The sequence below is a fragment of the Bradyrhizobium sp. 147 genome (assembly GCF_023073935.1).
GTDB lineage: Bacteria > Pseudomonadota > Alphaproteobacteria > Rhizobiales > Xanthobacteraceae > Bradyrhizobium.
This window is the reverse complement of the sequence record NZ_JADPKL010000067.1, coordinates 57,672-153,470: the sequence shown is the minus strand read 5'-3', so window position 1 is coordinate 153,470 and position 95,799 is coordinate 57,672. Positions and strand designations below refer to the sequence as shown.

Annotated in this window: 84 protein-coding genes and 12 pseudogenes; 76 read left to right on the top strand and 20 right to left on the bottom strand. The window is 60.4% G+C overall.

Going from position 1 to position 95,799, the window contains the following annotated elements; all coding sequences use genetic code 11:
- Positions 1-928: 928 nt before the first annotated feature.
- From nifD to IVA87_RS15285, 19 genes and pseudogenes are all read left to right on the top strand, one after another.
- Positions 929-2,431 carry a nitrogenase molybdenum-iron protein alpha chain gene (gene nifD / locus IVA87_RS15375; protein ID WP_247297508.1) on the top strand — a complete coding sequence of 501 codons (1,503 nt, stop codon included), beginning with the start codon at positions 929-931 and terminating at the stop codon, positions 2,429-2,431.
- Between the two features lie 80 nt (positions 2,432-2,511).
- Entirely contained in the window at positions 2,512-4,071 is a 1,560-nt protein-coding gene (gene nifK, locus IVA87_RS15370; RefSeq protein ID WP_247279069.1) for a nitrogenase molybdenum-iron protein subunit beta, read from the top strand.
- A 119-nt stretch (positions 4,072-4,190) separates the two neighbouring features.
- Positions 4,191-5,834, top strand: a complete 1,644-nt coding sequence (nifE, locus tag IVA87_RS15365; protein WP_247334090.1) for a nitrogenase iron-molybdenum cofactor biosynthesis protein NifE — start codon at positions 4,191-4,193, stop codon at positions 5,832-5,834.
- A gap of 9 nt (positions 5,835-5,843) precedes the next feature.
- The gene (nifN, locus tag IVA87_RS15360) at positions 5,844-7,226 is read left to right on the top strand and encodes a nitrogenase iron-molybdenum cofactor biosynthesis protein NifN (protein WP_247334080.1); all 1,383 of its coding nucleotides are present in this window, start codon (positions 5,844-5,846) and stop codon (positions 7,224-7,226) included.
- A 22-nt stretch (positions 7,227-7,248) separates the two neighbouring features.
- Positions 7,249-7,644 (top strand): nitrogen fixation protein NifX, encoded by a 396-nt coding sequence (nifX, locus tag IVA87_RS15355; RefSeq protein WP_247334079.1) that lies wholly within the window; start codon positions 7,249-7,251, stop codon positions 7,642-7,644.
- Positions 7,645-7,654: 10 nt separating this feature from the next.
- Entirely contained in the window at positions 7,655-8,125 is a 471-nt protein-coding gene (locus tag IVA87_RS15350; protein ID WP_247279039.1) for a NifX-associated nitrogen fixation protein, read from the top strand.
- 7 nt (positions 8,126-8,132) lie between these two features.
- Positions 8,133-8,333: a CCE_0567 family metalloprotein gene (locus tag IVA87_RS15345; RefSeq protein ID WP_247297512.1), complete on the top strand. Its 201-nt coding sequence runs from the start codon at positions 8,133-8,135 to the stop codon at positions 8,331-8,333.
- A gap of 13 nt (positions 8,334-8,346) precedes the next feature.
- Positions 8,347-8,631: a ferredoxin III, nif-specific gene (gene fdxB / locus IVA87_RS15340; protein WP_247279041.1), complete on the top strand. Its 285-nt coding sequence runs from the start codon at positions 8,347-8,349 to the stop codon at positions 8,629-8,631.
- A 1,065-nt stretch (positions 8,632-9,696) separates the two neighbouring features.
- A pseudogene (locus IVA87_RS15330) lies at positions 9,697-9,864 on the top strand (cytochrome); the annotation flags it as partial.
- 94 nt (positions 9,865-9,958) lie between these two features.
- Positions 9,959-11,248: a cytochrome P450 gene (locus IVA87_RS15325; RefSeq protein ID WP_247334078.1), complete on the top strand. Its 1,290-nt coding sequence runs from the start codon at positions 9,959-9,961 to the stop codon at positions 11,246-11,248.
- A 1-nt stretch (position 11,249) separates the two neighbouring features.
- Positions 11,250-11,558, top strand: a complete 309-nt coding sequence (locus IVA87_RS15320; RefSeq protein ID WP_247279043.1) for a ferredoxin — start codon at positions 11,250-11,252, stop codon at positions 11,556-11,558.
- Positions 11,545-11,814, top strand: a complete 270-nt coding sequence (locus IVA87_RS35395) for an SDR family NAD(P)-dependent oxidoreductase (RefSeq protein ID WP_346658364.1) — start codon at positions 11,545-11,547, stop codon at positions 11,812-11,814. The genes IVA87_RS15320 and IVA87_RS35395 overlap by 14 nt, the downstream gene beginning before the upstream one ends.
- Positions 11,815-11,943: 129 nt before the next feature.
- Positions 11,944-12,360 (top strand): SDR family NAD(P)-dependent oxidoreductase, encoded by a 417-nt coding sequence (locus tag IVA87_RS35390; protein WP_346658363.1) that lies wholly within the window; start codon positions 11,944-11,946, stop codon positions 12,358-12,360.
- Positions 12,360-13,703, top strand: a complete 1,344-nt coding sequence (locus IVA87_RS15310; RefSeq protein ID WP_247334077.1) for a cytochrome P450 — start codon at positions 12,360-12,362, stop codon at positions 13,701-13,703. The genes IVA87_RS35390 and IVA87_RS15310 overlap by 1 nt, the downstream gene beginning before the upstream one ends.
- Before the next feature lie 148 nt (positions 13,704-13,851).
- Entirely contained in the window at positions 13,852-14,850 is a 999-nt protein-coding gene (locus IVA87_RS15305; protein WP_247334089.1) for a polyprenyl synthetase family protein, read from the top strand.
- A gap of 282 nt (positions 14,851-15,132) precedes the next feature.
- Positions 15,133-16,683: a hypothetical protein gene (locus IVA87_RS15300; RefSeq protein ID WP_247334076.1), complete on the top strand. Its 1,551-nt coding sequence runs from the start codon at positions 15,133-15,135 to the stop codon at positions 16,681-16,683.
- Positions 16,680-17,581: pseudogene (locus tag IVA87_RS15295) on the top strand (hypothetical protein). The gene IVA87_RS15300 and the pseudogene IVA87_RS15295 overlap by 4 nt, the downstream one beginning before the upstream one ends.
- Before the next feature lie 85 nt (positions 17,582-17,666).
- The gene (gene fni / locus IVA87_RS15290) at positions 17,667-18,716 is read left to right on the top strand and encodes a type 2 isopentenyl-diphosphate Delta-isomerase (RefSeq protein ID WP_247334075.1); all 1,050 of its coding nucleotides are present in this window, start codon (positions 17,667-17,669) and stop codon (positions 18,714-18,716) included.
- Positions 18,717-19,133: 417 nt separating this feature from the next.
- Entirely contained in the window at positions 19,134-19,418 is a 285-nt protein-coding gene (locus IVA87_RS15285; protein ID WP_247334074.1) for a hypothetical protein, read from the top strand.
- A 165-nt stretch (positions 19,419-19,583) separates the two neighbouring features.
- Here the strand turns inward: IVA87_RS15285 and IVA87_RS15280 are convergent.
- From IVA87_RS15280 to IVA87_RS15270, 3 genes and pseudogenes are all read right to left on the bottom strand, one after another.
- A pseudogene (locus IVA87_RS15280) lies at positions 19,584-20,348 on the bottom strand (IS5 family transposase).
- Positions 20,349-20,605: 257 nt separating this feature from the next.
- Positions 20,606-20,887: a hypothetical protein gene (locus IVA87_RS15275; RefSeq protein WP_247334072.1), complete on the bottom strand. Its 282-nt coding sequence runs from the start codon at positions 20,885-20,887 to the stop codon at positions 20,606-20,608.
- A 158-nt stretch (positions 20,888-21,045) separates the two neighbouring features.
- Positions 21,046-21,636 (bottom strand): hypothetical protein, encoded by a 591-nt coding sequence (locus IVA87_RS15270; RefSeq protein ID WP_247334070.1) that lies wholly within the window; start codon positions 21,634-21,636, stop codon positions 21,046-21,048.
- Between the two features lie 327 nt (positions 21,637-21,963).
- On the opposite strand from IVA87_RS15270, the gene IVA87_RS15265 reads away from it, so the two are divergent.
- The 13 genes from IVA87_RS15265 to IVA87_RS15205 all read left to right on the top strand — a co-directional run bounded on the left by IVA87_RS15265 (position 21,964) and on the right by IVA87_RS15205 (position 32,945).
- Complete coding sequence (locus tag IVA87_RS15265) at positions 21,964-22,284, top strand: iron-sulfur cluster assembly accessory protein (RefSeq protein WP_247279072.1); 321 nt, start codon at positions 21,964-21,966, stop codon at positions 22,282-22,284.
- A 39-nt stretch (positions 22,285-22,323) separates the two neighbouring features.
- Positions 22,324-22,617 (top strand): NifU family protein, encoded by a 294-nt coding sequence (locus tag IVA87_RS15260; RefSeq protein ID WP_247279048.1) that lies wholly within the window; start codon positions 22,324-22,326, stop codon positions 22,615-22,617.
- Between the two features lie 18 nt (positions 22,618-22,635).
- Positions 22,636-23,829, top strand: coding sequence for a cysteine desulfurase NifS (nifS, locus tag IVA87_RS15255; RefSeq protein ID WP_247334069.1), 1,194 nt, complete (start codon positions 22,636-22,638; stop codon positions 23,827-23,829).
- Complete coding sequence (nifT, locus tag IVA87_RS15250; RefSeq protein WP_247279050.1) at positions 23,826-24,047, top strand: putative nitrogen fixation protein NifT; 222 nt, start codon at positions 23,826-23,828, stop codon at positions 24,045-24,047. The genes nifS and nifT overlap by 4 nt, the downstream gene beginning before the upstream one ends.
- 480 nt (positions 24,048-24,527) lie before the next feature.
- Positions 24,528-26,639: a prolyl oligopeptidase family serine peptidase gene (locus IVA87_RS15245; protein WP_247334068.1), complete on the top strand. Its 2,112-nt coding sequence runs from the start codon at positions 24,528-24,530 to the stop codon at positions 26,637-26,639.
- Between the two features lie 643 nt (positions 26,640-27,282).
- A complete protein-coding gene (gene nifB / locus IVA87_RS15240; RefSeq protein ID WP_247334067.1) occupies positions 27,283-28,839 on the top strand; it encodes a nitrogenase cofactor biosynthesis protein NifB in 1,557 nt (518 codons plus the stop codon).
- A 17-nt stretch (positions 28,840-28,856) separates the two neighbouring features.
- A complete protein-coding gene (locus IVA87_RS15235) occupies positions 28,857-29,081 on the top strand; it encodes a 4Fe-4S binding protein (protein ID WP_247297545.1) in 225 nt (74 codons plus the stop codon).
- 1,116 nt (positions 29,082-30,197) lie between these two features.
- Positions 30,198-30,518, top strand: a complete 321-nt coding sequence (locus IVA87_RS15230; protein ID WP_247297548.1) for a nitrogen fixation protein NifZ — start codon at positions 30,198-30,200, stop codon at positions 30,516-30,518.
- Positions 30,515-30,754, top strand: coding sequence for a nitrogen fixation protein NifZ (locus tag IVA87_RS15225; RefSeq protein ID WP_247279054.1), 240 nt, complete (start codon positions 30,515-30,517; stop codon positions 30,752-30,754). The genes IVA87_RS15230 and IVA87_RS15225 overlap by 4 nt, the downstream gene beginning before the upstream one ends.
- 11 nt (positions 30,755-30,765) lie before the next feature.
- Positions 30,766-31,125: a hypothetical protein gene (locus IVA87_RS15220; RefSeq protein WP_247279055.1), complete on the top strand. Its 360-nt coding sequence runs from the start codon at positions 30,766-30,768 to the stop codon at positions 31,123-31,125.
- A gap of 135 nt (positions 31,126-31,260) precedes the next feature.
- Positions 31,261-31,398, top strand: coding sequence for a hypothetical protein (locus IVA87_RS35385; protein ID WP_247448739.1), 138 nt, complete (start codon positions 31,261-31,263; stop codon positions 31,396-31,398).
- Between the two features lie 713 nt (positions 31,399-32,111).
- Positions 32,112-32,375, top strand: coding sequence for a hypothetical protein (locus IVA87_RS15210; RefSeq protein WP_247279056.1), 264 nt, complete (start codon positions 32,112-32,114; stop codon positions 32,373-32,375).
- Between the two features lie 117 nt (positions 32,376-32,492).
- Entirely contained in the window at positions 32,493-32,945 is a 453-nt protein-coding gene (locus IVA87_RS15205; RefSeq protein ID WP_247334066.1) for a hypothetical protein, read from the top strand.
- A 257-nt stretch (positions 32,946-33,202) separates the two neighbouring features.
- Here IVA87_RS15205 and IVA87_RS15200 read toward each other — a convergent pair whose 3' ends face one another.
- Positions 33,203-33,757: a peroxiredoxin gene (locus tag IVA87_RS15200; RefSeq protein ID WP_247334065.1), complete on the bottom strand. Its 555-nt coding sequence runs from the start codon at positions 33,755-33,757 to the stop codon at positions 33,203-33,205.
- A gap of 522 nt (positions 33,758-34,279) precedes the next feature.
- Here IVA87_RS15200 and nifH point away from each other — a divergent pair.
- From nifH to IVA87_RS15155, 9 genes and pseudogenes are all read left to right on the top strand, one after another.
- On the top strand, positions 34,280-35,170 hold the full coding sequence (gene nifH / locus IVA87_RS15195) for a nitrogenase iron protein (RefSeq protein WP_026233535.1): 891 nt from the start codon (positions 34,280-34,282) through the stop codon (positions 35,168-35,170).
- A gap of 66 nt (positions 35,171-35,236) precedes the next feature.
- On the top strand, positions 35,237-35,965 hold the full coding sequence (locus IVA87_RS15190) for a nitrogen fixation protein NifQ (RefSeq protein ID WP_247334064.1): 729 nt from the start codon (positions 35,237-35,239) through the stop codon (positions 35,963-35,965).
- A 579-nt stretch (positions 35,966-36,544) separates the two neighbouring features.
- Positions 36,545-37,692 (top strand): annotated as a pseudogene (locus IVA87_RS15185) (homocitrate synthase); the annotation flags it as partial.
- A gap of 118 nt (positions 37,693-37,810) precedes the next feature.
- A complete protein-coding gene (nifW, locus tag IVA87_RS15180) occupies positions 37,811-38,143 on the top strand; it encodes a nitrogenase stabilizing/protective protein NifW (protein ID WP_247279060.1) in 333 nt (110 codons plus the stop codon).
- Positions 38,144-39,290: 1,147 nt separating this feature from the next.
- Positions 39,291-40,403, top strand: a complete 1,113-nt coding sequence (locus IVA87_RS15175; RefSeq protein ID WP_247334088.1) for an electron transfer flavoprotein subunit alpha/FixB family protein — start codon at positions 39,291-39,293, stop codon at positions 40,401-40,403.
- A gap of 10 nt (positions 40,404-40,413) precedes the next feature.
- Positions 40,414-41,721, top strand: coding sequence for an FAD-dependent monooxygenase (locus tag IVA87_RS15170; RefSeq protein WP_247334063.1), 1,308 nt, complete (start codon positions 40,414-40,416; stop codon positions 41,719-41,721).
- 41 nt (positions 41,722-41,762) lie between these two features.
- Positions 41,763-42,059 carry a ferredoxin family protein gene (locus IVA87_RS15165; RefSeq protein WP_247279062.1) on the top strand — a complete coding sequence of 99 codons (297 nt, stop codon included), beginning with the start codon at positions 41,763-41,765 and terminating at the stop codon, positions 42,057-42,059.
- A 206-nt stretch (positions 42,060-42,265) separates the two neighbouring features.
- A complete protein-coding gene (locus tag IVA87_RS15160; protein WP_247334062.1) occupies positions 42,266-42,454 on the top strand; it encodes a hypothetical protein in 189 nt (62 codons plus the stop codon).
- A gap of 250 nt (positions 42,455-42,704) precedes the next feature.
- Positions 42,705-43,139, top strand: a complete 435-nt coding sequence (locus IVA87_RS15155) for a hypothetical protein (protein ID WP_247334061.1) — start codon at positions 42,705-42,707, stop codon at positions 43,137-43,139.
- Positions 43,140-44,147: 1,008 nt separating this feature from the next.
- On the opposite strand, the gene IVA87_RS15150 is transcribed toward IVA87_RS15155, so the two are convergent.
- Together IVA87_RS15150 and IVA87_RS15145 are read right to left on the bottom strand one after the other, a co-directional pair.
- A complete protein-coding gene (locus tag IVA87_RS15150) occupies positions 44,148-44,213 on the bottom strand; it encodes an RMD1 family protein (protein ID WP_247334087.1) in 66 nt (21 codons plus the stop codon).
- Between the two features lie 206 nt (positions 44,214-44,419).
- Entirely contained in the window at positions 44,420-44,965 is a 546-nt protein-coding gene (locus IVA87_RS15145) for a hypothetical protein (protein ID WP_247334060.1), read from the bottom strand.
- A gap of 542 nt (positions 44,966-45,507) precedes the next feature.
- Between IVA87_RS15145 and IVA87_RS15140 the strand changes: the two genes are divergently transcribed.
- From IVA87_RS15140 to IVA87_RS15130, 3 genes are all read left to right on the top strand, one after another.
- Complete coding sequence (locus IVA87_RS15140; protein WP_247334059.1) at positions 45,508-46,254, top strand: energy-coupling factor ABC transporter permease; 747 nt, start codon at positions 45,508-45,510, stop codon at positions 46,252-46,254.
- A 454-nt stretch (positions 46,255-46,708) separates the two neighbouring features.
- On the top strand, positions 46,709-47,230 hold the full coding sequence (locus tag IVA87_RS15135; RefSeq protein ID WP_247297568.1) for a thermonuclease family protein: 522 nt from the start codon (positions 46,709-46,711) through the stop codon (positions 47,228-47,230).
- A 1,340-nt stretch (positions 47,231-48,570) separates the two neighbouring features.
- A complete protein-coding gene (locus tag IVA87_RS15130) occupies positions 48,571-48,690 on the top strand; it encodes an inorganic phosphate transporter (protein WP_247334058.1) in 120 nt (39 codons plus the stop codon).
- Between the two features lie 222 nt (positions 48,691-48,912).
- On the opposite strand, the gene sugE is transcribed toward IVA87_RS15130, so the two are convergent.
- The 4 genes and pseudogenes from sugE to IVA87_RS15110 all read right to left on the bottom strand — a co-directional run bounded on the left by sugE (position 48,913) and on the right by IVA87_RS15110 (position 53,969).
- Positions 48,913-49,227 (bottom strand): quaternary ammonium compound efflux SMR transporter SugE, encoded by a 315-nt coding sequence (sugE, locus tag IVA87_RS15125; RefSeq protein WP_247279066.1) that lies wholly within the window; start codon positions 49,225-49,227, stop codon positions 48,913-48,915.
- 112 nt (positions 49,228-49,339) lie between these two features.
- A complete protein-coding gene (locus tag IVA87_RS15120) occupies positions 49,340-50,047 on the bottom strand; it encodes an SPASM domain-containing protein (RefSeq protein WP_247334057.1) in 708 nt (235 codons plus the stop codon).
- Between the two features lie 2,013 nt (positions 50,048-52,060).
- Complete coding sequence (locus IVA87_RS15115; RefSeq protein ID WP_247334056.1) at positions 52,061-52,243, bottom strand: hypothetical protein; 183 nt, start codon at positions 52,241-52,243, stop codon at positions 52,061-52,063.
- Between the two features lie 375 nt (positions 52,244-52,618).
- Positions 52,619-53,969: pseudogene (locus IVA87_RS15110) on the bottom strand (IS701 family transposase).
- An 836-nt stretch (positions 53,970-54,805) separates the two neighbouring features.
- On the opposite strand from IVA87_RS15110, the gene IVA87_RS15105 reads away from it, so the two are divergent.
- The 3 genes from IVA87_RS15105 to IVA87_RS15095 all read left to right on the top strand — a co-directional run bounded on the left by IVA87_RS15105 (position 54,806) and on the right by IVA87_RS15095 (position 57,079).
- Positions 54,806-55,414: a hypothetical protein gene (locus tag IVA87_RS15105; protein WP_247334055.1), complete on the top strand. Its 609-nt coding sequence runs from the start codon at positions 54,806-54,808 to the stop codon at positions 55,412-55,414.
- A 391-nt stretch (positions 55,415-55,805) separates the two neighbouring features.
- The gene (locus IVA87_RS15100; RefSeq protein ID WP_247334052.1) at positions 55,806-56,537 is read left to right on the top strand and encodes a hypothetical protein; all 732 of its coding nucleotides are present in this window, start codon (positions 55,806-55,808) and stop codon (positions 56,535-56,537) included.
- Between the two features lie 2 nt (positions 56,538-56,539).
- Positions 56,540-57,079: a GNAT family N-acetyltransferase gene (locus IVA87_RS15095; protein WP_247334051.1), complete on the top strand. Its 540-nt coding sequence runs from the start codon at positions 56,540-56,542 to the stop codon at positions 57,077-57,079.
- Here IVA87_RS15095 and IVA87_RS15090 read toward each other — a convergent pair.
- The 4 genes from IVA87_RS15090 to ligD form a co-directional block, all read right to left on the bottom strand.
- Positions 57,032-57,610: an AAA family ATPase gene (locus tag IVA87_RS15090; RefSeq protein WP_247334050.1), complete on the bottom strand. Its 579-nt coding sequence runs from the start codon at positions 57,608-57,610 to the stop codon at positions 57,032-57,034. The genes IVA87_RS15095 and IVA87_RS15090 overlap by 48 nt on opposite strands.
- Positions 57,607-58,002: a hypothetical protein gene (locus tag IVA87_RS15085; protein ID WP_247334049.1), complete on the bottom strand. Its 396-nt coding sequence runs from the start codon at positions 58,000-58,002 to the stop codon at positions 57,607-57,609. Before IVA87_RS15085 ends, IVA87_RS15090 begins: the two co-directional genes overlap by 4 nt.
- On the bottom strand, positions 57,980-59,035 hold the full coding sequence (locus IVA87_RS15080) for an N-acetyltransferase (RefSeq protein ID WP_247334048.1): 1,056 nt from the start codon (positions 59,033-59,035) through the stop codon (positions 57,980-57,982). Before IVA87_RS15080 ends, IVA87_RS15085 begins: the two co-directional genes overlap by 23 nt.
- A 281-nt stretch (positions 59,036-59,316) precedes the next feature.
- The gene (gene ligD / locus IVA87_RS15075) at positions 59,317-60,258 is read right to left on the bottom strand and encodes a non-homologous end-joining DNA ligase (protein WP_247334047.1); all 942 of its coding nucleotides are present in this window, start codon (positions 60,256-60,258) and stop codon (positions 59,317-59,319) included.
- 135 nt (positions 60,259-60,393) lie between these two features.
- On the opposite strand from ligD, the pseudogene IVA87_RS15070 reads away from it, so the two are divergent.
- Together IVA87_RS15070 and IVA87_RS15065 are read left to right on the top strand one after the other, a co-directional pair.
- A pseudogene (locus IVA87_RS15070) lies at positions 60,394-60,594 on the top strand (cell envelope biogenesis protein TolA); the annotation flags it as partial.
- A gap of 86 nt (positions 60,595-60,680) precedes the next feature.
- Complete coding sequence (locus tag IVA87_RS15065) at positions 60,681-60,881, top strand: hypothetical protein (RefSeq protein WP_247334046.1); 201 nt, start codon at positions 60,681-60,683, stop codon at positions 60,879-60,881.
- A 484-nt stretch (positions 60,882-61,365) separates the two neighbouring features.
- Here the strand turns inward: IVA87_RS15065 and IVA87_RS15060 are convergent.
- Positions 61,366-62,165, bottom strand: a pseudogene (locus tag IVA87_RS15060) (DNA ligase); the annotation flags it as partial.
- A 461-nt stretch (positions 62,166-62,626) separates the two neighbouring features.
- On the opposite strand from IVA87_RS15060, the gene IVA87_RS15055 reads away from it, so the two are divergent.
- From IVA87_RS15055 to IVA87_RS15020, 8 genes and pseudogenes are all read left to right on the top strand, one after another.
- A complete protein-coding gene (locus tag IVA87_RS15055; protein ID WP_247334045.1) occupies positions 62,627-63,148 on the top strand; it encodes a thermonuclease family protein in 522 nt (173 codons plus the stop codon).
- Positions 63,149-63,282: 134 nt separating this feature from the next.
- Complete coding sequence (locus IVA87_RS15050; protein ID WP_247279078.1) at positions 63,283-63,465, top strand: hypothetical protein; 183 nt, start codon at positions 63,283-63,285, stop codon at positions 63,463-63,465.
- 503 nt (positions 63,466-63,968) lie between these two features.
- The gene (locus IVA87_RS15045; RefSeq protein ID WP_247334044.1) at positions 63,969-64,925 is read left to right on the top strand and encodes a zincin-like metallopeptidase domain-containing protein; all 957 of its coding nucleotides are present in this window, start codon (positions 63,969-63,971) and stop codon (positions 64,923-64,925) included.
- A 105-nt stretch (positions 64,926-65,030) separates the two neighbouring features.
- Positions 65,031-66,152: pseudogene (locus IVA87_RS15040) on the top strand (ParB/Srx family N-terminal domain-containing protein).
- A 179-nt stretch (positions 66,153-66,331) separates the two neighbouring features.
- Positions 66,332-70,681, top strand: a complete 4,350-nt coding sequence (locus IVA87_RS15035) for a bifunctional class I SAM-dependent methyltransferase/DEAD/DEAH box helicase (RefSeq protein WP_247334043.1) — start codon at positions 66,332-66,334, stop codon at positions 70,679-70,681.
- Positions 70,681-71,742 carry a toprim domain-containing protein gene (locus tag IVA87_RS15030; protein ID WP_247334042.1) on the top strand — a complete coding sequence of 354 codons (1,062 nt, stop codon included), beginning with the start codon at positions 70,681-70,683 and terminating at the stop codon, positions 71,740-71,742. Before IVA87_RS15035 ends, IVA87_RS15030 begins: the two co-directional genes overlap by 1 nt.
- A 332-nt stretch (positions 71,743-72,074) precedes the next feature.
- Positions 72,075-72,998: a DUF2493 domain-containing protein gene (locus IVA87_RS15025; protein ID WP_247334041.1), complete on the top strand. Its 924-nt coding sequence runs from the start codon at positions 72,075-72,077 to the stop codon at positions 72,996-72,998.
- A 251-nt stretch (positions 72,999-73,249) separates the two neighbouring features.
- The gene (locus IVA87_RS15020; protein WP_346658362.1) at positions 73,250-73,618 is read left to right on the top strand and encodes a hypothetical protein; all 369 of its coding nucleotides are present in this window, start codon (positions 73,250-73,252) and stop codon (positions 73,616-73,618) included.
- Here IVA87_RS15020 and IVA87_RS15015 read toward each other — a convergent pair.
- Positions 73,593-73,753 (bottom strand): annotated as a pseudogene (locus tag IVA87_RS15015) (DUF736 family protein); the annotation flags it as partial. The gene IVA87_RS15020 and the pseudogene IVA87_RS15015 sit on opposite strands and share 26 nt — an antisense overlap.
- A gap of 409 nt (positions 73,754-74,162) precedes the next feature.
- Between IVA87_RS15015 and IVA87_RS15010 the strand changes: the two are divergent.
- The 3 genes from IVA87_RS15010 (at position 74,163) to IVA87_RS35145 (ending at position 75,593) form a co-directional block, all read left to right on the top strand.
- Positions 74,163-74,483: a DUF736 domain-containing protein gene (locus IVA87_RS15010; RefSeq protein WP_247278035.1), complete on the top strand. Its 321-nt coding sequence runs from the start codon at positions 74,163-74,165 to the stop codon at positions 74,481-74,483.
- Positions 74,484-75,145: 662 nt separating this feature from the next.
- Complete coding sequence (locus tag IVA87_RS15005) at positions 75,146-75,391, top strand: hypothetical protein (RefSeq protein WP_247334040.1); 246 nt, start codon at positions 75,146-75,148, stop codon at positions 75,389-75,391.
- A 79-nt stretch (positions 75,392-75,470) separates the two neighbouring features.
- Positions 75,471-75,593, top strand: a complete 123-nt coding sequence (locus IVA87_RS35145) for a hypothetical protein (protein ID WP_256464831.1) — start codon at positions 75,471-75,473, stop codon at positions 75,591-75,593.
- A 405-nt stretch (positions 75,594-75,998) separates the two neighbouring features.
- On the opposite strand, the pseudogene IVA87_RS15000 reads toward IVA87_RS35145, so the two are convergent.
- Positions 75,999-77,291 (bottom strand): annotated as a pseudogene (locus tag IVA87_RS15000) (IS5 family transposase); the annotation flags it as partial.
- 242 nt (positions 77,292-77,533) lie between these two features.
- The gene (locus IVA87_RS14995) at positions 77,534-77,824 is read right to left on the bottom strand and encodes a hypothetical protein (RefSeq protein WP_247305747.1); all 291 of its coding nucleotides are present in this window, start codon (positions 77,822-77,824) and stop codon (positions 77,534-77,536) included.
- Between the two features lie 655 nt (positions 77,825-78,479).
- Between IVA87_RS14995 and IVA87_RS14990 the strand changes: the two are divergent.
- The 3 genes and pseudogenes from IVA87_RS14990 to IVA87_RS14980 all read left to right on the top strand — a co-directional run bounded on the left by IVA87_RS14990 (position 78,480) and on the right by IVA87_RS14980 (position 79,760).
- Positions 78,480-79,284, top strand: a pseudogene (locus IVA87_RS14990) (ferredoxin--NADP reductase).
- Between the two features lie 3 nt (positions 79,285-79,287).
- On the top strand, positions 79,288-79,482 hold the full coding sequence (locus IVA87_RS14985) for a hypothetical protein (protein WP_247305750.1): 195 nt from the start codon (positions 79,288-79,290) through the stop codon (positions 79,480-79,482).
- A 95-nt stretch (positions 79,483-79,577) separates the two neighbouring features.
- Positions 79,578-79,760, top strand: a complete 183-nt coding sequence (locus tag IVA87_RS14980; RefSeq protein WP_247305753.1) for a hypothetical protein — start codon at positions 79,578-79,580, stop codon at positions 79,758-79,760.
- 386 nt (positions 79,761-80,146) lie between these two features.
- On the opposite strand, the pseudogene IVA87_RS14975 reads toward IVA87_RS14980, so the two are convergent.
- Positions 80,147-80,323, bottom strand: a pseudogene (locus IVA87_RS14975) (helix-turn-helix transcriptional regulator); the annotation flags it as partial.
- 7 nt (positions 80,324-80,330) lie between these two features.
- On the opposite strand from IVA87_RS14975, the gene IVA87_RS14970 reads away from it, so the two are divergent.
- From IVA87_RS14970 to IVA87_RS14960, 3 genes are all read left to right on the top strand, one after another.
- Positions 80,331-80,627 (top strand): DUF2285 domain-containing protein, encoded by a 297-nt coding sequence (locus IVA87_RS14970; protein WP_247278032.1) that lies wholly within the window; start codon positions 80,331-80,333, stop codon positions 80,625-80,627.
- A gap of 123 nt (positions 80,628-80,750) precedes the next feature.
- The gene (locus IVA87_RS14965; protein ID WP_148742779.1) at positions 80,751-81,029 is read left to right on the top strand and encodes a helix-turn-helix domain-containing protein; all 279 of its coding nucleotides are present in this window, start codon (positions 80,751-80,753) and stop codon (positions 81,027-81,029) included.
- A 3-nt stretch (positions 81,030-81,032) separates the two neighbouring features.
- Positions 81,033-81,821 (top strand): replication initiator protein A, encoded by a 789-nt coding sequence (locus tag IVA87_RS14960; RefSeq protein WP_247305759.1) that lies wholly within the window; start codon positions 81,033-81,035, stop codon positions 81,819-81,821.
- A 652-nt stretch (positions 81,822-82,473) separates the two neighbouring features.
- On the opposite strand, the gene IVA87_RS14955 is transcribed toward IVA87_RS14960, so the two are convergent.
- Positions 82,474-83,526, bottom strand: coding sequence for an IS110 family transposase (locus tag IVA87_RS14955; protein WP_247305761.1), 1,053 nt, complete (start codon positions 83,524-83,526; stop codon positions 82,474-82,476).
- A gap of 171 nt (positions 83,527-83,697) precedes the next feature.
- Here IVA87_RS14955 and IVA87_RS14950 point away from each other — a divergent pair, with 171 nt between their 5' ends.
- From IVA87_RS14950 to IVA87_RS14905, 10 genes are all read left to right on the top strand, one after another.
- Positions 83,698-84,162, top strand: coding sequence for a DUF2840 domain-containing protein (locus IVA87_RS14950; protein ID WP_247305763.1), 465 nt, complete (start codon positions 83,698-83,700; stop codon positions 84,160-84,162).
- A gap of 41 nt (positions 84,163-84,203) precedes the next feature.
- Complete coding sequence (locus IVA87_RS14945; protein WP_247305765.1) at positions 84,204-84,668, top strand: S26 family signal peptidase; 465 nt, start codon at positions 84,204-84,206, stop codon at positions 84,666-84,668.
- A gap of 305 nt (positions 84,669-84,973) precedes the next feature.
- The gene (locus IVA87_RS14940) at positions 84,974-85,567 is read left to right on the top strand and encodes a lytic transglycosylase domain-containing protein (RefSeq protein ID WP_346658361.1); all 594 of its coding nucleotides are present in this window, start codon (positions 84,974-84,976) and stop codon (positions 85,565-85,567) included.
- Positions 85,568-85,807: 240 nt separating this feature from the next.
- Positions 85,808-87,535 carry a VirD2 family relaxase/mobilization nuclease gene (locus IVA87_RS14935; protein WP_247305769.1) on the top strand — a complete coding sequence of 576 codons (1,728 nt, stop codon included), beginning with the start codon at positions 85,808-85,810 and terminating at the stop codon, positions 87,533-87,535.
- Positions 87,536-88,821: 1,286 nt separating this feature from the next.
- Positions 88,822-90,801 (top strand): conjugal transfer protein TraG, encoded by a 1,980-nt coding sequence (locus tag IVA87_RS14930; RefSeq protein WP_247334039.1) that lies wholly within the window; start codon positions 88,822-88,824, stop codon positions 90,799-90,801.
- Positions 90,802-90,813: 12 nt separating this feature from the next.
- Positions 90,814-91,233, top strand: a complete 420-nt coding sequence (locus tag IVA87_RS14925; RefSeq protein WP_247278024.1) for a CopG family transcriptional regulator — start codon at positions 90,814-90,816, stop codon at positions 91,231-91,233.
- 593 nt (positions 91,234-91,826) lie between these two features.
- Positions 91,827-92,165, top strand: a complete 339-nt coding sequence (locus IVA87_RS14920) for a hypothetical protein (RefSeq protein ID WP_247305772.1) — start codon at positions 91,827-91,829, stop codon at positions 92,163-92,165.
- Positions 92,162-92,872: an SDR family oxidoreductase gene (locus tag IVA87_RS14915; protein ID WP_247305775.1), complete on the top strand. Its 711-nt coding sequence runs from the start codon at positions 92,162-92,164 to the stop codon at positions 92,870-92,872. The genes IVA87_RS14920 and IVA87_RS14915 overlap by 4 nt, the downstream gene beginning before the upstream one ends.
- Positions 92,873-92,882: 10 nt before the next feature.
- Entirely contained in the window at positions 92,883-93,884 is a 1,002-nt protein-coding gene (locus IVA87_RS14910) for a nitrilase-related carbon-nitrogen hydrolase (protein ID WP_247334038.1), read from the top strand.
- 790 nt (positions 93,885-94,674) lie between these two features.
- On the top strand, positions 94,675-94,824 hold the full coding sequence (locus tag IVA87_RS14905; protein WP_247278021.1) for a hypothetical protein: 150 nt from the start codon (positions 94,675-94,677) through the stop codon (positions 94,822-94,824).
- The last annotated feature ends 975 nt before the right edge of the window (positions 94,825-95,799 follow it).

The following is a 95,799-nucleotide window of genomic DNA, read 5'->3' as shown; positions in this document are numbered from 1 at the left end:
ATGGTCAGCCCTCCAAGAGCCGACCACCCATGAATCATTGAAAAATCGATTCGGGAATCCTAAAAATTCAGAGGAATCCGACAATCTGCCAAAGTAGTGTTAGAGCGCGTCTCCACGAGATCAACTGGAATGACGAGCGAAGCGAAAGATCGCGCGTAAGTGAAAGAAAGCGTTCTGCTGACAACTGAGTTCTCTTAGTCTTCCGGAAGAGATGGTGCAGCTCAATCACCACTTTCTTAGGATCGATCGCAAACACCATGCGCGCATCTACGTGCGCTGAAGTCCATCTCGAACCGATGGTGTTTGCGATCGCTCGATGGGTGCGCCAAGCAAAGCTGCCGCACCGGAGTGACGTCGGCGCGCGGGGAAGAATTTAGCCATCTCGCTGGCGGAGAGCGCAAGTGATTGTTTTGTTTCAGACAGGGCTTTAGCGGGTAAGCCTGTCGGTGCCACGCAGGGTCAGTTTTATAACAATCCGCATCCTAGCAGCTATCTAGCTCTACAGACGTGGGTTTTTGTATTCAACCACCGCTGGCACACTCGTTGCAGACCCTCGCGCAACAGGCGGCTGTTAGCCCTTTGCATCGACATGCAGAGGGGCAGGCCGCCCCCCTGATGGCACGCGAGCGAGTAAAGAAGACGATATGACCAATCGCTGGAGGGCAGGCATGACATCACCGAGACGCGTCTTGGTCAGCGATTCCGTCGACAAATCAACAGCGTCACGCATGGTGCTCGCAAGCGCTTAGCCGAGATGAGCTGCAACATTATGATCGGCCGCTGGATCCGGAAGCCCGCGAAGTTGCGTTCGGTAGGACCGGCCATGGAGATTTGCACGCTTTACACCTCAACGCCGGATCGGAAATCCGTCGATCTACCGGAAAAGCGTCGCTTCTTCATTTGAGACGACAATGGAAAGGAAATTTGTATGAGCCGAGCAACTACCGAAAGCGTCGCAGAGATCAAGGCGCGCAACAAGCAGCTAATTGATGAGGTGTTGAAGGTCTACCCAGAGAAGACCGCCAAAAGGCGCGCCAAGCATCTGAGTGTTCACGAGGCGGGAAAGTCGGATTGTGGCGTCAAATCCAATATCAAGTCCATTCCGGGCGTAATGACCATCCGCGGCTGCGCCTACGCGGGCTCCAAGGGCGTGGTCTGGGGGCCGATCAAGGACATGATCCACATTAGCCACGGTCCGGTCGGCTGTGGTCAGTACTCATGGGGCTCGCGGCGCAACTACTACGTCGGCACGACCGGCATCGACACGTTCGTGACACTGCAGTTCACTTCCGATTTCCAGGAAAAGGATATCGTGTTCGGCGGAGATAAAAAGGTCACCAAACTCATCGACGAGCTGCAGGAGCTGTTTCCTCTCAACAGGGGCATTACCATTCAGTCCGAATGTCCAATTGGTTTGATCGGTGACGATATCGAGGCAGTCTCCAGAGAAAAGTCAAAGCAATATGGCGGCAAAACCATCGTGCCTGTGCGGTGCGAGGGTTTTCGTGGAGTGTCACAATCGCTCGGCCATCACATCGCGAACGACGCCGTTCGAGATTGGATCTTCGACAAGAGCGCCCCAGAAGCCAGCTCTAAATTTGAGCCGACCCCATATGACGTCGCCATCATCGGTGACTACAACATCGGCGGCGACGCCTGGTCGTCACGGATCCTGCTCGAAGAAATGGGCCTGCGCGTCATCGCCCAGTGGTCCGGGGATGGATCTCTCGCTGAATTGGAGGCGACGCCGAAAGCGAAGCTCAACATATTGCATTGCTATCGCTCGATGAACTACATCTCACGGCACATGGAGGAAAAATTTGGGATTCCCTGGTGCGAGTACAACTTCTTCGGGCCTTCCAAAATCGCGGAGTCGCTGCGCAAAATTGCAAGCTTCTTCGATGATAAGATCAAGGAGGGCGCCGAGCGCGTCATCGCGAAATATCAGCCGCTGGTCGATGCGGTGACCGCGAAATACCGGCCGCGGCTCGATGGCAAGACCGTAATGCTGTTCGTAGGCGGCCTACGTCCTCGCCACGTCATCGGCGCGTATGAGGACCTCGGCATGGATGTTGTCGGCACAGGCTATGAGTTCGGTCACAACGACGACTATCAGCGCACCGCCCAGCACTACGTCAAGGACGGCACGCTGATCTACGACGATGTCACCGGCTACGAATTCGAGCGCTTCGTAGAAAAGATCCGGCCCGACCTCGTCGGCTCCGGTATCAAGGAAAAATACGTCTTCCAAAAAATGGGCGTGCCGTTCCGCCAAATGCATTCCTGGGACTACTCGGGTCCTTACCACGGTTATGACGGCTTCGCGATCTTCGCCCGAGACATGGACATGGCAATCAACTCCCCGATCTGGGGGAAGACCAGCGCACCATGGAAGGACGCTCCGCGGCCGAGCCTCATGGCGGCGGAATAGGAAAGCCGACGCTCGGGCCCTTTCTTCCGCAGAGGAGGGAAGGGCAGGAGAACGAACACAAGAACCTGAAGAGTGCCATGATGACACAGAACGCCGAACACATCCTCGACCACTCTGAGCTTTTCCGGGGAGACGAATACCAGCAGATGCTGGCCAATAAGAAGGCGCTATTTGAGAATCCGCACGATCCCGCCGAAGTCGACCGTATCAGAGAATGGTCCAAGACGCCCGAATACCGCGAGAAGAACTTCGCCCGCGAGGCGCTAACTGTTAATCCGGCGAAGGCTTGCCAGCCGCTAGGTGCGGTGTTCGCCGCGCTCGGGTTCGAGCGCACACTGCCGTTCGTCCACGGCTCCCAGGGTTGCGTCGCGTATTATCGGAGCCATTTGTCGCGGCACTTCAAGGAGCCGACCTCGTGCGTCTCCTCGTCCATGACGGAAGACGCGGCTGTGTTCGGGGGGCTCAACAACCTGACCGACGGGCTTGCCAACAGCTACAACATGTACAAGCCGAAGATGATCGCGGTCGCCACGACCTGCATGGCGGAAGTCATTGGCGACGACCTCAACGCCTTCATCAAAACATCGAAGGAAAAAGGTTCAGTCCCCGCGGACTACGACGTACCATTCGCTCACACTCCTGCATTCGTCGGTAGCCACATTACGGGCTACGACAACACGCTCAAGGGCATCCTCGAGCATTTCTGGGATGGCAAAGCCGGCACGGCGCCTAAACTCCAGCGCAAAGCGAACAACTGGATCAACTTCATCGGTGGCTTCGATGGCTACACTGTCGGAAACATCCGTGAGATCAAGCGCATCTTCGAGCTGATGGGGATCGGCTACACGATCCTCGCGGATAACAGCGATGTGTTCGATACCCCCACCGACGGCGAGTTCCGCATGTATGATGGCGGCACCACACTAAAGGATGCCGCGAACGCAGTCCATGCGAAGGCAACCATTTCCATGCAGCAATATTGTACGGAGAAGACGTTGCCCTTCATCAAGGGGCACGACCAGGAGGTCGTCGCCTTCAATCACCCGCTGGGTGTCAGCGCCACGGACGATTTCCTGATGACGCTGTCGCGTATCACCAACAAGGCAATTCCCAATGCGCTGGAGCGGGAGCGCGGGCGTCTGGTAGACGCAATGGCTGATTCTAGCGCGCATGTTCACGGCAAGAAGTTCGCGATCTACGGCGATCCCGACCTCTGCTATGGCCTGGCCGCATTCTTGCTGGAGCTTGGCGCTGAGCCGACGCACGTGCTCTCGACCAACGGAAGTAAGGCCTGGGAGCAGAAGATGCAGGCGCTGTTCGCGAGCTCGCCGTTCGGTAAAAACTGCCGCGCCTTCCCGGGCAAGGATCTCTGGCACATGCGTTCGCTCCTGTTCACAGAACCAGTCGATTTCCTGATCGGTAACACCTATGGCAAGTATCTCGAGCGTGACACTGGAACGCCGCTAATCCGCATCGGGTTTCCCATCTTCGATCGCCATCATCACCATCGTTATCCAGTGTGGGGCTATCAGGGTAGCATGAATGTGCTGGTCAAGATTCTCGACAAGATCTTTGATGAGATCGATCGAAAAACCAGCTCAGTTGGCAAGACAGACTACAGCTTCGACATCATACGTTGAGGCGAGCGCCCCGCCTCATTGTCCGCAGGAACAGCGGCGCTGTGGTGGGGATCCCGGGTTATCCGCCGGACCATCCTCTTGGTCTGTGCGAATGTCTTGACATCCCCGAAAGAGACGCCATGACTTCGCTTCCCACGACCATACAGGACGTCTTTAACGAACCGGGCTGCGCCAGGAACGCGAGCAAGTCGAACGTCGAGCGCAAGAATGGATGCACCAAGCAGCTGAAGCCGGGCGGCGTCGCCGGTGGGTGTGCCTTCGATGGCGCCAAAGTCGCACTGCAGCCCTTCACCGATGTTGCCCATCTTGTGCATGGTCCAATCGCCTGTGAGGGCAATTCCTGGGACAATCGCGGTTCCGCCTCCTCCGGCTCCGATCTGTGGCGCAGAAGCTTCACCACAGATATGAGCGAGACCGACATCGTGTTCGGCGGCGAGAAGCGGTTGTACAGGGCAGTCAAGGAGATCACAGAGAAATACGACCCGCAGGCCATCTTCGTCTACCAGACATGCGTGCCCGCAATGATCGGTGACGACATCGATATGGTCTGCAAGGCGGCCTCCGCCAAATTTGGCAAACCGGTCATTCCCATCAATGCACCGGGATTTGTGGGGTCGAAGAACCTTGGCAACAAGCTCGCGGGCGAAGCACTGCTGGAGCACGTCATCGGTACCGGAGAGCCCGATTACACCACTGCGTATGACATCAACATCATCGGCGAATACAACCTGTCCGGCGAACTCTGGCAGATCAAGCCGCTGCTCGATGAGCTCGGAATCCGGGTCCTGTCGTGCATCTCGGGGGACGGCAAGTATCGCGAGGTCGCTTATTCGCACCGAGCCAAAGCCGCGATGATGGTCTGCTCAAAGGCAATGATAAACGTCGCACGCAAGATGAGGCAGCGCTACGGCATCCCGTTTTTTGAAGGCTCGTTCTACGGTATTGAGGATTCCAGCGATTCACTGCGCCAGATCGCGCGCATGCTGATCGAACGCGGCGCGCCGGCTGAGCTGATGGAGCGCACGCAAGCCCTGATCGCACGCGAAGAGACCAAAGCCTGGGCTGCGATTGAACGTTTCAAACCACGCTTTGCCGCCAAGAGGGTTGTTCTCATCACCGGTGGCGTGAAATCCTGGTCGATGGTGGCCGCTTTGCAAGAGGCCGGACTCGAGATCGTCGGCACGTCCGTGAAGAAATCGACCAAGAAGGACAAGGAACGTATCAAGGAATTAATGGGCCAGGACGCCCACATGATCGAGGACATGTCGCCTCGCGAGATCTACAAGATGCTGAAGGACGCAAAAGCCGACATCATGCTCTCCGGCGGCAAGTCGCAATTCGTCGCACTAAAGGCGGCGATGCCGTGGCTCGATATCAACCAGGAGCGCTGCCACGCCTACATGGGGTATATCGGGATTGTCAATCTCATGGAGGAGATCGAGAAAGCGCTCTACAATCCGATATGGGATCAGCTCCGCCAACCCGCGCCATGGGATGAGTTCGACCGGAAGCGTCAGGCAAGGACGGTTGCGCAGATGTATGCGCAAGCCGCTGATCCAGTTCGGGACGCGAGCAAGAACGGCGTCAATACGATAAGTTCCTCCAATGAAAGTGAGGCCAGCGGTGGTGAGAGCGCGATTGAGGCGCATGGCCCGAATCTCGCCAAGCCCGCCAGGCCGTGCACCAATTCCACCGCACGGTGCGTTGCTTGTAAGGACATTCGTTCCGATCTGCAGCCCCCGGCACTGCAGGCGGCGGAGTAGGGGGACGACATGGCGATCGTCACTACCTCGAAGAAAGCCTGTTCGGTCAATCCGCTCAAAATGAGCCAGCCGATCGGCGGCTCATTTGCCTTCCTGGGCCTGCGCGGCGCGATGCCGCTTTTGCACGGCCCGCAAGGTTGCACCTCCTTCGGGCTGACGCTGTTCGTGCGCCATTTCAATGAAGCCGTGCCGATGCAGACGACCGCCATGAGCGAGGTTGCCACCGTGCTCGGTGGCCACGAGAATCTCGAACAGGCGATCCTCAACATCTACAATCGCGTCAAGCCCGAGATCATTGGCATCAATTCGACTGGCGTCACTGAGACCAACGGCGATGACGTCGAAGCCTTCATCCGGTTGATCCGACAGAAGCATCCGAAGCTCGAAAAGCTCCCCCTTGTCTACGTCTCGACCCCGGATTTCAAGGATGCCTTTCAGGATGGCTGGGGCAAGACAGTGGCGCGGATGATCGAGGTGCTTGTGGCTCCGGTCGACACAGCGAGACCGCGCGATATCTCCCGCGTCAACGTACTACCTGGTTGTCACCTCACGCCCGGCGATCTCGACGAGCTTCGCACGATTTTTGAGGATTTTGGGCTCAAGCCCTCGTTCCTGCCGGACGTTGCCGGTTCGCTGGACGGTCACATCCCCGACGAATTCACGCCCACCACGATCGGGGGCATTGGAGTGGACGAGATTGCGACCATGGGGCAGGTGGCCTGGACGATCGCGATCGGCGCACAAATGCGCCGTGCGGCCGAGGCCATGCAGGTGCGGACAGGCACGCCGTTCCGCCTGTTCGAGCGGCTCTGTGGCCTTGTCCCAAATGACGAATTCATCGCCTTCCTGAGCCAGATCAGCGGCCGGTCGGTGCCCTGGAAATATCGCCGGCAGCGTGGACAGCTGGCAGACGCCATGCTGGATGCACATTTCCATATCGGCGGCCGCAAGCTCGCGATCGGCGCCGAGCCGGACTTGTTATTCGATCTCTCCAGCTTGCTCCACGAAATGGGCGCACAGGTAAGTGCTGCGGTGACGACGACGAACTCACCGGTGCTCCAGCGGGTCAGGACCGAGGACGTCCTGATCGGCGATCTGGAGGATCTTGAAGAGCTTGCCAGGTCGCGTGACTGCGACCTCTTGATGTCGCATTCACATGGCCGCCAGGCCGCTTCGCGACTCAATGTCCCGTTCTTCCGGGTCGGCTTTCCGATGTTCGATCGCGTTGGCGCTGCGCACCTCACGATCGCTGGCTATCGCGGCACGCGCGATCTGATCTTTGACATCGCCAATCTGATCATCACCGACCGCGAAGCCAACCATGGGCCGACGCCCGACACCTGGCGATCAACCTGCGGCGGGCCGCAGGCCAATCCGCCCCAGTTGCATTGAGCAGGTAGAGAAAACAACCCGGATGAAAGTTGCATTCGCCACTCAGGACTTGAAGCACGTCGATGCCCACTTCGGCTGGGCCAAGAACATCGCGATCTACGAGGTCGACCCGGACGGGCATCGGTTTATTGAGGCGATCCAGTTCGAGGGTGACCTCACCGAAGACGGCAATGAGGATAAGCTCGCGCCGAAGATCGAGGCGATCAGGGAGTGCGCAATCCTCTATGTTGCGGCGATTGGCGGCTCGGGTGCTGCGCGAGTCGTCGCCAGGAACATCCATCCCATGAAGGTGCTGCAGCCAGAGCCCATCCACGATCTTTGCGTCAAACTCGAAACCGTGCTGAAGGGGTCGCCGCCGCCCTGGCTGCGGAAGCTGCTCACCAAAAGCCGTGAACGTACGCTGGATTTCGAAGCCTGAAGGAACAAAGATGGCCGATCCCTCTGAAGTCACTCCAGCCGCCGCCGCGGCGGAGGGGCCATTTCTGAAAGAGCTCATCAAGATCTGGCGCGCCCAGGACACCCACTGCGCCTGGGAGGGCAAAACGGATCTCGAGCTGCTCGAACCCTACGTTCTCGACAAGCGCAAGCGCCGTGCGCTGCCGATCGTCGGCAATCCCGACCCGGACACGACATGGCGGCTGGAGCTGTTCTTCGACGCCGTTGCGCTCTCGATCGAGAAGGCGACCGGTGTGATGATCTCGCCAATGCTGAAGATGCATCACGAAGGGTTCGGTCGGATCGTGCTGATCGGCGGCCGGCTCGTTGTCGTGAGCAAGCACCTGCGCGACGTGCATCGCTTTGGTTTCGACCATCTCTCTGATCTCGCCAATCAAGGCGACAAATTCGTCAACAGTGGCGTTCAGATGATCCGTAAGTTCCCGGAAGTGGCGAGTTGTTGAGGCAAGTGTGAGCGACATCGAAATTCTGAAAGCGGAAATAAAGAAGCTGTCGGCCAAGGCGGCTCAGGCCAAGATGGACCTCCACGACCTCTCCGAGGAGCTGCCGGTCAACTGGTCGTCGATCCTGAGCGTGGCCCAGAAGGCCCACGCTGCCTTCAGCGAGCTCGAAAGCAAACGCCAATATCTCCAGGCGCTGGACAAAACATAACGGACGGTTAGCCATGTCATTCAGGACCCGCGACGGTCGCAATTGGAGGCCGGACTACCTGGTTGCTATCGATCCCAAGAAGTGCATCGGCTGCGGCCGCTGCTACAAGATCTGCGGCCGTGAGGTCATGACGCTGAAGGGGCTAAGTGAGGGTGGCGAGATCATCGATCTCGACGAGGACGACGATGAGCTCGAAAAGAAGGTCATGGTGCTGAAGGACGAAGGCGCTTGCATCGGCTGCAGCGCCTGCGCCCGGGTGTGCCCAACAAACTGTCAGACCCACACACCACCTGGTTGACTTAGCTTTCTCCGACGAGATCGACGAGCCAGTTGTCAGATAGTAGCTGGTAGGGAACGCCCAGATCCTACCTGTTCTGGCGTGAAGCCGGCAGTTTCCGAATCGGCCGCGACCTCGCATGGGCCCCGGCGGCGAAGGCCGGCAGGATCGTGAAAACGACAACGCCGACACCGTCGTTGAAGAGTGACTCGCCCTGCATCTCGACCTTTCAGGTGCCTTTACATTTTGAGCGTACCCATGACCGCCACCGCATCGGTCAGGCTGATGAGCGCGCCAAACACCAGCTCCCAGGACAGCGGCAGCGACTGACCAAGGAGACCAGCGGCCTGCCAGAATAGAAAGCCACTACGGCGCGGCTTACCAATGTTGCGAGATCGACGTGGAGCGCTCCCGCGAAGAGCTAGAATTCTAGCATCCCGTTCATGACGACCGACGTGAAGTCGATCTGGAGCACTGTCTTTGTTAGCGCTTCGAACAGATGCTGTTCTGGCAACGAACGCAGAGATCCCGCGTTTACCTGACGCTTCTAGCTCGATCGCAAGGCTCGCGAATAGTGATGACGAAACAGTGGATCAGCATACCGTAAACCCTGTGCAAAAAAGCGGGCTTCGTGCCCCAACCATTTATTGGGAACGGCGTGCGTGGATCTCATCATGGCTTGGCTGCAACAGCGGCGAGAGGCCGGATATACTAAGCAACTGGAATCGTCATTCAGGAGAACTGATAAAGAAGGTGTCGCCGGTCTGACGTCTGATGACTATCCGACACTGTTCTGTCGCCTTTGTTGGTCCGCGACACCGGCCTATTTCGCCGAGCTCTTGTCTGGCCGCAGGCTAATCCGCTGAAAAGCAATCACAATCTTTTCTTCTGCTGGGTCGGCCAAATTGGCACGAGTTTTGAAACCCTTCGTTGCGAGCTGGGAGCCGCCGACCGACCTTCATTTCGTGGATGACATCGCGATCGATGGAGCGAAGAAAGAAAAGCAAAATGGCAAATCCGCATCAGATAGCATTCTATGGGAAGGGGGCCTCGGCGAAATCGCCCCCTAACAAACAGGCTCGCCGCCCGCACTACTGCATCGTCGTGGCGCTGGCCAGGCTTGAACTCAAGGTGGTGTTCGGTTCGATCTTCCAGCGCTTTCCCGCGCTGCGCCTGGCCGTGGCGCCCGAAGGAGCGAAGTTGCGCAAGGAGATCATCACTGGCGGGTTCGAGGGGTTTCCGGTGCTCTGGTGATGCTCGGACGCCGCCGGGAATCGCGATGTTCTCCGCAATTTGCCGGCGCGCCTGGCGCGCGCCGATCAGATCAGCCAGCCAACAGGTAACCAAGATGGACGTGCAAGAAACCACGGCAGCATGCCGGGACGCCTTCGCCGAACTGGCGTCGCCAGCGCGCATCCACGACCCGTATCCGTTTATGCACTGGTTGCGCGAGCACGATCCCGTGCATCGCGCGGCGTCGGGCCTCTTTCTGTTGAGCCGCCACGCCGACATCTACTGGGCGCTCACGGCCACGGGCGATGCGTTTCGGGCACCGGCGCCGGGCGAACTGGCGCGCCACTTCCCGCGTGCGGCGAGCAGCCTATCACTCAATCTGCTGGCGTCTACACTAGCGATGAAGGACCAGCCGACGCATACGCGTCTGCGCCGGCTGATCTCGCCCGATTTCACCATGCGCCAGATCGACAACCTGCGGCCGAGCATCGCGCGCATCGTCGCAGCGCGCCTGGATGGCATGGCGCCCGCGCTGGAGCGCGGGGAGGCGGTGGACCTGCATCGGGAATTCGCGCTGGCCTTGCCCATGCTGGTCTTGGCGGAACTGTTCGGCATGCCCCAGGACGACATGTTCGGGCTCGCCGCCGTCATCGACCCCATTCTGAAAGGCCTGGGCCCGCACGCCAGCGACGCCCAGCTCGCCACGGCGGACGCGGCCAGCGCCAGGGTGCAGGCCTACTTCGGCGACCTCATACAGCGCAAGCGCACCGATCCCCGCCACGACATCGTGTCGATGCTGGTCGGCGCACACGACGACGATGCCGACACGCTGTCGGATGCGGAGTTGATCAGCATGCTTTGGGGCATGCTGCTGGGCGGCTTCGCAACCACTGCTGCGACCATCGACCATGCGGTCCTGGCGATGCTGGCGTATCCCGAACAGCGGCACTGGCTTCAGGGAGACGCCGTGGGGGTGAAGGCATTCGTCGAAGAAGTCCTGCGCCGCGACTCGCCCGTCATGTTCAGCGCCACTCTGCGTATCGCCCAGCGCGACATCGAGTTGGGCGGCGTGGTGATCCCGAAGAACGCGGACGTGCGCGTGCTGATCGCGGCCGGCAATCGCGACCCGGACGCCTTCGCCGATCCCGACCGCTTTGATCCCGCGCGGTTCTACGGCACCAGTCCTGGCATGTCGACCGACGGGAAGATCATGCTGAGCTTCGGCCACGGCATCCGCTTTTGCCTCGGTGCGCAACTGGCCAGGGTGCAGTTGGCCGAGAGCCTGCCGCGGATCCAGGCGCGCTTCCCCACGCTGGCATTGGCCGAGCCGCCGACGCGGGAGACCTCCGAGTTCCTTAGGACGTTCCGCGCGCTGCCGGTGCGGCTGCATGCGCAGGGGGGCTGAGATGCGCATCTTGGTCGACCAGGATATGTGCGCAACCAGCGGGCAGTGCGTGCTGACGCTGCCGGGCACCTTTCGCCAACGCGAACCCGACGGTGTGGCCGAAGTGTGCGTGGCGACGGTCCCGCAGGCGCTGCACGCCGCCATGCGACTCGCGGCCAGCCAGTGCCCGGTCGCCGCCATTCGGGTCATCGAAAGCGACGCTGGTGATGACGAGCGCGCCAGCGTCGGCCCTGCGCCTTCTCCTGCGGGGGCCGAGCGGCATGCCGCGAAAGACCAACGCAATCCAGGAGGACACGATGGCACGGTTTGAAGGCAAGGTGGCCGTGGTGACCGGCGCCGGCGCCGTTGGCAAGGCATGCGCCCTCGCCATCGCACGCGAGGGCGGCAGAGTGGTAGTGGCCGACATTGATGGCTCGGCGGCCATCGCCTGCACCGCGCAGGTCGCGGCCGAAGCGGGCCACGCGCTGGCCCTGGCCATGGACATCGCCGATGCGCGCAGCGCTGCTCGAGACTGCGGAGCGGCACTTCGCTGGTGTCGACCTGCTGGTGGAGCGACATGCATCTGACCCCGCGCCACCGTGCGATCCTCGACCTGGACCTGGCGGTCTGGGATCAGAACATGGCGACCAATCTGCGCGGCATGCTGCTCTGCTGCCGGCAGGCCATATGCCCGCGGCGGTGGCGCGATCGTCAACATGTCGTCGTGCCAGGGGCTCAGCGGTGACACCGCGCAGACGTCCTACGCCGCGTCGAAGGCGCCGATGAAAATGCTGTCGGCCTCGCTCGCCACCCAGTACGGTCATGCGCAGATCCGCTGCAACGCGATTGCGCCGGGTCTCGTCATGACGGAGCGTCTCCTCGCCAAGCTGCACGAGTGCATGCAACGGCATCTGCGCCGGCACCAGCTCCTGCCGCGCGTCGGCTGGCCCGAGGGACGTGGCCGCGCTGATGGCATTCCTGCTCTACGACGATGCTGCGTTCATCACCGGCCAGGTCGTGTGCATCGACGGCGGCATGCTGGCGCATGTGCCGACGTACGCCGACGGTGGCAACAGCCGCGCCGCGCGGCCTGCCGGCACACCGCCGAAGCGGCCGCGGCGCCGCGCTGCTGATGGACATGCTGCTCAACCCGCTGGACCGTCGGCACCGGCTGCGGCACGACATCCCGGTCGTGCCCGGCGCTTTCCCCCTGGTCGGGCATCTTCCCGCCATTGTCTGCGACCTGCCGCGCCTACTGCGGCGCGCGGAACGGACGCTGGGCAGCCACTTCTGGCTGGATTTCGGCCCTGCCGGACACCTGATGACCTGCGTGGATCCGGATGCGTTCGCACTGCTCCGGCACAAGGACGTGTCCTCGGCGCTGATCGAAGAGATCGCGCCCGAATTGCTTGGCGGAACGTTGGTTACCCAGGACGGCGGCGCGCACCGGCAGGCGCGCGATGCGATCAAGGCGGCGTTCCTGCCCAAGGGGCTGACCCAGGCCGGCATCGGCGACCTGTTCGTGCCCGTCATCCGGGCACGGGTGCAGGCGTGGCGCGACCGCGGCGACGTAACCATCCTGCGCGAAACCGGCGACCTGATGCTCAAGCTCATCTTCAGCCTCATGGGAATCCCCGCGCAGGACCTGCCGGGATGGCATCGCAAGTACCGGCAAGTGGTGCAGTTGATCGTCGCGCCCCCGGTCGACCTGCCCGGACTGCCCTTGCGGCGCGGCCGCGCCGCCCGCGACTGGATCGACGCGCAGTTGCGCCAGTTCGTCCGCGACGTGCGCGCGCATGCCGCGCGCACGGGGTTGATCAACGAGATGGTGAGCGCTTTCGATCGCAGCGAAGATGCGCTCTCCGATGACGTCCTGGTCGCCAATATCCGCTTGCTGCTGCTTGCGGGTCACGACACCACTGCCTCGACGATGGCCTGGATGGTGATCGAGCTGGCGCGGCAGCCTGTGCTGTGGGACGCCCTGGTCGAGGAGGCGCAACGCGTGGGCGCGGTGCCGACCCGGCACGCGGACCTGGCGCAGTGTCCGGTCGCCGAGGCGCTGTTCCGCGAGACGCTGCGCGTGCATCCGACGGCCACGCTCCTGCCGCGTCGCGCGCTGCAGGAATTGCAACTCGGCCAACGGCGCATTCCCGCGGGCACCCATCTGTGCATCCCGCTGCTCCATTTCTCGACCTCTGCGCTGCTGCACGAGGCGCCTGATCAGTTCCGCCTGGCGCGGTGGCTGCAACGCACGGAGCCGATCCAGCCGGTGGACATGCTGCAGTTCGGTACCGGCCCACACGTCTGCATCGGCTACCACTTGGTATGGCTGGAACTGGTGCAGTTCTGCATCGCCTTGGCGCTGACCATGCACAAGGCCGGGGTGCGGCCGCGGTTGCTGAGCGGCGTCGAAAAAGGCCGGCGCTATTACCCGACCGCACATCCGTCCATGACAATCCGCATCGAATTCTCATGAGCTGGCATCGCATCCCCGTGTGGCGAGGCAGCGGCGCCGGCGACGCGCGGCATTGCTGCACTCGGCGCGTGCGCTCGGTGCGACGCCGGCAACACCGCGGCGGCTCGGCGCTCGCCGTGGCCGTGTCAGGTACAAGGACATGAACAACATGCAGACCGGTTCTACGCTACAGGACGACCGAACTGGCGTTTCCGCGCTCGGCGGATTGGGCGCGCAGGTGCGCGGCGCGTCCGGCAGGCTGCTGCCGGAGATCTGGATGCAGGACGGCGCAAAGCGGGTCGAACAGACGCTGGCGCGTCTTCTCTGCGCCGAAGACAATGGTGAGACCGAGCTGATGGCGGCGATGCGCTACGCCACCTTGAATGGCGGCAAGCGCACCCGCGCCTTGCTCTGTCTGGCTGCCGGCGCACTGGCTGACACGCCGGCGCACATGCTCGAGAACGTCGGCGCCGCCCTCGAGATGATGCATGCCTGTACCCTGGTCCACGACGACCTGCCCGCGATGGACGACGACGTGCTTCGCCGCGGCCTCCCGACCGTGCACGTCAAGTTCGGCGAAGCCACTGCGATCCTGGTCGGCGATGCGCTGCAGGCGCACGCCTTCCTGACCCTGGCGAGCCTGGATGCGCCGGGCGACAACCGTATCGCGCTCGTGCGCGAACTGGCGCAGGCGGTGTCCGCCGAGGGTGCCGCAGGCGGGCAGGCGATGGATCTGTCGCTGGTCGGAAAGCACGTCGAGCTGGACAGGATCGTGGCGATGCACCGGATGAAGAGCGGAGCGCTAGTGCGCGCGTCCGTTCGCATGGGCGCGCTATGCGCCATCGCGGAGGATGCCGCGCACGCTGCGCTGTACTGTGCGCTCGATCGCTACACCGCCTGTTTCGGCCTGGCGTTGCAGGTGGTCGACGACATTCTCGACGCGACAGCTGATACCGCGACGCTGGGCAAGACCCCCGGCAAGGACGCGGCGGCGCAGAAGCCGACCTGCGCGTCGATCATGGGGCTGCAGGCAGCGCGCCAGTTCGCGCTGGATTTGTTGCGCGACGCCGGGGAGGCCATCGCTCCACTGGGCCCTCGTGCGGAACGGTTGGCGCAGATGCTGCAGCGGGCCAACGCGTATCTGTTCAACCACGCGCCATGCGCATGAGCGCGCCCGTCCGCATGGAGTCGCCCCTGTGCCGCTGCGATCGCCCGGCGGCAGCGGTGCATGCTGCACTGTGTCCGAGTCCGCGGCGCGCGATCGCAGCGGTTGCCCAGCACGGCCGCGGCGCGCTGCGCGCAAGCCTATGCGGCGGACCGGCGCCAGCATCGGCGCGTCGCCGCGCCGGAGCAGGGCGACCGTCCGGCGCCGCCCATGCGCCGGGCCGCGACGGGCCTGCGGCGACGTGCGCGGCGTCTGCCCGAACCGTCTGCAGAAGGAACATCCCGAGTGAACGCGCTGTCTGAACAGATCCTTTCCGAATTGCGCCACCTGCTGAGCGAGATGAGCGACGGCGGCAGCGTCGGCCCGTCCGTCTATGACACGGCGCGAGCTCTACAGTTCCGCGGCAACGTCACCGGTCGGCAGGACGCATACGCGTGGCTCATCGCGCAGCAACAGGCCGATGGAGGATGGGGAAGCGCGGAGTTCCCGCTGTTCCGCCATGCGCCCACTTGGGCGGCGTTGCTGGCATTGCAGCGTGCCGATCGTCTTCCCGGCGCTGCCGACGCAGTCCAGGCTGCAACCCGGTTCCTCGAGCGCGAGCCCGATCCCTACGCGCAGACGGTGCCGGAAGACGCGCCGATCGGCGCGGAGCTGATCCTGCCGCAGTTGTGCGGCGAGGCCGCATCCTTGCTGGGCGGCGTGGCGTTTCCGCGCCACCCGGCGCTGTTGCCGTTGCGGCAAGCGTGCCTGGTCAAGCTGGGGGCGGTGGCGACGTTGCCGAGCGGCCATCCGTTGCTGCACTCCTGGGAAGCCTGGGGCACGTCGCTGACCACCGCATGCCCGGATGACGACGGCAGCATCGGCATCAGTCCGGCGGCCACCGCCGCGTGTCGTGCGCACGCCGTGACACAGGGGAGCACGCCGCAGGTCGCGCGCGCCGACGCGTATCTGCAGGCGGCATCGCGGGCGACGCGCAGCGGCATCGAAGGTGTCGTTCCCAACGTCTGGCCGATCAATGTGTTCGAGCCATGCTGGTCGCTGTACACCCTGCATCTGGCCGGGCTGTTCGCGCATCCCGCGCTCGGCGAGGCGGTGCGCGTGATCATCGCGCAGCTCGACGCCCGTCTGGGCATGCGCGGTCTGGGACCGGCCTTGCACTTCGCGGCCGATGCGGACGACACCGCCGTTGCGTTGTGCGTCCTGCGCCTTGCAGGCCGCGACCCGGCGGTCGATCCGTTGCGCCATTTCGAAATTGGCGAGCTGTTCGTCACCTTCCCCGGCGAGCGCAATGCCTCGGTGTCGACCAACATCCATGCCCTGCATGCGTTGCGACTGTTGGGAAAGCCCGCCGCCGGCACCAGCGCCTACGTCGAGGCCAATCGCAACACGCACGGTCTATGGGACAACGAAAAATGGCACGTTTCGTGGCTGTATCCCACCGCGCATGCGATCGCTGCGCTGGCGCAAGGCAAGCCCCAGTGGCGCGACGAGCGCGCGCTGGCGGCGCTGCTGCAGGCGCAGCGGGACGACGGCGGCTGGGGCGCCGGTCGCGCGTCCACATTCGAGGAAACCGCCTATGCGCTGTTCGCGTTGTACGTGATGGACGGGAGCGAAGAGCCGACAGGGCGCCGGCGCATCGCGCAGGCGGTGGCGCGTGCGCTGGAGTGGATGCTCGCCCGCCATGCGGCGCATGCATTGCCGCAGACGCAGCTGTGGATCGGCAAGGAACTGTATTGCCCCACCCGGGTCGTGCGCGTGGCCGAACTCGCCGGGTTGTGGCTGGCGCTTCGTTGGGGGCGGCGCGTCCCGGCCGAGGGAGCAGGAGCGGCGCCATGATTCAGACCGAACGCGCGCTGCAGCAGGTGCTGGAGTGGGGGCGTTCCCTGACCGGGTTCGCCGACGAGCATGCCGCGGAAGCGGTCAGGGGCGGCCAGTACATCCTGCAGCGCATCCACCCGAGCCTGCGCGACACCAGCGCCCGCACCGGCCGCGATCCGCAGGACGAAACGCTGATCGTGGCGTTCTATCGCGAACTGGCGCTGCTGTTCTGGCTCGACGATTGCAACGACCTTGGCCTGATCGCGCCGGAGCAGCTCGCTGCGGTGGAGCAGGCGCTGGGGCAGGGCGTGCCGTGCGCGCTCCCCGGATTCGAGGGCTGCGCTGTGCTGCGTGCTTCGCTGGCCGCGCTCGCCTACGATCGTCGCGACTATGCTCAGCTTCTTGCCGATACCCGGTGCTATTGCGCGGCGCTGCGCGCCGGACACGCGCAGGCGGCAGGGGCGGAATGCTGGTCCTACGCCGAATACCTGCACAACGGCATCGATTCGATCGCCTACACGAACGTGTTCTGTTGCCTGTCGTTGCTGTGGGGGCTGGACATGGCGACCTTGCGCGCGCGTCCGGCGTTTCGCCAGGTCCTGCGGCTCATCTCCGCGATAGGGCGCCTGCAGAACGATCTGCATGGACGCGACAAGGACAGGTCGGCCGGCGAGGCCGATAACGCGGCGATCCTGCTGCTGCAGCGCTATCCGGCTATGCCTGTGGTGGAGTTCCTCAACGACGAGCTGGCCGGCCATACGCGCATGCTGCACCGGGTGATGGCTTCAGAACGCTTTCCCGCGCCGTGGGGACCGTTGATCGAGGCCATGGCGGCCATCCGCGGGCAGTACTACCAGACCTCGACCAGCCGCTACCGCAGCGACGCTGCGGGGGAGGCCAGCGTGCGCCGGCCTGAACGCGCGGGAGGCGGCGGCGTGCGCGCGCTGCCGTCGGTCCGATCCGACGCAACGCTGTCGCCCGATGCGACGGATGGAGCGAGCATGAGCGACACCGCCCTGAGCCGGCGCAAGGACGACCATCTGGACATCGTGCTGGATCGGCGAACGGCGCCGGCCACGATCGCCGCCGGCTGGGAGTACATCCGTTTCGAACACTGCGCATTGCCCGAGTTGGACCTGACGCAGATCGACCTGCGCGCCTCGCTGCTGGGCAAGACCATGCGCGCGCCGCTGCTGATCAGCTCCATGACCGGCGGCACGTCACGCGCCGAGGCCATCAACCGGCATCTGAGCGAGGCAGCGCAAGTCTTGGGGATCGCCATGTGCGTCGGTTCGCAGCGCGTGAGCCTGCAATCCCGCAACTCCCAGGGGCTGACGCGCGCGCTGCGCCGCCTGGCCCCAGACATTCCCTTGCTGGCCAATATCGGCGCTGCGCAACTGCGCGAGACCGACGGCCTGGACCTGGCGCGCCGGGCGGTGGATGCGCTGGAGGCCGATGGACTCATCGTCCATCTCAATCCGCTGCAGGAAGCGGTACAGCCGGAGGGCGACCGCGACTGGCGCGGCGTCCTGGCGCAGATCGCTCGCGCCGCGCGCAGCGTGGGCGTGCCGATCGTGGCTAAGGAAGTGGGCTCGGGCCTGTCCGCCTCGGTGGCCTGTGCGCTCGTCGAGGCGGGCGTGGCGGTGATCGATGTTGCCGGCGCCGGCGGCACCAGTTGGGCCGCGGTGGAGGGCGAGCGCGCCCGCGATGCCGCCGACCGTGCAGTGGCGATGGCGTTCGCCGATTGGGGGATTCCGACCCCGGCCGGCGTGCAGGCGGTACGTCGGGCGCTGCCAACGGTGAAGCTGATCGCGTCGGGCGGAATCCGCGACGGCGTCGACGTAGCCAAGGCCATTCGCCTGGGCGCGGACATCGCCGGGCAGGCGGCCGGCGTGCTGCGCGCGGCTACGGTATCCACCGAGGCGGTTGTCGCGCATTTCGAGATCGTCATCCGCCAGTTGGCCGTCGCCTGCTTCTGCACCGGCTCGGCTGATCTGGCGGCGTTGCGTCAGGCGCGCTTGTTGCCCTCGGCGCATCTGCCCGCCGGTTGATGCCGGCGTCGCCCGCACGTGGCGGCGGGCGCCTAGTCTTACTGAGTCAGAAAGTCGCGGATGCGGGTGGATTCGCGCTGGCGCGGATTTGTTAGGGTGTTGCTTCGTGATCAGGGAAGCGCCCGGCGATGCCCGACTGGACAGCTCAGAGTGAAGCCGCATTTGACGCTTATGTCGATGCTTTGATCGGGGTGATCGGCCAAGCCGAACGAGCTGAGCCCCTGAAGGGGTCGGAACAAGGTGGGCCGGGAGACCGGCAAGGAGTAGATGGTGCAAGTCCATTGCAATGAAGGAGTAGCGATCCACATTGACGCCCAGTCATGCGCGGTCGGTCGTGAGGAGACCGGTAACTTCTCTGGGGTCAAACACGGGTTGTTAGGCTCGAGCAGTCCATCAGCATCGTTTTGAGACAAAGCGATGGCGGTGGAATGGACGCTTACGATCGAGGGCCGGAACGAATTTGGTGAAACATGCCGGAAGGAGGTCCGCATAGACAAGAGCTGGGAGAGCCTATTCGACGGCGACATCGGCTTGTCGATCGGCGATAGCAAGAAGATCATGGCAGCGCTGCAGAACGCGGTCGTGAATCATGAGGCGGAGACGTATGCCCTTCTTCGCCGGGTTTGCCCGGAGTGCCATACGTTCCGACCGCGTCAAGGACTACACGACACGCCCGATCCGAACCGTCTGCGGCACCGTTGAGGTTCGCAATCCCCGGATGCTGTGCCGGGAATGCCGTCTAGGGATGGTCGGTGCTTTCCGCCGCCGAAGGAACTTTGTCCCGATCGAGCGACACCGGAGCTGATGGAACTGACGGCGCGGCTAGGAAGCATGCTGCCCTACCGGCAGGCGCCGAAGGTGCCAGACTCAATTGAGCCAATATGCGACGAGAGCGGCGAGATGAACAGTGGCCAAGAAATTCCCGGCCAGCTTGTCGTATCGGGTGGCGATGCGGCGGAAGTCTTGAGCCTGCAAAAACAGCGCTCGATGACTTTCGGCCTTTGTAGGCGCGTTTGTTGAAGCGATGGATGACAACGCGGTTGGATTTGTTAGGGATGACGGGCTTGGCGCCGCGACGAACAATTTCGCCGCGAAGGTCGACGCCGTCATACCCTTTGTCAGCGAGGAGCGCGCTCATGGGCCGCCCGAGCGCCAGAACATCGGGCGCCGCCGCGATATCGGCATTCTGGCCTCGGGTCAGATGCAGCACGACCGGCCGGCAGAGCGGATCGCTCAGCGCATGGATTTTTGTCGTGCGGCCTCCGCGCGGGCGGCCGATTGCTTGATTGTGCTCCCCCCTTTTCCGCCGGAGGCACACCGGTGAGCTTTAATCGAGGTCGCGTCGAGCGACAGCACGACGCCGTCTTCGCCGGGCTTGGCCAGCGCTTCGAAGATTGCGCACCATCGCCCGCGCTTGGCCCCGCGGTTGAAGCGATTGTAGACGGTCGTGTAAGGGCCGTATTCACGCGGGCAGTCGCCCCATCGCGCACCCGACTGCAGCGTGTGAATGATCCCGGGTCGTCGTCCCGATCCGGCCCCGTCAGTCCCGTCGGCAGATGAGGCTCGATACGTCCCCATTGCCGATCATTCAGCCAAAACAAACCCGCGCGCATTCTCTCGCCCCCGAATCAAAAACTCGCAGGAGAGGGAATCACCTGGCGCTATTTAGGTACAGGTCCTGGGACAGCTTCGGTTGCGGCATTCTGCATAGCTTCGCTTCGTTCTCACAACATTGAGGACGTGCGGCCAAGTCTGCTCAGCTATCGCTTGGCTTGGCTCGATCGACCGGCACCCCGCCGTCGCATTTTGAGGCTCTGCGGAACTGCATGTACGAGGCAAACCGCTCGACGCTGGCTCGCTGGGTTCTCTCGAGCGATGCAACCTGCGCGTTACCCAATCCCCGGGTCGGTTTCCATCGTCCATGGGCGCAGCTCGTCGACAACTGTCGGCTGGCGAGCATCGACGCGCGACATCTCTGCGCCACGCAGGCTGGCAAAGGCCTGGCGCACAGGCGCGAAAGCCGATCCATACATCGTCGATCCGCCCTCTGAAATGTGACCGCGATCATGAACCGATGAGCACTGGAATGTCCGGATCCCCATGGATGCAGTCAGCCGGACCGTCGCGGCCAGCCGCTCCTCGGTGCAATTGACGACAGTGCTCTTGACCAACACACGCTTAGCAGAGTGGCGGTGTGTTCTCTCCCGAAAGGTAGGCCGATAAGTCCATCACCAGGGTTTGTCAGAGCCAGTCCCGGCGAAGCGGGTGCAGTGACTCTCTCTGCGGCATACTCGTCGAGCTGGTGAGAGAGAGGGTCTGAGGCGATGCCTCAGACGGGGCGGTTTTCGCTTCTGTTCTTCACCGGCTCCATTTTGGCCAGGCCGTCCTCGTATGAAATTTCCGTGTATGATCCACCGATGTCCTTGGCCGCGTCGAGCAAGTAGTCGAGCCTACCGGCCGTACCCAGCTTCTTGATGTCATTCTTGTCGACGCCGGCGAGGTCCATCATCTCCTTCCATACAGTTGATTCGTCGCAAGGCAGAATGCGGAAGGTGATGTCGCCTATCTTAGTGCGGTACTTCGCGAGCAGATCAATGTTGTTGCAGAACATGAAATAGCTGCCTTTGGGGCTCAGCCTGCCATCCAGAACCTTTGCGGCCTGAGGTAGATAGGCGAAGGAATGCAGATATCCGGCAAGGACTGGGATGGTCGGTTCGCCTTCCTGCGCGATTGCAAGAACTTGTTCGATGGAATAGTCCGGCGGTCGTTTTTCGTCGGCGAGCTGGGCTTGGAACTTCAGCGCGATGTCGCCCCGAAATCCAAATCGCCCCGACTTCGTTGTCTCGCTCTTAAGCACCGCATTCAGCAACCGCCCCTCCTTGTCCAACTGGCCAAGAGCGGTGTTGTCGATCGACGTCATGGAAGGCTCCTCATCAATCTGTCGTGTACATTCATCGCCGAACGCGGCGTGTCCGCTAACCCTATGCAAGTTGTTTGCCGTGCGCCTATGTCTGCAGCGACGCACAGCGTAAGCGGCGGCTTGGCGCAATGTGCATGAATACGTGCCGGCACCATCACGAGGTCTCGGCCGGATGAGGTCGGGACGCCGGAAAACCGCCTGTCGCAAAGCCGACAGGTCGCAAATCGTATGGTCGCCGCCTGCAAAACCAATTGATTTCAGCTGCATCTCGACTGGCATGGGATTTGCGAATTGTGCCTCGCGACAGAAACTGAGAGCGAGCCAGAAATGATCAACCTAACGGATAGCGCCATCAACGCACTGAAGGCCGCAATCTCCTCGACAGCCCAGCCGGCAAGCGGTTTGCGGGTCATGGTCGAAGGCGGCGGTTGCCAAGGGTTCACATACAAAATGGGTCTTGCTCATGAGCCGGTCTCCGATGAGCCCGTGTTCGAGCAAGACGGGATCAAAGTCTTCGTCGACAAGGCGAGCCGGGCGCATCTCAACGGCACCACGATCGACTTCGTGGTGTCGCTCGAAGGATCAGGGTTCCGCTTCGATAACCCAAATGCCAAATCGAGCTGCTCCTGCGGCAAATCGTTCAGCTGAGCCGCCTTCGGACCATTCGCAATGGAAGGAGCATCGAACATGGGCCTGAAGGCTGAACGAACGAAGCAATCTTCGACTGCAGAGCCTTCCGATCGCCAGCGGATTGTCCGCGCCGTGCTCGATGAGAGTCGGCCAAGGCTCAGGCGTGATCGTGGGGATTGTGAGCTCGTCGAAATCGAAGGCAACAAGATCATGGTCAGGCTCACCGGCGCCTGCATGTTATGCAAGCTTGCGGGAACGACGCTCGCGGCCATTCAAGCGCGCCTGATCGTGCGGCTCGGCGAGTTCGTCCGCCTGATCCCGCTCCCCGGAGCTGCCAAAGTGGGGCCTTAAGTGCAGAGCGGACAGTCCGTGCGGCCGATCTACCTGGATAACAACGCGACGACCCGTGCCCATCCTTTGGTGGTCGCGGCAATGCTGCCGTTCTTCTCTGGGCAATTCGGCAATGCGTCGTCCGCGCATGTATTCGGCATTGAGGTTGCGCCCGCATTGAAGCAAGCGCGCCAGAAGCTGCAGGCCCTCGTTGGCGCGGCATTCGATCACGAGATCGTCTTCACGTCGGGCGGGACTGAATCCGACAACACAGCGATCCTGTCCGCGCTCGCCGTGCAGGAGGGGCGCGACGAGATCGTCACAACGGTCGTTGAGCATCCAGCCGTGCTGTCCCTTGCCGAGGAGCTGGGCCGACGAGGAATCAAGACCCATGTCATTCCGGTCGATGCAAGCGGCCGATTGAACATCGAGGCTTATCGCAACGCATTGTCGAGGCGCACGTCAATCGCCTCGGTCATGTGGGCCAATAATGAGACCGGTACGATCTTTCCGGTGAAATCCCTCGCCAGGATGGCGCGCTCAGTCGGCGCGCTCTTTCACACCGACGCGGTCCAGGCGGTCGGGCGGATTCCGATTGACCTGAAGACTACGGACATCGACATGCTGTCGCTCTCCGGCCATAAGCTCCATGGTCCGAAGGGGATCGGCGCGCTGTATGTGCGCAAGGACATCAAGTTCCGACCGCTGATCTTCGGCGGCGCACAGGAGCGGCATCGCCGAGCTGGCACCCAAAACGTTCCGGGCATTATTGGGCTCGGCAAGGCGGCGGAACTCGCTGCGGCACACCTCGTACAAGAGCAGATGCAGATAGGCGTCCTTCGCGACCGGCTGGAGCAAGGCATTCTCGCTCTCGGCTGTTGCATCGTGCTTGGTCATATCAAGAACCGCTTGCCAAATACGTCTAACATTGCATTCGAGCATCTCGAAGCAGAGGCCATCGTCGACCACCTGAACCGCAACGGAATTGCCGTCTCACTCGGTTCAGCCTGCGCGTCCGGCTCGATGGAGCCGTCCCATGTCCTGCGCGCGATGAGAGTACCACCGGCCTTTTTGCGCGGTGCGGTTCGCTTCTCGCTGTCGCGCGAGACGGCGGCGGATGAGATCGATCGTGTCCTGCAAGTCCTGGCGGACATCAATGCCAAACAGAGAGCCTTGTGGCGTGCGTGTCAGGAGCGCGCGGGCGAGAGATCACAACCTGCGGAGCTCCTATGAAGGTCATGATTCGCCGTTCGCCCGAGACGGGGCTTTCGATTTATGTGCCCAAGAAGGATCTTGAGGAGTCGATTGTCGAATGTGAGCACGAGACGCTGTGGGGTGGTTGGATTCGAATCGCGAATGGCTGGGTGCTCGACCTACCCGCGATGGCGAGTGACACCATCCTTCCAATCACTATCAACGCCAAGAAGCGCGGCGGCGAGGCAACCGAATGATGAATGCTAAGACTCCACAGAACCTCGCCAAACCGGCGGATGCGGAAGCTATTCTTGGCGAAGCGGTTTGGCCCCTGCGAGGAAGTCCACATCATTCTCTGGCTTTGGCTTGGCGTGACCGAAGGTTCCAGCCGAGCGTGCCGATGACTCCGGAAGCGCTCGAAGCATTCTTGGGAACCAAGAAGGCGCCGACGCGCGGTGCCACACGCAATATCTCGGCCTAGGCCAGCACTGAGGCGTTGGGCCAACGAGATGGCGTTGGTGGGAAGGCCCTCGCGAGGGCCCATTGTGCTGACATCGCCAGCCCGGTCGTTGCATTCCGCACATCTTAACAGCGTCAGGCCAATTGCTGCAACTCCGCAAGATTCATTTTCGAGAGGATTGAATCTCGGGCCAGCTCGTAGCTTGCAAATCTTGATGCAACGTTCGCGATGCAAATCCTTGAATCAGTCGAACTACGCGTCAAGACTAAGGTTGTAAATGAAGCATGGTCAGACAAGGAGCGTCGATGGCGCGCGAACTGGAAGGCCAACGCCCTCCGCTCCTGACGATGATCCCTATCTATGGTTGGAACAGATCGAAGGCGCGCGGGCGCTGAACTTCGTCGAGCGGCAGAATAGCAGAACCCTGGAGGTGTTTGGCGGACCCGCAGCCGAACGAGACGGAGATGCGCTGACAGCGATTTACGACCGACCTGACAATATCCCCTATGTCAGCCGGCGCGGCGGGTATCTCTACAATCTGTGGAGGGACGCCACTAATCCACGCGGCCTCTGGCGGCGAACCACTCTGAAAGAGTATCGCACGCTGAAGCCGTCATGGGACATTCTGCTCGACCTCGATCAACTTGCCGTCAGCGAAGGCAAAGACTGGCTTCTGAATGCCACGGCCGCACCGCCTGGAAATCACTCGCGATGGATCTTGAGTCTATCGCGCGGCGGAAGCGATGCCGTCACTTTGCGTGAATTCGATTCAGACACGAAGCTCTTCATCCGCGATGGCTTTATCTTGCCGGAAGCCAAAGGCAGCGGCGTATGGCTCGATTCCGATACGCTGGTGTTGTTAAGCTCCCATGGCGATGGCATGGCCGCGACCACCGGCTATGCGCGCACGGTGAGGCTGTGGCGGCGTGGTATGCATGTTGACAAAGCGGCAGTGATCTTTGAGGCCAAGGCCGCTCATGTGTCCGTCGGTTGCAGTGTTGACGACACTGTCGTGCCGCCCAGGATCTGGTTCCTCGATGCGACAGACGTCTCCAATTGCGTGGTCTGGCTGGGCGATGAAACGGGCGCCAAGACGAGGCTCGACTTGCCAAGTAACATCTGGATGCGGTCGCATCGCAACTGGCTTGCCCTGAAGCCGCGCGAATCCTGGTCTGTGGCAGGGCAGACCTATGCCGCGGATACGGTGCTCGTCATCCCGCTGCCGGCATTCCTGGCGGGCAGCCGCCAGTTCGAGATTCTCTTCGAGCCGGGGCCGCGCCGTGCGCTGCAGAGCTTCTTTTGGAGTGCGGGCAAAGTTGTGCTTTGTATTCTCGACGAACTCCGGCCAGTCTTCGAGATCTGCACGCCATCCGATCATGGCTGGATCCGCGAGCAATTGGGCGGGCTTCCTGATCTTGGCGTGGTCGACATCTGGTCTCTCGATCGCAATCCGTCCGAGAGCAATGGCGACTTGCTGGCTCACGTCGAGGATCCGCTCACCCCGCCGTCCCTCATCCTGATGGAGCGGGGCGTTGGCAGTCCCGCCGTGCTGAAGCAGGCGCCGAAGACGTTTGCCGCGGAGCACTGCGTGGTCACGCGGCACGAGGCCATCTCGATCGACGGTGAGCGAATTCCCTACCTACAGACCGGCCCGGTCAGACAGACCGGCAACGCGCCGGTCCATCTGAGCGGATATGGCGGGTTTGGGATCTCCGTGAAACCGTATTACAATTCCGCGCTCGGTAAGCTTTGGCTTCACTGCGGCGGCACCACGGTTCAGGCAAATTTGCGCGGCGGCGGTGAGTTCGGCACGCGCTGGCACGACGCCGGCCGGCTGGCCGGCAAGAGATTGTCGCATGACGATTTCGCAGCCGTCGCCGCCGATCTCGTTAAGCGCGGCGTGACACAGGCCAAGCGGATCGGGGCCGAGAGTGGATCGAACGGCGGCATCCTCATTACCAACATGCTCACGCGATATCCCGGGCTCTTTGGCGCACTGTTCTGCACCGTCCCGCTGATCGACATGCGCCGCTACACCAAACTGCTCGCCGGGGCGAACTGGCTCGCCGAATATGGCGATCCCGACAACGCTGAGGAGTGGGAGTGGCTGAAGACCTATTCTGCCTATCATGCCGCAAGACCCGGGCAGTCCTATCCACCGATCCTGATGGCCACCAGGCGGCGGGACGATCGCGTCCATCCCGGACATGCGCGCAAAATGGCAGCGAAGCTGCAGGCGATGGGCTATGAGGCTTATTTCTACGAGCATGCCGCCGGCGGCCACGGCTATGGCAAGGACAACAGGGAGCACGCCAGCTTGTTGGTGCTGGGCCTGCGTTTCCTGAAGAGCAGGATCGGCTGGCTGGATACCGAGACGTCAGCGACGTAGTGTAGTTGTTGGACGGCAGTTCGTGCGATGTCGACCGAGGCGGCTGCAGCCTTACGAATCTGATCGGCGTCCAAACCCGCACGACCTTTTCGAGATGCCAACCAACGTTTGGACGCACGGTCCAATTCATGGCCGTCGGCACCCTGGCCACTCGGCGTTTTCTCTTCACCCCGACAATGCCTTCCGGAGTGTCAGGGCAGGGGCCCGCGTGATCTTCACGACATAGGTCGGCAACAGGGGGGCTGCTTCTTGTCTGCATCTACGTAGGATCGCCGGTTCAAGTTGTCCTTCAAAGCGTCCGGAAACGTCTTTTGCGGATTGTGCTTTGCATACGCGTCACATTTCGGCGACAAGATCAACTTTCAACGACACCAGCCGCCATGCTCTTGGCCCAAGGGCATAGATGAAGCAGCGTACCCGCCGTCATCATAGCGCGGCCAGCGCTCTTGTGATCGCAATCTCTGTCAGCTTTCCAACATGAGTTGATAAAACGGACATTCGAGCAGGCGTTATCTAACTGCTTGAAGCGAACCAAAAAATTCGTTTGTTGGCAGGTATGGCACGCCAGTTGCTCTTGGCTTTTCAGAAACGATTCTGGGGATGCTTGCCTGGAAGGATTCGACTTGCGAAGAGAATTGGAAAAATGAGTACTTCAGCGCAACACCAGGTATCCTGCGGCGGCGGCGAGATCAGCGAGACCATGCAAGTCATGGCTAAGCACAAGAGCTGCGGTACGGTCGGTGGAAGCGGCAAGGCGAGCTGCGGATCTCAGGCCGGCATCGGCAATGTGCCAAATGAGGTCTGGGAAAAGGTGAAGAACCATCCCTGCTACAGCGAGGAGGCGCACCACCATTATGCCCGCATGCATGTCGCGGTCGCGCCCGCCTGCAATATTCAGTGCAATTACTGCAATCGTAAATACGATTGCGCCAACGAATCGCGCCCCGGCATTGTCAGCGAGAAGTTGACGCCGGAGCAGGCCGCCAAGAAGGTGCTGGCGGTCGCTTCCGCGATCCCTCAGATGAGCGTGGTCGGCGTTGCTGGCCCTGGCGACCCCCTGGCGAATCCGGACAAGACATTCAAGACGTTCGAGCTCGTCAATAAACTCGCGCCAGATCTCAAGCTGTGCCTCTCGACGAACGGCCTGGCGCTAGCTGATCATGTCGACACGATCGCAAGACTCAAGGTGGATCACGTGACGATCACGATCAACATGATCGATCCCGATATTGGCGCAAAGATCTATCCCTGGATCTTTTACCGCCACAAGCGCTACACAGGCATTGAAGCTGCAAGCATCCTCAGCAATCGGCAGCTCCAGGGCCTGGAGATGCTCACCGCGCGCGGCATCCTTTGCAAAGTCAACTCGGTGATGATTCCCGGGATTAACGATCAGCATCTGGTTGAGGTTAACAAGGCCGTGAAGTCGCGCGGCGCCTTCCTGCATAACGTGATGCCGCTGATATCGTCGCCCGAGCACGGCACCGTGTTCGGTCTCAGCGGGCAACGCGGCCCGACCGCACAGGAAGTGACAGCATTGCAGGATAGCTGCGAAAGAGAGATGAACATGATGCGTCACTGTCGCCAGTGCCGCGCCGACGCCGTCGGACTACTCGGGGAGGACCGCGGCGCGGAGTTCACCATGGAAAAGATCATGGCCATGGACATCAAATATGATGAGCAGGCCCGAAAGGAGGATCAGGCCAAAGTCGAGAAGGCGCGCATTGCAAAGCTTGCGGCCAAGCAGGAGCAGGTTGCGGGGCTCGCCAGCGCGTCCAGCGAAATCAAGGTGCTGGTGGCGGTTGCAACCAAGGGCTCGGGATTGATCAACCAGCACTTCGGTCATGCCAAGGAGTTCCAGATCTACGAGCTCTCGACTTCAGGCGCAAAATTCGTTGGTCATCGTCCTATTCATCCCTATTGCCAGGGCGGCGATGGCGAGGACAGCAAGCTCGAAATCGCCATCGGCGCCATCAACGATTGTCATGCCGTGTTCGTGTCAAAGATCGGCGGCTGCCCGAAGGCCGAATTGATCAAGGCCGGAATCGAACCGGTCGATCAGTATGCCTACGAGTTCATTGATGGCTCGGCGATCGCCTGGTTCAAACTCTATCTCGATAAAGTCAATGAGGGGAAGATCAAGCACATTGAGCGGGTCGATCCGGCGGCCCGCCGCAATGCGCTGATTTCCGCCGCCTGAGAGGATGGGTTCAGACAATGCCGTTCAAGATCATCGCCTCGCAATGCACGGGCTGTTCAGCGTGCGAAACGCAGTGCCCGAACTTCGCTATTTCCGAGCGAGCCGGCGTTTTCCTGATCGATCCTGAGAAATGCACCGAGTGCGCCGCCTACTTTGATGAGCCGCAATGCGTGGCGGTTTGCCCGGTTGACAATACATGCGTGCTCGACACGGCACTGCCGCGTCACCAGGAGCCTGCTTGAGGGCTACGATGGATGTCACTACGACACTAAAGGTTCAGAAACTCGGGCGGATGATGCTCCGCCTTGACGAGGCGCCGGTCGCGGCTTTCGCCTTCTCTGACCAGGTGGACGGCTGGCCCTGGTCGCAAACGTTTTCGCAAGTTGCCAAGTCATATTCTAGCGACGAGCACGTCGGCGGGAGCGCGTCGAGCTATTCCTGTCGGCCCCAAGGCCTCCGTCTTGAGCGTGGAGGATCGATTTCGCCGATGGGCCCACGAAGAGCGGACGCGTCTTCCGCGACATCAATCCAGGCACCTGCAGCCATTGTTGATCAGGCGACATTCATGCCCGAGGCCTTCTTCAGTTGGTCATCCGAAAGAGGGCGTCCTCGCCGAGTCCTGTCTTGGTCGCACGGTGTCGACTCAGCCGAGCATCATCCCAGGGCGACAGGGCTATCCTATCACCTCGATGAAAGTGCAGAAAGTACACCTGCGCCACGCCAAGGCGTTCGCACCGGATCACGTGATGCGGAAACGAATTTCTTGCCACTGGTGCGGTGGGCGCCACCAAGCCGGAATTCGGCTGCTATGAGAGTACCTCGTGTGGGTCTTCCTGTTCTCGCTCGACGCATATTGCCGACTTGCAGATGCGTCTCGGGCAACTGGGGAAGGACGGCAGCTGTCGGGAGACTGCTGGGGCTTTGCCCCGCGGACAGGGCTGGCGCCAAGGTGTTGTTGGGCACGCTCGAGCGTATGGGCGGGACCGTGAGTGATGACGTCCACAATGCCATCGGTTGCCGGGGTAATCAGGTCGACTCTGTCGGCTGTGCGCATCCCGCGCTGAAGCACGCGCCTCGCCGCCGGCTCAAGCACGCCTCCCTCGATGGCAGACGCGCGTGCCGCGTCGATGGCTTCTTCAACATCAACCATGGGCCCACGACAGTCTCGAGCATCTGGAGTTTAGGTTGCGGGCGTTGATGTTGCTGCACCGGGACCCCGACAGGCTCATGCAATCCGTGATCGCAAGCGCCGCCGTGCGGGAATGGAGGGGGTTGATCGAGCATCATGATAGGGTGGTCCGTAAGGCCGGGCGCCTGCAAGGCGCGGTACAATTGAACTATGGAACAGGGACGGCAGCATGAGCAACATCGCCCGTGACAGTGACATCGTCGAGCTGACGGACGCCCCCTTCTTTGATTATGGTGACAACGTGCGGGCCAACCGCACCATCCGTAACGACGGCACCTATGTGGGCAAGGACATCGGTGAGGTTCTGGTCAAGAAAGGCGAGCTTGGCTATGTCATCTCGATCGGCACGTTCCTGCAACAATTTTATATCTATGGAGTCGAATTCCTCGGCTCCGGCAACCGCGTCGGCATGAAATGCAAGGAGCTCGATCTAGTCACGCCAAGCCACGAAGGCGAGGAGCCGTTCTTGCCAGGAGCGGCACCCCGATGATCGAACCAAGATCGCCAAAATACCGGTCAGGCCAACGTGTCAAGGCGGCAATCGATCTGCTCAACGACGGTTCCTTTCCCGGCGCGTCGGCGGAAGAGTGTCTGGTCAGCGTCGGGTACATTGGTGAGATCGTCCAGGTCGGTCGCCATACGGAAGCGAACCTACCCATTTATATGGTCGACTTCGGCAAGCACTTGGTGGTTGGCTGCCTCGAGGCAGAAATCTCTGCAGTCTAGGATATCGCGCAATGAACGCCGCAATCATCAGACGACATCATTCCGGATTGCCTGCGCATCCCAACGAGCTCGACCGGTGGCGGATCGTGCGCGCGCTGACGAAGCGCGAGCACTACCGATATGTCTCGCCAAAGGTGACAGCGGTTGCTGGCGGCTATCTGGTCGAGAGCCCGTGCTGCTCAGGCAATATCAATGCGGAGGGCGACCTCGTCGACGTCGCGCTGCTGCACCACGATAGGACTGGGGCGGCATGGCAGCTGCTCCGCAAAGATCACCGCAAGGGCGTCTGGGAGTGGCATTCGACCCATCAACGGCTTGGCTTGGCGACAGCGGTTCTGAACGCCGACCCTGAACGTTTGTTCTGGCAATAAGGATTGTGGAGATGGTGCTCGAAGGCGACTTGACAGAGATCGAGCAGACGCTCGCCGCTATTGATACAGCCTCTGAGCCCTGCCTGACGCTCCGGCAGAAAGTTCCACATCTTGCCTTCTTGCGAGGCGTCCGACATGACGCAGAGTCCGTTCCGCCGGCTTGGAAAGTTCGACCTGCATCTGCTCGACAGTGGAGATCACTGTGTACAGATCACGAATGATCCACACCGCGCCGCCGGCATTGTGCTGGCCAAGCGCTCTGGCAAGTCATGATCAAGCAATCGCCTTCCGGTGCCAAGCTCACACAGGACGGCTAGGCCCGCGGGTTGCTTGCCATGCCGTAGTGCCCGGCCCGGGAAATATCACGATCAGGTCGCTCGCTCGTTCATCGGGTCCATGTGACGGGGGCAGGCGATGGTCTCGCAGAAGTGTTCGCTGAGGGCGGAATTGCCTGGGTATCTCAACGTGGCTTATTACACCGAGGATACTGCGGTAGATCAAATGGGGATGAGCGAACCGTGCTCGATCAGCTGACGAGGAGTAACGGTCAGGCATTGCAAGATTTGGCTTTGTGAGTACTCGCCCTTAAGTCCGCAGGACTTGAGAAAATAGGAGAAGACGTTTGCTCTTCGCGCGGTAACGCCGTGCACTCGCCGTGAAGGCCCGTTGATGCGCGCGCAAAGTGAGGCAGTGCGACTGTCCCGGCCGATCCGCGCTACTCCATCAATAGTATTGGCGCCTGGAAATATCATACTACGAAATTGGTGAGTGAAGTCGGCGCATTCAAGCAAGAAGCGCTTTTCGAGTTGTTTTTCGAAGACGCATCGAGCGTCCCTTCTCTATGGCTTGCTTCCATGTTGAAGGGGCTGACGTGCACGTCGAAAATCGGGTTTGTCACGCGGATAAAGATCCAGAGGACAGAGGACAAATTCGCGTGTAGTTCCAGTTCTTATCTCGAAGAGAAAAATCCGCTTGAATAGTTGTCGATGACCATTGATATGGTAATGGGAAGCAGTTGCGTCTTCGCCAAAAGCAAGACGCTGCAGGCAAATGTGCAAAGCGAAATCGGAGAACACGTGGCAAAAAGCACCAAGCGCAAAGAGTATAGTAAGGATGACGTCAAGCTGCTCAAAGCGCACTCAAAGGCCCGCACCCCTGTAGCTAGGGTTTCAAAGCTTATGAAGCGATCCGAGGGCTCTCTAAGACAGAAAGCACGTACCTTGGGGATTGGCTTGGGTCACCAGCGCTGAGATACGCGTGAATGTTCGGAAATTGACCGGCGTGATGATCGAGACGGCCAGGCGGCTTACGACCGCCGGGCCACCTGATCTTTTTCAGGTCCCTGCGCCCGAGGAGCAGCTCGCGCGATGAACGAGCTGACCGGTTTGCTGAGCGGCTTACATCGTGAATATAGATTTACTGAGCTGGGAAAACACGGTCCGCGAGCGTGCCGGCGGATCATCATCTCGGCCGGTAGACGTCATTCGGCGCTGAGCCATCTCCCTCTGCCTCCATACTTCTCGAGGCGCGGCGACTGGAACCTAGTTGCCCCCAAGAGGGAGCTTGGCACCATTTTTCCGAGTCCGGGGCCGACATCGTCGGCCTACAGCATTAGCGGCCGGCGGCTGACGCAGATCGCTCTGATGATGCTGCCGGCCGGCAAGCCGCAGAAAGAAGGGAATAGCCGCGATCCGGCCTACGGCGACAACATAGGTAGTCCGGCAGGAGATGTGCAGACAGCAGGCGCAGAAGCGTACAAGCATTTTGTATGTTCATGCGGAGCCGCGCCGGCATCCTCTTGTATGCGGGATTTGTTGTGAGGTGAGCAAAGCAGTGGTGAACATTGTTCATCGTTATCATCGAGACCGTCGATTTCGCCGCCGCGAGTGCCGCGCGCGGACAGCGCGGCGGCCGCGGCAGACTCCATGTCGGCAATGAGAATTGAATTGCGGGCCGCACTCGCTAGCAGCTGGCCGCATTTGCGGTAAGATCGTCTCATCTGGTATCCGACCAACGATTGAATCTGACGTCCTTCGAATGCGGGAGCTGCTCCTTGCTGCACTTTCGATATGTTGCCTCAGGCAATTTTAAGCGTGTCGCCGCCGATTTCGCGGTTGCAAGGGCAGAGCTCATCAGTCTGTGTCGCATCCAGAACGCGTAACGTGTCAGTCGGGCTGCGGCCGACATTGAGGCTTGTCGCATAGACATGCTGGATCGTGTTCTCAGGATCGACGATGAAGGTGTAGCGATGCGCGATGCCATCACGCGATCGCACTCCAAGGCCATCGACCAGTGCGCCCTTGGTGTCGGCAAACTGCCAGATCGATAGACGGTGCAGATCCTTGTGCTCACGCCGCCAGGCGAGCTTGCAGAACTCGTTATCGGTCGAGCCACCAAGCACGACTGCATCGCGATCGGCGAAATGCTTGGACAGGCGAGCAAACTCAGCGATTTCGGTTGGGCAGACGAATGTGAAATCCTTCGGGTAAAAAAAGATGACTTTCCATTTTCCGGGGAAACTCCTCTCAGTCAGCGTCTCGAAGGCGCTCTGCCCGTTCTCCTCTTGCAGGTGAAAGCCGGGCTTCACGCCTGTGATGTCGAACGGCGGCAACTTACTTCCAATTCCAGGCATATTGTCCTCACAACATCGCGTTACACGGAAACAGCGTTCCGCGACTGGCAAAGCAAGCGATATGCCACCCATCTGCCGGCAAGTACCCATCATGCCGGTCGTGGAACATTCGCCTTTGATGCTGGCGTGTCCTCGAACCCCATCTGCACCGGATGGTCCTCAATTGACTTGGCCCGGCATTCCCCGTTCCGCGCTCTTTCGCCCGGCACTCGTAGTGGAATCCACGCGCCGGCTTTGTCGGGTTTGTCTCAGAGCTCTTGCCGCTGTCGGGTCCGCCACAGCATCCAGTCTCGGACGCTGCGCTATTAGTCGAGCCTAGTCAGATGCTTAACGCGCGTGCGAACGAATGGCACGCCAGTTGCTAACTGGATGCAGCAACAACGAGTGAGGGCTGAGGGCACGCCGACGCCGATGGCGAGCGATGGCCTCCTTCCCGAAACCCGTGTGCCCACGTTTCTGAGAGAGAGAAACAGCCTCGCGCGTTCCGCGCGAAAAATTGGCAATCGGTTGATGGAGAGCAACATGTCTTCGCTGAGACAAATCGCGTTTTATGGCAAGGGTGGCATCGGTAAATCGACAACGTCGCAAAATACGCTGGCGGCTCTTGCTGAGCTGGGTCAAAGGATTCTCATCGTTGGCTGTGATCCCAAAGCGGACTCGACTCGCCTCATCCTGCACGCCAAAGCGCAGGACACCATTCTGAGTCTGGCGGCGAATGCCGGCAGCGTTGAGGACCTCGAAATCGAGGACGTCATCAAGCTCGGCTACAAGGACATTCGATGCGTCGAGTCCGGCGGTCCAGAGCCGGGGGTGGGGTGCGCCGGAAGAGGCGTGATCACTTCGATCAACTTTCTGGAGGAGAATGGCGCCTATGAGGACATCGACTATGTCTCTTACGACGTGCTCGGCGACGTTGTCTGCGGTGGCTTCGCGATGCCTATCCGCGAGAACAAGGCACAGGAAATCTACATCGTGATGTCCGGCGAGATGATGGCGATGTATGCCGCCAACAACATCTCCAAGGGTATTCTGAAGTATGCGAATTCCGGCGGCGTGCGCCTCGGCGGCCTGATCTGCAACGAGCGGCAGACGGACAAGGAGCTGGAGCTGGCAGATGCTCTTGCCAAGAAGCTCGGCAGCCGGCTGATCTACTTCGTGCCACGAGACAATGTCGTGCAGCACGCGGAGCTGCGCCGCATGACTGTGCTGGAATACGCGCCAGAGTCCAAGCAGGCGGATCACTATCGCAATCTCGCGACCAAGATCCACAACAATGCGGGACAAGGCGCCATCCCGACGCCAATCAGCATGGACGAGCTCGAGGATATGCTCATGGAGCACGGCATCATCAAGCCTGTCGACGAGAGCCTGGTCGGCAAGACCGCCGCCGAGCTCGCCGCTGTTTCGGCATAGTTGATGTTGTCGGCCTTCTCGACCGGGGAAGGCCGACATCGTCCACTCAGAAGCTGGGGGACCTTCATGATTGGCACACAAAGCAAATTGGCCGATACGATGTCATCTCCTGTATCAGCAGCTCACATCGCCGAGCAGCGCGACGCAAGTGAGCTCTACGGGCTTCTGACCGGGCGCCATCCAACAGAAGTCGACATCAGCGACGATGACGATTTCGATCGCCATGTGCTCGCTTGCGTTCTCGCCGCATCCGCTATGGATGGCGGCCAACTTCCCGAACGGGCTGGCTTGACTAACCAGGAGCTCGATGCGCTCTTGGTGCAATACTTCCCATCCACCCCAGTCAGGAGTTGTACCTGGCGCGAACAGTCCGCGTTACCGGCTCCTGACGAGACGATTATGGTGCGCGACCTCCTGCTTGCGCAACGTTCCACTCATGGCGAGGTCGGCGGTTGGCTCGCGACGATGATCGCGCGGCGCGCCATGGAGCCTAATCACCTGTGGGAAGATCTCGGTCTGCGGGAGCGGGACGAATTGTCCCGCCTCCTGATGCGCCATTTCGGGCCGCTGGCGGCTCGCAACACCAAGAACATGCGCTGGAAGCGCTTCTTCTATCGCACGCTATGCGAAGATGACGGTCTGGTGGTGTGTACCACGCCGGTCTGCACGGAATGCAATGATTTTGATCTTTGCTTCGGCGAGGAGAGCGGGGAGAGCCGGATGGCCGGACGCCGGCGGGATCATCTGCGTCGTCTCGATGACTCAGTCCAAGCCATCCCAAGTTCGCAAGACTGAGCTCATAATGGATGCCCCCTCCAGGCGCGAGTCCGGGTGTATCGGACGAGCTTTCGGCTAGCTGTCACATGACGAGACGGGTTTTAAAAGACACAAACAACTTCGCGCAGGCGGCCTAAGCAGGACGCGGCGGCGCCTGATGATCGCGGCTTGATAACTGGCGGAGGCGACCGTCACATTTACCGCCGAGATGTTCTATGTTGACGCGATGATCGACGCCAACATCCGCCTCTTGATCGCGCCCCGCTGAACTTATTTACGAACACCGACTTGTGGTTGGACCGAACCCGATGGCTCAAAAATCTTCTTAAGCGCCGGAATGCACGCGTCTTCCCCGAAGTGCTGTAGCTTGAGGTGAGGCCCGAACCGTTGGCCGGCTAGCAAGCTTCCAAGCTCGGCGCCTGCCTTCAGCTCGGTCGCAAGCGCACCGAACCTGGCGCTCCGCCGTTTCCACCCTGTCGGATTTGCGACACACCCGACTAATCTGAAATTCGGCGTCATTCACAGGTTCTTGGGAATTCGAGCGGGTTGGCACAGCAGTTGCTGAACAGCTTCCGGAATAAACATACGGAGCCGCTGATGGCGTTCGCCGCCGCAATTACCGGGCCCGACAAAGATCGGTCGAGGTCCATAGTCCTTAACGACACCACCTTGCGCGACGGCGAACAGACACCCGGCGTGGCCTTCACGACACCGGAAAAGGTCTCGATCGCGCGTGCGCTGGCCGCGGCCGGAGTCACGCAGATCAAGGCCGGAACGCCGGCGATGGGTCAGGAAGAGATTACCGCGATCCGAGCGGTCGCCGAAGCGGGCCTTGCGGCCACGATCATCGGCTGGTGCCGATGAAACCCGCGGACGTCGATGCGGCGATCGAGGCCGGTGTTTCGATGGTCAGCCTATCGATTCCATCGTCCGACGTGCAGATTGCGGCGAAACTCGGTGGCGGCCGCTTGGCCGCGCTGGAGCGGGTGATGCGCGTCGTGGCCTATGCTCGCAACAAGGGACTGTATGTCGCGGTGGAGGGCGAAGACTCCTCGCGTGCCGATGTCAACTTCATGATCGACCTGATCGCAATCGCCAAGGCGGCCGGCGCGCGGCGCTTTCGTGTCGCAGATACGCTGAGCGTGCTCGATCCCGACGCGTCCTTCGCGCTCGTGGCCGCACTGCGCGCCAGCACCGATCTCGAGCTCGAATTCGACGGCCATGACGATCTTGGGCTAGCGACGGCTAATACGCTGGCGCCGATCAAGGCCGGTGGGACGCACGCCTCTGTGACGGTCATTGGACTGGGCGAGCGAGCCGGCAATGCGCCGCTGGAGGAAGTTGCCGTCGCAGATAGGCAGCTCTACGGCCGTGATACCGGCGTGCTGGTATCTGAACTGGACAAGCTCGCGGCCGCCGTTGCAGCCGCAGCGTGCCGCACCATTGCGCTCAACAAGGCGATTGTCGACGAGCATGTCGTTACCCATAAACCCGGCATCCACGTGGGCTCTCAAAAAGACCGGCCCACCTACCAAGCGCTCGACCCGGAGTTACTCGGCCGCTCCCACCGCATTGTGATCGGCAAGCATTCAGGCCTTGCCGCTATCACTTCGCTCTTGTCCGAGTTGCAGGTTTCGGTCACCGCCGAGCAAACCGAAACCATTCTCGCGCGCGTCAGCAAGCATGCCATCGAGCACAAAGGCCCAGTTTCCCAGAAAACGGTGGTGGCGATCTGGCGCGACATTCACGAGAGATCGCTCGTCAACCGAGGGCGATCGGGTGGTCAGCAATGCGCATCGCGCGATCAGGTTGGAACATTCGAGCCAGGACGGTTTCTCGGCGCGGATCTAATGGAGGTTGAAAATGACGACGGACGGGATCCTTTCGCAATTGAACAAGGCCTCGGCGGCAGAGGAGTTTTTTGCACTGCTCGGCGTCGAGTACAATGCGAAAATCATCGACGTGGCGCGGCTTCATATCCTTCGTCGCATGGGTCAATATCTCGCCGGCGAGGAGTTTACCGGTGCATCAGATCCTGACATCGCCTCGCGTTGCAAGGCCACGCTTGAGCGCGCCTATGCCGACTTCGTCACGTCCTCCCCGATCGAACAGCGCGTGTTCAAGGTCCTGAAGGATGCGGCCGCACCACAACCGAACAAGCATCCAGCATTGGTGCAGCTCGGTTCTTTGGAGTGAATTGAGTTTATATCTCGTGCTCTGGAGCGTGAAGGTTCAGAGAACCTGCCAACGACCCAAGTTGCAGTTACGGGCCTCGCGGATCCGCAGCTTGGACTCGGCTCCTTAAGGTAATCACGGCTCAGCCCGGATATTTCCGTCGTTTCAAGCTGGTCTCATGGTGCAGCTATCTCCTGCAATGGTACGCCGGCAGCGGGGAGCGCATATTTAGCGAGGAAAGCGCAGCAAGGTTCGGATGACTGTCTTCTGTCGCATTCCGGACACGGGTCAGCACGGTTTCGAATGTTCCGATCCTCGTGAGAGGCTGCCAATCCGATTTCCTTCAGTAAGATTCTGTATTGGCGGTCAATTTTCACCGTCTGCGCAATTGGTACGACAATTGCTGACATATGCTCAGCTAGTCTGGAGAAGCGAATGCACATCTTGGTCCGCATCGAGTTTGTTTTGGACGCCGCGCAGTTTCGCGCGCGCTGCCTGCCGGCATCATGATGCGTCACGACGCCAAAGCGATGGTTGCATATTCCGGCCTGGCTGAGCTGAAAGCTGCGCTTGATCCGCGCCAAAGATTCGTCGACGAAATCACTCCCGTTGGCCGATCTATGGCCGAGACTTCCCGGCGGGACACCTTGCTCTCCAGCGCCGGCCGCGCGGCGCCGTTGACGGGCGGCTTCACCGCCGGCCCTTGTGCCCTCGCCAAGAGTTGCGGGCGTGTCGCTGCAATCGGCAAGATTGCGAGGGCATTCAGAGTAATGGATCGCGTTTTCACCGGCAAGCTCGCGGCCGACAATGGCGCCAGCCGAGCCTCACGTAGGTCCTCGATCTGTTCCAGCTCGGTTGCATCTCCAAGATGAGGGGGAGCAATCGATCGGCTCGCGTGACCGCGCGGTTGCGCGCCTCACTAGTTGCCAAATGGTGGCCCCAGAATGCCGAACCCGGAAAGAACCCGAAGCGCGTGCTTCCGGGCTCGTCGACAAAAGTCCAGCAATGGGTGTCTCGGCCCCGCGCTGCTGCCAGGCGGTGTTGACAAAATGAGGGCGTGCACGCGGCCGAACGTTAACTGAAGCAATCTTCACCCGCGAAGTCAAAGCTGGAGGCGGAGCACGCTTCGCTGGCGAGCCGCTACTGAACACGGATGGGAGTACAGATGATGAGCACCGCACCCAAAAGCGCAGCTCCGGCCGCGGGTGGTGGTCGCGCGGCGACCAAGAGGGAGCTGCCCGAACGATTCAAAGCGTATAAGCACGTCTGGGTCTTCATCGAGCAGGAACGCGGGATAGTACACCCCGTCTCCTGGGAGCTGATGGGTGCCGGCCGACGGCTTGCCGACAAGCTCAACGTTGACCTCGCCGCGGTTGTCATCGGCCCAGTCGGGGAGACAACGCAGCAGGCGGTCGCCGAATCCTTCTGCTACGGCGCCGACCTCGCCTATATCGTCGCGGATGATCTCTTGGCCGATTATCGCAATGAATCCTACACCAAGGCCCTGTCAGAGCTGGTCAATACGTACAAGCCGGAAATCCTACTCCTAGGGGCAACTACACTCGGCCGCGATCTCGCCGGTTCAGTGGCCACCACACTGCTCACCGGCCTAACTGCCGACTGCACCGAACTCGATGTCGATGCCGACGGCTCGCTTGCAGCGACCCGGCCGACGTTTGGCGGCTCACTATTGTGCACGATCTACACACTGAACTACCGTCCACAGATGGCAACCGTCCGTCCGCGCGTGATGCCGATGCCCGAGCGCGTGACCGGCGCGGTCTGGCGCGTCATCTCGCATCCGCTCGGGCTTGTAGAAGAAGATATCGTCACAAAGGTGCTGTCGTTCCTGCCAGACCGCGATTCTAAAAAGTCCAACCTCGCATATGCCGACGTGGTCGTCGCTGGAGGGCTCGGTCTGGGGTCGCCTGAGAACTTCCAACTGGTACAGCAGCTCGCGGACGTGCTTTGCGCCGAATATGGCTGCTCGCGGCCGCTGGTCCAGAAGGGCTGGGTCACCTCGGACCGACAAATCGGCCAGACCGGGAAAACCATTCGGCCAAAGCTCTATATCGCGGCCGGTATTTCCGGCGCGATCCAGCATCGCGTTGGCGTGGAGGGGGGCGACCTCATCGTTGCCATCAACACCGACAAGAACGCCCCGATCTTCGACTTCGCCCACATCGGCATCGTCACCGACGCCATTCGACTGTTGCCCGCATTGACCTCTGCATTCCGCGCGCAGCTGTCGCCGCACTCGCACGACCGCATCGCTGGATAGGGGAGCTTGTATGATCGAGGAAAGATTCGACGCGATCGTCGTCGGTGCTGGCATGGGCGGGAATGCGGCAGCGCTGATCATGGCCGAACGGGGCCTAAAAGTGCTGCAGCTGGAGCGCGGCGAGTATTCGGGGTCGAAGAACGTGCAAGGCGCCATCCTCTATGCCGATATGCTGGAGAAGCTGATCCCGAATTTCCGAGAAGATGCACCGCTTGAGCGGCATCTCGTCGAGCAACGCTTCTGGATCGTGGACGAGCGTTCGCACACCGGGATTCACTATCGCTCCGATGACTTCAACGAGGAAAAGCCGAACCGCTACACCATCATCCGCGCCCAGTTCGATAAATGGTTCTCGCAGAAGGTCCGCGAGGCCGGCGCCACGGTGCTGTGCGAGACCACGGTGACCGAGCTCCTCCAGGATTCCGATGGGAGGGTCGTCGGGGTGCGCACAGATCGAGATGGGGGTAAAATCCATGCAGATGTCGTCGTGCTGGCCGAGGGGGTGAACGGAGTGCTGGGAACGGGTGCGGGCTTAAGAACGCGGCCGAAACCGGACAAGGTCGCACTCGCGGTCAAGGAGATGCATTTCCTATCGCGCGAGACAATCGATGCTCGCTTCAATCTAAAAGGCGACGAGGGGCTCGTCATCGAAGCCGCCGGAAGCATCTCCCGCGGCATGACCGGTATGGGCTTCATCTATTCCAACAAGGAATGCATATCGCTCGGTATCGGCTGTCTTGTTGCCGACTTCCAGCGTACCGGCGAGACGCCTTACGGCCTGCTCGAGGGGTTCAAGCGTCACCCGTCCGTCGCGCCGTTGATCGAGGGTTCGGAAGTAAAGGAATATTCCGCGCATTTGATCCCCGAAGGTGGATACAAGGCGATCCCGCAGCTTTGTGGTGAGGGCTGGGTCGTTGTCGGAGACGCCGCCCAGCTCAACAACGCCATCCATCGCGAGGGGTCCAATCTGGCGATGACGTCGGGCCGTATCGCCGCGGAAGCGATCTGCCTTATCAAATCGCGAAATGATCCGATGACGGCCAAAAATCTTTCGCTTTACAAAAAGCTGCTGAATGATTCGTTCGTGATCAAGGACCTGAAGAAGTACAAGGATATGCCGGCACTGATGCATACCCACTCGCAGAACTTCTTTCTCACATATCCGCAGCTCTTCTCCAAGGCGATGCAGGATTACGTGCGCGTCGACGGCACACCAAAGCTTGAGAAAGAGAAGCTGATGCTGAGCTCGTTCATCAAGGCGCGGTCGTGGAGTGGACTGTTCAGCGATGCCCTGCGCATTGCCCGGGCCTGGCGGTGATCACAAACCAAAGACAACGACGAACGACGGAGCCAGAAACAATGCCGAGCGAGCCATCCCGACGTGTCGAGGACAAACTATTCTACAACCGCTATCTCGTTGATTCCGGCCGTGCCCATATCAAGGTGCGGCCGCACACCACACCATCCTCGCGGCTCTTATCGATGCTGAAGGCCTGCCCTGCACGGTGCTACGAGCTCAGCGATAAAGGTCATGTTGAGGTGACAGTCGACGGATGTATCGAGTGCGGTACCTGCCGGGTGATCTGCGAAGAAAGTGGCGATATCGAGTGGAGCTACCCACGTGGCGGTTACGGTGTGCTATTCAAATTTGGTTAAAGCTTCGGGGCAGGGCTGATTGGCAGGCTGCGGCGTTCTCGCCATACAACCAAATCACGCGCGAAGTTGAGATTTCACCTGATTCAATCGAGTCCCAATGTTTGCATCTACCGGGGGGGCCTTGCCATCGCTATAATATGCCCCGGAGATAGGCAAAGCGAGCGGATCCGAAACAGGGCGCAGCGCATTGGCGGATTAGGTCGTCCATGTCGGATCTGTCGACGGATCCTGCTTCTCTTCCCCAATATCTGGCCGGTTCGTCCTCCTTGGAGTTCGCGGCGATCCGCCTGCCGCCACTGCCTCGCGACGCTGCCTATCACCTACAAACGGAACGCTCGAAGCAGGACTTCGCTTCGCGCCGCCGGCCCGACGAACGTGCCACGAGCGCCTTGTAGACAGACAGGCACGAGCGGATCACAGAATTAGCGCTTTGTGACTCCTTCGCGCGACCGGCGGTTGCGCGTTCGTCAGGCGGGCTGCGCGCATGCAGCACACAAGTTTGCACTTTCATTCGCCTGTATCGCTGGGATATATGATCGGCCGGAGAGCATGACGATGGTTCGATTACAAAAGAGCAGGGCAGCCGCTAACGCGCGGCGAGCAGAGGCACGCTGTGAGAGTTCGGTCGGCGACGTTCGGGCCTGCATGGCCGAACTGAGAAGCTTGCCGCGCGAGAACCTCGCGGATGCGGTGTTCATGCTCTCGATGAATGCAAGACGGCAGGGCGAGCTGATAAGACATGCGATCGAGAAGCGCGCCGAGGTCGACTTGGACTTTGATCCGCCGCCGAATGCTGATTTGGCGACCTATCTCGCGAATGATGTGGTCTCGACCCTACGCCACCACGTTGCTGACCTTCCGACCCTGCTGGACCTGTTGGTTGAGCGAGCGCCTGACATCTGCTTCACCGTCGATCGGGAGGAGGCCGTTTCGCTGCTGGCCGCAATCATTCGCGAACAGCGGCTCGAAGGAGTCCTTGAGGGCCTCAGGCTCGCCGGGCTCCTGAACGAGCCAGCGAAGGATCGCCATGCCGGGATCGGTTCAGAAGCGGATTTGAGAGGAGCTGCCGAGGGCGCGTGAGTGTCCAGGCGCTTTGAGGGACAGTCCTGCAGATGGAATGTCCAGAGCGGATGGGGACGTCAGAAAATCTCGGCGCCTGCTTGCGAGCTCAAAACCGCGTCGAAATTCGCGGCGTAGTTCCTTTGTCATCCGTTTAGTATTTATCGCTGACGCGGAGCCGCTATGCACGCCCGGTCGCAGCCCCGGCCGCGTCAAGCTCGGCGACCTTCGCGTTCGCGAGGGCAGATCCGCAGTTCTGAGCTTTCATGTCCAGTTGCAGCGCGCGTTTTCGCGCTGGCGGATCATGCAACCGTTCGCTAACAGCCACGCAAGGGAAATCACGGCAGGACACGTCGACCGAGCCGCGGCGATGTGGCAAAGCGGCGAAAGGCAGTCGCTCAACTCAGTGAGGCGTCCTGGTGAAATCGACCGACCTTGTTTCGGTAGTCGCTGGCTGCGCCTGGGCGGCGGAGGCCTGGCAAGTATTCCGCGACCAAGTCGAGAACAGCAGAGAAGCTGAGTGGCGGCCCGCTGCAAATTGGGCAAAACGGCCTTCTTGGGTGACGCTGGATCGTCGACATGAACGCTCCGCCGCGCGTCTGCCATACACCCCCTATCCTTGCTCGATCCTCGGGAAACGAACTCGCCTCGGCTATTTGCTGTGTTCGCGAGCGCACCGGGATTTCGCCGAACCTCGCGTCCACGAGCACGGAAGACATAGCCGAAATCCGCAGCTGAGTGCGGCCGAACGGCGCGTCCCACGTCAACGCTTGGTCAGGTCGGTCAGTAGGCCCGCTCAAACCCCACGAAGGCGCCTTCACGCGCTACGGCCAGCCGCACTCAGTGAGCTGCTGTAATAATCTGAAAGCATCCGATCGCAACTTCCATCACGATCAGCACGACTATAACGCATTCAAGACGCAGCGAGCGCCGTGTGTCGATGATGTCCGTCAGTGCGTTAGCCGTTCCGGATATGGCCGACAGCTAGCGCTTAAGCATCTCAAGACGCTCCTTCAGTTCGTATTCGTCTTACAGACGCGAATAGAGCCGCTCGAGTTCCGGCTTCTCCCAGAGTGCGTCGGGCTTTTCGGCAATGGCGACGCGGCCCGCGACGTGCTGCTGGACCAGGAGCGCATTGCCGATCAGTTAGAGAATGCCCTTGCGGCCCGCGGCGTCCGGCCGCGCTCGGCTAGTTCGCGTGCAAAGGGTACGACCACGTCGAACACCGCGGCGACACGGCACTTATCTCGCTCCAGCGCCGTGCTCTTGGCTAGCTATCGGCGATCGGCAGCCGATCGTCGCTAAATTCTCTGAGACAAAATCCGCCCGCCCGGCAGGATGACCTCGGCGCTCTGGTCGTTGCAGAGCTGCGCCTGCGCGCTCTCCTCCTCATAGCAGCTGAGTTCACCGATGGCCCGCGATATCAGGGTTTCGATCAGAGCGGTTCCTTCCGAGGGCGACAATCCGATGAGCACTACAACGCCATAGCGGAAGATCACGACAAGGCCCGCATGAATGCGGAAAGCGATCGGCGTCGAGGACACTAGCGTTCCGATTTCGAGAGCCGACGGGCTGATGCGATCGCCCAGCATGACTGCGCGAATGCTCAGCATCGAGGCAGCCGCCGTCTGATCGGAGACGGCAGGCTTACCGGACGTAAGTTGATCCATGTTCACTTTAGCATCCGGTTTGACTGCGACACGATAGCGTCTCCCGGGACCTTCAAACACGTCCAGAACTTCGTCGCAGATGGTGCAGCGGAATTTGCCGGGCGCGTCGCTGAGAGATGATGCTGCGATCCAGAAAATTCCGACTCCAAGTTTGGATGGGTGCGTCGCCATTTCCATGTTCGTGCATGCTTGGCCGCAAGGTCAATCGAACGACCCAGCAAGCTCTTGGAGGATTTCGACGACCCGGGGCCGCCAAACATTTGGCTGCGCCATAGGCGTCGTCCTCGAAACAAGGTCGAGCAAGATTGATGCCGAACCGGTGTCTTCGCGCCAACGGCGTCAGGAGTTTCCGCTTCAATGGGCGAGCGAAAATGATTGTCTGAAACGGCACAGGTTGACCAAAGACTGGCCGCGATGTGTGTCCAATTTCCTCCAGAGCATGTCGGCTACAGAACACGACGAATCCTGCGCGCCGCCGGATGCTTCAAGGCAATCAGAGCCTTAACCGCCGCAGCGGCGCTGGCATAGCTGTTGCTATGAAATGTCGCAATGACCGAGCGAAGGCGGAGTGCACACCCGGTCCGATCTGGCGAAAACAGGACGTTACAAATGGACCGAGGGTGGCGAAGGTGAAGTGCCATTTCCAACCGTCAGAGACAACGCTCCCGGCAAATTCTTGAGCGAAGGCCCGAGTACAACGGCAGAAAGGACTCAAGACCGTGCATATCGAACCCGGAATAGTAACAGACGCCAAGCTCGTGTTGAGGTACGCGACAGGCATTGCGACGGGCTGCGTCATCGCCAAGCTTGTGGTCGAGACCATACGCGAGCGGGGCGCAATGTCATTTGCTGTGCAAGCCATCGCCGCGACGGGTCTTGTGTTCGCGTTTTTCGAAATCCTGCCGCACTTTGCGGTTGGGGTCTCCGAAGTGCAATTCGTCCTGCGCTCGACGCTGTCACTGTTGTTCGGCGCGGCGCCGGCTGCCCTTGGTCTTGCGCTCGGCCTTTTGCTGCAAGGCGTGCTCTTTGTTCCGACCGACCTGCCGCAATATGGTATGAATGCCACGACGCGTCTAGTGCCGCTGTTTGAGATCCGGGCGCTCGCCAAGCGGCTCATTCCATCCAAGGCTGCCTATCGCGATCTGCAGTACAGTAATGCGATTGCGCTCTCGACTGCGTATCAATCTGCTATCGTTGTCTCGGTCGCGTTTTGGGCGCTTTATGGCGCGGGCTTCGGTGCCGCCAACCTCGGTGACGTCCCATCGTTCGCGGTTTCCTATGCAGTTGTGGCCTTGGTCGAGCCGCTGGCTGATCTGGTTGTGCTGGCGCTCGCGAAACCAATTGGGCGGCGTGAGTGCGAGGGCATCTGTCGCCCACCGCTCTTAAAAGGCATGTTGCTGTTGATAGCAACGATGGCCGTCATGTCGCCCGTTTTGCTCAAGCGATGCGTACGCTTTCCCCGATAGCAGCCGGCTGCCGCGATCCCGGGCGACGCGCGCTCGCTGCTATCCGTGGCAGCGAGGGGGCTGAGCTTATGCTCATTCCGCACAAGGCGACCAGGAAATCATATCTCGACGACTTGCGGCCGGCCGTCCGCGTCGGTCCGGTCGCTAGTGAGCGGACGCGCACTACCGAGTTCGACCGGCTGGTGCGTGATGCGGCCAAAGCGAACTACCGCAACGACCTGGAGGAATGGCGGGATGCGGTCAGCGCAGCAGCCTGGTCGCAGAACATCCGGGGCGAGGTTGGACGCGAGGGGAGTCTTGCACTGCTGATACACGGGGATTCATCCGTCGAACGAGCTTACCCATGCAACATTAGCAGCCTCCTCAGCACAGCCGCGATGGCACGCCGTTCGGCGGCTTCCCATGCTCTGCAGCACTCGGCCGGAATGTTCGTAGTTCGACAAAGAAGATCGCCATGTATGGATTGATCGTGGTGTTGACCATGCTCGCACTGTGCAGCATCGTGTTTGCCGGCGAATTGGCGGGGCCGGCAAAGGTCATCAGCACCGACACCCTTGAAATTCACGGGACACGCGTTCGGCTCTGGGGCATCGACGCGCCGGACAAAACTCAAATGTGCCGAGATATCAACGTCAATCAATATCGATGTGGCCTCAGGGCCGCGAGCGATCTTGAAAGCTTCGTTGCAGAGCGCGAAGTCAGTTGTCTGTCAGTCCTGGAGGATGAGTGTGGACGGACGATGGCGATCTGTTCAGCTGATGGCATCGATCTCGCAGAATGGTTGGTGCGTAACGGTCTCGTGCTCGATTGGGCGCGATACTCCAGGGGACGATACCACGCTGCGCAACGCGCGGCCGATCGTGCCGGACGGGGCTTGTGGGCGGGCAGCTTTGCCGTACCTTGGCTATATCGAGCGTGCATTCGGTTAGGTGGTCGACCAGCCAGCTGTTCTGACGACGCGAATGCACACCCTTGACTCGTATTCCCCACACCAGAATATATGCCAGAGTCGGTTCCGCACAGAGTGGCAGTCACGGGCGAGCTGGCCTCGACCGGCAGTGAAGCTTACCACTGCCGCCCAACCATGCTCAAAGAAGTAGGATGGTCTCAATCGTAAGCGCGAAAGTCGCAAGACAGAAATCGCAAGCGCCGCAGGAACGCCATCGTTCTCGGCGTAATTCTTCGGAACCATGGACTCGCGGTCATGCCAAGGCGGCGCCTTTTCGAGTTCGAGAGAGAGCCGCATTTACTCGGAAGAATGGTGGGCTCTCCGGAGCCTAAACAAGACAAAGGCGTGGCACGGAACAACAATCAGAGTCCGCTGGGTACAGGTTGAGCGGAAGAAAGAAGGCTACTGGCGTTCAAGGCACCACTGGGCGAGGTAGGCAACACGAATGAGGCTTGGGATGCAGCCTACCTCCACGCCATTCGCCTCAAACTTTTAGGTTTTGACATGCCCAGAGCGCGCAGCTGTGCCCAAAGGTCGCCAGATTGCTGTCCCGCCAAAACTCATACACTCGCGCTCAAATCTGATGGACCAAGCAGGTGCGACGCTTGCTCAACGCCGCCTCCCAGGGGCCATCGAAACGACGGTAGTCGAATTGCGCCCTTTGCCGCGGGAACGCCGCATAGGTACCTTTCCGGACTTCGCTGCTGTTGGCGATATCGGCCGCGATTGCCTTTTCAAGCCACGGCTGCTCCGACATAGGCCAGCATTTGGCCGGGCGGGTAAGAAGCCTAACACCGCATGAGCGGTTTCGGTGACAAAGACGTGTGGACCTGCCTTGCACGCGCCGATCACAACAATGCCACAGAAGACAATGCAGCTGTTCGTTCGGTTGGAAACAGCATGGCTCTCTGACAACTGGCTGGAGATCCGCTGAATGAGCAACACCGCATGCGACGAGCGCAACTGCTGCGGCAGCCCGAACAAAAACGTCAGATCGCATATCACCTCCCGAACACGAAGTGCGCGCCTTCCAGAACGAAGCGTGAGCCACTGAACTCGCAGCGTCGCTCCCATGCCCTCGTTGTGTGCAGACTCTGTGCCGACGGGCACGATGCAAGCTCCCGGCGTGTTTCAATCGCGATGTCGTCCACGCGACAATAGCGGTCGTTGTTTAAACAAGCCGCGGGTCTGAGGTCGAACACGAATCGAATGCCGTGCGCCGGTGATTTCATGAACGCTCCTGCGAAAGAGATTGGGTGATGGAGCTTCTTTGGAACCACACAATGAAGTCGCACCGGTGATTCGAGGAGCGGAGCTGAGCTCACTCAGAGATCGCAAGCTCACCTGACTGCGATCAGCTGGGTTCATTGCCGTTCTATTCGCACGGCGATCTCGGCAGCGAATTCTTCGTGCCGTTCTGGGTGGTGCTATTGTGCCAGACCGATGCCGGTGGGACCCTGATGGGCGGCTGGCGTATCGTGCGCTAGGGCTTTCGCGTCACGACCAGGTCGCGGCCAGATGGTCTCGGCCCACAGGCCTTGCATCAGCATCTTGTGCTTGGCCACTTTCCTCGCCATTATCGGCGCCGCGCCCCTCAGCGGTGCGCTGGAACGTGGCCAGCTCGATCGTCTATGCCTGCAGAATGACGTGCCGGCCTCGGCGATCCTTGCGGCGCTGACCTGGTGGGGTCAATGCTTTCGATGTTTTCGTCAGGACACGAGCTTCAGCCCGACAATGCCGGCGACGATCAGCCCGATGCTGGCAAGGCGAAACGCGGCGGCCGGTTCTCCGAACAGGATGATCCCGAGCGCTGCGGTGCCGACCGCACCGATGCCGGTCCAAACCGCATAAGCAGTTCCAATGGGCAGCGTCTTTAGCGCAAGGCCGAGCAGGATCACGCTGCCGGCCATGGCCGCGAGCGTGAGCACGGACGGAACGGGCTTGGTAAAGCCCTCAGTGTATTTGAGGCCGATTGCCCAGGCGACCTCCAGCAGGCCGGCGACCAACAAAATGCTCCAGGCCATGGCGGCCCTCCGTTCATGGCAGGGTCGTCCCGCGGCTGATGTGGTGATGAGCTGGAAGGCCACCCTTGCCAGGGCTCGCGATTCGCTTCGAGGGGTCAACTTCTCTCAAAAATCAGCATTCCGACGTTATTGGTTCGGCGAATTCACACGATCGACAAAGTAGAAAGCCGTCCGTTCCGTTCATGCGATCGGCAATCTTGCAAAAAGCTGCCCCTTCGAAGAGATCCTTGTACCTGTCGCGGAGAAGGTTGCCCAGAACGTGTCGTCGCTCAAAATCCATGCAGCAGAAAGTAACGTCGCCGTTTGGGAGAAGAACATTACGATATTGCCGTTCGTCAGGGCATGTCAGTGCTCCAACGATTGGCTGCCGCGCTCCAACCATCTTCTCGCTGTTGCCAGCCCTGCTGCCCGGCGGACGCGAGCGAACCAGCGCTTCGTCAGGAATTATGCCGACAAGTTCGGGATGCACCTCGCCCATGACTATGAAGAGCAACGATGAAATGTCGGCATCGACAAGTTGGCGCATCAAATCGACATAGTTGCGCCTAACGAGACCACTATCCATGTGCGTGCCGTCATCAAAAACATGCACCAGGAAAACGCGGAACTGCAGCGCACGCAAGCGTCTTAGATCCCGCCCGTTCATCCCTACCAGGGTTGTGAAAATTCGGATTCCATGGCCACAAGCATAGGCATGCTCAACCATTTCGGTGCAAGCCGGATTGAGCCAAGGCTCCGAATACCCGGAAAAGCTGATGTCGACAGCTGCTGGTACGCGCGCCAGACATCGCTTGAAATCTTGGAGAGAAAGATGCTTCACGTCGGATATCGCTCTTTGCCGTTCGGCAAACTTGTCCTGCGGGCAATAAGAACATCCGACGACACAGCCCGTTGTCGTAGTTATCTCCAAGACCCTGCCGCCACTGATTGCGGATCGCAGCTCCTGTAGAGTCATCGATTCTATATTGTCCACTTTCGCGCTCCGCGTTTGGAACAAAGAGACCTTGGGGGACCGTCGATTTGCATCTCATGCCGGTTCGCCCATGCATCATTCTCGATTCGTCGTCCATCAGCGCGAAACGGCACGGTCGCAAGCGCGATCGCGACAGATGAAGAAAGCGGCACGGCTCTCTCTCCTTAGCGCCCCAGTCCAGCAGCATTGGACGGCTGTCGAGTGCACATGCGTCGATGGGGTTGGTCTAACGTCTCGCTTATTCCAACAAGCATCAGTCATGCCATTGACGGTACTGTCCATAACTCGATACGTCCGCGATAAATGTCGTCCCAAATGCCGCAACCGAGGCGCAACTCTACGCAATCGATAGCGTACAATATGACGCTACGTGCGATTCAAGCTCTCTCGAGAATGAGTTGAATGGCAGCTTTCTTATGAAAAGTGACGGTGTAGCCGCCGCCCCGAGCGCCACGTCATCATGATCAACGTGGCCGGCATCGACCCGCGAAGTTCCGATTGCGAGTGCCATTGGTCCCGTCGAGAATGCAAAGTCTTCGCCTTGATCCAGCAAATCGCGAATTTCAACAGTTGAAAACGCTACTCACCATAGGAGTGAGCGGGCGCGATTTGCGCGAATCGGGACACGGATTAGCCTATCTGCCGACGAGGTGCCGATACGGCCGGGAAGTCCTCTCTTCAGCAAGCTAACACAGATTGTGAGCTCCGCATGTCGCGAGCCACCCGTCGAGTTTTGCGATCGAGAGCTTTCACCAGCCGGGAACCACTCATCCTTTCATCATCGACGCCTGCCTGGTATGTGTTTGGCCTCAGGCCGCGGTAATATCATGATCGCGATGACAATCTCGTCATCGAGCCTGACCCACAGGCTATTCACAAATTCCAGGAAAAGCAGAGTCCCTTGGGCTTCTCTTTCCCGCCTGCTGCGTGGCGCGTCTCCGCGGCATTGTTCAGCAATAGCGGCCCCGAACCTAAATCGCGGGAGGAGGGGCATTCGCAATGGTGCTCGGATGCTCCTCGCCGGGGGCACTCGGGAAAGGGGCTCGCCTTCGGCGATCGCTATCACTGCCCCGTTCCCGGGTGCCGCTGTTAACCGGTCGCGTCGCTGCACTCGGACCCGCGTGCCCCTTCGGGTCGCTATGCTCACGCTCTCCGGGTGCCATTTTCCGCTGAGGCGATGCGCCGTTGGCGCACGCCTGATCAGGCTTGAGGTGCGAGGGATCGACTTTGAGCTGAAAGGCACTTTTCAGCGCTTCCGCCGGCGCCATTTAGCGACCTTAGCGTCTCATCCCAAATTTGAATGGCATCGGTCAGATAGGCACTGCGCGTGACCGTCAGACCGCCTCTAACGCCTCCGACAGAACCATATCCGGGACGCTGCAGAAGAGCATCGTTTTCGCAGTCTGCTGAAAGACAAGTTCGCCACCAATCCCGTGATCGATTTCCAGGTGGAGACGCTCGACGGATGTTCGGATTATGAATGTCAGGGTAGGTCCTTCGAGATTTTTCGGTTGCTCAAGAACGTGGGGCCACAAAAGGCGGTCCCTTCAGTGCGACGAGGTGGCGCACGTTGTCATCCTCGGCGGCTACCCCCATTTCGCCGGATCCGGCAACGCTGGTCCGCTCTTGAACCCACTTTTCGGAAGTCTGTTTCCGGAGGGCAGCTTAAGCCAGTGTAAGTTTTGGTAACTCGCCGAAAGGCGCCGTTCGTACGCTATCCGTCGCCGGCCTATACATCCAGACGCGCCGAGACAGTTTGCCGCTTTCAATGCGAAGCCCGCTGTGAGCCGCGCCAACTTCTCCGAGATGAAGGCGCGTGCTCCAGCCTCGACGTCCCGAGCGTTTGGCTCGCGCTCCTATTCAAGGATGTCTTGCTGGATCGTTTTCCGAGCCAGGGTTGGCACGATTTTCTCGATGGTCTGCATTAGGCATCGAGGCCGGGGTGACTTCTGCGGTGATCGTATTGCTTGCCGAATTGACCGCAAGCAGATCCCGCAAGCGCTCCATTCGAGCGATCTGGAATGGGTGGGGAGGCTTGGTCATTTGGGCAGCTACCTCCGATCAGAGGACATCGACAATCGAGCAAATGATGAGCGTGGCCACAAGGAGCATCCGCTGCCTTGACTGATAATTGTAGCATGACCCCAGCCCGCTCCATAGATGCGTGCCATTTCGCGGTGAGCGTTCTTGACAAAGGCGCGCTCGATGCAACGTACGACAATGAGTGAAGCGACTAACGCGAAGCCGCAAGCTAGAAGTGATTGATAAAGCCCCATATAAAGCTGCTGCCGGCGACCGTGCCGAAGATGAGCGCCGCGCCGGCATAGCGAAAAAGTACAATCACGATGTCCCCCTCAGGCCTGAATTGTCTGAAGGACTCTACACTACTTTGGCAGAATCTGTTTGCGCCACGGTTTTTCAAGGAGTTGTTTTCGGCAGTACGGGCACTGCTGAGACGGCGGTCGAAGGATGAGATCGACGATGGCGTGGCGTACGGCGGGCATGGTTGGTTGAGGCGGAGGCCCGTTGATTCTTTTTTTCCGCCCCGCGTGTGCGAGGCGGCGGTGTTGCAGGAAGGCGTATGCAATCATAGTCATCAGGGCGTGACGATGAAGACCTTGCCACGATCGCCCTTCGAAGTGATCGAGTCCAAGCTCCTCTTTCAACTGCTGATGCGCCTGCTCGCAAATCCATCGTGCCTTGATGGTCGCGGCCAGTGTGCGCAGATCGGCCGCCGCGGGCAGATTGGCCAGATAGTATTTCTTCTCCCCTGAGGCGCGTTGCTCGCCAATGAGCCAAGCTTCGTTGCCTGGGAGATGCTGCTGACCCTTATCCCATATCCGCTGCGGAGGTCCGTCGGCGGTGCGGACACGGACAGCAGCAAATCGGGCTTTCAGTCGACCTTTCGTCCCGCTGCGCGCCAACTCACGGTCTTCCACTTGGCGCTCGCCAGCATGTGTTCTGCCGCGATCGATAAAATATCTGGCACGTGGTGCTTTCGTGGTCGACCTCGAACTTTGGTCACCGGCCAGATGAGCTGCACATCAACAGGCTATACTTTGAGATGTCGAGGGATGCCGACGGCCCAGGCCAATCCGCGTGCCGTCAGTCCTTGTCGAAACGGCGCGCTATGCCCGTATCCTGCATCCGCCAGCACGCACCCAAAGCGCACGTTGGCCGCGATCGCGCGGTCAATCTCGGCCAAAGCAATTTCCGGCTTGGACCGTGGGGTTCGGTGTTCGACCGGCACGCGGGCGCGCTTCAAACGAGACACATTGCTTGTCCAGCTCTCGGGCAGAAAGAGACGCAGCGCGACCATTACCGGCACTTCGCCGCGCGCAAGTGTCAGTCACACCAGCGTTTGGCAATTTGCCGTTTTGCCAAGAGCCGACGCATATTGAGCCGCGACACCGACTGAGCGATCACCCTTCTTCGGCATTGCCGTGTCGTCAATAACGAGCACGGCATCCTGGCCGCCGACAAGCCGGTCGGCCTGATTGAGCAGTTCCGATTCCAGCGGTGTCGCGTCCCAGACACCATCGGCGATGAAATGGTGCAGTTGATCGTAGTTGCCCGATGCAACGCGCTCCGCCATCGGTTGAACGCTCTTGCGATCGCGGGGACCGATTAGCCCCGCAACGTACAGCGGACACATCCGCTGTCGGGTCTTATGACCCAGCCGATCCAGGAACGGCTTCAGCCAGCGTTCGAGTTCGTCTTCCCATTCTGCCATGGTCAGCCCTCCAAGAGCCGACCACCCATGAATCATTGAAAAATCGATTCGGGAATCCTAATAAAAGGCTCAAATCCAACAATCTGCCAAAGTAGTGTCTAGCTCTGCAGCCATAGCGATCAGCGGCGTTTATGGCAGTCAATCGCAGCTTTTCTTCTTAGGGCCGGGATACGAAGCTCTTCTTTGGATCGGCTCCCCGAAGCGCCGCCGCCCGATGACCACGGGATGTTAACCAACGCACTACCGGCAATCTCATCTGCCCATTGCGGACATAACGATCAATGGCGGATTTGCCGGCGGTTTGCTAGCCACCGAGACCATCTATAGGTCGTGCAATATTTCCCTCGGCTTTGAACTGGCCACACAAATCCTCGGAAGCTACAGACCGCCCCATCCTGAATTGTTCGAGTTAACAGGAGTGGAGTTATCGCGCCTGCATTTCAACGCGTACTCAGCCGCCGCGGCGAAGGCATTCCTGGATTTCGTTCGCGCTAGCGACGCGAACGGGGCGTTCACATGTCAAAATCCATCCGAGCGCGGCTCACGCCTTCTTTCCTGTGGCTCAGTGCCTCATGCGCTGGAAGAAATCGTTTATTGTTCAAAACGGCAGGAATTCTGCATCAGTGTCCTATAAGGACCTTGTAGTGCGTGGAGCGTCGAACGAGAACGAGTTGCTCGTCACGTGCAGCAGACCCCAGCCCCGTAAAAAATCTGCAATCCGCATACCTTCTCCTTTTCAGCCAAGCGAAGCGTACCGCACTTGGAAGGAGCGCGGCGGGGGATAACGTGAGTGGTTGGCTTGAAGGGAAGATGCAACCACTGGTAAATGATAGTGATGCTAATGCTGATGCTCAACCGCCTTCGGTAAGCGCATGATGAGATCGTTTATCGTTGCCGCATATACGCTGGTGCTGGCTGGCTCTCTCTCGGCCATCCCGTCTAAGGCCCAGCAATCGCCTGCTCCGACCAAAGGCCCTGCTCCTGGAGCTCAAGGTTCTACGCCGGCGCCGGGCGGGGAGGCCATCGCCGCCAGTGATCCACAGAAGCAGTGCGTGCAGCCCGGCGAGTTTGCCGTGCAGTTGCGATCTGGCCGAAATCCGGTAGGTGCCCCCATCGTGATTGCCACGAACTTTCTGCCGACGAACCAACGCGTCGACGTTGGTGTGCGCGCGCCATTCATAGATGGTGTGCGATACTTCGCCGGCATTGACTACGGCGATGAGACTTACCTCTTCAAACGTCAGGACGCCGTAACTCATCGCGCGACAGAGTCCGATCTGCTGGTGCAGAAACACCTCCTCGAGCCGGATCAGACGATCGTCACGCTGAACATGAGTGACGATCTGGCTTGGTTTTGGAGCAGAGTTAATCTGTATCTCTACACGTGCAACAATCCGGTCGGACAATCGCCTTGGCGTGTCTCATCAGTGAGTGTCCGCCTTAGTCCGTATTGGCTTAGCATATTCGCCGGTGGCGGCTGAGGTCCTGGTCTTATATCTTTGGACCGCGTTTGGCGGCGCATTCACCTAGTTGCGGTCTGAGGGGGCTAATATGAGTAACGATGGAAGTGTTGCAGTCTGGTGCGTCCATCGGACCAGGCAAGGAGGAGCCACGGCTGAGGTTCACTGCAATTATTGGCGCGTGGCTGGTGATGTCGATTTTAGAGGAAGGAACGGTCGAGTTCGAGACTTTTTGGAGTTGGGTGTCTGGCTATGCGAGCCTACTCAGGTAGGGAAGGTAAACATCTTCCTTCCATTCTTTTTGCCGGTAACAGCTATTGAGGATTGTGCGCCGTACTTCGCACGGGTTGAAATTGCGCAGGGGATCTTCAATGAGCCTCTAACCTGCAATTCGCGAAGAGGCCCACAGTGCGTGGAATTGCTCAAGGAGGGAGCTCCTTTTTGCCGCGTCCATATTTTTGTGACGGAAGATGGAGCGCTAGATGAGAGGCAACTTGCGGTCTCGGAGAATTCCGGAGGCACTTTGCTCACCATCACAAGGCAGGCCATCGATGAGGTGTGTACGAACCTAACGCCAGGATCGCCCGTGTATTTTCGGCTCCGGATGTATATCGACAATAAGGAGCCGTTTGTTCGAACAATTACTCCGCGTGATCGTCTGTTTCAAAGTGGGTTCGATGAGGTCGAATACGTCGACTTGAGGCTCAACGAGGCGCGTACGTTGCCGAATCGAGTAGAGAATCTTATGCTTGCTGACGCCACCGATAGGCCGCCGGTGACCATTACCAGGGTCGCATTTTTGACTGCCGTTCCTGTGCTTGCCGACGTGACGCTCAGTAGCCGGCTTCTTCATAAAAGCCGCCTGTTGGAGCACAATTTTTGGAATGATTATGTCCCAAGTGGAATTCCGGATGGTATGATGGTTTACCACTGGCGGGAGATAGACCCGGTCGGGATCAAAGATTTCTCGGCGTTTGTGAAGATGCAGACGCGGCGCACAGGACGCCAAATTTTGAAGAATTACTTGGCGATTGCCTTTGCGTTTGGCGTCTTGGGTAACCTTACAGCGTCGGCGATTGAGCCTTCGCTGACAGCTATCCTTAAGAGCGGGCTCTCATCGCTGACTTCTTCGTTTGGAAAATGACAATGACGAGTGCAACTGTCCTTCTGAACGGCAGCTCCATGGAAGCGCCCCTGACTAGGCAGGAAAGCGAGGCGTTGGCCTTCCTGATCCCACTTTCGTACGATTATCCGGGGATTGAGAGTTGGTTTCGTACAAAGGTCGTTCCCGGCCTTCGAAACGAAAGCCGAATATTGCTTCGTGTCGAGAGACACGGGCAGTTGGTTGGATTGGCTATCGGAAAACGAGAGCCCGAAGAGAACAAGATCTGCACTGTTCGGATTGCGCCTAGCCATTATGGGCGCGGTATTGGCGTTCGCTTGTTCGATGCAGTGCTTCGCTGGCTGGATGACGACAAGCCACATCTGACGGTCAGTGAGAATCGGTTACCGGCATTTGAACGCATTTTTGATTTCTATGGATTCAACCTGACATCGGTCCAGCAAGGGCTATACGTGCCGAATACCTCAGAAATTGTGTACAACGAGCATGTCACTCCGCAGCGCTACTTAGGTGCGCTAATCGATCCGTCTTCGGGCTACGATGCGCTCGATAAGCGCTTCTAGATCGCCGCCGTGCGACGTCGTTCCAATCTCTAGAGGTACGCCCAGTTCGTTTGCGTAACTTTCGCAAACCGTACGGGCGACTTCCATCTGAATTTTGAGTTCTTCGGCCGTCCGAGAGGGCCGAAAGCGACGGTCGTTTTTTCGTCTTTCTATTATCAGTTCTGGCGGGGCCTCTAGAAGAACTAGGCCCTTGGGTTCCATGAAGCGAACGACATCAACGGGAATTTTGATCAGCTCATGATCGTTGTCGATGACGCTATGTGCGTCAATCAATATGTCTGATGTTTCGCGGCCCAACCGATAGCGTTTGAGTGCCTCTCCGATAAGATGCTGATTTTGCAGTATGTTGCCTGCAACATCTGTTCGGAGAAGCGCGCTGTCAATGTTTTTCGCGGCCTGCAATAACTTTCCGGCGCTCGTGTGCAAAACCGACGGATGTCGCGAGACGTAGGAAGCGCAAGCGGTCGACTTACCTACCCCAGAGATACCAAAAACAAGCACAACCCCGATTTTACCACTCAGCTGGTTCAAAGAAGGGACGCTCCTCGATGGCCGACATACATGAATGACTGAGGTGGGGTGAAGTTTTCTACGAGTTGAGTAGGGTTTATGTGCTCTGCAAAAGGCCTGACAGCGCCAATCTTGAGGGCATAGGCCTGTGTGCGCCCGCAGAAATAGCCATCATAGTATTCCTTTGAAATACCCGAGCCTGACCTAGTTTTGAGCCACAGCTGCTCCGGATGGCCCTCCAAGATCTCCGCAATGTCAAATTCGCCTACCAGCCGGCCGACAGGGCGCGTGCAGTAAATGAGCACCGTCTTGATGTCCCGCCGCGAGAATATCTTTCGCCTAAATTCAAACGTTTTCGCGCCAGAGAGGATGTTCTCAACGTGAGTAGGCTTAATCGATAACAATACGCGCATTTACGTCTCCCATCTCCACAATTGCGCGAAATTGCGTCGGTGTAAGTTCACGAAGATCCCATCGAGGATGTTCTGTGACATGCGCCTCTTCCATTAACCGGCCACGAGTGATGCGCCTATTAAAAGCGACATTGTATGTCATGCGCGCAACATACAAGCGGTCGCTTTCCTCGTACTGCTCTCGCAGTTCGTCCTCAGTGAAAACGCTGTGGGGAGCCGTGTAGTCCAAAAATGCCTCGATATTCGCGAAGTCTCTCTTACGACGAACTTCTTCTATGATGCAAATGGATGATGCAACAGAACGGTAGTATGCTGGCCCTTTATGATCCGTTGTCCGATAGATCACTACCGCATCGCCCGGAGACATGCGGGTCAGCGGTATCTTGCCGATATAAACCTTATGGATAGTGTTCGTGTGGGAGACGTCCCGAACGATGTCGCGAGGCTCGTTATTCAGGATTGAGTCTGGCAAGAGCTGCGTGTGGAATTCGGGGTATACCGCGAGCAGCCAAGCCTTCTTTCCAGCAGTGTGCACGAATGGATAATCACTGATCATGCCGCCCGAGAATTGATCGAGGCGTCTAGCGTATACCAGTTCCTCGCCGCTATCTGTTGTCTTCGTCCCAACCTTCTTAAAACCATAGCGTTCAAACAAACGGATAAGGTCTTCGTGCACATCGAAGATGGTCACGTAGATGCCGTCCATATTCTCGTCGATGGCGGTATCGAAGATTTTTTTGAGCACCCGCTCGCCCAATTTAGTACCCCGTCCCTCTATCTTCAGGGTGCCTACTTTCAGCCATTTGAGCTTCGGTAAGGGCGGGGTGACGTCAGACACTGCGCCCTCTTCGGATTTGAGGTAAATCATGCCGCTCAGGACGGAAGCGTCGTCCTCAACTACATAAACGTCCGCGTCCGCTTTTTTGGCAAACCAATCCGCGAAATCGACGTAGCCTCTCTTAAGACTGTCAAAGAATGGGTCGCTTAGACGGAGTTCTCGGAATTTCGTTAGTCGAAGCTGTCTGGTTACCACGTTGCCTCCCCATGCCAAGTGATCACAACTTTTAGACTGATTTGCGCCGCCCTTACAATCTCCTGTACATCAGGTAGGGCTTTCTTGCGCCGGGGATTCGGGGGGTGAGGTTCGTGCGACAGGAAGCAAAGATGTACCTTCATCCCAAGGATTAATGGTGCCCGACGAAAGGCATTAGCGCGGCTGGAGGCGACTGAGCGCACCACCGCGCTGGGAATTCACAGCGGAGGAGGCGAATGCGTTAATTCGTTCCGTTTGCCGGTCACATTCGAAGGGAAGCGTTATTTGCGCGGACGTTCTCGCTCGCGCACGACTTCCTTCGCCCGCTTGTCGGACCGGAGCCCGAGGTAGACGGGCTGGCGCAGTTCGCCCTTGCTCGTCCACTCCGCGAACTTGACCTCGGCAACGAGCGAGGGCCTGACCCAGGTCGTGGCGGCCTCGTCCTTCACTTTGGCAGGGAACGGCGATTTAGGGGCCGTCAGCTTCACGAGCTTGCCATGCAGGTCTTCCAGGATTTTGTGGCTGAAGCCGGTGCCGACATGTCCGATATAGCGCCATGCGTCGTCTTCCCGCACGGCGAGGACCAGGGCGCCGAAGAATGGCCTGGTGCGCCTGGGTGCCGTGAAGCCGGCGATCACCACTTCCTGACGCTTTGCCGTCTTGATCTTCAGCCAATCCGCCGTTCGGCTTCCTGATGTATACGCGCTGTCTGCGCGCTTCGCCATGAGGCCTTCCAAACCCTTCCGCTCGGCATCGACGAAGAATTTCGTGCCGTCTCCTTTGCGGTGAGTGCTGAAGGCGATCAGCCTGTCGCGCGGCAGAATCGCCTTCAGCCGCTTCTTGCGCTCGAGGAGAGGCTGCCTGCGCAAGTCCACTGCGTTCTCGAACATGAGGTCGAAGGCGCAATACAGGAGCTTCGCTTCATGGCGCCGCGCGTTTTGAAGCAGCTGGAAATGTGAGACGCCGTCCTTTCCGATCGCGACGAGCTCACCGTCGATCACGGCGTCGCCCTTCACGCCCTCCAGCGCTTTAGCGACCTCGATATAGCTGCGGCTGATGATCTTGCCGTTGCGGCTGTAGAGTGCAACCTTGCCCCGCCGGATTTCTGCGATCATCCGGAAGCCGTCATACTTGTCCTCGAAAACCCAGCCGGGGTCGTTGAACGGCGCGTCGGTGGCGAGCATCGGCTGCAAACGCTTGGGCAAGGGCGACGTCGGGCTCATTCGAGGTCAATCCTTCGGAGCGCGTTGCGAAATGCATGGACGTCCTTCAAGGATTAGGGAACGCTTCGAGGCCGCGTCGTGTTCCGCAGGCGTCGTGGCGTGAGCACGATCGATCGCGGAGGGCGGATCGGACCGATGGCCAGAAAACTGAAGACCTATCAGACCTCGCTGGGCTTCGTCGGTCAGGCGATCGCCGCTCCCTGCATGAAAGCGGCTCTGGAAGCGCGGGGCGCAGATAGCAATCTCTTCCATCAGGGCGCGGCAAGGGAGAGCCACGATCGGGACGTCGTCGCCGCGACCATGGTAAAGCCCGGCGTCGTTCTCAGGCGGCCGGCCTGATCCGACAGATCTTCAACGACCCGACCGGAACCGAACTTACCTTTCGCGGTTTGGAAATCGTATTCAACACTAGGGAGCGCCCCATGGGAGAGCGCCGCAGAGTGAAGCAGACCCGCTCGCTTGAAGAACGAATGGCCGAACAGGCCAATAAGCTTAAAGAACGGGCGAGCCAGTTACCGGCTGGTACGGAACGTGAGAGTTTACTTAAGCGAGCCAGGATCGCCGAGACCGGCGCGCATCTAAGCGACTGGCTGACGTCGCCCGAATTGCAGCCACCCAAATAAGCCTTCGGAACGACTGTTCACTTTGGTACTCTCAGGAACATCGACACGGCACGCGGTGATTCGATGCTCCAAATGATTTTGATAATGTGCGGGATTGGGACTGCACTGGTCGGCATCCTAATCAGCGTATTTGAGTGGGGCGCATTGGTGGGCTATTGGCGCCTAAAGAGGCGCCCCCCGGGAAATTTCGACATGAAGTAAGACCGTCTCAGTTGGCGACCTCGTCGTTATTGTAGCGCGTCCTCTGTTGTCCCATCGCGGCATTTGATGCGGTTGAACAAAGGCGGTCGGGGTCGAGGCGGACCGGACATCGACCCAGATCTGTGAGTACCCTAGTACGCCTACTGCGGCTTGGTTCACGGCGGCGCGGTCCCGTCGCTTCTCAGGAGCGAGCTCCATGACGGCCCGATGTAGCTCGGCCGGTATCGTGCAGTTGGCTTTCCAAGGGATTGTTGGCCCACTGCCAGGCGATCGAATGCATCCATCACAGGTCCTCCCGCAGGCCCCGGTAGAACGGGTGCCGGACCTTTCCCTCGGCCGACTTCGCGCGATACTCGGTCTCGGCGAGCAGCTTTGGTTCGACCCAGATGCCCTTATGTGCGATCCGCTTCGTGTACGGTTGCGTCTTCCGGATCAGCGGCATCAGTTTCTTCTGGAGGTCAGCGGCGGACGTCTTGTCAAATCCGTGGTCGACCTTGCCCGCATAGACCAGATCGTCGCCGTTGCGGCGATCGACATCGATGCCGTCCCATTTTCCCTCGTCGAGTCAGCGATCGTCAGTGTCTCGCGCTGGATGCAGGTTTTCTTCACCCAATCGCCTGTACGCCCCTTCGGATAGGGAGCGTCTCGCACCTTCGAGACGACGCCTTCCAGACCGAGTTTTCAGGCATGCGCGAACATCTCGCGTCCCTCGATCTCGAAGCTTTCGTTGAACTGGACGTCGGTACCATCGACGATTTTCTTGAGCTCGGCTTTCCTCTGGATCAGCGGCAGCTTTCGGAGATCGCGGCCATTCAGGTAGAGCAGATCAAAGACCACCAGCACAATGCTCGTTGACTTGCCCTTGAGCTCGTTCTGCAGCACCGAGAAATCCGTGGTGCCGTCGGCGGCGGGGACGACGATCTCGCCGTCGATGACGGCTGAGCTCGCGCTGATCCGCCACGCGTGATGGGCGACCTTCTTGAAGCGGTGGGTCCAGTCATGGCCGCGGCGCGTGAAGACCTTCGCCGCCTCGTTGGCCAAGTAGATCTGGACCCAGTAGCCGCCGAACTGGATCGTGTGGATCGGCGCGGTCCTGCATCCAGCCGTGGTACTCACACTCGCGGATCGCGCCTGCCTCCTCCAGCACGGCTACCGCCCGCCCGCGTACCGTGCGGGTCGCCGTTCGCCTCTCCTTGGTCATCAGCATCAAAATCGCTCCTGCGCGAGGGGCGAATCCTTGCGGCCCTCAATCCGTTCCGGCTGCTAACACAGAGCAGGGATTCCAAATCGTCGGGGCAGGTGCTTTTCCACGTGTTCCGCCGCCCTGTGCATAGGCTGTAAGCTTGTCTTCCTTGTCGCGCCTCGTCCGGCAAAGGGTGCTGCAGCGCCTTTGCCTCATCCCAAGCGGCGCATTGGGACACAACTTTCCTCTTCGGCCGGTTGACCAGCCTACCATCTAAGGCGAGAACCTGCCGACGCAGAAACCACTCGAGAACTGGCCAAATCCAATCCGCGAGATTTGATATAGCTACAAGGTCATTGGAATGCGTCGAACCTCTGTCGCTTTGATTCTCACCATTCTGTCGGGTGTGGCGCTGGCCGACGATTTTGTTGGACAGGCGAGCGTGATCGACGGTGACACGCTCGAAATGCATGGGGTGCGCATCCGGCTTTGGGGCATTGATGCACCGGAGAGCAGTCAGCTGTGCCGCGGCGAAGACAGCTTACAATATCGTTGCGGTGCACAGGCGGCGAACGACCTTGATGCCTTCATTGCCAGCCGTCCCGTCAATTGTGTTCCTGTCAGCCTCGACCCGTATGGCCGCACGGTTGCGACCTGCTCGGTCGCAGGCAGGGATCTCGCTGAATGGCTTGTACGGAGCGGTCTTGCGTTGGATTGGCCTCAATATTCGAAGAGAAGATATCACAAAGCTCAGCGCGAGGCTGAGCGTACCGGCCAGGGACTCTGGAAGGGCAGCTACGTCGAGCCGTGGCTCTATCGTGCATGCATTCGGGCAAGTGGAAAGCCGGCCACCTGCTCGGATGACACAAATGCCCATCCTTGATGCGGTTCCGGAGAGATGCCGATCCACAACGTGTATTGGCCTATCATCACAGGTTGGGCAGGTGGCTCTGGCGCGGTTTGGGCGACTCACGCTACCCATGATTCCCAATCACCTCACTGCACAATGGGAATGAAATGGTTGCAGCAACCCGTGAATTGCCGACCTCTGGTTACGCGATTGAAGTGGACGGCCGGTTCAAAGCCGAATTTACAACCAGAGACGGCGCCAAGGCGGCTGGCGAAGAACTAAAGAAGCGTTTTCCGTTGCTTCAGATCAGGATCTACGACGCGCAGACGCATGCTCGCGAGGAAATCTAGATCGCCGGTTCGAGTCTGAGCGGAGTTCTTCCGCTTGCGCGCGTGCGGCTTTCGCCGCATCGGGCTCTCGTGAAACCGAGCCGCTTTGCGTCTCGGCGCCCGGCTTCGATCCCTCGCGCCAAGAGCTTCGGAGCTCCTCGCCGGGGGCACTCGGGAAAGGGGCTCGCCTTCGACGATCGCTATCACTGCCCCGTTCCCGGGTGCCGCTATTAACCGGTCTCGTCGCTGCACTCGGACCAGCGTGCCCCTTCGGGTCGCTATGCTCACGCTCTCCGGGTGCCATTTTCCGCTGAGGTGATGCGCCGTTGGCGCACGCCTGATCAGGGCCTGCGGCCCTGGGCGGTCAAGGCCAAAGCCCTATGACGAAATGGACGGAAGGCGGGCCGCCTCGTAGATTTCGCACTCTCTCGCGGAGAGGCTGAGAGTAAGAGTGTCGCGCGGATTTGCCGTGACGGGTTACAGGCTGCGAGAGAGGCTCGCACCGCCCGTCGCGGAGATCCGCGATGTCCAGATATTATCCTCGGGCGTGCACCGGTGAGGACCGGGCGAGCCTTTATGACGAAATCACCAACAAGATCATCGCCGAGCTGGAAGCCGGCGGAGTGCCGTGGGTGCAGCCATGGGGCTCCGCGGCGGCGAAGGCGCAATTGGCCTTGCCGAAAAGCGCCGCGACCGGTCGCCAATACAGCGGCATCAATATTTTGATCCTCTGGGGGGCCGCCACCGAACACGCATTCACAGGTCAGAGCTGGCTTACATTTCGCCAGGCGCTGTTGCTCGGCGGTCACGTCCGCAAGTGCGAGCGCGGCACGACCGTCGTCTACGCCAATCGTTTTGTGCCGGCTGACGAAAAGCGGCGCGCGAGCGAGAGCGGTGAGGAAGCGCAGGCCATTGCATTCCTCAAGCGTTTCACGGTGTTCAACAGTGATCAATGCGAGGGCTTGCCTTCCGAGATCACAACGACGGCACCGCCTCCGCCGCCAGGCCTGATCGAGCCCCGGGTCGAAAAGCTTATCAAGGCGACTAGCATCGACTTCCGGATCGGCGGCAATCGCGCCTTCTATGTGCCGGCAGAAGATTATGTGCAGGTGCCGCCACCGCAAGCCTATTTCGAGCCGATCAATTGGCATCGAACGGCCCTGCATGAGCTGGCGCATGCCAGCGGCCATCCGTCACGTCTCAACCGCGACTTGTCAGGCGGCTACGGGACCAGGAAGTACGCGTTTGAGGAACTGGTTGCGGAGATCTCGTCTGCGTTCAGTTGCGCTTCGCTCGGTATCGTGCCGACGGTGCGGCACGCCGACTATATTGGCTCCTGGCTTGAAGTGCTGCGAGAAGACAATCGCGCGATTGTGCGAGCTGCTTCACAAGCCAGCAAGGTTGCGAACTATCTCCTTGGATTCTTGCCGGAAGTTGTTGTCGACATGACGACCGAGAGAGCGGAGCAGGAGGCAGCGTAAAGATCTTGCCAGTCACTTCGGAAACGAGAGTGAGAGGGGAGATGCGGTTTTCGCGACGGGTTGGAGGCCGAGAGAGAGGCTCCCGGCCGCCCGTGGAGAATCCACATGACCAAGGCTGTCCAAAAGATCACGCTGTCGCCCTCGCGCGACATTCCGTTCAACAAGCTGGTGCTCAGCCAGTCGAACGTGCGGCGCGTGAAAGCGGGCGTTTCGATCGAGCAGCTCGCGGAAAGCATTGCGAGGCGCACTCTCTTGCAGAGCCTGAATGTCCGGGCTGTACTCGATGGAGGGTAACGAAACCGGCATGTTCGAGGTGCCAGCGGGCGGTCGGCGTTATCGCGCACTGGAACTTCTCGTCAAGCAGAAGCGCATGGCGAAGACGCGGGTCGTTCCGTGTGTCGTGCCCGAAGCCGAGGAGGATGATGAAGACCCGGCAAGCCCGTTGCCAGATCGGCTCATCATTGAACTGACGGCACACCGTACGCTGGCATTGCGGGATGCGCTGGCCGAAAATCCTGCGATCGCGTTCCAGGCAGTGCTGCACAACTTCGTGCTGACGGCCTTTTACAGGTTTGCTTCGTCCGGGAGCTGCCTTGAGATTTGGCTGCGCACGCCAACCTTTCCTGCTCAAGCTCCGGGCTTGAGGGAAAGCGTCTCGGCTAAGTCTGTCGAGGTGCGGCATGAGGGCTGGAACGCACGGTTGCCGAAGAGCGAGAACGATCTCTGGGATGCGCTGACGGCTCTCGATGGTAGTGCACAGGCGTCGCTGTTCGCCCACTGCGCGTCCTTTGCGGTCAACGCCGTCTATGACCCGGCCAATCGTTACAATCAGGGTCGCGTCTCAGCCCACGGCGTCCGCACGCGTCTCGACCAGGCCAACGTGCTAGCGCGCGCTGCCGGAGTTGACATGGTGCAGGCTGGCTGGAAGTCAACAACTACATCGGCCCCGTCACTAAGCCTCGCATTCTGGAGGCGTTGCGGGAAGCCAAGGGCGAGTCGTCGGCGCAACTGATCGACCATCTGAAGAAGGCCGACATGGCCAAAGAGGCCGAGCGTCTCCTGGATGGCTCGGGCTGGTTGCCGGAGCCGCTGCGCCTCGACGGTTCCAGCCCGTCTTCGGCGGAGCCGGAAGGTGAAGCGGGCCCGCTGCCAGAATTCCTCGCTGGCGAGGAGGATCCGGAGAACGGCAGCGACGAGCATCCGCAACAGCTCGACGCGGCTGAGTGACAGCATAAGGGCTGGCTCCGGCTGGCCTGCGCTTGCTCGGGGACCGATGCACAGCGTCGGTCCCCATTCTTATGACCGAGGCTGAGAGGGAGAGTGGGGCCGGGATGAGTTTGAATCGCCGTGGTCTTGAGGAGAGCGCCGGGCGATTCGACCCGTTCCTGCTCTCCGAAAGAAATCCCATGACCGACTCTCTCGCAAGCGGCGCTGCCGCCGCGCCGCTCCCGATGCGTGCCGCTGCCACTATCACCGCCGCTGCAGTCAGGGCTGCGCGACAGCTCTTGACCGATCTCGAACGCGGCCGGCGCATCGATGCCGCCGTCCTGCGTGGCGCCATGGAGGCTGCCTTCGGCGCCTCGGATGCGGCAGGTAGCTGGAATTGGAAGACCGCCTATGACACCTGCGAGGCGGCCACCGTTCTATTTCTTCGCAAGTTCGGTCCGGCGATGGGGACCAAGGCTGGTTCGACGGCGGCGATGTTGCCGATGCTGGCGAGAGTAGCCAGTCTCCTGCCGACGCACACGCGGCGTTCCGAGGACAGCCAGGCGCTTCAACAATTCTCGACGCCGATCCCACTGAGGCTGGCTGCATGTACCGCGGCCTGCGTCACGCCTTCCGACTGGGTTTTGGAGCCGTCTGCGGGGACCGGCTTGCTCGCCATCTTTGCCGAGCTCGCCGGCGGCGCATTGGTATTGAACGAGTTGTCCGAACCCCGTGCGGAGTTGCTGGATCACCTGTTCGCCGGCCTTGAGGTCACCCGGTTCGACGCCGCCCAGATCGATGATCACCTCGAAGCCGATTTCGTACCTAGCGTCGTCTTGATGAATCCGCCGTTCTCGGCGCTGGCGAATGTCGATCGGCGAATGGCGGACGCGGCGCTCCGGCACATCGCTTCGGCCTTGGCGCGCCTTTGCGACGGTGGGCGTCTGGTCGCCATCACCGGTGCAAGCTTCGGGCCGGACAATCCGGCGTGGCGAGATGCCTTCGTTCGCCTTCAGGGACGCGCGCGAGTTGTGTTCTCTGCCGCCATCGATGGCGCTGTCTACGCGAAGGACGGAACTCAGATCGATACAAGGCTGCTTGTGATCGACAAGCAGCCCGCGGCGGACCCGAATGTCTTTCCTGCCTCGCTCGGCATGGCGGCCGATGTCGCTACCTTGCTCGACTGGGTGACCCAACATTTGCCTCCGAGGCTAGCTGTTGCCGCCCCAGTCGTGATCAGGGTCGCTAGACGCCCCGTGACGTCACGGTCCCTCGGCGCCTCTGCACCATGTCCTCCCTCTACTTCCAGCGGCGCCGCGCAAGAAGGCGTCGAACTTTCGTACGAGACGGTCGGGTGGTTGCCGCCGGAAGGCGCCAGGCTTACCGATGAGCTTTATGAGGAATACGCATTGCAATCGATCCGTATTCCGGGCGCGCATGCACACCCGACCAAGCTCGTGCAATCCGCCGCGATGGCCTCGATCGCGCCGCCGAAGCCGTCTTACCGACCACATCTGCCGGCCAATCTCGTCGCGGATGGTATCCTGTCGGACGCCCAGCTTGAGAGCGTCATTTACGCCGGCGAGGCCCATTCCGAATTCCTCGCGGGCTCCTGGACGGTCGATGCAACCTTTGACGTTGTCGCGGCCGCGCGCGACGACGCAGAAAATGCCGTCCGCTTTCGCCGCGGCTGGTTTTTGGGTGACGGCACCGGTGCGGGTAAGGGGCGGCAGGTCGCTGGCATCCTGCTCGACAACTGGCTCAAGGGCCGGCGCCGCGCAGTCTGGATCAGCAAGTCGGACAAGCTGATCGAGGATGCACAGCGCGACTGGTCCGCGCTCGGCATGGAGCGATTGCTCGTGACGCCGCTGTCTCGGTTCCGGCAGGGCACAACGATCCGGCTTTCGGAAGGCGTCCTATTTACCACCTACGCTACGCTGCGAACCGACGAGCGCGGTGAAAAGCTGTCGCGCGTTCGGCAGATCGTCGAATGGTTGGGCTCCGATTTCGACGGAGTGATCGTCTTCGACGAGAGCCACGCGATGCAGAACGCGGCAGGCCAGAAGGGCGAGCGCGGCGACCTCGAGGCGATTGCTTGCAATCGCCCGGGGGCAGCCTCTCAGCAGGGGCGTGCCGGCCTGAGGCTCCAGCATGCGTTGTCGAATGCCCGCGTGGTCTATGTGTCGGCAACCGGCGCCACGACGGTCCACAATCTCGCATATGCTCAGCGGTTGGGATTGTGCGGCGGCACCGACTTCCCGTTCGCCACCCGCGCCGAGTTCGTCGAGGCGACCGAGGAGGGTGGCGTTGCGGCCATGGAAGTGCTGGCGCGCGACCTTAAGGCGCTCGGTCTCTACGCGGCCCGCTCGCTATCTTACGAGGGCGTCGCGTACGAACTCATCGAGCACCAGCTCACGCCGGAGCAGGTTCGCATCTACGACGCCTATGCCGGCGCGTTCAGCATCATCCATAACAATCTCGATGCGGCCATGCGGGCCGCGAACATCACCGGCGAGACCGGCACGTTGAACGGCCAGGCCAAATCGGCCGCGCGATCGGCCTTCGAGAGCGCCAGGCAGCGTTTCGTTAGTCACCTCCTGACCTCGATGAAGACGCCGTTGCTGCTCCGCTCGATCGAAAGCGATCTCGAGGCCGGCCATGCCGCCGTCATCCAGATCGTCTCGACCGGCGAGGCGTTGATGGAGCGCCGGCTCGCCGAGATTCCGACCGAAAAGTGCGGCGACGTCCAGGTCGATATCACCCCGCGGGAGTATGTCCTCGATTATCTCGCCCATTCCTTTCCGGTCCAGCTTTACGAGCTCTTCACCGACCAGGACGGCAACCTCTGCTCCCGGCCTGTCTATCGTGACGGTCAGCCGGTTGAGAGCCGGGAAGCTCTCGCTCGCCGGGACCGTCTCATCGAAAAGCTCGCCTCGTTGCCGCCGGTCCCGGGTGCGCTGGATCAGGTGATCCAGCGCTTCGGCACCGACGTGGTCGCCGAAGTCACCGGCCGCCCACGCCGCATCGTTCGCAAGGGCGAGCGGCTGGTCGTCGAAAACCGGGCCGGTTCGGCGAAGCTCGCCGAGACCGCGGCGTTTATGGACGACGTCAAGCGGATCCTCGTGTTCTCCGACGCGGGTGGCACGGCCAGGAGCTACCATGCAGAATTGTCGGCGCGGAATCGCCGCCTGCGGGTCCACTATTTGCTCGAGCCCGGCTGGAAGGCGGACGCCGCGATCCAGGGGGTCGGCCGCACCAACCGGACCAACCAGGCGCAGCCGCCGCTGTTTCGCCCGATCGCGACCGATGTGAAGGCGGAAAAGCGCTTCCTCAGTACCATTGCGCGCCGGCTCGACACGTTGGGAGCCATCACGCGCGGCCAACGCCAGACCGGAGGGCAGGGCCTGTTCCGGCCCGAGGACAATCTCGAAAGCCAGTACGGCCGTGACGCGTTGCGCCAACTCTACACGCTGCTGGCGCGCGGCAAGGTCCAGGGGTGCTCGCTCGAGAGATTCGAGGATGCGACCGGCCTGAAGCTCACGGAAACCACTGGGATCAGGGATGACCTGCCGCCGATCACGACGTTCCTGAACAGGTTGCTGGCGCTCACGATCGAGCTTCAGAACATCCTATTCACCGTCTTCGAGCAGCTGTTGACCGTCCGGATCGAGGGTGCAGCTGCATCCGGCACCTACGACGTCGGGCTGGAAACGCTCCGCGCAGAGAGTTTTGTGGTCACAGACCGACGGACGATCTATGTCCATCCCGGCACTAGCGCCGAGATCCGGCTGCTCACGATTACCCAGCGCCAGCGCAATCATCCTGTGAGCCTGGATGATGCCCTTGCTCGTCTTTCGGATCCTCGCGCCGTCCTGCTGATCAATGAGCGCTCGGGGCGGGCCGCGGTGCAGGTTCCAGCCCCAAGCTTTATGCTCGACGACGGCGAGATCGAGCGGCGCGTGCGCCTGATCCGCCCCATGGAGCAGCACAGCGTCTCCCTCAAAATGATGGCGGAAAGCCATTGGGTCGAAGCGGATCGTGAGCGTTTTGCCGCAGCCTGGCTGGCGGAGCTCGCGGAGGTTCCTCAGTTCACCGAAAGCATGATTCACGTCGTGGCGGGCTTGCTACTCCCCATCTGGAAGCGGCTGCCGAACGAGTCGACGCGGGTCTATCGGCTCCAGACCGATGCGGGCGAGCGCGTCATCGGCCGCAAGGTCTCCGCGACCTGGGTCGCGAACGTCCTCGCGGCTGACGCGCTTTCGCTGACGCCCGACGCTGCCTTGGCCGTGTTGATGAAAGGACGGACTGTCCTCGAGCTAGCCGAGGGGCTGCAGCCTCGCCGTGCGCGGGTGATGGGCGCATACCGCATCGAACTGTCTGGCTTCAACGACACGATGCGCGATCGGCTGCGCGCCTACGGCCTCTTCGGAGAGATCATCTCCTGGAAGCTGCGCATGTTCGTGCCCACCGATGCGAGCGGCGTCGAGATCCTGGTGAAAGTGCTTGAGCAGTATCCGGTCGCGCGCGTCAGTGAGCGTGAGGCCGCCTGATGCCGCGTGATGCCTCCGACCTGGCACGCCGCCTCGCGCGCGAGGCCGAGGCGGTGTGCCGACACTATCTCTCCCATGGCAAGCGGGCGGGGCGGTACTGGCTGGTCGGCGACGTCCGCAATACCCCGGGCCGCTCGTTGTTCGTGCGGCTCCAGGAATCGACGAAGGGGCCTGCCGGCAAATGGACAGACGCCGCGACCGGCGAGCATGGCGATCTCCTCGACGTCATCCGCGAAAGCCTGGGATTGCGTGACTTCCGCGAGACCGCCGAGGAAGCAAGACGCTTCCTGAAATTGCCTCGCGCTGAACCGGAACTCGCCTCAAAGCCCGTCGGTCCGGCAGCACCGGCCGGATCGCAAGAGGCCGCCCGTCGGCTCTTTGCAATATCCAGCCCGATCGAGGGGACCGTGGTCGAGACTTATTTGCAGGGGCGCGGAATAGCCGACGTCCATGATGGCGGCAGTCTGCGTTTCCACCCACGCTGCTACTATCGGCCGGACGAGCACCAGCCGACCGAGACTTGGCCGGCGATGATCGCTTCTGTCACTGACTTTGATGGCAGGATCACCGGGGTACACCGTACTTGGCTCGACCCGGTCGGCTTTGATCGCGTTCGGCTGGGCAAGGCTCCGATCGATACGCCACGACGCGCGATGGGCGACCTCCTCGGCAATGCCGTTCGTTTCGGCGTGGTGGACGATATACTCGCCGCCGGAGAGGGCATCGAGACCATGCTGTCGCTGCGCTACGTGTTGCCGACAATGCCGATGGCCGCTGCGCTTTCGGCCAACCACCTCGCGGCCATGTTGCTGCCGTCTGGCTTGCGTCGGCTCTATATCGCTCGCGATGCCGATGCCGCCGGTGATACGGTGCTCGCGCTTCTGACCCAGCGCGCAGCAGACGCCGGCATTGAAGCGATCGCGTTGTCACCACGGCTGGGCGATTTCAACGAAGATCTGCACGTCTTCGGTCTTGACGGTCTCCGAGCGGCCTTGCGGATTCAGCTCGTACCTGAGGATGTCGTCCGCTTCCTGCATTCGTCGACGGTGCCCGCGGAATAGGTCACGACGGTTCGATCGACCGTGACAGGTCGGTCATGGGCGAGGCCAATACCGGAAGGGGACGCGACCTTGCGCCTTCTGGAGGGCGATCGGACGGCAAGCGGCCCGGGCCGGCAATGGCTGCGTCCGGCTATTTTCCGCCGCGCCGGCGATTGAAACGCACGTCATATGTCTAGTCAGCGCGCTTTGCATCGCGAAGCAAAATAGCCGGCCTTCGCCATCCTCCGCTGCCGCTTCGGCCCTTCGGGTTCTGGCCTGTTCCGCCCGCCGTCTGAGTGATCGCCACGAAGGCCGCGAAGGGCGCGGCCAAACCCGGCAAAGGACCTCCTTCCATGACCGACCATGACGACGTCGAACCGCCGCACGCCTCTTCTCCGACCGACCACGTCCTCACCAAACTACAGCTCTTCGGCTACCGTCCCTTCGACGACCAGCCTGACCCGAGACCGCTTCCCGAAGGCAAGATGATCTCCGGGGCCGTGGCCGATATCTTCGACGCCCTGGTTGCGACCCTGAACGACACGCGGCTCGAGCCGGACCTTGACGATCTGCTCTGGTCGACCGTCAACTTGTTCCATCGTGCCGTCGATCGCATCGAACGCCAGCTCGACGACAACGAGCAGGCGCAGCACAAGAGCCAGCGCGAGCAGAACGGCTCCGAAGTACGATCGGTCGAACTCGAGCGCCTCACGGCTGAAGGCATCACGCTGATCGAGCGCCGCAACTGCCTGGAACTCTTCCGCGACCAGGCCATCGAACGCTTTGAAGTCCACACCGGTTCGTCCTGGCGTCCGCGGTCGGGGTCACTGGTCAACCACCGCACGCTAACCGCGGCAATGATCGACTCCCGCGACTTCATCGCAGCGAAACGCCGCGCCGAGACCGAGGTCCTGGTGCCGCCAGGACCCAAGATCGCACTCACCGGCGGGCTCGACTTCAACGACCACCACCTCATCTGGGATCGCCTCGACAAGGTTCACGGGAAGCATCCCGACATGGTCCTGCTCCATGGCGGCTCCCCGAGAGGCGCCGAACTCATCGCCTCCAAATGGGCGATCAATCGCAAGGTACCGCAAATCGCCTTCAAGCCCGACTGGACCAGGCACGCCAAGGCGGCACCGTTCAAGCGCAACGACGCCATGCTCGGGCTCCTGCCGATCGGCGTCATGTACTTCCCCGGCACTGGAATCCAGGACAATCTCGCCGACAAGGCGAAGCGGCTCGGCATTCCCGTCTGGAAGTTCGGCGGCGCGTGAGCGCCGTCTTGCTCGCATCTAAGATGGCAGGGTGGAGTTGCACGCCGCAACTCCGCCTCGTTTCGATATCAGGTCCGAAGCCGCGCCGCGGTGGTGGTGGGAGGCGCGACCAGTACATCTATGCACTAGAGCCACCGCCATGCTTGCCCTTGGACTTGTCCTCAACACATTCGGCATCGGCTTGTTCTGCTGGCTGATCTTTGCGCTGGCGGTCTATGCCTTGTCGTTTTTTCGTCGCACTCAGTGTCTGGATGTCGGCATTTCGTGATGGCGCGGGCGTTTTCGGTGCACTGCTCATCGGAATTGCTTCCGGCGCGCTGACGCTTGCCGCTGGTCAGGTCGCCATCGCCCTCAGTCGGATCCGGACGTTGCGCATCACGATCGCAGCCGCATTCGCCGTCCCTGCGGCTATCGCTGGCTATCATGTGATGTTCGCCCTGTCGCAGATCGGGGTGCCTTCGCTAGCTTGGCGCGAGGCCTTCGCTTGCCTGCGTGCGGTTTGCATCGGCGGCGCGGCATGGACGCGCTTGAGAGTTTTGGCGAAGACCCGCCCACCCGAGTCAGGTCGGGCGGTGGAGCGGTTCCAGCCAGTTCTTACCGCCACTCTCCGCAAGGGATGACCCTTGCGCCTTCATCATCGAACAGGTTCGCGTAGATCGGTACGTTGAATGAGGGATCATCGGGACGCGAGCAGGGAGCCAGTCCTTCTCGGAGTGCCTTGACCAATCCGCGTCCATTTCGGCCCAACCCACGTAGCTGCAGCGGTGCGGCGTGCCCCTTGATCATTCCTTCGAAGAGGACAGCGCCCTTTGCAGCAGATTGTTTCTCTTTCTACGCCGGATCGTTCGCCGCTCTTGTTCAGAGGAACCGAGATATGCCACGTCTTCTCCTTATTGCGGTTCAGCACGCGACGCACGTGGCCTCTTTGATGGCTTGATCTCGCCCAAGACCGGCTGCGCCTCGATCGTCTGAGCCGCAACGCCGTTGATGCGACTTTCTTCCCCTGGGCTTCGCCCATTCCTCGCGAGACAAGAAAGTCGCCACAACGGCGTCCTCCGCTGCGCTCCGGCCCTTCAAGCGGGTGCGTCGCCGATCGTCTTCGGCTTCAGATCGCCATCGAGGCCGCGGTGGTCGCGGGCTCGAAACACAAACAGGAGAAGTAACATGGCTAATATCGGTTCGTTCAAGAAAGTCGGTAACGAGTTTCACGGCGAGATCGTCACCCTGAGCCTTCAGACCAAGGGCGTCCGCATCGTCGCCGAAACCAACCGCTCCAGCGACAACGCGCCCAGCCACCGCATCTACGTGGGCCGGGCGGAGATCGGGGCAGCCTGGTCGAAGCGCTCCGAGGAGGGCCGCGACTACCTCTCGCTCAAGCTCGACGATCCCTCCTTCAACGCACCGATCTACGCGAACCTGTTCGATGACGAAGGCGGCGAGGGGTACACCCTGCTCTGGTCGCGGCCGCGCAAGAACGGCGAGTGAAACTCGCTCTAAAGCCCGCCCGAGTTGATCGGGCGGGTTCCTTTGGAGCCTAAAGTCGAAAACATCAACGCTGCGCCGCTGCATCGCAGCAGTCGATTTTCGTGATTTCGCCTTCTAGAGCTCGCAGTGCCACTACCGATCCGGGTGGTCATAAAGTCGCTCTTACGCAGCAGTGCTATTTCTTCTTGGAACTGGCTCGCCGGCTTGCGACCTTAGGCGAGTCCTTCGGTGTTGTCGCTCCTCTGGGTGGCTGAACCGAGCCTTCAGCATAAGTGAACACCCAGCGTGTCGGCCAGCCAGTCGAGAAACATCAATTCTCCGGTTCTCAGATTGCCTCTCGAGGCCACCATATATGAGCGGTCACTGCCGGCACTGTAGGCACGTGGCTCTTGGGGAACCGAGGCCTTGCCGATGCTGGTCCCAGTTGTGCGGAGCGCGTCTGCCTCGCCGCTGCGCAACCGTCTGCTGATCTTGCATCGGGCAGCAACAGACAGGCACCCACGGTTGGTGTGCTGTAGTGCGCATTCAGAGAGAGCAACATCACCTTTGGTTCAAAAATGCGCCGCGGCCGGTGTCCCGAGCCACAAGTCCCCAATCGTAGATTTGCATTAGATTTGCGTCGCTGTGCCAAGATGGAGGATGTAGCAGGGACGGAGAATGTGATGGCGCTCCGGCAACTTGCCTCCCTGACATTGAGCGATGAAGTTCGTGCCGAACAAGTCGCTGACGAGCGGCGGAAGACGGTTCTGGTGCTGGCGCTGCGAGCGCGAATCGTGCTGACCTGCGCGGAAGGCGGTCAGAACAAGGAAGTGGCGGCCAAGCTGGGCCTTGACGAGTCGAGGGTAGGCGGCGGCGTTTTGTGGAGCGGCGCGTGGACGAGCCACGCTTCGGGCGCCGCGTACGATTGAGGATGCCCGCATCGAAGCCGCGATCGTGAGGACATTGGAGAGTTGCCCTGAGAACGCCATCCATCGGAATTCCCGCGGCATGGCGAAGGCCAGCGGCCTGTCGGTGTCGACCGTGCAACACATCTGGCCGGGCTTCGGGCTCCAGCCGCACCGGACGGAGACCTTCAAGCTCTCCACGATCCAAACTTCATGGCCAAAGTGAGCGACGCTGTGGGCCTTTACGTCCGGCCGCCGGAGCTCGGTGTCGTTCTATGCGTGGATGAGAAGTCCCAATCCGGGCGCTGGACCGCAGCCACCATGCTGCCGATGCGTCCCGGCCAGCCGGCCCGAAGGAAGGATGACTAAAGAAGATATGGCACCACATCGCTGTTCGCCGCTCTCGACATTGCGACAGCACGAGCCAACGGCGAAGTGCTAGCGAGGTCGCCGTGCTGCCAAATTCCGTCAGTTCCACGACGAGATCGAGGCCGCTGTGCCGCGCGAACTCGAGGTCCATCTCGTCATGGACAATTACGCCACGCATAAGTCGTCGTCCGTGAAGAACCCTGAATTCAGGCTGGATTGATTCCGGTCGGGCGAAGAGGATGGCCAGGATTTGCCACAACGAGAGCCTGAGCCAGCAGATCAGGCCGCGGAAGTTGTAGCCGACGGCGGCGAGGACGGCGTTGCTGGCGTCGCCCTCGCGATGCCAGAGATAATTGCGGCCCATTCGATGCTCGGATTTGAGATGCCCGATGACCGGTTCGACGGCGGACCGCCTTCGCAGCTCGCGCGTGATCTGTGGCGTCACCCGCCGCTTCTGCCCTGACGTGAACACCCTGAACTTGTAATCGGGTGGGGCATTGTGGCCGCGATAGCCCTTGTCGGCGAGGAGGCGCTCGAGGGTATTGCCGATGAGGGCTTCCATATCCGGGATCACGGTTGCGAGCGTATGCCCGTCATAGGGGTTGCCGGGCGGCGCCTTCACGTGGGTCACGAACTGACCGCCTTTGGCGTGCGCCAGCGACGTTGCAACCGAGACTTTGACGCCGAACTCGTAAGGCCGGTGGGCCTTGCCCTTGCCGATGCACTCCACCTCGGGCGCGTGCAGCGAATAGACCTTGGGTCCACGCCGGTGCTGCTTCTGCTCCAGCACGCGTCGCGCCCGCGCCAGCATGCGCTCCAGCACGATCCCGGCAAGCAAGTCGGCGTTGCCCCCGAGTTTGCGGCCGATGTCGCGGATAATGCGGCCGAGATAGGTCTTGAGCTTCTTCAAGGCCCTGTTGGCACGCTTGAACTGCTTGGCGTGGGCATAGCGCTGATGCTTGATCAGCGCGAACTTGCCCACCCTGGCATAGGACTGGCGCAGCTTGACGCCGTACCTCTTGGCCAGCCGCACCAGGATCTCGCGGGCGCGGTTCAGCAGCCGCGCATCGGTGGGGAACATCACGTTCTTGGGCTGCACCGTCGTGTCGACGATGACGCGATTGAGATCGGACGGCTTGAGCGCCTCGGTCTTGGTGGCAACCGAAAGGCTCTCCTGCAGCAAAGCCTGCAGCTTCTCCTCGCCCATCCGCTGGCGCCAGCGCGTCAGCGAAGAGCGATCGAACACCAATCGGTGCTGGAAGAACTCCTCGCCGCAGAAGAACTGGTAATAGGGGTTCTCCACCCAGCGCTCGCACAGGACCTCGTCGGAGAGGTCGTAGGTGTGCTTGAGGATCGCCAGCCCCGCCATCAGCCGCGTCGGCAATGGCGGCGGGCCCGGCTTGTCCTCGTAGACCGCCCCGAACCGCTGCTCCAGGAACGACCAGTCGATTGTCCCCGCCAGCTTCACCAGCGGGTGCCCCATATCGATGATCGCGTCCAGCCGCGAGCGCAGAAGATCGGTTTGTCCCGTCCCGCGTCGTTCCTTTGGTCGCATCGCTCCCTCCGATGCGACGACGGAATCACGACTCGTGATTCGACGGAATCCTCAAAAATGAAACTGCAAGCTTTTGGGCCGTCAAAGCCCGAAAGTTTGCAATCCCAAAGACCTTCTCGCCCCGAAAACTGATTCTTGATCAACCGCTTGGAGGTTCTTCACGGACGACTAAGTCCGCACTGATCCAACGATGGATGGCTAAAAGACAGCGCTGGCACGTGCACCTGACCCCGACCAGTTCGTCATGGCTCAACTAGGTCGGGCCTTTCTTCGTTCTCCTCCCGGATAAAAAGATCAGGCGGGCGCAGCGTCGCCGCCCTCCGGGCAGACATCACTTCGTTATTGATCGACACAACGCCCATCCCAAACCGTCCCGATGGAGGAAGTCCGCCGATCACATCCTTCCATTCATCGAACGCTTCTGCCGGTACAATGCCCCGACAAACACAATGTGATGTTGCGATCTTGTCCAGGACAGGACCTTCTATTCCGCCGAACTGCCGCTCGATGCAGACCTTGAAGTCCGTGCCCATGTCTCTTGTGCTTCGGCTTTAGTCCTTGCTTGAGGGGAGGCTGAAAGCACGCGGCTGTCTGCATCGGACCGAGCATGTGCCGTCATGACAAGGCCGCTGTCCGGGAAAGTTCGGGACCATGTGCGGCGTGAAATCCATCGAAGAAGGTGGCCAAGATGCAGGATTTAGCCGTGAACACGCGCCTCATTGCATTAAGCAGAATCGCAGAGTTGTTACAGTCTGCTTCAGCAATCACACGGTCGTAGGAAGCATGTTCAGGGGATTGATATCTCGGCGAATGTCGGAGCGTCGATCCTCGTTGGAGTTCGCGTTCCAGTAGCGTTGGAACCGAGCGCAAGGTCCAGGCGAGATGGAACAGGTGTTTTGTACGAAGCGCTCCACTGAAGCCGAGACACCACACTCACGTGCGAAACGAGATTGTTTGTTCGCAATGTACTATGTTTGTCGGAGCAAATGCGCCCAAATCTGCCATTGCGGCGGCTCGAGAAGGGGCACGGCCACTCGGCCGAGAGTGAGCTGGCAAAGCTAGCCTACCGGCCCGCGTGAACTGGGCAAAAAGTTTATTTGGGGAGGCCGGCGGGCGGAAGAGTAAAGAGATTGGATAATCTACGTGAATGGGCAGCGCCTGCGGATTGATCGCCGCCGGGACGGTGAGATGAGCAAGTTCAGCCAGGAAAAAGTACTGAGCGTCCATCACTGGACGGACAATCTCTTCAGCTTCACCACGACCCGGAATCCGTCGTTCTGCTTCCGTAGCGGTGAATTCACGATGATCGGGCGCAAGGTCGACGAGAAGCCGCTGCTGCGGGCCTACAGCCTCGCCAGCGCTCATTACGAGAACCGGTTGGAATTCCTCTCGATCAAGGCACCGGATGGTCCCTTAACCTCGCGTCTGCAGCATCTGAAGGAGGGTGACGAGATCATCGTCAGCCGCACGGCGACGGGGACGCTGGTCATCGATAATCTCGGGGACGGGCGCAATCTGTATCTTATCGGCACCGGCACCGGGCTTGCGCCGTTCCTGAGCGTTATCAAAGATCCTGAAACCTATTTGCGATTCGAGAATGTCGTGCTGCTGCATGGCTGCCGCCGCGTCGCCGAGCTCGCCTATGGCGAGATGATCACGGAAAAACTGCCGTGCGGCGAACTGGTCGGCGACTTCGTGCGCTACCAGCTGATCTACTATCCGACCGTGACGCGCGATTCCTTCTGTAACCGCGGCCGGGCCACCGATCTGATCATTTCAGGCAAGCTGTTCGCGGAGATCGAACTGCCGGAACTGGAGCCGCAGCATGACCGCATCATGATCTGTGGCAGCCCCGGCTTGGTGCGCGATGGCCCGCGAGCTATTGGTGGCGAAGGGGTTTGTCGATGGGGATCAAGGCAAGCCGGCGCAATTCGTGTTCGAAAAAAAGTTCGCAGAACGAAATAGATTCGTCTCGCAGAAGGAGGGCATATGAACCATGACGACAAGTACAAATCGCCATGAAGCATCGACGATGACAGACGAAGAGCGCGAGCTAGAGCGCTGCAAACAAGAAATTCTTCGTCTCACACAGCTGGTTGTGTTTCTCAAGCGGCAGGTAGTGCAGCTTTCTGAAATCGTTTTACGCAACGTCGTAAACAGCGTCGGGGGCGGAAAGTCGGAGCGCTCGTGAGTCTCTGAGCGACGCCGAAGTAGCGCAAACTGTTCGACGCGCCAGCTCGAAAAGTTGGATCTCGTACCTGAACCCAGCAATAGTAGGAAAGGCGAATGATCGTCAGCAAGTATCAGTTCAGGCACGAGCTGCGGCTGTTGATCGACACGCAGATCAGCGCCTCGAGCACGTTCGAAGACTACGTGCTAGTCACACGGGAGCTGGAAGAGGCGAAAAACAGGCTGGAGCTGGACGCTGAGAAACTCCCCGACGAGGAGGTCGACGCTTGTGAATTATAGCGCCGGCCGAGCGCTTAGCACTCGTTGATCAATCCTTGGGCGGACGCTGTGTTGGAATGGTAAAGCCCGCCTTTAGGCAGCCTATTGTGACCATGGTCTTGAAGCCTTAATTTCCGGTCATCATAGAAGAATTGCCGGTTAACGGCTCATAAGCTTGCTCTTTGGTGCGCAGTATAGTCGCGAGATAGGCGCAGTGTGGTCAACGCGCTCCGAAGGAAGCGCGCGAATACCTCTCACACGAGCTTGACTATCCTCCTCGACGCGCCGATATACGCGAACCTGTTTCGATGACGAAGGCGGCGAAGGCTACACCCTAGGCGGAGCTTCGTGTTCAAGTCATGCAGCAACTGCCGGGCAACCGAAACAAGCGTCAAGCTGAAGTCCTTTCATTTTTGCTTCGGCGTCTTGGTTCGCTCTTTGCAGAATTCCTCATCAGGCAACACGAGATCGACGTGGCTAAGGCTTAATGTGCTCGCGAGTTCGAACAGCGTCACTATCGTGGGATTGCGCCGGCCACGCTCTAAATCGCTGATGTATTGCTGAGTAAAGCCGGACGCCTCGGAGATCCGCGTGCACGCTTCACGTCGGTTGTGGCGCGCTATCACCGGCCGCGCCCCAGGACCCCCATTTTATCAGCTTTCGGCGCAGCGACGCGAACGATTGGCCTTCGCTGTGCGCACTCGATGGGCACTTGGCGCTTCTTATCGCGTCATCGCCGAAGTGCTGTTCGGCCGAAAATGCATCCCTGAACGCGGCTGGAAAACCCATGAGCTGCGCAGCCGGACCATCCGCCTGGTGCAGGCCGGCTTGGCTCTGATGCGCGGCGGCTATCGCGCATTACTGCATCCCCCATCTCGCAGGGAGTAGAGCAGGGGTGCCGAAAATCATCGGTCCATCTTCGGCATCCCCTGAGCACTCCTACTCCGTCATGGTGACCGTCGACGCGCGACCGAACCCGGTCGCGCTCCAGACGACCACGGAGCCTCGCAAATGCCCGATCCGAACGCCGGCTTGCCGCCGCGATACCTGCGGACGCCCGAGGCGGCGCGCTTTCTCGGACTGTCCGGTCGCACCCTCGAAAAGCACCGCACCTATGGCACAGGCCCGACGTATCGGAAGCTGGGCGGCCGCGTTGTGTATGCGCTCGAAGACCTGACGGCGTGGGTTGACCGCGGCGCCAAAACGTCCACCAGCGATCCTGGCGCAGGCACAGTCCTGCCCGCGAAACGGCACACGCCGATTCCGTACGCGGGCAAGGAGCGGCGCTGACCTATGCCCGACAGCAACTCAACTGCAGGCGGGAGGCGGCGGTCAGAGCGCGACCAACTCGATCTGTTTCGCGCGCTTCCGGGCAATCTCGCTGCACGGGACGCGCAAGACTTGATGGCGTATCCGTTCTTTTCGCTAGCAAAGTCCAAGCGGATCGTCCCGATCGACTTCCGCTCAGGCACCATCACCATCCGTGTCGAAGCGGTGCCGGAACATGGCCTGGAGCACGATCTGGGACGCGGACGTTCTGATTTGGCTGCCTCACAGATTGTCGATGCCCGTGAGGCCGGGTTGAAAACCTCGCGCCTGATGTCCACCACCCCCTATGACATCCTGACCTTCGTCGGCCGCGGCACCAGCGTACGCGACTACGACCGCCTCAAGGCTGCGCTCGACCGATTGCAATCAGCCAGCGTCATGACCTCAATCCGACAACCGACAGAACGATCGCGGCATCGCTTCTCCTGGAGGAACGAATGGAAACACACAAGCGATGTACACGGGCATGCCCGTGCGATTGAGTTGATCTTACCCGATTGGTTCTACACGGGCGTTCTAAACGAATCGCTCGTGCTGACCATTGATCGCGCGTATTTCGATCTGACCGGTGGACTGGAACGTTGGCTCTATCGCCTCATCCGCAAGCACGGGGGTCATCAGCATAGCGGGCTCATGCACTTGCATGCCAAGTCCGGGAGCCTCACGCCGCTGAAGCACTTCGCCGACGACCGGGCCAAATCGTGCATCATCAGACCTTGCCGAGCTATCGGCTGGCTATCACACACGACCTGAATGGCGAAGAACGATTGAATTTCGCACCCGTCCAGATCGACCCGCCTACGCGGCCATTGCGAAAGCTTGGCCTTATCAGCCCTGCAGGGGATAAGCTGTGAATTCGCTCGTGTTATCAGGGACTGGAAGACTCGTGCCATCGGGCACCCCATCCGCGTGCTACCGGGGACTGAAATCGCACCTAAAACACTGCGACGGCAATCTTCCTTCTTGTCGTGAATCAGTACGTTGTGAACAAGTCGGCCGGGCGTGCAACGAGGATGCCTCATGTGCTCACTCTCTCACGCGCAAAACTTCTCCGCAATGCGATTCTTTCCTCCAACGCACGCGCGCGCACGCGATCGCGCGCAAATCTGCGCGATCGCTGACGTCAACATCATCGCCTGATGCGCGTCACATCCTTTTGCAGCCACTCGCTCGTCGAGGAGAACTTGCTAACATCCGTGGTTGGCACGACGGCCACCACAAGCCGGAATCTGAGGAAAGGGCGGTCAGGCTAACCAGCGCCGTGCGTGATGGCTTCAAACGTCGTCATGAAGCCGCCGGCAAGAAAAGTTGCGATCTCACCCAAATCCCCGTCTCCTCGGGAGACGCTGCTCCGCCGTGGCGGAAGGAGAAGGCGCGCGTGGAAGCGGCCGGGTCGCGAAGGCCCCTACATCGCCGCAGCGACCCGGCCGCGCTTGCCGCCGGCGCCAAACCGGAACGTCGTGCCATCGCTCCAGATCTTGTGCAGCAGCACAGCGAGGGCGCGCGCCACGGCTGTTGCCGCGCGCTTCAAACCCTTCTTCCTGGCGAGCCGCAGGCCCCACAGCCGCAGCTTAAAGTTCTTCGGAATGCGCGTCAGGATCGCGATCGCCGCCTCGTAGAGCATCGCCCGCGTCAGCTCATCGCCGCATTTGGAGATGCGCCCGATGCGGTCGGTCTGCCCGGATTGGTAGCGCGGCGGCGTCAAACCAAAATGCGCGCCGACATTGGTCGACCTCCTGAAGCGCGCCGGATCGTCGACGGTGGCGCGGAACGTCAGCGCCACGAGTGCGCCGACGCCGGGCAGGGTCATCATCCGCCGCACCGCGCTGTCGCGGCGCGCCGCCGCCAGCGCCAAGCGTTGCAGCTTGGCCAGCTGCAGCCGCATCGCGCTTCTAGCGTCGAGCAATGGCGTGACGATCGCCTCCAATTCCTTCTTCCCGGCCGTGATCTCGCGTACCCGCGCGTCAAAATGTCCGACCGAGATCTCGCCGACCTTGAGGCCGAGCGGGCGCAACAGGCCGCGGATCATGTTCTCCATGTCGAGCACCTTGCCGAGCAGCGCCTTGCGCCCGACCAGCAGCGCCCGCAGCGTTTGCGCGCCTTCCGATTTGACATGGACTGCGCGGAACCAACCGGTCCGCATCATCTGCGCGATGCCCTTGGCATTGTTCCGATCGGTCTTGTTCAGCATCGCGTTCAGCGCCGCCTTGGCATGCCAGGTCTCGATGCAGATCACGGGGAGGCCCTTTTCGGAAAGCGCCGTGAACAGCCAGGCGCTGTACGAGAACGCTTCCAGGCCGTGGATTCCGCATTCCACCAAGAACAGCTCGATCGCGTCCGGATCGGTCTTGAGTGTCGCTTCCTGGACGACGTTGCCGTCGCCGTCCACCACGCAAACATTCGTTGCCTGGAGCGACACGTCGAGCCCTGCATAAATTCCGTCGTTCCTCTCTACCATCATTCTCCGCCGGAACGCGCCGCCCGTTCCGTTCCCGGATTATCGCGAAGCAACCGATCCATGCAAGCGTCATTACAGCCGTCCTACCGACGCAAAGGCTCCTCGCACGATGCGTCGGTGATAGCCATTCTCGGCGCGTCCAAATCCCTCTCAACAATATGGAGCAGTCAGGTGAGCGACCTCACAACTGTTGAGCTCTTGTGGCTCGAGAAGCGCATCGAAAATCGAATCCGGTTCGGTAAACCTGCATCAGAGAAGATCGTTGATCATCACCGGCGCATTCTCTCGTTTTTGCCCGGCAAAATCTTCGCGTTCGTGCGCTGGACGTCCAACGACTTCGGAACCGTCCTGTCTCGGATCGACATTTTACGCGCGGTCGCGCCAGGCCAGCGATACTCAACCGTGCCTTGGGTCAGTCCCGGCGGCGAAAGCCTGCTGCGATTAGCTGGTTGGCCAAAGGTCGAACGCGTTCTCCAGTTGATCGGCTCCGTAGAGTCACTGGGCATCGATCCTGCCGATGCGGCCCCCGAGTATTGGCATCACGCCCACAACCGACTTTCTGTCAACGAAAAGCCACGAGCTTATACCCGTGCACGCCACCAAGCGTGGCTCCATCGGCGTAGGTTGGCACTCTGATGGGACGGTTGGGGAACATTCTTGCGATGTGTGGGGCCACAATGCTCGCGCTCTGGCCAGTCAACAACACCTCACCATTGTACATCTGGAATGCCTCGGACAGCGTGCCGATCGGAGTCTATCGCCTGCAAGAGGCCGGACCATTGCACGTTACTGAGCTCGTGGCGGTTCGAACTCCAGACCCGCTCGCGACTTTTCTCGATCTCAACGGCTATTTGCCAAGCGGCCTTCCAATGCTCAAGCGTGTGCTGGCGTTGCCCGGCCAAACCGTCTGCAGAACGGGCCTCGCAATCATCGTCGACAGCATACACGTGGGTGAGGCAAGCGAGCGCGATCGTCGCGGCCGTCCGTTGCCGGTCTGGCAGGGTTGCCGGGTCATTGCTGAGGGCGAAGTGTTTCTCATGAACTGGCAGTCGGCGGACTCACTAGACGGCCGATATTTCGGACCCCTGCCGAGATCGGCCGTCATTGGGCGAGCGCTCCCGGTGTGGACCAGAGAGAAGTGACAATGCCGGCTCTCCCCTGTTGGCTTGTCATTTCTCCATACGGCCGTTCGCAACATCGTTGCTCCGTCTCGGCCAGCTTCTTGAGAATCGGCGCGAATTGCCCCAGGATCAGGCGGCCTCAAGGCCGGCTGGGAGAAACTTTATACTTGGCGGCAGTCCGCACAATGCGATGTGGGGCCACTGCTTGCTTTTTGGAAGTTCTGCTGACGTTCGGACCGACCTCGAGCGCCAGAGCGGAGGTCGCATCGCGGGCACCAGCTGCGCACTCCATAACCCTGCCTCGTAGCATTGCATACGCCGCGTTCGTGACCGAAGCCTCCCACCGGTTCGCGATCCCGGAGCGTTGGATCGATGCCGTGATGCAGGTCGAAAGTGGCGGTAATGCGCACGCAATATCGCCTCGAGGAGCGCTCGGGCTGATGCAAATCATGCCCGCGACCTGGGTCGAACTGAGCGCTCGTCACGATCTCGGTATCGATCCGTTTGATCCGCACGACAATATTATAGCTGGGGCAGCGTACATTCGCGAGATGCTCGACCGGTTCGGATCGGGAGGGTTTCTTGCAGCCTACAATGCGGGACCGAAGCGGTATGACGAGCATTTGACGACAGGTCGATCGCTTCCAGAAGAAACGCAAACATATGTAGCCAGACTCGCAGCATTGATCGGAGTTGAGCAACGCAACAGCCGTGGTTCGGCCGCCAGACGCGTCGTCCTGTGGCAGCAAGCTCCAGTTTTTGTTGAGCGATCTGGCAGCTCGTCCGCTGCCGACAACTTTGCATCAGGAGTGCGCACAATGAATCCGTCGAAGGCAGCGCCTAAAGCTGTTGCCCGTGCACTTGTACCTCGCGCGAGGGGGCTGTTTTGGCATCGATCAATCAAGGTGCAGTCTCCATGATAGCAATCGGATTTGGTCGCAAGGCCTCGAAGGTTCTCGCATGTTTGAGAATGGCCGGCAGAGAGCGGGGGGAGCCGACCGCCGAGGGCAGGATAAAAGCCGCAAGGTGCGGCCGGTCGGTTGTGCGAGAAAGTGTACGGATTTCAATGATCCACTAAACATTGCGGCGACTAGGAGCAAAGTTCAGCTTTCCCCAAGGCGCTGTTCTTACACGGTTTTCGATGCCTTGCGGCGGCCGGAATGACGCGCGACGATGATCTTCGGATCCGTCCCGGCCGTATCCGTTCCACGCGCGCGCCCCGGACAAAGCCGTTTCTGGCGCAGGTACTCACAGCCGCTCAGAAGGCCGGGGGCCTCTCGCAAGGCAAGGATGGCCACGGCCGTAAGTTTGGACGCGGCCGCGCCGCGAGCATCGCTGCTTCACGGCTCCTCAACGCCCGCGGCCGCGGCGCTATGGTCAAGGCGCGGGTGGTACGGCGGATGCGTTCGCCGGGCGCGTTGCGCGGCCATATCGGTTACCTGCAGCGCGACGGAGTCACTCGCGACGGCGCTCCCGGCAAACTATTCGACGCTGCGGGGGATGTTGCGGACGGTCGCGCGTTCGTCACGCGTTGCGAGGGTGACCGCCATCATTTTAGGTTCATCGTCTCGCCTGATGACGCTGGTGAACTTGCCAGCCTGCGTAGCTTCACTCGGGAGCTGATGGACCAAGCCTCGCGCGACCTTGGCACACGGCTTGACTGGGTCGCGGTCGACCATTGGAATACCGAGCATCCGCACATTCACATCCTCGTGCGGGGCCGTACCGATGACGGTGCCGACCTCGTCATCAGCCGCGATTATATCGCTATGGGCTTACGCGCCCGCGCCAGCGACCTTGTCACGCGCGAACTTGGCCCTCGTTCGGAGCTCGAGATCCGCCAGAGCCTTGAGGCGGACACGACAGCCGAACGCTGGACCAGGCTCGATCGGACGCTTGCCCGGGAAGCGGGGATGGCGGACGGCGTTATCGATTTTAGGTTCGAGCGGGATGCCGAGCGCGATCCATTGCGGGAAATTCGCATCGGGCGGATGCGGACGCTCGAGCGGCTCGGCTTGGCGGAACCTGCCGGCCCCGCGGTCTGGGTTCTGGCCGCCGATGCGGAGGCGAGGTTGCGCGCGCTGGGTGAGCGCGATGACATCATCAAGCGGCTGCACAAAACCCTCACGCGAGACGGCGCCAGCCGCACCCCCGCATCCTGGGCACTGGAGGGCGAAACTCAAGGCGAACCGATCGTTGGCCGTCTCATCGCGCGCGGGCTTGATGACGAGCTGAAGGGCACAGCTTTTGCAATCGTCGATGGGATTGACGGGCGCGTGCATCACGTGAAGCTTCCTGACGTTGAGGCGGCCGGCGATGGGCCGATCGGTGGGATTGTGGAACTGCGCCGGTTTGCGGACGCCCGTGGTCGCACACGGATTGCGCTCGCGGTTCGCTCGGAGCTCGTCCTGGACCAGCAGGTCGCGGCGGATGGTGCAACGTGGCTAGACCGGCAGCTCGTTGCGCGAAATCCTGCCGAGCTCTCGCGCAATGCGTTTGGCGCGGAGGTTCGTGCAGCACTTGAACGGCGCATCGATGTTTTGGCCGACCAAGGGCTCGCCCAGCGCGATGGTAACAAGGTCCGGCTAAGCCGCAACCTGATCGAAACCCTCCGCGATCGCGAACTCGACGTCGTCACACGACGTCTCATGAAGGAAACGGGGCTTCCGCACTCGTCATCTGATGTAGGTGAGCAGATTTCGGGGGTTTATCGTCGACGCCTGTCACTGGCCTCGGGGCGCTTCGCGATGATCGACAACGGCCTCGGGTTTCAGCTTGTGCCCTGGTCGCCTTCGCTCGAGCGGGAGTTGGGAAAACAGGTCAGCGGCATCGCCGGTCCAGGCAGCGTCGACTGGGACTTCGGTCGCAAGCGCGGCCTATCGCTTTGACCTGAGGCGATGGCGCTGCACTGCGCCCAATTGCAGGGCAGGAAAGACTTGGTTGCCTCGCGTCGACTGTCAAGGCGGAAAAATGGGAGAGGAGCGATAGTGAGCAGCGAATAGCGAATGGAGGGTCCACCGTTCTGGAACTATCTCTTCATCGCCTCCGGGTTCGCTCGACCTTGGTGGCGCTCGATCATCGACTGGACCCAGCTGTGTGGAAAAATGCGCCGTTCACCCTTAGGTCGCTGAGACTCTCAACGGCTAAATCGCACAGCAGAACCCTTCGAATCTAGATGGCCATCCCGTGTAGCGGAAACGGCATGGGGCCTTCGATCTTTAAGTGATCGGAAGGTGTCTGGCTGTGGCATGATGGCGGTGACGATACTTCCTTGCGTGCTGGTCTCGGATGCCGATGGCCAGATGCTCTGCAGAAGACTCCGGCGCTTCGCCCACCGACCACCAGAGTCCAGTTTGCTGGACTCAGTTGTGGGCGTGTCATCGAGCGGGCGAATAGCGATTTCAACCTGCTCGATTTTGATCCGGAGGCATTCGCGCGAGGTTATCCGCGTAGGCAGGCCGGCGAGCAATCGGAGAGCTCCGAGCCCGCAAGCTGGCTTTGACAGCGGATAGCCGAAGGGCAACCCGATTCGCGCAATGAAGATTTGGCAAACGCCAGTTCGCCTGTCCCGGCTCCCAGAGAGACCGCAACAGCTGACGTACAACATCCGAGCATCTGGCTGGCCAAGGCATCAACAGTCGACCGGCTGGAGGAGGACTCGCTCGACACGATGTGCGGGAGTATCTAGATGACCGTCGGCCCGGCAGTGTCGTCCCATCGGAAATAAGCTCCTGCCGGGGACGCTCCCCGCATGATTCTTGTACTCCAGGACCCCCGCCTCCCGCCGATTTAATCCGGGAACGCTCACCTCGTCGATAACGCGTTGTGGCACGCCGCACCTCTCTTGATCGCGCGCACTTACGGAGAGCTTAGGCCAGACGCGAGCTAGCCTTCCGGACATCTATAACCCGGAGCCTCGCTTCGCGAAGGCCGGCCGGTTCGCCTCGAGCGGCAGCACGGTACGAGTTGATTGTCTCATCATCCAAGCGCCTATCACGCGAAGCTGCTTGGGACGGTGCTTTGAGGCGGCCTGTTCCACGCGAGGGATCTTTTTGGGCCCAAACGCGGCTTGCCAATCTGACCCGCCGATCCCTTCGCCAGGGCGCGCGCGACTACGAGAAGCATAAGCCTCTGATTGTAGCCAACAGGTCGATTGTGTCGATATCGGCAGGCCATGTCTGCGACAAAAATCATCTGGCATCAGCTGATCCTGGTTTGCCTAATCGCGTTCACCTTCGTGTGGGCCGCGACCGAATGGACTGCTTGTCAGCTTGCGTTCCAGCCGCAGCTTGGACCGGCCTGGTTCAGATTAGGCACCTGGTCCGTCTACCAGCCGTTTGCCTTCTTCATCTGGTGGTTTGAATTCGACGCTTACGCGCCCACGATATTCCTCCAGGGGGGCGCCATTGCCGGGAGCGGTGGGATCGCGGCAGTCGCCGCAGCAATGATGCTTTCGGTCTTGCGCGCGCATGAGGCTCGCGATGTCACGACTTACGGATCAGCGCGTTGGGCCGATACGCGCGAAGTCAAACGGGCGGGGTTGCTAGGCAACGATGGCCTTGTGCTCGGGCGTTTCGATGGTCGATATCTTCGCCATGATGGGCCTGAGCACGTGCTCTGCTTTGCGCCTACCCGTTCGGGCAAGGGAGTCGGCCTTGTCGTTCCGACTCTTTTGACCTGGCCGCGTTCGGTGATCGTCCACGATATCAAGGGCGAGAATTTCCAGTTGACCTCGGGGTGGCGCGCGCACCTTGGAGATGTACTCTTGTTCGACCCGACCAACGCAGCAAGCGCGGCCTACAATCCCCTTCTTGAGATTCGCCGTGGTGATTGCGAAGTACGAGACGCGCAAAATGTCGCGGATATCCTAGTCGATCCCGAAGGGGCGCTCGAGCGGCGCAATCATTGGGAAAAAACCAGCCATTCTCTGCTCGTCGGCGCTATCCTGCATGTCCTCTACGCTGAAGCTGACAAGACACTTGCCGGGGTTGCCAGATTTCTTTCGGACCCGTGCCGCCCGATCGTGGCCACGCTGAATGCGATGCTTGCGACTCCCCATCTTGGTGATCACGTTCATCCCGTCGTCGCTTCAGCTGCGCGAGAGCTGCTCAACAAGAGCGAAAACGAGCGGTCGGGCGTGCTGTCGACCACCATGAGCTTCTTGGGCCTTTATCGCGATCCGGTCGTCGCTAAGGTCACCGCGCGGAGCGATTGGCGCATTCGCGATCTCGTCGACAGACAGAAGCCCGTTTCACTCTATCTCGTCGTGCCGCCATCCGACATCGTCCGCACCAAACCCCTGATGCGGCTCATCCTCAACCAGATCGGACGGCGCCTGACCGAGAGCCTGGATCCCGACCGGCGCCGTCAAAAGCTCCTACTGATGCTCGATGAGTTTGCAGCCCTTGGCCGCCTCGATTTTTTCGAGAGCCAGCTTGCCTTCATGGCGGGCTATGGCATTCGCAGTTTCCTGATCACTCAGAGCTTGAATCAATTAGAACGTGCCTATGGGCCGAACCACGCGATTCTCGACAATTGTCACATCCGGATCGCCTTCTCCACAAATGACGAGCGCACCGCTAAGCGCGTCTCGGATGCTCTGGGGACCGCAACCGAACTGCGCGCCATGAAAAACTATGCCGGGCATCGCTTAAGCCCTTGGCTTGGACACTTGATGGTGAGCCGCCAAGAGACGTCCCGTCCGCTCCTGACGCCCGGCGAAGTCATGCAGCTCTCATCGAAAGAGGCGATTGTGATGGTGTCGGGCCTCCATCCGCTGCGTGCCACTAAGGTTCGTTACTATGAGGACCCGCAATTTCAGAAGCGAATCGTCAAGCCCGCTGAAACAGGAACAATTCTCTTGTCCTCGCGCCCAAATGAAGACTGGTCAGGGCACCCAACCCCTGCGCCCTCGACCGAACTGCTTGCGCCTCGGCAGCAAAAGCGTGGCGATCCGAATGGAGGGCTGCGGCGCGAGCCAGAATTGCCGCAGCACGAGGAGATCGAAATCAAGGCACCGCTCGCGGAACATGAGTTCGATGCTGGTCCCGATGAGCCCGACGCAGATGCTGTCCAGGCACAAGCGCTTAGCCGCGCAATGCAGGGATTAGCGCGCGCGACCAGCCTCGACCCTGACGATGGCATGGACCTCTGAGTGGGCAAATCGGTGAAAAAGATTCAGCTCAGTGTCTACCTTGATCCGGAGACATTCAGAACCCTTGATGTCTTCGCGGAGCGTCGTGGCCAACCCAAGTCGCTGGTCGCAGAGGCCGCGATCACGTCATTTCTTTCGCCTGACGATTCCGACCGACGCGAGGCGGCTATTGCCAAGCGGCTGGATCGGACCGCACGGCTGCTCGAGCGTCTCGAACGCAATGGCAACATCACGCTCGAGACGCTCGCCCTGTTCATTCGCTTCTGGTTGACATCGGTGCCGGCATTACCAGAACAATCCAGTCCAGCCGCTCGCGCCAAAGGCGCCGAACGTTATGATCGATTCGTTGAAGCGCTTGGCCGAAGGCTTTCCAGCGGATCAACCGTTCTGAAAGAGGTGAGCTTCGATTCGAACCCCGCAATTCCAGAGTAAGCGGGCGGGCGATGCAGGACTACAAGGGAATTTGCGAGGGTGCTCGCGCCGAGTACATTTCGGCCGCAAACAACGATAGAGCCAAATCGAACGGAGCGAGCGCGTTAGATCGGTCCCGACGGCAGATATCTGAAGGTAGCAGGCCGCATGACATGAATGCTGAAATCTGAAGCGAGTTGAGACTTGCCCGGTCTCCATCGAGCTGCCGCTCACTGGAGTAACGCTGCTTGCTTGACAAGCGGAAGCCTTCCAGAGTTTCGGAAGGTCTTCTGAATAGTTGGCCTACCAGTTTTAGCGAATTGCATCGCAGGTCCTCTGTGTTAGCAATCCACGTTGTAAGGTCTTACTATGCGAACATCCTGTCGAAAAATGCGAGAACTTGCACTGCCCCACACTTCAGCAAGCTGGTGCGACGGTATCGTTTACGTCAGATTGCGATCGGGCAACGCCTGAGATCGTCTGCAATATGTTTCCACAATTCCAAAGGAACGGAACTAAATCGTCCCCCTTTCGATGGAAGGGACAGCTGCGCCACGAGAAGCCCATTGGCTTGGAGCCGTTTGAATGAGGCCCAATTCCCCCGGATGGCGACGATGGCCAAGCATCCTCACACCAAATCCAATCTGATCCGCTCTCTCGCCTCACGACAAGGCGGCGTTACACAAGCAGAGTTGCGCAAGGCCACGGGATGGAAGCTTGTCCCGATGCCCCTGATCGCCAAGCGGTGCAAGATGAAGCTGATTACCAAACGTGAGAAAGGCAACGTCACTCGCAAGAATGGTAAGATCGCCAGCAAGAGCGGCCACTTCGCCACGTACTACATGATGGCGCATGATTCGACTACGGCAGTAGCCGACGCGACTACCGACACAGTAGGTAGAAAGTCTTATCCCTCAACGCATAACCCAAGCGATGCGGAAAACGCGTCATGAGCCACAGTCCTGCAGGGCATTGCGCAGCTATCTGGACAGCGAGGCTTGGCTATTGCCGCTTTTCGCGCTGGCTATCCCGCTTCCAAGGAATGCGCGAAACTATTATAGCCCATTTCGATGCCAATGCCGAAATCGCGAAACCCGGCTCGCTCGCGGAAACAACGCAGCAGAGCTTTGACGTCTTAAGCGTCAATTTCCCTAGACCCTATTTCAACGTCCACAACGCGTTGCCTCGCGCGCGCAATCTAAACGCGATCGGCTTCACGGCTTCTTTGTCCGATCAGGTCGGAATCGCGGGAACATCGGCCGTATCCGCATCCAAGGCCGCACTGTGCAACTTGACGCGAGCGCTTGGCGACCAACTGATCCGCCGAAGCGTTCACGTAAACGCCGAGAGCTCGGGCGTCATTGAAACCCCGCTGTTTAGGAAAATCGGCATTTCCGAGGTCAGCGTGCAAGACCGCGGATCGGTCCTGCTCGAGCAGATAGCCGCGAAACACTTCGGCAAGCCACGGAAGATCGCGGCGCGTGAGCTTCCTCGCTTTCTGCGACGCATCCTACATCACCGGCATCGACGCGCCTGTCGATGGCAGACGCACACAGCCCTGAATCCGACAAGCCTTGCCGCTGTGCTCGAAGAGCCTCCCGTGACAGTCATCTGTCGTCCTCTACACCAGTCCAGTGCAGCGCTCGAATACTCACAATGAGAAGAAGAGAATGAGAAACATCGTCAAGGCAGCCGCCGTACAGATCAGCCCCGTGTTGTACAGCCGAGAGGGGACAGTCGAGAAGATCACCAAAAAGATTCGCGAATTGGGCAAGAAGGGGGTGCGTTTCGCCACGTTCCCCGAGACCATCATTCCCTACTACCCGTATTTCTCGTTCGTCCAGCCGCCCTTCACGCTTGCCAATGAGCATCAGAGGCTGCTTGAGCAATCCCTTACGGTACCCTCTGCGGAGACGCATGCGATCGGCGATGCCGCCAAGGACGCCCAAATGGTCGTTTCAGTCGGCGCCAACGAGCGGGACGGAGGATCAATCTACAACACTCAACTCCTGTTCGATGCGGACGGCACGCTGATCCAGCGTCGCCGCAAGATCACCCCTACCTATCATGAGCGGATGGTGTGGGGCCAGGGCGACGGTGCCGGCCTTCGCGCCGTAGACAGCGCGGTTGGCCGGATCGGCCAGCTTGCGTGCTGGGAACATTATCTCCCGCTGGCCAGATACGCCTTAATTGCCGATGGCGAGCAGATCCACTCCGCGATGTACCCCGGTTCGATCTTCGGCCCCCTCTTCTCCCAGCAAACGGAAGTGAGCACCCGACAGCATGCCCTTGAGTCGGCCTGCTTCGTCGTCAGCGCAACCGCATGGCTCAACGCCGACCAACAAGCCCAAATTGCCAACGACACGGGCGCTGCTATCGCACCGATTTCGGGCGGTTGCTTCACCGCTATCGTTGCCCCCGATGGTCAATTGATAGGCGAGCCCCTGAAGGAAGGTGAAGGAGATGTGATTGCAGATCTCGACTTCATCGAAATCGACGGGCGCAAGAGAGTGATGGACGCAAGCGGTCACTACAGTCGCCCTGAACTGATCAGCCTCCTGATTGACCGGACACCTTCTCCGCACGTCCATGAACGGATTATTCCCCCCAGGAGCGTGGCGACTCCCGGCCTTCACCGCGAGGCCCGCGCTCTGACGCCGCTTGAGAGTTAATGGTCCTGCCCGCCAGGGCCGGAGGAGATTGGTGCATCCCGCTTCGACCCGAACGGCCGGAGATACAGGTAGAAGGAACTAGTTTGCAGCAGGGCCATGCGGGCCGCTCGCATGATCCAGACCGATTCTCTATTGGAGAAATGCCCAGCTGCGGAGCCTCGCCGAGGCCTTCAGCCTACAGCGCACCTCGTCACTGCAGCGGCAAGTACGCTTCAGGTGTTCGAACTGTTACGCTGACCGCCGCATCGCCCATCCTTGCAGCGCCCCGCCTCGAGATCTGGATGTTGCCTCAATGAGGATCCGCTCATATCGCAAAGGCCACATCGTCAGCTCGAGACGCTCGTCACGGCAGGTCTTTCCGAGTGGCGTCCAACGGCGGGGGAGATCAGGTCCAGGCAATCCTCGCCGGGGAAGCTGGCGAAGGTGAACGCGGAGTCAAGCGACGGTGAGTTGTATGCAAGGGCATCCAGCATTCTGCGCAACACGAGCCCCATTCGGGGTAGGAATTCCATGGAGGACGATAAAACCAGATTACTTGCCGAGAAGGTGCCCACTCTTGCGCTCAACGATGCGGAGCCAGCCGCGCGGCTTGAGCGCTGGGCCAAAGAATACGCAAAATGGTGTCCTCGACCCAGCCTCCAGACGCGATGAAGATTCATAACTGCCGCCGCACGGTGCTCCAGGAGGCGCCGGCACGCTCTCAGTAAACAACCGCAGTTTCAGGGCGCAGTATCCAGCCCTATGCTGGCCGGATGGAGCAAAGAGTACTTTTCAGGTGCCCACGCCGGGCATGAACGTGCAGCACCTGCTGACGGCACTGGAGCAGATCGGTCCCGACACTCATCTGCCGGTCGTTTGTCTGGCATGCTCCTCGGTCCATTTCGTGAATGCCTACACCGGCAAGCTGCTCGGCGGCCGCAGTGCTTCCGAAGTGCGGTGAGGGCGGTCGACTGGTGAGATCCGGGGGCTCACTCCGGCTTGGGTGCGCATCCTTTCCCGATGTAGTTCGTGTACCGTCCCTGGAAAATCCAGCGCCCTGGAGCGGTGATGTTTGCTGCCGCTGCCGGCGGTCTTCGTCAAGCCTCGCCGGCATCGGAGATGGCGCTCACGGCTGGCACGGTGCGGGGCAGCGGTAGCGTGCGTTGAAGATTGCGGCTGGCCGACGAAGGCTTGCCGAGCTTGGCATCGTATTTCGCGGGCAGCACCAGAAGCCGCTTTCGCGTGAACGGGTCGGCCTTACCGGCCAGATCGCGCGCCCGCTATGCAAAGCTGTAGAACTCAACATCCATGGTGTGCCCCAACTCAACGCTACCAGGATGCACTTAAGTACATCGGCCGCTCCGACGTCAAGGCGGGCGAGCAGTGGCCTTGCGCGGAATGTGCTGCGACGTGCTGTAACAGCCGATCTGGCGCGAGTAAGCTCGCTGTCGGCAGGGACAATTCACATGGCAGTCCTCCATCAGATGCGGAAGCAACGCCCGGCGTGCGGAGGGAGCGATGGATCTCCTGGCTGGCGAGGACGGGCACAACGAGCGCTACGTCTGCCGTAGCGAGGGGGACCCGCTACGCGATTTAGCCGCCTGCCAGTGCGGCCGACCATTCCCCTAAGGCCCCGAGAAGTGAGTGGTCGCACCGGGCCAGCAGATACGTTTCAACGGCCGTGAGCTGGGCTGGACGCGCGGCACGCGAACGGTTGTAAGTCCTATCGCACGCTGGTGATGCATGCCGGAAATCGGTGAGGCGCAGGTGTATTGTGGTCGCGCGCATGAGCTGGTGCGCTTCTTATGAGGCGCCTCACCCCATAGGGAACAACGCCGGTGCGTCCGCGGGGGTCGTTCGCGACGTCGGGGGCGCGAGGGCGATGTCTAGATTGCGCCTGCGCCTCTTTTTTGGATCGGTGACTTTTTCGATTTCA

Excerpts from the sequence above, each read along its gene's own strand:
- IVA87_RS14935 (WP_247305769.1), top strand. The coding sequence starts at position 85,808 with ATGACGCGCGACGATGATCTTCGGATCCGTCCCGGCCGTATCCGTTCC.
- IVA87_RS15115 (WP_247334056.1), bottom strand. The coding sequence starts at position 52,243 with ATGACCAAGCCTCCCCACCCATTCCAGATCGCTCGAATGGAGCGCTTG.
- IVA87_RS15210 (WP_247279056.1), top strand. The coding sequence starts at position 32,112 with ATGACCATTGATATGGTAATGGGAAGCAGTTGCGTCTTCGCCAAAAGC.
- nifW (WP_247279060.1), top strand. The coding sequence starts at position 37,811 with ATGACGACGGACGGGATCCTTTCGCAATTGAACAAGGCCTCGGCGGCA.
- nifD (WP_247297508.1), top strand. The coding sequence starts at position 929 with ATGAGCCGAGCAACTACCGAAAGCGTCGCAGAGATCAAGGCGCGCAAC.
- IVA87_RS15230 (WP_247297548.1), top strand. The coding sequence starts at position 30,198 with ATGAGCAACATCGCCCGTGACAGTGACATCGTCGAGCTGACGGACGCC.
- IVA87_RS15235 (WP_247297545.1), top strand. The coding sequence starts at position 28,857 with ATGCCGTTCAAGATCATCGCCTCGCAATGCACGGGCTGTTCAGCGTGC.
- IVA87_RS15055 (WP_247334045.1), top strand. The coding sequence starts at position 62,627 with ATGCGTCGAACCTCTGTCGCTTTGATTCTCACCATTCTGTCGGGTGTG.
- IVA87_RS14960 (WP_247305759.1), top strand. The coding sequence starts at position 81,033 with ATGCCCGACAGCAACTCAACTGCAGGCGGGAGGCGGCGGTCAGAGCGC.
- IVA87_RS14945 (WP_247305765.1), top strand. The coding sequence starts at position 84,204 with ATGCTCGCGCTCTGGCCAGTCAACAACACCTCACCATTGTACATCTGG.
- IVA87_RS35145 (WP_256464831.1), top strand. The coding sequence starts at position 75,471 with ATGGCGAAGGCCAGCGGCCTGTCGGTGTCGACCGTGCAACACATCTGG.
- IVA87_RS15220 (WP_247279055.1), top strand. The coding sequence starts at position 30,766 with ATGAACGCCGCAATCATCAGACGACATCATTCCGGATTGCCTGCGCAT.
- IVA87_RS15350 (WP_247279039.1), top strand. The coding sequence starts at position 7,655 with ATGGCCGATCCCTCTGAAGTCACTCCAGCCGCCGCCGCGGCGGAGGGG.
- IVA87_RS15025 (WP_247334041.1), top strand. The coding sequence starts at position 72,075 with ATGACCGACCATGACGACGTCGAACCGCCGCACGCCTCTTCTCCGACC.
- nifH (WP_026233535.1), top strand. The coding sequence starts at position 34,280 with ATGTCTTCGCTGAGACAAATCGCGTTTTATGGCAAGGGTGGCATCGGT.
- IVA87_RS15165 (WP_247279062.1), top strand. The coding sequence starts at position 41,763 with ATGCCGAGCGAGCCATCCCGACGTGTCGAGGACAAACTATTCTACAAC.
- IVA87_RS15155 (WP_247334061.1), top strand. The coding sequence starts at position 42,705 with ATGGCCGAACTGAGAAGCTTGCCGCGCGAGAACCTCGCGGATGCGGTG.
- IVA87_RS14910 (WP_247334038.1), top strand. The coding sequence starts at position 92,883 with ATGAGAAACATCGTCAAGGCAGCCGCCGTACAGATCAGCCCCGTGTTG.
- IVA87_RS15265 (WP_247279072.1), top strand. The coding sequence starts at position 21,964 with ATGATCAACCTAACGGATAGCGCCATCAACGCACTGAAGGCCGCAATC.
- nifX (WP_247334079.1), top strand. The coding sequence starts at position 7,249 with ATGAAAGTTGCATTCGCCACTCAGGACTTGAAGCACGTCGATGCCCAC.
- IVA87_RS15285 (WP_247334074.1), top strand. The coding sequence starts at position 19,134 with ATGGCGGTGGAATGGACGCTTACGATCGAGGGCCGGAACGAATTTGGT.
- nifT (WP_247279050.1), top strand. The coding sequence starts at position 23,826 with ATGAAGGTCATGATTCGCCGTTCGCCCGAGACGGGGCTTTCGATTTAT.
- IVA87_RS15020 (WP_346658362.1), top strand. The coding sequence starts at position 73,250 with ATGTCGGCATTTCGTGATGGCGCGGGCGTTTTCGGTGCACTGCTCATC.
- IVA87_RS14965 (WP_148742779.1), top strand. The coding sequence starts at position 80,751 with ATGCCCGATCCGAACGCCGGCTTGCCGCCGCGATACCTGCGGACGCCC.
- IVA87_RS14955 (WP_247305761.1), bottom strand. The coding sequence starts at position 83,526 with ATGGTAGAGAGGAACGACGGAATTTATGCAGGGCTCGACGTGTCGCTC.
- IVA87_RS14985 (WP_247305750.1), top strand. The coding sequence starts at position 79,288 with ATGACGACAAGTACAAATCGCCATGAAGCATCGACGATGACAGACGAA.
- ligD (WP_247334047.1), bottom strand. The coding sequence starts at position 60,258 with ATGAGCCCGACGTCGCCCTTGCCCAAGCGTTTGCAGCCGATGCTCGCC.
- IVA87_RS15190 (WP_247334064.1), top strand. The coding sequence starts at position 35,237 with ATGATTGGCACACAAAGCAAATTGGCCGATACGATGTCATCTCCTGTA.
- IVA87_RS15320 (WP_247279043.1), top strand. The coding sequence starts at position 11,250 with ATGCGCATCTTGGTCGACCAGGATATGTGCGCAACCAGCGGGCAGTGC.
- IVA87_RS15030 (WP_247334042.1), top strand. The coding sequence starts at position 70,681 with ATGCCGCGTGATGCCTCCGACCTGGCACGCCGCCTCGCGCGCGAGGCC.
- IVA87_RS15310 (WP_247334077.1), top strand. The coding sequence starts at position 12,360 with ATGGACATGCTGCTCAACCCGCTGGACCGTCGGCACCGGCTGCGGCAC.
- IVA87_RS15270 (WP_247334070.1), bottom strand. The coding sequence starts at position 21,636 with ATGACGTCGATCGACAACACCGCTCTTGGCCAGTTGGACAAGGAGGGG.
- IVA87_RS15325 (WP_247334078.1), top strand. The coding sequence starts at position 9,959 with ATGGACGTGCAAGAAACCACGGCAGCATGCCGGGACGCCTTCGCCGAA.
- sugE (WP_247279066.1), bottom strand. The coding sequence starts at position 49,227 with ATGGCCTGGAGCATTTTGTTGGTCGCCGGCCTGCTGGAGGTCGCCTGG.
- IVA87_RS15005 (WP_247334040.1), top strand. The coding sequence starts at position 75,146 with ATGGCGCTCCGGCAACTTGCCTCCCTGACATTGAGCGATGAAGTTCGT.
- IVA87_RS15050 (WP_247279078.1), top strand. The coding sequence starts at position 63,283 with ATGGTTGCAGCAACCCGTGAATTGCCGACCTCTGGTTACGCGATTGAA.
- IVA87_RS15305 (WP_247334089.1), top strand. The coding sequence starts at position 13,852 with ATGCAGACCGGTTCTACGCTACAGGACGACCGAACTGGCGTTTCCGCG.
- IVA87_RS35395 (WP_346658364.1), top strand. The coding sequence starts at position 11,545 with ATGGCACGGTTTGAAGGCAAGGTGGCCGTGGTGACCGGCGCCGGCGCC.
- IVA87_RS15260 (WP_247279048.1), top strand. The coding sequence starts at position 22,324 with ATGGGCCTGAAGGCTGAACGAACGAAGCAATCTTCGACTGCAGAGCCT.
- IVA87_RS15045 (WP_247334044.1), top strand. The coding sequence starts at position 63,969 with ATGTCCAGATATTATCCTCGGGCGTGCACCGGTGAGGACCGGGCGAGC.
- IVA87_RS14930 (WP_247334039.1), top strand. The coding sequence starts at position 88,822 with ATGTCTGCGACAAAAATCATCTGGCATCAGCTGATCCTGGTTTGCCTA.
- IVA87_RS15175 (WP_247334088.1), top strand. The coding sequence starts at position 39,291 with ATGAGCACCGCACCCAAAAGCGCAGCTCCGGCCGCGGGTGGTGGTCGC.
- nifE (WP_247334090.1), top strand. The coding sequence starts at position 4,191 with ATGACTTCGCTTCCCACGACCATACAGGACGTCTTTAACGAACCGGGC.
- IVA87_RS15205 (WP_247334066.1), top strand. The coding sequence starts at position 32,493 with ATGAACGAGCTGACCGGTTTGCTGAGCGGCTTACATCGTGAATATAGA.
- nifN (WP_247334080.1), top strand. The coding sequence starts at position 5,844 with ATGGCGATCGTCACTACCTCGAAGAAAGCCTGTTCGGTCAATCCGCTC.
- fni (WP_247334075.1), top strand. The coding sequence starts at position 17,667 with ATGAGCGACACCGCCCTGAGCCGGCGCAAGGACGACCATCTGGACATC.
- IVA87_RS14995 (WP_247305747.1), bottom strand. The coding sequence starts at position 77,824 with ATGGGCACGGACTTCAAGGTCTGCATCGAGCGGCAGTTCGGCGGAATA.
- IVA87_RS15200 (WP_247334065.1), bottom strand. The coding sequence starts at position 33,757 with ATGCCTGGAATTGGAAGTAAGTTGCCGCCGTTCGACATCACAGGCGTG.
- IVA87_RS15105 (WP_247334055.1), top strand. The coding sequence starts at position 54,806 with ATGATGAGATCGTTTATCGTTGCCGCATATACGCTGGTGCTGGCTGGC.
- IVA87_RS15035 (WP_247334043.1), top strand. The coding sequence starts at position 66,332 with ATGACCGACTCTCTCGCAAGCGGCGCTGCCGCCGCGCCGCTCCCGATG.
- IVA87_RS15245 (WP_247334068.1), top strand. The coding sequence starts at position 24,528 with ATGAAGCATGGTCAGACAAGGAGCGTCGATGGCGCGCGAACTGGAAGG.
- IVA87_RS14915 (WP_247305775.1), top strand. The coding sequence starts at position 92,162 with ATGAGCCACAGTCCTGCAGGGCATTGCGCAGCTATCTGGACAGCGAGG.
- IVA87_RS15170 (WP_247334063.1), top strand. The coding sequence starts at position 40,414 with ATGATCGAGGAAAGATTCGACGCGATCGTCGTCGGTGCTGGCATGGGC.
- IVA87_RS14920 (WP_247305772.1), top strand. The coding sequence starts at position 91,827 with ATGGCCAAGCATCCTCACACCAAATCCAATCTGATCCGCTCTCTCGCC.
- IVA87_RS15135 (WP_247297568.1), top strand. The coding sequence starts at position 46,709 with ATGTATGGATTGATCGTGGTGTTGACCATGCTCGCACTGTGCAGCATC.
- IVA87_RS15145 (WP_247334060.1), bottom strand. The coding sequence starts at position 44,965 with ATGGAAATGGCGACGCACCCATCCAAACTTGGAGTCGGAATTTTCTGG.
- IVA87_RS15010 (WP_247278035.1), top strand. The coding sequence starts at position 74,163 with ATGGCTAATATCGGTTCGTTCAAGAAAGTCGGTAACGAGTTTCACGGC.
- IVA87_RS15085 (WP_247334049.1), bottom strand. The coding sequence starts at position 58,002 with ATGCGCGTATTGTTATCGATTAAGCCTACTCACGTTGAGAACATCCTC.
- nifB (WP_247334067.1), top strand. The coding sequence starts at position 27,283 with ATGAGTACTTCAGCGCAACACCAGGTATCCTGCGGCGGCGGCGAGATC.
- IVA87_RS14980 (WP_247305753.1), top strand. The coding sequence starts at position 79,578 with ATGATCGTCAGCAAGTATCAGTTCAGGCACGAGCTGCGGCTGTTGATC.
- IVA87_RS14905 (WP_247278021.1), top strand. The coding sequence starts at position 94,675 with ATGAACGTGCAGCACCTGCTGACGGCACTGGAGCAGATCGGTCCCGAC.
- IVA87_RS35385 (WP_247448739.1), top strand. The coding sequence starts at position 31,261 with ATGACGCAGAGTCCGTTCCGCCGGCTTGGAAAGTTCGACCTGCATCTG.
- IVA87_RS15225 (WP_247279054.1), top strand. The coding sequence starts at position 30,515 with ATGATCGAACCAAGATCGCCAAAATACCGGTCAGGCCAACGTGTCAAG.
- fdxB (WP_247279041.1), top strand. The coding sequence starts at position 8,347 with ATGTCATTCAGGACCCGCGACGGTCGCAATTGGAGGCCGGACTACCTG.
- IVA87_RS15160 (WP_247334062.1), top strand. The coding sequence starts at position 42,266 with ATGTCGGATCTGTCGACGGATCCTGCTTCTCTTCCCCAATATCTGGCC.
- IVA87_RS15095 (WP_247334051.1), top strand. The coding sequence starts at position 56,540 with ATGACGAGTGCAACTGTCCTTCTGAACGGCAGCTCCATGGAAGCGCCC.
- IVA87_RS15065 (WP_247334046.1), top strand. The coding sequence starts at position 60,681 with ATGGGAGAGCGCCGCAGAGTGAAGCAGACCCGCTCGCTTGAAGAACGA.
- nifK (WP_247279069.1), top strand. The coding sequence starts at position 2,512 with ATGACACAGAACGCCGAACACATCCTCGACCACTCTGAGCTTTTCCGG.
- IVA87_RS35390 (WP_346658363.1), top strand. The coding sequence starts at position 11,944 with ATGTCGTCGTGCCAGGGGCTCAGCGGTGACACCGCGCAGACGTCCTAC.